The sequence below is a fragment of the Clostridium sp. UBA5712 genome, assembly GCF_002419845.1.
Lineage (GTDB): Bacteria > Bacillota > Clostridia > Clostridiales > Clostridiaceae > Clostridium_J > Clostridium_J sulfidigenes.
In genome coordinates this window covers 173,014-282,382 of record NZ_DIGW01000015.1, presented here as the reverse complement: position 1 = coordinate 282,382, position 109,369 = coordinate 173,014, and the positions used below count along the sequence as shown (strand labels likewise).

The following is a 109,369-nucleotide window of genomic DNA, read 5'->3' as shown; positions in this document are numbered from 1 at the left end:
ATATACTTTCAGGGTTTGCTTTTACTATCTTTCCATTTTCAGTGATAATAGCAGTTAGTATTTTCCCTGAAGGTATATATCCTTCTGGAGCTTTTGTTTCTTTTATTGCATACTCTCCATACTCCACATTTTTGAAATTTACTTTTCCATTTTCGTCACTTATAGCTATTGCTATAGGATTTGAATAGGAAGTGTCTGAAATCATATAGAGAGTAAACTCAGCTCCCTCAAGAGGGATATTATTTTCACCAGTTTTAAAGAATTCAATTTCACCTTTAATCTTTTCATCTTTATAATTATATGTTATATTCTTTTCATCTTTAGTATTTTTAAGTTGAAATTTATACAATTCACTACTTAATGTATATCCTGTTGGAGCAACCTTTTCTCTAACGTAATAGTCTATATCAAACTTCAATTTACTAAATACAATCTCTCCAGTTAAGTCTGTTGGTTCTGAAGTTTTTATAACATTTTCATACTTATCAAGAAGTTCAAATACAGCTCCTTCCAGTTTAATGTTTTCGTTATTTTTATCTACTTTTACAACCTTAATGCTACCAGTTTCGCCAACTCCACCACCGCCAGCACCTTGGAATATAACATCAACATTTCCTGAAGAAGAAGTTCCCTCTATTCCTGTACCTTTAAAGGATATAGCGTTAGTAAATGGTGACTTACTTTTGTCCACTACATCAGTTCTAAAGGTTAAAATATATGCTTCTTCAGTTGGAGAAGGTAATATAAAGGTAAACTCTCTTGTTTCAGCATTATATTTTACATTGCTTTGATTTAAAACAACCTCTTCCCCTTTTTCAAGGTTTCCATCAGGTTTTAAAATCTGCTTATACAGTTTTATAGATGTGGTATCAAGTTCAAGTCCCTCTTGAAGGATATCTGTTAAAGCTGCATCCTTAATTAATATTTTGTTAGAGTTAATGGTTACATTCCAATCAATATAAGAATTACCTCTTTCATAGATAGCTTTTTTATCTATTAAAGTACTTTTTATAGTACCTTTTCCTGTACTTTCTACACCTCCAGGCACTAAATCAGTTATTAGCTTTGCAGTATTCTCAACCTGCTTTTCTCCATTAGTGTTAAATATAGAGGTATCTGTAATTTTAGTCTTAAAAGTTATTATTTGCTCATCTTTGATTTCACTAGGGAAATTATATCTTAAGGTTTTGGCAGTTTCATCATAAACATAATTTGATGGCTCTGCAAGAATTCCATTAATCAAAACAGAATTAGGGACAAACTCCTGCCCACCCTTAATATTATCTATTATATAAGCATTAGGAAGAATCATTTTATTTTTATTAACTACAATCTTCCAGGTAATTTCTCTTGTTACATAGTCATAATCACTACTAGACTTATTTATAACTTCACTTTTTAAATACTGCCAATTAGAAGCATTAGATTCTTTAATATTGTCCCCTGTTAATCTAGCTTCATTGTAATAATTTTGATTATTGTAACTATATCCTTCCATATTTCCTGCATAAACCTTGGGATCTGTTACTTTTGTTCTAAAGGTTATTGTATAAGTTTCGTTAATATTACCATTAAAGGTATAAGTTAATGTTCCAGTTTTATTAGCATCACTCTCTGCTGCTTTCACATAGTTAAAGCTTCCTCCTGGAACCTCTTTATCTATAGTAGCAGAACCCTCTACATACTCTTTTCCTAATCTTATTTCATCAGTAACCACTGGATTTTTTATTGCTATCTTATTACTATTTATAGTAACCTTCCAAGTAATTTCTCCTGTAGCTGGATTATATCCTGCGCCTTGTTTAGAAATAATGCTAGTAGGTACTCCAACACCCTTTTCATCTGAAGCATCGCTTGGTACTCCATCACCAGTTAAAGTTGCTTTATTGTTATAGGTTTTCCCTGTATTGGAATTAAAAGCATCTCCATCAGTTATATCTGTTGAAAATTGGATTATATGTGGCTCATTAATAGCACTTGGGAAAGTATAGGTAAATTTTTGTCCAACTAAAGAGTAATTATCCTCAGTTTGGTTTCCATCCATCTTAACAGTACCATCTACAAAAGTTAACCCTTCTGGTATATCATCAGTAACTACAGCATTGGGAATATTTTGAGCATTCTTATTTATATAAATAGTCCAATTAATTCTCTTTGCCTCTACATCGTACTTTCCATCTTTTCTAATAAAGTCTGTATAAATAGCTACTGATGCCTCATTAGATTCTATAAAAGTTCCATCATGATTAAAGATTGCTTTATTCTTCTCATATACTGTAGCTCCCTCAGATTTAAAAACTTCTGGATTTACTACCTTAGTTTTAAAGGTAATTACTTGCTCTGCTTCTATTACACTTGGGAATTTATAAGTTAATCTATTATTGTTATAATCATAGTTATAATTTGCTGTATCTGCACTAACTCCATTTATAGTAACAGAACCAGGTATAAATTGTTGTCCCACTGAAATGTTGTCCACAATATCAGCATCATTAACCGTGACTCCTTCTGTATTCACAATTACTTTCCAAGTAATCTCATTTTTAGAAGGATCATAACTTCCGTACTTTATAGCAGAAGCATCAGGAACTTCCGGTTGTTCAAAGTTTACGTTAATTATAACAGAAGAAGAATTTCCTCCAATTTCAAATGTAATAGGTACTGGACTAGTTCCTCCTATTTGGTCAGGATCAAATTGAGTATCAATAAAAAAGAATCCTGAAACATTGGAATTATTCTCTGCAAATTCATTAAACGTAATGGTAACATTACCATCAGTTTCTATTTTAACATTTGCAATTGTATCACCATTATCAAGAGTAATAGGGAAATTTAGTATACTTATTATTTGGATTTCCTTAGGTATTTTCAAAGTATAAGTATCACCATTTTTTACTGTCCCCTGATTTGGTATAGTAAACTTATAGGTTAGTTTTACCTCTTCATTTTTACTTATGGGATTTGATGACTCATTTATAGGATTCCCATCATTACCTGTTAATCTTACTTCAGTAATAAATGGGAAATCTCCTGTAATATCCATAGCACTAGCTTGCATTGTAGGAACAATATTTAAAACTTGACAAACTACAATAACTAAAGCCATAAAAATAGATAATCTCTTCTTTATCTTAGGTGCAGACATAAATTTCTTCTTTTTCATAATTCTCCTCCTTAATAATTTTTTTCAATAAAAAAAGACCGACCCTATACCAATCTTATATAAATATAAGATTTGTTATAAAGGTCGGTTGCACTACTTACTCCATATATACAAAGTGCCCAAATTAGTATATACTTCAATGTTTCCTTAAAACTATTAGTAAATTGTATTTAATATTTTATGGAACAAAATTAAATCAATCTATGCTTAAATATAAAAACAGATAGTTTCTTCTTTAGTTTGGGTATGGATTTAAATTTCTTTTTTAATCTTCCTCCTTAATAATTTTTTGTAATAAAAAAAACGACCCCATACCAATCTTATATAAATATAAGATTGGTTATAAAGGTCGGTTGCACTACTAACTCCGTATATACAAAGTGCCCAAATTAGTATATACTTCAGTGTTTCCTTAAAACTATTAATAAATTGCATTAAATGGTTTGCAAATAGAGCCAATCAACTTAATATTTGTTATTATTTAATATATTTTACCACCTAAGTATAACTCTTTGTTTAGTATTTGTCTATACACTTTTAGGTTTTTATACTAATATTTTCTATATCCAAGTTTTAAACTTATATAACTAAAACCGACCCCATGCAATCTTATATAAATATAAGATTGCTTATAAAGGTCGGTTGCACTACTAACTCCATATATACAAAGTGCCCAAATTAGTATATACTTCAGAATTTCCGTAAAACTTATAATTAATTAATCTACTATTTTATAAGAGGATATTAGCACAAGTATATATAACAGTCAACAATTTAATTACATGAAATACATAATTATCTATAAATATGACTAAAAGTAACATATGTATGTTTATTGTTTTAACATACAATATTTTATACATTAACAATATTATATTTTTACCTAAAAACAATAGGCATGAAACATTGATAACTCAAGCTTCACACCTATTTGAAATTTATAATATTATAATTAGGGGATAATTATAAGTATTAACTTTATTATTCTACTACTAAAGTAGCTTGCATTGTTTGACCCTTTCTTACGAATTCTATAGGAATACTATCTCCATCACTGTAGGCTTCTTTTTCCTTATTTAATTCTTCAACGGTCTTAACAGTTTTCTTACCTATTTTAGTAATTACATCTCCAGGTTGTAGTCCTCCCTTTTGTGCTATACTAAAATCTTCAATACTTTGAATATATATACCTACAGGTAAATTATATTGTTTTGATAAATCTTCAGTTATATTTCTAACTGCTATACCAAACTTTATTTTTTGTTTTACTAAGGCATCTAATTTTTCAGTGGCATCATTTATTGGAATTGCAAAACCTATTCCCTCTACTCCAGTAGAGCCTATCTTAGCTGTATTTATACCTATAACTTCACCTTGAGAATTTATTAATGGTCCTCCACTATTCCCTGGATTTATAGCAGTATCTGTTTGGATAAGGTTCATTTTCTCTCCACCTTCAGTTAAAGCTACTCCTCTATTAACAGCACTTATAATTCCTGTTGTTACAGAGCCTAGATATTCTTTTCCAAGTGGATTTCCTATGGCTATAACTTGTTCTCCTGCTTGAAGACTATCAGAATCTCCTAGTTCTACTTTACCTGGCATTTCAACATCATCAGTAATCTTAACAACTGCTAAATCTGCATCTTCCTGATAGTTTACAACCTTAGCACTTACTTCTTTACCTGTGCTAAAGATAACTTTAACTTGACTAGCATTTTTAACTACATGATAGTTTGTAAGTACATAACCATCATCTGAAAAAATAAATCCTGAGCCAATGCCTTCTTGTTCACCCATATCAAATCCAAATACATTAGTTGAAACTGAAGTGGTTGATACACCAACTACAGCTGGGGAAACCTTTGCTACTACTTCTGGTATATTCATACTGCTTATAGGATTAATATTTGTTGTTGTTCCACCGTTATTTGTTTTTGATTTAGCTTCCTTAATTGCTGATTGTATAGTGCCTCTCATAGCTCCATAAGTAACACCTGTACCAATTGCTCCTCCTAATATAGAACATATTAGAGCTATAGCTATATATGATTTAGCTGAACCTTTACCTTTATTCTTTTTATCTTTTTTCTTTTTTTCTTCTTCTTCTTGCCATGATGAAGCATTAACTTCATTCAATTTTAAGTCATCATTTGTTGTATATTCTACATCTTGAATCACAGTGTAGTTTATATTGTCACTAGTATTATTGTCATTATTATCTTTATTAATACCGGTGTTTTCATTTAAGTTATTATTGTTATTAATTTCATTATTATTTAATTCATTATTGTTTATATCTTTATCCATATTAAATCTTCCCCCTTATTAAAAGTTAAGTTGTTTACTATTCTTATCTATATATATTATTATCAACACTTATGTGTCAGTTAAGTGACTAAAATATGAATGAATTCTTAATTGTCCTTAAAGGATTAAAATTTAAAAATACCTATATGTAAATATAATATTCTAAAAAACTACTAAAGCCTTATAGCTTCAGTAGTTTCCTATGTGAACCCTAAATTAACTTAGAGGAAGAATAAATTCTTCCTCTAAGAAATATTAATATAATCTTTTCTTAGCATAATCTCCGTAATCATTACCATGATCACTCATGTCTACTTCATCTATAATGGAGTCAAAGTCAATTTCACTTTCGCTTTTTATATCTTCATTTAAATCATCAAAAGCAATTTCTTCACTAGTCTCCATATTGTAACTTCTTCGACTTTTTGTCTTTGCAGCTTCTATCTCAGCTTCTCTTACATTTTCCCAAACTGAATCAGACATAGGGGTTATGCTTCTAAAATCACCAAAATAGTTATGTGTATCTGGTGGATATATTGGTCTTGATTTATCATTACTCATATTATATCGCCCTCCTCAATCACTTTACTATAGTGTGTATTAAGGAGTTAATTTTTATGTATGAGTATTATAAATGTTAGAATTTTTTATTTTTCTGCATAAAGAGTTATTATCTTAACTATAGTTTCTACTGCCTTTTCCATAGAGTCTACAGGAATGAACTCAAATTTTCCGTGGAAGTTATGTCCACCTGTAAATATGTTTGGTGTTGGAAGTCCCATGAAGGATAATCTTGCTCCATCAGTACCTCCTCTTATAGGAACTATAATTGGCTCGATAGCAAGAGCTTTCATTGCTTCAACAGCTGTGTCTACTACATGAATTACAGGTTCTACTTTTTCTTTCATGTTGTAGTATTGATCTTTTACTGAAATTTCTATAGTGCCTGCACCATATTTTTTATTAAGAAGTTCTACTATTTCTTTAATTAAAGTTTTCTTTTCTTCAAAGGTATTTCTAAAGAAATCTCTTATGATATAAGACATAGTAGTCTTTTCTACAGTTCCTACCATATCACAAAGCATGAAGAAGCCTTCATATCCTTCTGTGTATTCTGGTCTTGCATTAACAGGTAATAATCCATTTAACTCCATAGCTATTTGCTGAGCATTTACCATTTTATTTTTAGCACTTCCTGGATGAACATTTCTTCCGTTAATAACTATTTCAACACCAGCAGCATTGAAGTTCTCATATTCGATTTCTCCAACAGCTCCCCCATCTACAGTGTAAGCAAAGTCTGCAGCAAATTTTTCTACATCAAAGTGATCTGCACCTTCTCCAATTTCTTCATCTGGAGTAAATCCAACTTTAATTGTACCATGTTTTATATCTGGATTTGCAATTAAATATTCCATAGCAGTAACAATTTCTGATATACCAGCTTTGTCGTCTGCTCCTAATAATGTAGTTCCATCTGTTGTGATAAGAGTTTTACCTATATAGTCGTTTAATTCAGGAAAATCTACTGGAGATAAAACTGTATTTGCATTTAATTTAATATCTCCACCTTCATAATTTACCATTTGAGGCTTAACATCTTTACCTGAATAATCTGGAGCAGTATCCATATGAGATATGAACCCAATAGTTGGTATTTTTTTATCTGTATTAGCAGGCAATGTAGCCATTACGTAATTGTTTTCATCAATAGTAACATCACTCATTCCGATTCTTTTTAATTCTTCAAATAAAACTTCACCTAAAACTCTTTGGCTAGCAGTACTTGGAGTTGTTCCCGTAGAATCACTTGATTGTGTATCATACTTAGCATATCCTAAAAATCTTTCTATAACTTTTGACATAATATCGCCGCCTTTTTTAAATTTTATAAATATTTCATATTGTTTATCATATTTATTTTGTCTCATAACCCTAGTATATAAAACTCTAATTTTTTTTACAAGTTAATAAATTGTATATATCTACTATTTATCAATTTTATTTGTTATAATAATCATGAACAAGTTATATCTATTCGATGCTAACATAATGTATTATATTGAATAATTTTAATTTAATACAATACATTCTAATTTATAAAAGACAAAATTTAGTTATAAGTAATTGGAGGGTAAGATAATATGTTAGATTTTAATAAAGCCTTAAGCTTTGAGGAGTATGTAGAAAAACAACATGCCAAATATGGAAATATCCAAGATAAAACCTATGCAGACACTGAACTTTCTAGTGATACTAAGGAAGAAATAAAAAAACTAGACAAGGTTGTTCATGCTGCAATATTTACAGAAGGTTTTTGCCCTGATTGTATCGTAACTATTCCTTTCGTACAAAAACTTTCAGAAGAAAACCAAAACTTAAAGGTTCATTTATTTCCTAGAACAGGCTACGAAGGTTTTCTTGAAGAAGCAGTAGGCTGCAAAAGTATTCCTGCAGTAATCACTTTTACTGAAGAAATGGATCCTAAGGGTGCCTATGTAGAAATGCCTAAGGAGTTATTTAGAAAACTTCCTGTAATCTCTAATGATGAGAGAAAAGTTCTTGTTGCAGAATATAGATCCGGAAAATACAATGATTTAATAGAAAAAGACCTTTTAGATATAATACTCTAATTTTGTGATACATTTTAAAACTCATTCCTATATTTATTCATATATGGATGAGTTTTTTGTATTAATATTATATATGTTAATTATTAATGGGGTGATATTATGGGTTATAAAACAGAAATAATAACAAAGGATAAAATAAAAACTTCTAATTGGAGTGGGGGAACTACTAATGAAATATATATTTATCCTAAAGACTCTAATTACAAAGATTTAAACTTTAAATGGAGAATTAGTTCTGCCACTGTAGAGTTAGAACACTCCACCTTCACTAATCTTCCAAAAGTTTATAGATATATAACAACTTTGGAGGGTTCCATGGATCTTTGTCACAATAAAGGTCCTCTAATTCACTTAGAACCTTTTGAAGTTCATGGATTTTCTGGAGATGTAAACACAGAAAGCTTTGGAACTGTTACAGACTTTAATTTAATGATAGGACCTGGATGTGATGGGGTAATGAATGCACTAACTTTAAGTGAAGGTTCTTTACTAAAGCTGAATTTAAACAAAAGGAAAAACAGATACTCTTATCATAATTATATATTTTTCTCACCTAATTCAGACCTAACCCTTACAATAGATGGGAACAATATATCTCTACCTAAAAATCACACCTTAATCATAGAAAGTTGTGAAAAGGATAGCCTTTCTTCTATAGAAATTGCCTCCTCACAACCTTGCAATATCATTAGTATAGAAGTAGGCTTTTAAAAGTTATTTATTCAAATCTATGGCTCTGTTGAAAATTACAGTGATAAAATATAAATCTAATTTTTATAAAGTATGGAGCATGTACTTTAATATAGGTACATGCTCCATACTTTTAGTCTCTACAGACTTGCTACTCCCATTTCTCTTGCTATTCTCATAACTTCCTCTGCTACTTTGCCTGACACTCTCTTGTCTAAGGCATTTGGGATTATGTTTTCTTCATTTAATTCTTCTTCTGGAATTAGGTTTGCTAAAGCTCTTGCTGCAGCTAACTTCATTTCATGGTTTATTTCTGTTGCTCTAACTGTAAGAGCTCCCTTAAATATACCAGGGAATACTAGAACATTATTAATTTGATTAGCAAAATCTGAACGGCCTGTTGCTATTACTCTAGCTCCCCCTAATTTAGCTTCATCTGGCATTATTTCTGGAGTTGGGTTAGCCATAGCAAAGATGATTGCATCCGAATTCATAGTTTTTACATCTTCTGAATTTATCATATTAGGTCCAGATACTCCTATAAACACATCAGCTCCTACTAAAACTTCTTTTAATGAACCTGATTCTTTATTTTTATTAGTAACCTTTGCTATTTGCTCATGAGACTCAAATAAACAGTTACCACCATCATAAATAGCACCCTTCCTATCACACATGATAATATTTTCTGCTCCCGCCTTTAAAAGCAATTTACAGATAGCAATTCCAGCAGAACCAGCGCCATTTATTATTATTTTAACATCTTTAATATTCTTCTTAGTTAACTTTAATGCATTATATAAACCTGATAATACAACTACTGCAGTTCCATGTTGGTCATCGTGGAATACAGGAATATTTAACTCTCTTTTTAAAGTTTCTTCTATATAAAAACATTCAGGAGCCTTTATATCTTCAAGGTTTATTCCTCCGAATACAGGACATATTAATTTTACAGTTTTTATTACTTCTTCTGGGTCTTCACTGTCAATACATATTGGGAAAGCATCTACTCCAGCAAATTCCTTAAATAATAATGCCTTTCCTTCCATTACTGGAATTGAAGCTTCTGCTCCTATATTTCCAAGTCCTAATACTGCTGTTCCATTTGATACTATAGCTACAGTATTAGATTTTATTGTATAATCATAAACCTTATCTCTATCCTTAGATATTTCAATGCAAGGCTCTGCAACTCCGGGAGTATACGCTATAGATAAGTCTTCTCTTGTATTAACAGGAATTTTACTTATAACCTCTAGTTTTCCCTTCTTCTCCTTGTGCATTTTTAAAGATTGTTCACCATATGACATAATTAAATCCTCCTAATTAAAATAATCTATTTTTTTGAAGATGCCTTATTTAAGTAATCACAATAAGGTGCTATAGGACATTCATGACACTTTGGCTTTCTAGCAGCACATATTTTTCTTCCATGCCAAATAATATAATGATGTGCATCACTCCACATGTTCTTTGGTATGTACTTCATAAGTTTTTCTTCAACAATTTCTACATTATCTCCAGGTGCAAAACCTGTTCTATTAGAAATTCTAAACACATGGGTATCTACAGCTATAGCAGGCACTCCAAAAGCATTAGATAAAACCACATTAGCCGTTTTCCTACCTACTCCTGGAAGGGCTATAAGTTCTTCCATAGTTCTTGGAACTTTACCATTATGTTTTTCTACAATGGATTTACATGCCCCTAATATATTTTTACTTTTATTTTTATAGAATCCACAACTATGAATCTTTTTACCTAATTCTTCTTCACTTAAAGTTAGTATAGCCTGTGGAGTATTATACTCCTTATATAATTCCTTTGTAACTATGTTAACTCGCTCATCTGTACATTGAGCAGAAAGTATAGTTGATACTAAAAGTTCAAAGGGTGTTCTAAAATCTAACCCGCAGGCAGCTCCTCTATAGGTCTCTTCTAATATTTCTAAAATTTTCTTTCGTTTTTCTTTATTCATAAAATCACCTCAATAAATTTCAATGATTGTAGTATTCCTAGTTAGTTCACTTCTATTATATCAGATTTTTATTATTTTACTTAATTAAATAAGAGTTTAATTAGTATGTATTTATTTATAAAAGAATAATATTATTTTATAAACAAATACTATAAAAAACTTAATACAATAAGGAGGATTATTAAATGGATAATGCAATGTTTTGTTATCAATGTGAACAAACTGTAGGGGGAAAGGGATGTACTAAGTTAGGTGTTTGCGGTAAAACCCCTGAAATATCAAATTTACAAGACTTATTAATTTATCAGTTAAAAGGAATTAGTTGTTATGCTAAAGATTTACTTGATAATGAGCAAGTTATAGATAAATCAGTTGTTAGTTTTGTAGAAAATGCTCTATTTACAACTTTAACTAATGTTAACTTTGATGCAGCAAGCCATTTGAATATGCTTAAAGAATCACAAAAAATTAAAGAAAACCTAAGAAGTAAGGCATCTACCGATAAGGCGTATCCTGATCAAGCAACCTATAATTTAAGCAAAACTAAAGAAGAAATGCTTAAGGATGCCGTTAAAGCTGGAATTATGTATGATGGAGATTTAGATGCTGATATACGTTCTTTAAGACAAACTATTGTTTATGGTCTAAAGGGAGTAAGTGCCTATGGACACCAAGCTAGATTTTTAGGTTACTATGATGACCAAGTTGATAACTTCTATTTTCTAGGATTAGAATGTACAACTAATGATAACTTATCTGTTGAAGAGTTAATTAGAATGACTATGAGAACTGGTGATATGAGTGTAGCTGTCATGAAAAAACTTGATGAAGCTAATACTGAAAGTTATAAAAATCCAACTCCTCATCTAGTTAATGTAAAAGTAGAAAAAGGACCTTTTATAATTGTATCTGGTCACGATTTAAAAGATTTAGAGATGCTATTAAAACAAACTGAAGGTATGGGAATAAATATATATACCCATGGTGAAATGCTTCCTGCTCATGGTTATCCTGAACTTAAAAAATACCCTCATCTAGTAGGAAACTATGGTAGTGCATGGCAAAACCAACAAACAGAATTTGATAACATTCCTGGCTGTATACTCATGACTACTAACTGTCTTATGAGACCTAGAGAAACCTATAAGGATAGAATATTTACAACTAACGTAGTTGGATGGGATGGAGTTAGACATGTCACTCTTAAAGAAGATGGAACAAAGGACTTCTCTGAAATCATAAATAAAGCTTTAGAATTAGGTGGATTTACTGCTTCTGAAGACAGAAAAGAAATTCTTGTAGGCTTTGGTCATAAGGCTACCTTAAGTAATGCTGGTAAAATTGTTGATGCAGTTAAAAAGGGTGAAGTGCGCCACTTCTTCTTAATAGGTGGTTGTGACGGTGCAAGACCTGGAAGAAACTACTATACAGATTTTGCAAAAATGGTTCCTGAGGATTGTATTATCCTTACTTTAGCTTGTGGAAAATATAGATTTAACAAACTTGAATTTGGTGAAGTAGCTGGATTACCAAGACTTCTTGATGTAGGTCAATGTAATGATGCTTATTCTGCAGTAAGAATTGCTACTGCTTTAGCGGATGCCTTTGAAACTGATGTGAATGGATTACCATTATCTATTGTACTATCTTGGTATGAGCAAAAGGCTGTAGCTGATTTACTAGCTTTATTGTCCTTAGGAGTTAAGAATATATTCCTAGGACCTTCTCTTCCTGCATTTATAAGTCCAAATGTACTTCAATACTTAGTGGACACTTTCCAATTAACTCCTATAAGTACACCAGAAGAGGACTTAAAAACTTGTCTTAAACAAAGAGTTAACTAATATATTAAATGGTAGCCCATAGGACTACCATTTATTTTTATATTTTTATATAGTTCACAAAAACTTACCCTTGCGCAATCAGCTTGTCTTTTTCAAGAATGTGACTTACTAACCACTGATTTACGAATTCTAATAAATCAAGAATATATTTATGTTGATTTTCATCAATTTTATTTAAATCTATTTCCTCTAATTTTTTTATAAAGTTATCATGATCTATTTTTTGAGTAAACATTTTTTTATAATTTACACTCTCCATATAGGCTTCTTCATCTCTAAAGTGAAGAGCAGCATACCCTTTTAATTCTTCAATTAAATTTACTATTCTATCATATTTATCAATAATGAACTCATTATTTAATAACTCATAAATTTTATCAGCTATTTCAAAAAGCATTTTATGTTCATTATCAATAATCTCTATTCCTGTTTTAAATTCTTCCTTCATTTCGTACATTTAAATTATCCTCCAACTTCTCTCAATAGTACTAGTTAAATACGTTCAACATGAATTTTTTGAACTATTTCACTCTAGGACTACATAATACCATATAAGTCAATATTCTTCTATAACTTCAAGTAATAAAATGGTGTATAATCCCATAACTTAAACTTTTATTACTTATTATTTATTTCCATTATTATCTTATCTTGAGCCTGAAGTATTTCATCCAATTGAACACTTCCTAGTTTTCTTCTCGCCTCTACAAAATCAATATCTGGAAATATATTTTGAATATAATAAATAACTCTTGGTGAAGCTCCTAATATAGCTTTACATAGAGTATCCATATCTAATTTACACAGAACTGTTTTCACTCTTTCCCTATCTATACTAATAATATCCTCAAAACTAAATAGTTTCATAGATATTTTGTTAAATAAATATATGTCATTTTCTTGTATTGTCATCATTAATCTAGATTTTTCAACATCTTCAAGATTCCTTAGTAATTCTATTATCTGTTCTTCAACACTTAAGAGTTCTTTGTATGTTTTTTCTAGATAGTAGGATATTTCCTTCCAAAGTTCTTCTGTTACTTGTCCATTCCTAATAATTTCTTCATAATATTTGGTCCTTAGTTCTACTGATAGCAATGACACAAAAAAAGTTAAATTCATAATAATTCCCCCATAAACCCCATTGGTATAAATAAATTTATAACTATATACTCGTACCACTTTCCTAAAAATGAAATAATAACCTGTATTTGTTTCAAATAATTAACAATTATCACTGAACTACTTTGTGTGTACAGACAAAAACCTACAATAGGAAATAAATTTAGTTCTCTTTTAAGTATTAAATAAAAATATGGCATAGTAGTTACATGATGACATTCATTCCTTTACAAATTTAAGTACCTTCATTATCATAACTCTTTTGAATTCAGCAAGGTCAAGTAGATTAGTTCTTATTAAATGAGGTATAATATATTTAAAAAATATAGGAGGCAATATGTTTTGGCACATTACGGGAATCTTCAAAAAATAAGGGATGGTAAAAGAAAATATGGTATAACACCTCATATTCCTGGAGGTTTTATAACTCCAGAAAACCTTGAAAAAATAGCTAAGGTAGCTAAGAAGTATAATGGAGTTATAAAAATAACATCTGGACAAAGAATCTTAATAACTAATTTAGAGGAAAATGATCTACCTCAAATATGGGATGAACTACATATGGAACCCGCTGTTAAAACTCAAAATTCCGTTAAAAATGTAGAGATGTGTCCAGCAGGATATTGTAAAAGATCAAAATTTAATACAATTGGTATAGGTATGAAATTATCTAAAAAATATCAATGGATGGATATGCCTTGTAGAACTAAAATAGGTGTAGCTGGATGCAGAAATGCTTGTGGAAGTGTTTATAGTAAAGATGTGGGTGTTATAGCAGATATTAATGGTAAACTCATGGTAACAGCAGGTGGTTCAGCTGGATATAACCCTAGGATTGCAGATATTATAGCTAATGATTTATCAGAAGAGGACACTTTAAATTTAGTAGATGCTATATTTGATTTTTATAAAGAAAATGCTCATGATGGAGAAAAATTAAGTTTTTTTATTGAAAGAATTTCAATAGAAAACTTTAAAAAAGAAGTTCTAAGTAGGTGTTAGAATTTTTTATGATTTTAGTAAATGATGAAGAAAAGATTAACCATGTATTATAAATAAGCTAATTAAAGGCAAATAACAGGAGTTTTTATTAACTCCTGTTATCTTTTCCCTTTATTATTTTTTCACTTCTTCTAGTTTACCCATGAATAGTATGGTTCCACTTTCTTCATCTTCTATAATAAATACAAAAGGTCTATCAGCTATAAACTCTTTAGGGTCATTAATTATTGGCATTGCAGTTTCCCTAACTTCAACTATAGTAACTGCAGCTGCTTCACTTCCCTTTTCATTTACTTCTATTTTCCCTTGATGTAAAACGCTACTAACATATATATTTTCCCTTATTCCACTAAGATTAGCTCTATCACTAAAAATATCCTTCATTCCTAGGGCCACTAGAGATCCTTTTAATTCTTTAGTTCCATATTCCATTTCAAACTTCGGAAAGCTTACATTAACAGCTTCCGGCTCTTTTCCAATGGACTTTTTTATAGAATTCCACTTATTCATATCTAAATTATTTATAAAATTATCTATACTTAAACCTTCCTTTGGTAGTACTGCATACATAGATACTTTTCCACTATCATAAGGCATTTTTATAATTTTAAAATCATCCTTTTCTCCATAAAAGGTTTTATCATCAGCCGCAACCTTCCTCATAAAGTCTATCTCTGTTTTATCTCTCTTTGAATTTGTAAACTCACCTATAGTATTATTGTTTGTATCAAATGGTTCTTGCCATTGCCCCTTGAAATATATAGCATTAATTAAATACATAATAACATCACCATCAATAGGACCTTTTAGCATATCTTTAATCATGTTATTAGTAGATTTTTCAATCCAATTATTAATTTTATCCATAGATGAGGATTTAGAGAAGTCCAAGTTATCCACTTTTGCACCAAAGATATCCTTATTAATGTTTATAAATTCTTTATTTATATTCTGACCTTCTCTTATCCATATAGAGTTACTTAGATTTAGCTTTACATTTTCATCTACATTCTCCAAATAACTATGAAGAATTTTATAACTATTATTTATCTTATCATCATTCATTCCTTCATAGCCTAGTACCTTATTCATCTCTGCCTTTGTATTCTCTTTAGCTCCATTATAGGTCATAGTAAGTGCCATGGAAATGCTCAAAGGAGATATAAACACATTCTTATTATTTTCATCCTTTGAAATTTCTTTGAATATATTGAATGCAAATTTATTATTGCCCTCAACCACTTCTTTATCCACCTCTTTAGCTGAAATCTCTTCCTTATTTTTACTATAAAATTTCTCACATCCAATTAAAGAAGTAGCTATTATAGCTATAAGCATTAAAGAAATTATCTTTTTTAATTTCATAACCTCACCTCTAAATTTAGTTTCACTTTATATACGCTGTTAAAGTGTTATAGTGCTATTTTTTATATTATTATAAATCTAATAATCAATTGATTAAATTATTTTCTATTGTATAATGGACATGTAATGCCTTAATAATTACCTATATCTTGAAAGCATTTTACTAAATTTAAGTATAGGTATTACTAAATTATGATATAAAAAAATGTTAATGTAGAATAAAAATATTGAATTAATAAAGTGAGGTTTATATGACTAAGGATTTAACTAAAGGAAATGAAACCAAAGCTATAATAAGCTTTGCCATTCCCCTTATTATAGGAAATATATTTCAGCAATTATACAATATCGCCGACTCCATAATCGTTGGTAAATATATAGGAGCATCTGCTTTAGCGTCAGTTGGATCTTCTTTTACAATTATAGTATTTTTAACATCTATTATTCTGGGACTTTGTATGGGCGCATCCGTTGTATTTTCTCAATGCTTCGGAGCTAAAGATAATGCTAAATTAAAAAGTAGTATTTTTACTGCCTTTATCTTTATCGGCTTAATAACTATCATAATTAATTTATGTGCTATTTTCTTTACTGACAATATCTTAATTTTTATGAATACCCCACAGAGTTTATTTAATGATGCTAAACAGTATATAATTATAATCTTTTACGGTATAAGCTTTACCTTTATCTATAATTATTTTTGCTGTTTACTTCGTTCTGTTGGAAATTCCTTTATACCTCTTGTATTCTTAATAATAGCAGCCATAATTAATATAGTTCTTGATATTGTTTTTATAACTGTGTTTAATCTTGGTATTGCAGGGGCAGCTTATGCTACCATAATAGCTCAAGGCATCTCTGGAATTTTAACAGCCATATATTGTTTTATCAAACTACCTGAAATTAGATTTAAAAAATGCGACCTTAAAATAGATATAAAGATTTTAAAGTTAGTAGCAAATTATAGCCTTCTAACAAGTATCCAACAATCTATAATGAATTTAGGAATTTTATTAATTCAAGGCCTAGTAAACTCCTTTGGAGTATCAATAATGGCAGCCTTTGCAGCAGCTGTTAAAATAGATTCCTTTGCTTATATGCCTGTTCAAGATTTTGGTAATGCTTTTTCCACCTATATTGCCCAAAATAAAGGTGCCGGTGAAGCTTTAAGAATAAAAAAAGGAGTAAAATCTTCATTCAAGATTATTACCTTATTTTGCATTATAATATCAGCAATTGTAGTAATATTTTCAAAACAATTAATGACTATATTTATATCTCCATCAGAAGTTGAAATTATAGCTTACGGCTCTCAATATCTATGTATAGTAAGTGTATTTTACTTTCTCATTGGATATCTTTTCATGTTCTATGGTTTTTATAGAGGTATAGGTTCCACTAATATATCTATTTTTCTTACTATTATATCCTTAGGACTTCGTGTCGGAATTTCCTATTGGCTAGCTCCTACCTTTGGTATAACTGCAATTTGGTGGTCTATTCCTATAGGTTGGTTCATTGCAGATATAATTGGCATATCCTTTATAAAAAGGTTTATAAGGAATATAAATAAATAATAAAAACCTCTTACAGATTACTCCTTTAAGTATCTATAAGAGGTTTTTATATACTATTTTAAATTTATAAACTAATAGTAGTTTCTTTTTCTATAGATATATTTACTTTATCTGCTGCTTTAAATATTATAAGTCCAAAAATAAACATTACCACAATTCCTGCTACCCCAGCCTTAGAGCTTCCTGTTATATGGGTTGCTATACTCATAAGCATAGTTCCCATGAAAGCAGCCCCTTTGCCAAATATATCATATAGTCCAAAGTATTCACTAGATTTCTCCTTAGGAATAATTTTTGAGAAATAAGATCTTGATAATGCTTGAATTGCCCCTTGAAATACTGCAACACATACTGCAAGAATCCAGAATTCCCACGCTTTATCTAGCTGTAATGCGAATATGGTTATTGCTATATAACCCATAATTGAAGCTGCTATTAACTTATCACTTTTAAACTTTTTAGATAATCTTCCAAATAAAATAGCACAAGGAAAGGCAACTACTTGAGTTAAAAGTAATGCTAATAGTAAATTACTATCTGTAATTCCAACATCTTTTCCATAGGATGTGGACATGCTTATAATTGTATGAACTCCATCTATATAGAAGAAAAATGCAAGGAGGAATAAAAAAATCTTCTTGTTTTTTCTAATGTTTAAAAGAACCTTACCTAGCCTCTTAAAACTTTCTGCCACTGGCTTATTTCCTTTTTCAACATAATACTTTTGTTTATAGTTCTTTAGTAGGGGCATTGTTATTAGTAACCACCATAGAGCAGTTAATATAAAGGCTGTCCCCGTTGCCATGGCAGTTGTAAGTCCAATTTTATCTGCAAAAAGTACGAGAAGTAAACTTACTGTAAAAGGAATGCAACTTCCGATATACCCCCAAGCATATCCATGAGATGATATCTCATCCATTCTATCATCAGTAGTTATGTCGTTGAGCATGGCATCATAAAAAATAAGGCTTCCTGAAAAACCAACCTTTCCTATGACAAATATAGCTAGGAATACAATCCATGGTACTGGAAGAGCTAAAGCTGCACAACCTAGCACTCCAAACATCATGAATAATGAAAATAGTGGTTTTTTATAACCTTTAGTGTCCGCTACGGTTCCAAGTATAGGTCCAAGTATCGCTACAATAATTGTAGACAAGGATACAGCATAACCCCAGTAAGCTGTTGAATCTGCTGGTGAAATCCCTGATAAACTCGCAACATTTTTAAAGTAAATAGGAATTATAGTAGACACCAACATGGTGAAAGCTGAGTTTCCTACATCATATAGAATCCACTGCTTTTCTAACTTAGTAAATTTACTCATTTTACCCCTCCTATAGAAAATTTCTATTGAAGAATTCCCTCAGGTTGTCATTACTTTTTATAGCACTATAGTACTCTTCAACTCTATGTACTGCCTCATCTATAGCCTCTTCATAAAGCTTTAAAAGCTTTTTATTTATTTCTATACACTTTATATTTGGTTCTACATTAATTATCATACGGCTAAAGCCTTCTCCACCTTTAATTAAGCCTAATAAGCCTTTTATAATCTTTCTTTTCAAATTGTTTTCACATAATAGTAGTTTATTATAAAACCTTACAGACTTAAGGCATTTATATATTTCTTTTCCACTAACATTATCATAAATGCTAGCAATATGTGCTGCTATAACCTTATTAGGAATAATATGAGCTCCTGCACTATGCCTTTGTGGACTTAAATTATTTCTCCTCATTAATGCTCCATCTAACTCTGCTTCTATTTCAGCATGAGATATATTACTTTCCTTCATAGCTTCTGCAATAAAAGGATGACAACTACTATCAAGGACAAAGTGACATACAAATCCTAAAATATAAGAGAGACAAATCTCATCCTTACTTTCTTTAATATACTTTTTCGACCTTTCTAAAAATCCATAGGCCTTTTCATCATGTAATCTATGTCCATACTTAATTATTTCATTCTTAAATAAGGGCTTATAATAAAAAAGTATATCTGGACCATTAAGCCCTATATAATATGCTTCTTTATTTTGTATTATAATATCTTTTATCCCATGGGGCAGTTTTTCTAAGACAGTATGTCCAAAACTATAGTGAGTATAACTTGCGGGCATATAAATCCACCTTTCAAATTTCATAAATATTCTGACTTTTATTATAATTATATATTTTTTATGTTTTCAGTGAGTTATATTAAGGTAAAATTCTTGTAAATCCTTATACTATTAATATTCCTAATTTAATTATAAAAGCACCAACTAATTAAAGCTAGTGCTTTTATAATTTATTCCACTATGAACTGCCAATTACCCTGTTGATGAACTAAAATATTATTTACATCTATATATATTTTTCTTAAAAATCTCTCTGTAATACTTAAATCTTCATTATCTAGGTATACCTCACCTTGCTGATTTTCCATATCACCCATGGCACCACCAGTTCTAAAATTTTCTCTTACCATAAATATTGTTCTGCTTTCATCATAATTATTACTAAAGTCAAAGTGTATAGTATACTCTCCACCTTTATTTGTGATAGAAGCAGCTTTAATACTATCTTGAAGCCCTTTAAGTTTAAGGTCTTCATTTATTTCGGAAGTTTCACCCTTCTTAGGAATTTTTATAGCTAATCTACCTCCTTCTTTTAAAACATAATTTATATCTATATCCTTTATTTTTATATCTAATTTGCCTTTGTACGGATCTAGTATTTTAAAAGCTCTCCCAGTTCCATCATTAGCATTTTCTATAGATAGTAAAGTACCTTCTTCATCTCTAACTTCAACTTTTCCAATGGCATCTAAACTAATGGTGTAATCTTCACGCTGCTGATAATCTATATTGCTCCATATTTTAAAGTATCTTTCTCCTTCTTCATAATAACTGGTTGCCCCTAAAAGAACTTCTTTATCTATGGCATTTCCACCAATTTCATCATAACTATTTTTAAAATCTACCTTTTTTAAATTAAACTCCCCTATATCTTTATCCTTATAGTGCAACTTAAAATCTGTTATTAAACCCTCACCCTGCTGAAAAGCAAATCCTGCATATCCTCCACTTGCAAAGCTAGTTAATCCTACATTATACATATTTCCATCACTAGTCTTTAATTTTAAGTTGTTTATTATTTCTCTTTGATTCCCAATGTCTTCAGCTTCTGCATCCTGGTTAAACCACATTTCAACATATATATTCTCACCATCATTTGTAATACTTTTTACTAATGCAGAACTATCATCAATATTAATTCTTACTGGTTCTTCTAGCATATATAGCTCTTTATCTACTTGCTGTTTTATAATGCCTTGGGAAGGAGTAAATATTAGTTTTTCAGCTATCTGCGCAATGACTTCCTTGCCTAAAGGTGACATGCCTATTAATAGGGCTAATATAGCAACCACTGCAGCCACTTTATACTTCTTCATAGACTTTTGCATTTTCCCGTTTTTCTCCTTCAAGGATTTCTTCAATCTCTGTTTTTCAACTTCATCCATAGGAATTTCTTCAAACTCACTTATATCAAAATCAATCTCATTAAATTTATCATATATATCCTTATTATCCATAACTATACCCCCTCCCTAGCTTCCTTATAGTACTCTCTTCTTATCCTTTCTCTGCCTCTACTAATTCTAGTATTTATATTACTTACAGAAAGCTTTAATGCTTCACTAATGCTTTTACTCTTATCTCCAAGTAAAAATTTCATTATAAAAATAGTTTTATCTGGTTCCTCCATACTTTCTATAATACTTACTAACCTGCTATTTTCTATATCATCAAGATAATGATCTTCTGCACTTTTACCATCAGTGATGGCTTCATCCATAAGCTGGTTATTTTCTTTTTTACCATACTTTCTGTAGTAATCAATTGCTTTAAATTTTGTGATAGCCCCTATCCAACTTTTAAACTTAGAACTATCCCCAGTAAACTTATACCCATTAACCCAAATTGCCATAAATACATCTGACATACATTCCTCAATTAAACCTTTATCCTCTACAGAACATAAGGTTTTAGATATAATTCCTTTTACTAAGGGCCCATATATATCAATGATATAATCAAGAGCTTTAGGATTTTTTCTTTTTAATTCTGCAATAAAATTGTCTTTATCCACCCTCATTAAATCTCCTCCAAATTTCCTTCTTCACCCTATATATCGAAAGCAATATAGCTTTTCTTACAAAATTATAAAATTAAATATAAAAAGTGTCTTAAAATATACTATACTTTAGTTTTTACTAAAATATAATCCAATATTTTAAGACACTCTTAAATTAAACATTATTTAATTACTTACTTATCTAATCTACAGAATCTGTTTCCTCTAATGGTTTAAAGAAACTTTTATCCCTTTTACAAACAGGACATCTCCAGTCTTCTTTTAATTCTGCAAAAGGTACCTCTTCTTGGCTTTCATCATACAAGTAGCCACATACACTACATTTATAAATTTTCATATCAATTCCTCCTCAATATAAAATTATATTAATAAACTCCTTATGTTAGTTAAATTACCAACTCAGGATTATTAATCTCTTACCCTTTGATGTAGCTTTAGTCATCCTATTTAAATTGTAAATCTCCTTAAAGTCCCATGAACAAAACAACTATTTAACTAGTTATATATATTCCTAGTTGTAAAGTTTTATATTTTTATATTTACATAGTTATATACTTGCCTTTTCAAGATTCTATGGCTCTACCTGTATAAAAGTATTTCCCCCAGAGGACTCCAACTTATTAAGTGTACCATTATTATTAATTGACGTCATAGGGTAATATTTATATTTAAATCCATAGGTGTCTTGAACCTCAACTAACACATCTAACATATCTCCATTTTTTAATTTATATTTCTCTTTGATAGTTCCAGTATAATTACTAACTTCACTTGAAGATTCATTACTTTTTTCTAATTTAATTTCATCTATAACTTCCTCATTTATTCTTATCTTACATGAAGCTTCTTCTACAGAATTTCCTTTTATAGAACTTGGATAAATGACACTTTCAATCCGTCCATCAATTATAACTTCATCACCCTTTGTTTCATATTTCCCTTTAAAAGGTTGAGGCATAATTTGAAGTTGATACTCCATTTGATCTATATATTCATCTTCCCATGTTTCTTTTTTCACTTCTTCTCCATAGTCTAAAGTAAATCCAAATTTAACAGTACTCCTTATGGGAACTGCTATCTTTGCACTATAGTTTAAAGCTTTATCTAATTTACCTTCAACACTCTTACTATCTCCATCGCTACAGTCATAGTTAAAATAAAACTTTAATCCTTCTTTATATACCTTAGGAGTTCCTTTAAGATTAATACTAATGGTTTTGTTTTCTGCATCTAGCCCTTCTACTGAGTAACTAAAGTCACTTAAAATACTCCCTTGCTTTTTTAGGGTTTCTCCTACGGTGGTATTAATGCTACTTAAGGATGTCCTCATATCATTATACTGATTATAAATATCACCTCGTAAGCTATCTAGGTCTTGTCTAAGAGAATTAACTTTTAACAAACCCCACAGATTAAGCAATATCAAAACTATAAATCCTATAATAACTCTTCTTTTTACCTTTTTATTTTTCTCTAATAATTTATTATCTTCCACTTCAATCCCCTTTCATAACTATATTCTTATCCATCTATCTTCTAATGCTTTATTAACCATATCTTCATCACATAAATATTCTCTTAATATATCTCTTATGTATCTATCATCATATTTATGATTAGAATTATTCTTTAAATCTTTATATCCAGAACCTCTATGAAGATAATCAGAGCTACTTACCCTGTAAACTTTATCTTCCTTAAGGGGTTGTCCATTTATAATAACTTCTAGTACTTCTCTTTCCCTATATTTAATCTTTACATTTCTAGAAAAATGAAGTCTTCCTACATATTTTCCTCTAAAACCTGGTCCTCTACCATCAGCTAAAACTATGTCCCCATCTAAACTTTCCTTAATAGCTTCTAATATATATTTACCTTCAATTTCAAAGTATGTAGGATTTAATGGAGATGGCTCTATTTGTAATAGCTTAAGATTAGTTACTGCACCTTTTTTTATTCCTCCATTTAATACTCCACTATTTATGAAAGCAAAATCACAATTATAAACTTTAGATAGTCCATCTGCTAATAAGTTAGTAATAGGATTTTCTTCTATTACATCATGCCATAAATTTTCTTTAACTTCATATAGTGGTATAGAAAGATTATTTAAAGCTATCTCTTTATTCTTCTTTAATACTTTAATTATACCTTTATCCATATCTAAGCCTTCTATATTTATATTTTCGCCTTTTACTAAACTTACTTTATTATCTTTTATAGATAGTTTCAATACTCCCAAGTGTTCTCCAAACTGTCCTGAGGTATTGATTATGGTATTATTTATGATCTTAGGTTCATCCATAAGGATATGAAAATGTCCTCCTATTATTACATCTACCTCTGAAATTTTTGTTGCAATCTCTTCATCCTTATCCATACCTAAATGGGATAGAACTATACATATATCATATTTACCCTTATTATTATTTATCTCCTTATTTATTCCCTGAAGATAATCTAAAATATCTAATCCACAGCTTGTACTAAACTCATTTAAATTTGGAGAAGCACCTATAATTAATATCCTTAATCCTGCTTTATTAATTATTATACTTTTGCTTAGCCCTTCTATTTCCCCACCATTGAGTTTTCTTATATGACAACTCAAAAAAGGTATCCTTCCATCAGAGGTTAATCCTTCTAAAGTATGAATTCCATCAAAGGTCTCATTATTTCCAATGGAAATAGCATCATATTCAGCTTCCTGAAGTAAATCTATTGCAACCTTCCCCTTAGTTCCATTAACTTCTACTCTTTTAAAATCTGCTAGATCTCCTGCATCTAATACAATTGTATCATCATTTTTTAACTCATTAATTTTTGTAGTTATTCTTGCTAAATTTTCAAAATTGCTATGTATATCGTTAGTATGTAATATTTGTAATTCCATAATACATCTCCTTTGTATGTGTTAATAAATCATTATAAAATTCGTATAAAAATATTTTTAGCTAAATCAACGAACATTATATATATCCATATATATAAATATTTTACAACATACCATGGAATATTTATATATAAATTTCGTTGAAATTGAAATTTATTTTCACAAATATTACACATATAACATAACATACTATTAGGTAGAAATTAATTCAAGGAGAAAACAAATGAGCAATTATAGTAATTACTCACATAGAAAAATGGAATACGCTTGTGCTTTTGTATTACCTCAAGCATATGAAAATTTATTTTTAGTTAAAGATGCTCTATCAAAGGGCACAATATTTAAGGATTTATATAAACCTTACAACGAGAAGAAAAACTCAAGATGGGAATAGAGGGGTGAGATATTATGTATGATCAAGAATTATTAAATAATATAAGAAAACTTCAATTTTATTGCATAGATTTAAATCTATATCTAGATAACTTCCCTGATAACGAGGAAGCTACTAAGGATCTACAAGCCGTATCTCATAAGCTCGGAATATTAGTACGTCAATATGAAGAAAAATATGGCCCACTTACTAATTTCGGCTCAGCCTCTGTTGAAAGTCCAATGTGTTGGACTTCATTACCATGGCCTTGGGAAAATTATTAACACAGGAGGATTATAATATGTGGTATTATACAAAAATGTTAGAATATCCAATAAATCTTAAATCTAAAGATCTTAGAATGGCAAAATTTCTAGTAGCTCAATATGGTGGCCCAGATGGAGAATTAAGTGCAGCACTTAGATATTTGAATCAACGTTACACTATGCCTACTGGAAAATCTAAAGCACTACTTACTGATATAGGTACAGAGGAGATGGCTCACGTTGAAATGATAGCTACTATGATTTATCAACTTATGAGCAATGCTACTCTAGAAGAGCTTGAAGAAGTAGGACTTGGTGGTCACTATACTAATCATGGAAGAGCTTTATTCTACACAGACCCTAATGGAGTACCTTGGACAGCAGCTTATATACAAGCTAAAGATGATGTAGTTGCAGATCTTCATGAAGATTTAGCTGCAGAAGAAAAAGCAAGAGCAACCTATGAGTGGTTAATAAATCAAAGTGATGATTATCAAATTAAAGAAATTTTGAAATTCTTAAGGGAAAGAGAAGTTGTTCACTTCCAAAGATTTGGTGAAGCTCTAGATGACGTACAAGATTGTTTTAAGAGAAAACCATTACTAGATCCATTGAATAGATAAATTAAAAATTTATATTCTAAGTGAATATACTTATATAAATAAGGGGCTTGCAAAATAAACTAATTTTATATATTTTGCTAAGATCCCTTATTTTAATTTTACTAGATAACCTTGTTATAATTACCATAAAACTTTATATAATATAATAATCAATGAAAAAGGAGATTAATCATGGATAAGAGTCAAATTAAATCCTTAATTAAATGTGTTGTTTGGGGAATAATCTGGTCTATTATCTTAGTGTTAATTGGATTAGGTATTGTTCATTTTACTGCCCATAACTTAAAGGATGTTTTATTTATTGAAGGTATAATATTAGTTATTTTAGGAATTTCTTCTTTCCTAGGAGGAAATCCAACGGGATTATCTCTTCAAGGACTTTGTCAAGCCAATGCTCAGTATATAGCAAATGCCAATCTTGAAGTAACCAAAATGGAAAAAGAAAAACTAGTACTATTAAAAAGAATTTTAAGGCTAGCATAAATACTATTTCACTAGTTATGGGTGGTGTAATATGTATAATAATCAACTTTATTATTTAGATTTTAAAAATATTATAGGGGATATCAATAAATAAACTTCTAATCTTTCACTATGTTGAGCTTGTACTTATATTAGATGACAAGCTCGACATTAATTTAAGATTTAGCTTATTTTGAGATATCCCCTTTCTTAAATCAGAAGTTTTAACTATATTATAGTTGTATCTCCATTACTACTTCTCCCCACATTATCTTTCCAGTTTTTCTGAAATCTACAGACTCATATAATTTTTCAGCGACACTATTTTCTGGTTCAAAGCTTGTATAAACTTTTATATTTCCATGTTCTTCTTTTAATAGTTCTAATAGTTTTAATATAGCAGCCCTACCATAACCCTTACCTTGATATTTCTTATCCATCATAAGTCTACACATCCACCAGCTATTATCATCACTATCAAAGCTGTACATTAAAAATCCTACCATGGTTTCCCCATCGTAGATTGCCATCGGATAGTTTCCTTCTTCAAATTTAGACTCCAATATAGAATATGAATTTGATGCTACGAAACACTTCTGGTTTTCTTCTACAGAGAGCTCAATACATTCTCTCCAATTGTCATTGTCTATTGCTTTAAAAATAATCTCCATAAATATTTTCCCCCTAATATTATATTTCTTTCTTATAAAAAACCTCATCCTCAGCTTCAAATCCAGTTATAAACTGTTTAAAGCCAAAACTAGATTTATTATTCTTATTTCATACTTCTAAATTATATATCTATAATAATCTAATTGTGTTTTAATCTTAAATCCATTATTAATATAAAGGTTATATGCTGTATGATTTTTGCTATCCACCTCAAGATATATATCTTTAATATCCAAGGTCAACGCCTTCTCTATTCCCTTACTTAATATCTCTTTTCCATAGCCAAGTCCTCGATACTTAGTTGAAATTCCTAACCCACAAATGAACGCATTGCCACCTTCTAAGCTAATACTACATATACCAACAATTTCATCATCTACTTTAGCCATATAGGATATCCTATCTTTAGATTCTATTGCTCTATTAACAATTGCATTTCCTTCTTCCAAAGTTTTATTAAAAATGTCTATGTGTAGCTTTGCTATTTCATCTACATCTTGATTAATTATTTGATATAATTTTAGCTTGTTCTGTGCTTTAGTAAATTTATCCTTTTTATAGACTAAGAGATACTCAGAAAAATCATATTTAACATTAAATTTCCTTAAAGTTAACCTACCATCATTGCTTGAAGGCTCATGCACAAAAAGTATTTCTCTAACATCATACTTTCTTAGCTCATTAATAGCACTTTCTAAAAGTATTTTAAAGAAACCTTTCTTTCTCTTCTCTGGCAATGTATATGTAGAAATCTCTGCCTGCTGTGATGTTGGTATAAACATAGCTAGAAAGCTTACAAGTATTTCTTCTTCATATAATAGGAAAAAACAATTTATTTCCTTATTAAAGTTAATTTCGTTTGATAGAAATGCACCTCCTTTAGTTTTATCGTAGTTTTTGCAAGCCTCTTCTAAGTTTTCAATATCTTCAATCTGCTTCTTATCTAGTTCTCTTAACTCTAAAATTTGCATTAATTCTAACCCCCTACATAAAAATGGCCATATCCTTCACCGCAGATGATAGGATATGGCTAACTAGCACATATTTGCTTTAAACATAGTCTTAAACTTAAATATTACTTTTAAGTTCACTATGCTATTTAAAATATTTAGATATAAAAAGCCCTAGGAATACCCCTAGGGCTTAATTACAAATTAATACTTTAAATTCAACTTTAAAAACCTATAATTTCAGGTAGGGCGTTATTATATATTCTATTTAATTTTATATTATTTTTATAAAAATCTCTGTTCATAAACAACGTATTCCCACCTTTCTCATTACTTATATTTACATTATAAGTTTTATTTGTATCACTTGTCAATATATTTATTCTCAATCCCAAATAAACCATGCTGCTTCTAATTTATTCCCCTCAAAATCTTTGAAATAGATTAATTCCCTCCCTTGTTATCTTTAAATTCCACTCTTAAAAGTCTGGTCTTACTTACGAATCCGCTACTTTCTAAAGTTTTTTTAGAATTTGTATTATAGTACCAACATCCGCAAATTGGAATTTCTCCTTGCTTATAGCAAAGTTTCTTTAGCTCTGCTATAATAGTTCTTCCAATACCCTTTTGTCTATATTCTTCTCTAGTAAACATACCTATACTAGTATATCCTTTTAGTACTTCTCCTTTTTCTTGTATACCAAAACCTAACACGTTAGTACCCTCTTCAAAAATATATAATTCTCCATCTTTAACCTGTTTGTATACGTCTTCAAAGAAGTCACCACTGAATTCCTTTATCACATCAATATCTTTATCCTCTGCTTTTCTTAGATTACCATTGTTATAATACCTTATTTTCTCTGGGTTACCTTTATGATCCTGGAAAAAATAAGCTTGATTTTTTACTTCTTTATTTTCTATATCACATATACAACTTAAATATAACTCGTCTCCTGTAAATACATAGGCTGATTTTGGATTAAACTTTTTTAATATAGCATTAAAATACTTTTGAGCGTATTTTATATATTTACATTTGATATAAAACAGTGTTAATAATTCATCATCATATATAGCAAAATATCCTATATACTTTGAATTCATAACTATTCTATAAAACTTAGATTTAATTATATGGTCCTCTAAATATGAATCGAAGGGTGAAGACAGGGTTTTTATATAATCTTTTAAAAACTTACTTATATCATCACAATTAGTTAATTCGAAGCTTATACTTGTTTTCATATGTTTCCTATAATCTCCAATAAATTAAACCCCTGTACCCTTATTAAAATACCTTCTTTTATGCTACAGCTTATATGTCGCATAAATAATCTTTCTTTAATAATTTTACTCATTTTTACCTAGTAAGTACCTGTTAATAGTACCACTAAATTCCCCCCTTTTTATTTTATTTACCCCAGTTATTTTCTTTACTTAGTAGCTTGTCTTTCTTTTATTGCAATAATAGTTCCCCCCTAGTAATTTTTTAGGTTACTAATTTACTATTTAATTTTAAACTTAGTTACCCCTATTATTAGCAGTACACATTTCACAGTCTATAGCTAAAACTATAGCTAAGCATAATATTTCATCAACCTGATCAGATATATTTAGTACATAGCTATCTCCCCAAGTAAACCATTCCTTGCTCACCGTCATAACAGCATATTCACCTTGATATAATGTATAATCATGGGCCCAAAAATCACCTGTTAACCTTAAGTCAGTTCCATCTAGATAATAATTTTGATTAATAAAAGTAAATTTTTTTATCAAATCTCCAATTACCATGCCATTTATGATAATTTCAAACTTAGGCATAAAGGTAAAGAGTTTCTGCCTTATATAGCCCACTTCCTTATGACTTATATCATAAATATGAAGTTTATGCCCCATGGAAAACATTTCACCTTCAACGAAATATTTATCTTCCTCTTTTTCATCTTTAACTATAAATCTATCAGTAAATGAAAATACTTTTTGCTTAATATATAATTTCATAGCTTCCTCCGTCATATATACTCATTATTAATATTATCTCATAAATTTTAGAACATTAATACAAATTTATGTAATTATACACCCAATTATTTTAATATGTTATTACTAATAAAATTATTCAGATTATATTTATAGATAAATGTTCAATAATATTTAATAATTTCTATAATATTTTAAAAATAATTCGATTAATATGAAAATATTTTATTTTAAATGTAAAAAGAATGTTTCCCATGATATAATAATATCGTAATTTAATATAGGAGGGAAATTTATGTCTGAAAAAAAGGATAAACAAATTCTTTGGTACACCTTAGCTTTTATGGCATTTTCAACAGTATGGGGTTTTGGTAATGTTATTAACGGCTTCTCTGAGTACAATGGACTTAAAGCAATTGTATCTTGGGTATTAATTTTTACTATTTATTTTGTACCTTATGCACTAATGGTAGGTGAATTAGGATCTGCATTTAAAAACTCTGGTGGTGGAGTTAGTTCTTGGATTCATGAAACCATAGGACCAAGAATTGCATACTATGCTGGATGGACATACTGGGTAGTTCATATGCCTTATATTTCACAAAAACCATCTGGTTTTATGATTTCAGCTAGCTGGGCAATTTTCCAAGATAAGCGAATCAGTAGTATGAATACAACTCTATTACAATTATCTTGCTTAGTAGTATTTTTAATTGCATTATATATTGCATCAAAGGGATTAAATCCATTAAAAAAGATAGCTACCTTTGCAGGAACATCTATGTTCGTAATGTCTATTCTATTTATCATCTTAATGTTAGCAGCTCCAGCAATTACAGATGCTAATCTAAATGCTATAGATTGGTCATTTAAAACTTTTATGCCTACATTTGATGTTAAATTCTTTACCAGCTTATCAATCTTAGTCTTTGCTGTTGGTGGATGTGAGAAAATATCACCTTATGTTAACCAAGTTAAAGACCCTGAAACTGGTTTTTCAAAAGGTATGATTGCATTAGCAATTATGGTTGCAGTATGTGCAATTTTAGGAACTATATCATTAGGTATGATGTTTGATTCAAATAATGTTCCTAAAGACTTAATGACTAATGGAGCATATTATGCTTTCCAGAAGTTAGGTGAATACTATCACATAGGAAATACTTTCGTAATTATTTATGCTATTACAAATCTTATTGGACAATTTGCAGTACTTATAATATCAATTGATGCACCTTTACGTATGTTACTTAATAGTGCTGATAGAGAGTTCATACCTGAAAAATTGTTTGTACAAAACAAATATGGTGCTTATACAAACGGACATAAACTTATATTAGTTATTGTTTCAATTTTAATAATTCTACCTGCTTTTGGTATAGGAAGTGTAGATGAATTAGTAAAATGGTTAGTAAAACTAAATGCTATATGTATGCCTCTACGTTATTTATGGGTATTTGTTGCATATATAGCTTTAAAGAAGGCAGGAGAAAAATTCAATCCTGAATACAAATTTGTGAAAAATAAAACACTAGGTATTATTATCGGAGCATGGTGTTTTGCATTTACCGCTTTCGCATGTATTGGTGGTATATACTCTACAGATCCATTCCAATTAGTACTTAATATTGCCACACCATTCTTCTTAATAGGTTTAGGATTAATTCTTCCTTATATTGCGAAGAAAACTAATCATTAATTTTATAGTTATATAGTACAAGCATATAAAAATAAAGGACTGAATAAAGATATTTTATCTTCATTCAGTCCTTTATTTTTATCTCTATTTTATGCCTTTAGCTTTTAATTTTTCAAGCATATCTGCTGTCATCTTAGCTAAGTCATATTCAGCTTTAAAGCCCCACTCTTCTTTAGCAGCAGATGGGTCTATTGAATCTGGCCAAGTGTTTGCAATTCCTTGTCTTACTGGGTCTACATCATAAGACATTTCAAATTCTGGAATATGCTTTCTAATTTCTGCAGCTATTTGCTCTGGTTCAAAGCTCATTGCAGTTATATTAAATGCATTTCTGTGCTTTAATTCACTTGGATCAGCTTCCATTAAAGTGATTATTGCATTTATAGCATCTGGCATATACATCATATCCATGTAAGTTCCTTTACCTATGAAAGAAGTATACTTACCAGTTTTTAATGCTTCATAATAAATATCAACTGCATAATCTGTAGTTCCACCGCCTGGTAATGCTACATAAGAAATAAGCCCTGGGAATCTTACTCCTCTTGTATCTACACCATACTTAGAGTGGTAGTAATCACATAATAACTCTCCAGAAACCTTAGTTACACCATACATAGTGTTTGGTCTTTGAATAGTATCTTGTGGAGTATTTACCTTAGGTGTAGATGGTCCAAATGCACCTATTGAACTTGGAGTAAAGAATTTACAATTTAATTCTCTAGCAACTTCTAAAGCGTTTACAAGACCACCCATGTTAATAGTCCATGCAAGTTGTGGTTTTGCTTCTGCAACTGCTGATAAAAGTGCTGCAAGATGAATAATAGTATCTACTTCATGTTTTTTAGCTATTGATAAGAATTCGTCATAATTTGTTACGTCTAAAGTTTCAAAAATTCCACCTTCAACGATTGGATTTCCTTCTGGTTTTCTTACATCTGTAGCTACTACATTATCTACTCCGTAAACTTCTCTTAATTTCGTTACTAATTCCGTACCAATTTGACCTAAGCATCCGCTAACTAATATTCTTTTCATATTGATTCTCCCTATCTAATGTTATTTAAATTTTATTTAAATGTTTTTTTAGTTAAAATCTATAACCTCTAGAGGAGGATATTCCTCCTCTACTTTTAATACAAATATTATTTTATTAAGCCCATTTCTCTTCCTACTTTTGCATATTTAGCAATAGCTTCATCTAACAATTCTTTTGTGTGAGCAGCTGATGGCATGTTTCTTACTCTAGCTGTTCCCAGTGGTACTGTTGGAAATACTATTGATTTAGCATATACGCCCTCTTCATATAATCTTCTACTGAATTCTTGAGCCTCAGCAGCCTCTCCAATTATGCATGGAGTTATAGGTGTTTCACTATGTCCAATATCAAATCCTAATTCTTTTAAGCCCTTTTTAAGGTAATTCCCATTTTCCCATAATCTATCATGAAGTTCCGTACTTTCAGTTAATATATTTACAGCCTCTATACAAGCTCCTGCTGCTGCTGGAGTTAATGATGTAGAGAATAGGAATGGTCTACCTCTAACCTTTAACCAGTCGATAAGGTCTTTAGATCCTGCTACATATCCTCCAACTACACCGATAGCTTTAGAAAGTGTTCCTATTTGGAAATCTATTTTGTCTGATAATCCAAAGTGGTGAACTGTTCCAGCACCTTTTCCTAGTACCCCAGAACCGTGAGCATCATCAACATAAGTAATTAAATCAAACTCTTCTGCAATCTCAACAATTTCAGGAAGTTTTGCAACATCTCCATCCATTGAGAATACACCATCAGTGATTACCATTATTTTTTCATATAATCCTGATTCTTTTGCTTCTTTAGCCTTTGCTCTTAAATCATCCATATCAGAGTGTTCAACTCTTATGATTTTAGCTCCTGATAATCTACATCCATCTATAATTGACGCATGATTTAGTGCATCTGAAAGTATTGCATCTTTTTTGTTCATTACAGCAGATATTGCTGCCATATTACAGTTAAATCCTGATTGGAAAGCTATTGCAGCTTCAGTATGCTTAAATGCTGCTAACTTCTTCTCTAATTCTATATGTATGTCTAATGTTCCATTTATTGTTCTAACAGCACCAGCACCTACACCGTACTTTTCTGTAGCTTTGATTGAAGCATCAATCATTCTCTTGTTAGTGGCAAGTCCTAGATAGTTGTTTGAAGATAGGTTTATTAGCTTCTTTCCTTCTATTTCTATCACAGGTCCATTTTGTCCTGTAATAACATTAATTTCATTATAAAGCCCTTTACTTTTAAGGTCCTCTAAATTAGTTTTAAGGAAATTGTTTAAAGATTTGCTTCCCATTTGATTACCTCCATTTAAATTATATTAAATAAAATTTACTATACATGCTAATATATTAATAACACATATAAGTATATTTATACTCCATAATAATATTTTTTAACACTTACCTTTATAAATCAGCTACTTATACTTTCCCTTTACATAATTAGAATATCATCTACTATAAGTTTTTCAATGAATCCTTATTTATATACACCTCTATATTTTTCTGGTAAAAGAGCAGCTATAGATTTCATAACTTCCAACATAGCTCTTTCATTATATTCATTCTTATCTTCTTCTTTAAGTTTTTCAGGTAAATATATAGGTTCTCCAAACCTTACAGTAACTTGAGCTGTTTGGAAGTTTTCTTCCCCCATATCACCATCATTTATAGGTAAAAATTCTTCTGTGCCTGCTAACCCAATTGGAATTATCTTAGCCTTAGATAGCTTAGCCATTAGAAGAAATCCCTTCTTGCCTTCTATCATTGAACCACTTCTACTTCTTGTTCCCTCTGGAAATATCATAATATTTTCTCCAGCTCTAAGTTTCTTTACAATTTTACTAATGGCATCCTTATCTGCAGAATTAGGTTTAATTGCTATGGTCTTTATAAACTTAAATCCATTCTTAGTAAAATCGTTATTGGAAAGCTTTACTCCCGCAATGAATGTGGGGTCAAAGTCTTTTAATAGTTCGTTAAGTATTAGTCCATCAGCATTACTTAAGTGGTTACATATAAATATTATTGGGCCCTTTATACCTTTAATTTTTTCGTAACCTTCAACCTTCATATTAGCATACTTTTTTATTGATGTCTTTACATAACTTCTTGCTAATTTTCCAGAAAGACTCTCTGGTAATTTATTTAAAATTTTTGTTAATATATCTCTTTTCATAGAAATCTCCTTTATACCTAAGACTTACCTCCATACTACTTCTTGAATAATCTGTTATAATACTCCTTTATGTATGGTGAGTTAATACTCTCTTCTATATTATCTATATCTTCATTATACCTCAAATAATAATTGATAAGCCCATTTCTTATTAATAAATTCTTTCCACGCCATCCACAAGAATGCATGATATACTTTTCTTTAAAGTTTTTATTATCAAGATTTATAAGCTCTAATAAATCAACCTTTTCCATATACTCCTTAGGTAGAAATTCTTTAATAGGTGAAACTTCCACATTTAAATTATGTGGACATACTTTTTGACAATTGTCACACCCAAAAATCTTGCCTTTAACCATATTTAATTCTTCATTATTTAAGTGCTTTTTTTGAGTTAAATAAGAAACACATTGTGAAGAATTAAACTTTTTAACATCTTCTATTATAACATTTGTTGGGCATTTTTCCACACATAAATTGCACCCTTTACAGCCATATTTTTTTGATTTATCCCCTTGTAGCTTAAGATTTGTTATTATTTCTCCTAAAAATACATAGGAGCCATACTTTTCCGTAATAAGAGTATTATTCTTCCCTATAAATCCAACTCCACTTATAGCTGCGATATATCTCTCTGGTAATGGGTTACTATCTACAAACCATTTAGCCTCTCCTCCTAAGGATTCTATATAATCACATATTTCCTTTAAATATTTTTCTACTACTCTGTGATAATCTAGCCCCCTTGTATATAGAGAAAATTTATCTCCTTCGCCTTTATCATCACGATAATAAGGAAAAGCTATTGATATAATAGTTTCTCCATTTTCCATTAAGAGCTTTGGATTAATCTTTTTTTCTATATCTTCCTCTTCAAACTCATTAAAAAGATTATTTTCTTTTCTATCTATGAAAAATTCTTCTAGTTCATTAAATCTTCTACACTCTGTAAATCCAATAGTATCTAAAGAAAGTTTCTTTGCATAGTTTATTATTTTCTGTTTTTTATCTATATATTCTTCCATTGATTTATATATTTCCTACTTTCTCTTTTACATATATCCTATTCATACATTAGTTTCACCTTTCGATGATGTAGAGGTTACTTTTTTCTCTTTTACATATATACTATCCATATCCTGAGCTCATTATTAGTTTACCCTTGCTCTATTGTACTCCACACAAATACTCTGCTGCGTACTTAGCTGCTAATTTACCTTGATTCATGACCTTCTCCACATTAGTATACCCATCAACCACTGCACCACAAGCAAATATTCCTTTCATTGAGGTCTCCATTTTATCCGAAATAAATATACCACCCTTTTCTTTCTCTATATCTATTCCCATTTTTTCTGCTATTGCAGTATCTGATTTTAAGTTCATACATAGCACTAAAGTATCACAATCCACATATTTACTAGTTCCTTCAATAACATTATATTCTTCATCTAAATGTACGATATCTACACCAGTAACTCTATGGGTACCATATATCTTTACTACTCTATGGTTAAAGAGTACAGGAATATTAAAGTCTTCAACATATTCCTTAGCTTTATTACTTACAGCTCTAATAGCTCCACTGGTTTCTATCATACTTATTACATTGGCTCCCTCTAAAACTAAAGTTCTCGCTGCAAGTATTCCTATATCATCTGAGCCTAATACAATGCATCTTTTTCCTGGTAATACACCTTTTCTATTAATATACTTTAGCGTTGAGCAAGCTGTGGTAATTCCAGCCAACCCATAACCCAATATGTTTTTATAACCAAAGGGTCTCTCCCTTGAGCCCATGGCAAAAATGATAGACTTAGCTTTTATAGTCTTTATTCCTTCCTTACTATTTACCATAACAACTTCTTTATTCTTTTTTATTTCCAAAACTGTAGTATCGCACTTAATAATTACGCCTAAATTTAAGGCATCATTTACTAATCCTGATATTAATTCAGGGGCAGCTAAATTTTCTTTTATACTCTTATAGTAAAAACCTGCCTGAACACATGAAAGCATAGCTCCACCAGGTTCTATATCCCTATCTATTACAATAACCCTATTTACTCCTCTAGATTTGGCCTCTACCGCAGCCATAACTCCACTTACTCCTGCACCTATAACTATTAGGTCAAAAGCTTCCATGAAATCCCCTCCTATTCCCAAAACGCTATAAAATCTACCTAGATTATTATACTATTATTCTTAGTATTTATCATTATTTTCTAAGTTTCTTCCATCTATTCAACCAAAATACCATAATAAAACTAAATACAACTACAATTGCTACCAGCACATTTCCCTGAGTTCTATTTCCACTTTCCATAGCAAAATATATTGCTATTGGTATAGTTTGAGTTTTTCCTGGTATATTACCGGCAACCATAAGACTAGCTCCAAATTCACCTAAAGCTCTAGTGAATGCTAAAATAACTCCACTGATAATACTATCAAAAGCCATAGGTAATACTATATGAAAAAATATATAACTATCACTGGCACCAAATATTCTAGCTGCCTCTATACATGTAATATCTACGTTTAAAAAACCAGCCTTAGCACTTTCATACATTAATGGCAATGCCACAATTGCAGCTCCAATGGCAGCACCTTGCCACGTAAATACTAAAGTACCTCCAAATACAGCTTCAGTAAGCTTTCCTAAAGGACCATTTCTACCCATGACTATTAGCATTCCATACCCTACTACTGTAGGCGGAAGACACATAGGCAAGAGTATTATTGTTTCTAATACTGACTTCCCCTTAAAACTATATCTACAAAATATCCATGCTAATGCTATACCAAAAATAATAACTATCCCTGTGGCAACAAAAGCTACTTTAAGCGAAATCATCACTGGTGTTAATATGGATTCCATCATATATTTATCATCCTCATCTTATATTGTTTATATATACTATAGGAATGCTGTTTTGTATAACATGTATAATTTATAAGCTTCATAAGGCAATTGTTTCCTATGAAACTTATAAATTATCCTTGTTTAATAACTAATTAATCTTAAAACCATACCTTTCCAGTATTCTTTTACTTTCACTAGTAGCTAAGAACTCTAAAAAACTTTTAGCCTCAGCTTTAACTTCAGAAGTCTTTATTACCCCTCCTGGGTATATGATCTTTTTATGACTTGATGTATCAAAAGTAGTGACCACAACAGAATTTTTTATACTAACTGTATCAGATTTATAAACAATACCACAAGCTGCTTCACCATTTTCTACATAACTAACAACTTGTTTAACATCCTTTGCAAAAACAATGTTATTCTCTATGATATCCCACTTATTATAGTGATTTAAAGCTTCCTCAGCATATTGTCCTGCGGGTACAGAGCCTATTTCGCCTAAAGCTATATGTCCATCTAGGTTATCCAAATCATCTAGCTCCTTTATTTTATCTTTATATTCATTATTAACAATTAAAACAAGTTCATTTTCTACTATGTCTTTCTTACTTCCACTTTCTATAAGTTCCTTATCCTCTAGAGCTTTAAATTGCTTTTCTCCTGCAGACATAAATATATCTACCGGTGCCCCTTCCTCAATTTGTTTTTGAAGCGCTCCTGATGCCCCAAAGTTAAAAGTTAAAGTTATATTATTTTTTTCTTCATAGATCTTTTTAATTTCCTCCATAGATTCTTTAAGACTTGCCGCTGCTGAGATTATTATTTCTTTTTTTTCTCCACTATTATTAGTTTCTTCTTTATTAGCTTGTCCATTTGAACATCCAACAAAGGCTATAGCTAAAACTGTAATTACTATTATACTTCTTAACTTTTTCAAAGCACTTCCACCTTTTTCCACAATTATGTATTAATTATACATCTTATTGTGTAGATTTAAAATACATTTTAACCATTTTATTGCTATTGTTAAAAATGTTCTTTTTATCCTCATATAGAATATGCTGATTTTTTAAGATTGAGTTTAAAGTCATATATTATACATAAAAAAGAACAATCATAAACTGTCTTCTCAGCCTTGAATGTTCTTTTCTTATTTAAAACTTATATATTTTATACTACTATTTTAATTTGAATCTAATCTGAATTGTAAAGACTTCATCCTCTAAACTAGCAGAAACCTCATGTCCCATACTTTCTGTAAGTTTCTTTACAATAGTTAATCCAAGACCTGTATTTTGTCCTGTCCTCATTCTGTCTGTAGTAAAAAATCTATCAAAAACATGTTCTAAGTCTTCCTGTGTAAAGTTTTCTACCCTATTACTAAAAGTAGAAATAATTACTCCATCTACTTGCCTTTGACATATAGACATAGTTTTACTACCATGCTTTAAGGCATTTTGAAATATATTTGTAAAAATTCTAATTACAGCATTTTCATCAGCAATTATAGCTGGTAATTTTTCTTGTAGATCAACTTCTACTTCAAAGTCTTTATCAACAAAATCATTATAAAAAGCTGCTACAATTTCACGCAATAAACTTTCAACATTAACCTTTTTAAATTCTAGGTCATATTCATTGGCTTCTAATCTAGATAAATCATAAAAGCTAGTAATAAGATTTTGCAACACCTTAGAGCGTTTTTCTATAATATCTAAGTACTCCTGTTTTTCTTCTTCACTAGTAGACTCATCCCTAATTAGCTGTACATAGCCTAGAATAGATGTAAGAGGAGTTCTTAAATCATGAGATATATTAGCAATTTGCTTTCTTAATTCACTTTCACTCTTTTCATGAGCTATTCTATCATTTTGACTTTTTTCTAATATAAAATTAATTTCACCTATCATCTCTTCAATATTTTTATTAGGGGCTGCTAATTTTAATTGTTCATTGGTTTTTATATTTTTAAGCTTCTTCAATTCCTTATTTATATTGTTTATATTATAGCGATTTAGTAGAAAGAGCACTATAAATAATGCTGCTATACCACCAAATAAAATAGTTATATATATCATTTAATGCTCCTCCCAAGACTTACGCCCTAAATATATTTCTTCAAATAACGAAACCCTCTTAACCCCCATAAACAGAACAAATAGTTAACTATTTTAATATTTAACTATATTCCTATTTTACTATTTAACTAGGTTTATATTTATATAGTTTCATATTTAAATAAGTATGAATTTATATATGTGTGAATTTAAATAATTAATTCTATTTTATCTCTCTTCTTCTAAAGGAAATAATTCCTATAACCGTTATTAAAGTAATGTATACTATACCTAGTACATAAAATTTTGTAATATCCTCAGAAAGAACCCTGTCTTGACCTACTATAAATTTAATGTTGTAAGAAACTAAATATAATTGTATTTTTGCAAATATAGGTTTATAGTAACCTAGGAGCTTAATTATTCCTGGAAATATAGCTACTACCCCTAGATAAGCAAAGGCAAATATATTATTATTCTTAATATTAAAAGCAAGTAAGTTTGCAATAGCAATTCCTGTTAACCAAAGTGGGAATACAGCAATGAGTTTATTCCCAAAATTACCAAGTGTTTCTGCCATAGTTGCTCCACCTAAACCAAGACATATATAAGAACTTAATATTAACACAGTGGCAACTATAATTAAAGATACTGTGGCTACAATCACTTCTACAATAAATTTCCCTAAATATATTTTTGTTCTATTAATCCCAAAGGATACTGTATTTTTTAAAGTTTGATGCTTATGTTCATCTGAAAATACAATATCTACAATCATAATTACAGAATAATAAATCAATGTAAAAAGACCTGTTGAAATCATTAGCATATCTGGCATTGTTATTCTGTTAATTGCTTCTTGGTCTTTCATAAACCATAATGCTAATACATTAACTAGAATACATATCAATGAAGAAGTTCCAACTAAAACATAAGGATATTTACGATGAGTAGTTCTATATAATTCACTTTTTATATAATTAAGCATTGATAACACCTCCAACTAATGAAACAAAGTATTCTTCTAAATTGGTTCCCTTTATATTCATAGAATTTAACTCTACCCCATTTTTAACAATTGTACTGCTTACCATGGAAGGTGTATCTTTAAATTTATAAATTCGAATTATGTTATTAGGTAATACCTCATATTCATGACAATTTAGTTTATCCTCTAACAGTACTGCTGCCTTCTCAGCATTATCTACTGATATCTCTAAACATTCCTTACACTTCTCCTTAAGTTCTTCTGCAGAAATCTGTTCTACCATCTGTCCTCTCTCAATAAAGCCATATTCCGTTGCTATACTAGCTAATTCACTTAGTATATGACTAGAAATTATTATGGTAATATTCTTCTCTTCATTTAGTTTTAAAAGAAGATTACGAATTTCAACAATCCCCATTGGATCAAGTCCATTTATTGGTTCATCTAAAACTAAAAAGTCCGGATTATTCATCATTGCAAGAGCTAACCCTAATCTCTGTTTCATACCTAAAGAAAAACTCTTAAATTTTTTCTTTTTAGTATCTTCAAGTCCTACATCTTTAAGTAATTGTTTTATGCATTCTGAACCAGCTATTCCTCTTTGAACTCTATAATACTCAAGATTTTCCTCCGCCGTTAAATATGGAAAAAAACTTGGAGTTTCAATCATTGCGCCTATTCTTTTTCTTGAAATCTCTAAACCTTTTTCTGTAGTTTCTGAGAATAATTGTATCTCACCACTAGTTATCATAGTTTGGCCTGCAATCATCCTTAATAAAGTAGTTTTACCAGCACCATTTTTTCCTACCAATCCATATATTGAGCCTTTTTTTATATTTATATTAGTATCCTTTACTGCCTCAAATTTTCCGTAGGATTTACTTAAATTTCGCGTAATTAATATACTTTCTTCCATAAATCTCACCCTTCCCTTTTCTTATTGTCTTTATTATAAAATTCAAAACTCAATAAACACTTAAGAAAAGTTAAAGAAATCATAAAGTTTATTCAGCCATAGTAAACCCTATACCCCAAATAGTTTTTATATACTCTGTATCCTTATCTAATTTTGATATCTTAGATCTAATATTACTAATATGCACATTTACAGTATTATCTTCTCCATAGAACTCTTCATTCCATATATTCTTATACAAGTTTTCTCTAGTAAATACTTTTTTAGGATGAGTTAGTAAAAGCTCTAGTATAGAAAACTCTCTTACCGTTAGTGTAAGGTCATTTCCATTCACTGTGACCTTCATAGCTTCCTTATCCAGCTCTAAATTCTTATAAGCTAAGACCTGCCCCTTATCCTCTGAAGTACTAAATCTTTTATATCTTCTCAGTTGGGCTTCTACTCTTGCAGCAACTTCACTTATCTCAAAGGGTTTAGTAATATAGTCATCTGCACCTAATTTCAGCAGCTTTACCTTATCTGAAATCTCAGTTTTCGCAGAGATAATAATAATTGGCATAGTTTTTGATTTTCTGATTTCTCCTATCAACTCTTCTCCAGTTAATCCTGGTAACATTAAATCTAAAAGAATCAAATCATAATTATACATGTTAATGCACATTCTAGCTTCACTACCTGAATATGCACTACTCACCTCATAATTTTGCTTTTTAAGAATTTTGCATAGTAATCCATTTATATCTACATCATCTTCTACTACTAAAATAGATATTCTTTCTTCCATATATAACACCCCTCTTTATTAGTATCGTAATGGAACTTACATATATATTCTCTATATACTTTATATCACATAATTAACTATAGATAAACAGAGTAAAAAAGAACCTATCCTGTTACAGATAGATTCTTTCTATTTATTCACATTCATATACAAGAATGCTTTCATTACCCTCAATTTTAAATATCTTTTCAATATCTTCAGTTATCATATTGTTTATATCTCTGTCTGTAATAAATTTAACCCCAATTCCACAGTTAGAGCTAAGTCTTCTTGGAACTGGCATAGTTTCATTAGCAATTTCAATACTATCTAAATATCTGTGATATTTTATAGCCCCTGAATGGGTGAAAAAAACTCCAATATACTGCATTTTATTTAACTGCCTTTATTAGAAAATCTTCTTCTACTTCTGTAACTACAGCATTTAAACCTGCATTTTTAATAAACCTTGAAACATTTTCCTTAGCCACATTATTATCAACTAATATTTCAAATCCATCTTTGTTTGCACTTAATGCTTTTTTAGCCATTAAAACTGGTTGAGGACAGCTCATTCCCCTTGCATCTACCTTAACCAATAGAAACACCACCTTTGCTATCAGCCTTACTCTTACTTATGTTAAATGATTTATTCATACAGAAATAAGAAATCCCTAATAATATTGCTATTCCTATAAATATTGCAATCTTTCCATTGCCAGTAGGACCTTCTCCTGAAGATGCTAATTTGAAGTTATGTGCAAAAGCTGCTCCAACAATCATCCCCATTACTGTGATTGCAGAATCTGCATTTCCTTCCCCAGCAAGTATTAATTGTCTTAATGGGCATCCTCCTAAAAGTACTGAACCCCAACCTGCAACTAACATACCCATAAAGTTCCATAGTGCATCATTATGAGCTATAGGTTGTTCAACAAAGCCTAGTTTGAAATCTCCTAGAACTAAGTTTCCTATTAATGTTACTACAAATATTGATATAAATCCCCACATTAAATAACTATCTTTAAACATGATTAAATCCCTAATTCCACCTACCATGCAAAGTCTTGTTCTTTGTGCTACAATTCCTATAATAAGTCCTGCTGCTAAAGCAAACCATATAGGTGCATGCATAGAACCTGGACCCTTTGCACTAAAGAATATAAATGCTGGAGCAGATATTAATAATACTAATAACATTATTGCTATTACTGGCATTGCATATCCTTCAGCTGTAGTTAAATTATAATTTCTCTTTAAAGTAAAGCCTCTGTTTAAAAATTGAATTCCAACAAATATCCCTGCTGCAAATCCAAGTAAGCCTACTACAGCATTTAAGTCTCCACCAGCAATTCTAAGAACCATTCTAAGTGGACATCCTAAGAATACTAGAGCACCAATCATCACTATAGCACCAAGAATAAATCTTAAGAATGGTGAAGAACCACCCTTTACTTTGAATTCCTTTGTAAATAGTGCAATTATAAATGCCCCTAAAACTATACCAATTACTTCTGGTCTTATATACTGTACAACTTCAGCTCTATGTAGTCCTACCGCACCTGCTATGTCTCTTAAGAAACATGCTATACAAGCACCCATGTTTTTAGGATTTCCTAAATACACCAAAGCTACAGATAATAGACCAATGATTCCACCAGCAAAAATTATGCCTCTTTTTTCTTTCATGGTTTACTCCCCCCATATATTTGATAAATATAATAAATTTTGATAATAACTCATCCAAAGTAAATTTTAACATATATTTATATTTTTATTAAATTTTTATTACGAATAGACGAAGAACAATCTATTTGTTTTTTTAATACTTATGTAACCCTAATATATAAAACCTTTATATTTAATTCTCTATGATATAATAATGTAGGAAAAAATGTTTATTTTTAAAGCTTTAATTAGATATAGGATATATAGATTTCAGGAGGTAATTATGAGAAAAGTATATTTAGATAATGGTACTACATCCTTTCCTAAGCCTAATTCTGTAGCTGAAGCTATGACAAATTATATTGTTAATGTAGGTGGAAATGTAAATAGGGGTAGTTATGATAGTTCCTTTAATGCAGAAAACATAGTCTATGAAACTAGAGAACTACTCTGTGAACTATTTAATTTTTCAAAACCTGAAAATGTAATTTTTACTAGCAATATAACTCATAGTCTTAATGTTATTTTAAAAGGATTTTTAAAGGCTGGTGACCATGTGATTACTTCTTCTATGGAACATAATGCAGTACTTCGCCCTTTAAACGCCTTACAAAGCAAAGGTATAGAGCACTCTGTAGTACCTTGTAATTCCCTAGGACAGTTAAATCCATCTGATTTACATAAATACCTTAAGCCTAATACTAAAGCTGTAGTAATGACCCATAGCTCTAATGTATGTGGAACTATTATGCCCTTTGAGGAAATAGGACAGTTCTGCAAGGCAAATAATATTTACTTCATTGCAGACACAGCACAAACAGCTGGATCAATTCCAATAGATATGGAGAAAATGAATATAGATGTTTTATGTTTTACTGGTCATAAGGGACTTCTTGGACCTCAAGGTATAGGTGGGTTTTTGATAAAAGATGAATTAGCTAAAATAACTACTCCTCTTATAGAAGGTGGTACTGGTAGCTTCTCTGAATATGAAATTCAACCTGATTACATGCCTGATAAATTTGAAGGTGGTACTCCAAATATACCTGGAATATTTGGCTTAAATGCAGCCTTAAAATATCTAAAGGAAAAAGGACTTAGTAGTATAAAAGATCATGAAATGAAATTAACTAAACTATTTTTAGATAACATTAAGGATATAAAAGAAATTAAAGTTCTGGGACTACCTTCTGCTGAAAATAGGATTTCTGTAGTATCCATTGATTTTCCTAAGGGTGATAATGGTCAAATATCCCATATGCTATCCAAAAACCACGGCATATCTGTGAGATGTGGGCTTCATTGTGCACCATCAGCTCATAAGACCCTAGGCTCTTTCCCTAACGGAACAGTAAGATTCGCCTTTGGCTCCTTTAACACTGAAGATGATGTATTATATGCTGTTAATGCTATTAAAGAAGTAATTGCTTCATCAGATAATAACACTCTATGGTTTTAGCAATATAATAATTAAAGGCTCAAAGATGCAATATCTTCAAACCTTTAATTATTATATATAAATTTTTTATAGGGCAATAATTACTAGGGATTTAAAGTTATATATTTACTCAACAACAAAACCCCTTAACTCTTCAGTTAAGGGGTATAAAAATCACAGAAAATTACATTAAAGTATATGCTATGCTTTAATATATCCATTCTTTTATAACACCCCTCCATCTACCGTAGAGTATCTAGTGTATTAATATAGGCAGGTCTTCTGACTTTGGTTCACAGTTGCTTCAGCCTTCCCAACATTCGTCAGTGGCGCTTTAAGAAGCTTCTCACCATTACAGCGGCGGGACCGTATAAGATTTTCACTTACTTCCCTTTTAAACAAAGTATTAAACTTTGTACCTCTATTATTTTTATATTAAATTTTCTCTTTATTAATCAGCTTATGTAAGCTAATGCTATATATTGTTTTTTAATATAATATAGTGTATCAACTACAATATCATTATACTACTTTTACCCATGTAATTCAAGGATTTTCCTTGATTTTCATTTAGTATCTTATACAATACACTTATTATTCTTATTAATTTCCTTCAATATAAAAGTATAAGTAATCTATACATAAAAGTTATATCCTTAAGCCTTTAATAATATATTACAATATATTGTATTTAACATAAACTTAACTTAATTAAACTTTAAGTTTATACACTTTAAGTTTATAATACACTTGTTTAAATATATCTTAAAATATAAATTTGAGGTGCTTATATGAATTTTGTAAATGATTTTTTAAATACAATAATAACTACTATACAAGGATTTGGATATCCTGGTGTATTCTTAGCGGTATTTTTAGAATATTCCTGTTTTCCATTGCCTAGTGAAGTACTGTTACCTTTTATAGGTCTTTTAGCTTCTTATGGTAACTTTAGCTTTATTGGAGTTATTCTTCTTAGTACTGGAGCAGGATTAATTGGTTCAACTCTTTGCTATACCATTGGATACTTTGGAGGCTCTCCTATAATAAATTGGCTTTGTAGTAAATCATCTGGTGCAAAAAAAAGTTTCAATAAGTTAGATTTATTTCTTGATAAGTATGGAAAACCTGCTGTGTTTCTAAGTAGATTATTCCCTTTAACTAGAACTTACATATCACTAGCTGTAGGGGCTGTAAAAATGAGTTATTCTCAATTTATATTATACTCCCTTGGGGGTATAACTATTTGGAACATAATTCTTATATCTTTAGGATATTTTTTAGGTGAAAATACTGACCTAATTCAAAGGATTTTGAAAGATTATTCTATTGTAGCTATAGCTATTCTAATAATTTGTTTTGGATTCATAGCTTATAAATTCATGAAAAAAAGAAAGAATTCCTTGGAGTAATTAAAAAATAAGAAAGTACCTTCAGTGATAATAGGTACTTTCTTATTTTATATATTTAACTAATGTTGGCATTGATAAAAATTAATTATTAACTCCATCCTCCCAATATTTCCATATCACAGTATCACCTTTATTATAAATCCAACTTCCGGTTCCCACATTAGGTTTAACAAATCCATTACTCCCACTTTTCTTTACATAGTAGCACCATCCACTTAAAGGACCAGCAGCTTTCTCTCTAAGCCCTGCAATAGATGCAAAGTATGTTGTATCGTTAAAGCCTGTAGTTCTATATTTTATCCCTAACTCATCTAAAACCTTGAATGTTAATTGAGCAACAGTAATATTATCATAATCTACATATTTAGAAGCTAGTGTTTTATTACTTATTGTATCAATTACTATAAAGTTTGGAGTTTCATCTTTTACCGCTGGAGTTGGCTCCTCCTTTTTAGGTTCTACAGTTGCTTTAGAACTATTGGATGAATTTGATGATTCTTCCTTTTTACTTGCAGTTTTTTTCTTTTCAGTAGATGAATTTTTCGAATTATAGCTATTAGCATTAGATTTCTTTTCAGTGTTAGAATCAGAATTATCTTTAACTTTAGATAAATCATTAACTACAACATTTTCTTTATCATCAGTCTCTTTATTGCTTTCATTAACCTTACTATCTTCTTTATTATCAGTCTTATCCGTACTAGTTTCCTTATCACTTACTTCCTTATTAATTTTATCATTTTTGCTGTCTTCTTTATTTTCTTGCTCAGCTGTGATTGTAGCTTTTTCAGCAATTGTATTATTGAATGACTTTTGAAGTTTTTGTGCAAAAACAAACATTCCCGCAAAAATAATAAGAGCGGAAATTATAAGTAATATCTTATTTTTCCCCTTCAACATAGCACCTTCTCTCTAAATTCTAATAAATACACAAGGAAGCCTACAGCTTCCTTATGTATTTACTATTTTAGTTATTACTAATTCTTTTTCTTTTTATTAAAACAATCCCTGATACTATACAAATCAATGATCCAACTACTAATAAATTCAAATTCATAGGTTTTCCTGTTTTAGGAAGATCGTCTGCTTTATTACCATTAACGGTATTGGACTCACTCTTACCACCATTGTTTGTTTTGTTATTTGTATCATTATTTGTTTTATTATTTGTATCATTATTTGTATCATTATTTATTTCATTATCTGTTTTATTATTTGATTCCTCATCTGTTTTATCACTATTATCCTTAGATTCATCATCTTTAACCATCAAGCTATAAATACTAAAATGTGTAGTTTCAAAGGTAAATGTTAAATTATTATTATCAAATTTACCACCATCTATTTTTTCCCACTTAGTACCATTGTAATAATATGCTGCTAATTTTGAAACATCTATTCCCTTTATATCATCTTTTGATAATTTTATTACGACCTTTACTTTATTGCTACCAAAATCTTTTATTTCAGTTATCTTTCCTTTATTATCTTTTACTGACATAGTATAATCAAAAACCTTACCTATGATCTTAGTTCCATTTTCTATATTTAATATATTAGAATTTTTATCTAAAACTTCTCTTTTTAAGATAACCTGATAATCTTCTAAAATTCCTGTATATGAATCAAAAATCTTAGATGGTATATTCAAAGATGTATCATTCCAATTTACTACTACTTCATTTGACTCTGGACTCTTAATTATACCTATAGGTATTTTGATATCATCTGTATCTTCTGGAACATTAACTACAGGAGTATTATTACCTTCAACATATACAGGTAATAATTTTGCATCAATATTACTCTTATAATAATTGTATTTACCATTTCCTCTAAATTGCTCTAAGGCAATTAAAGCTCTTAATGCCTGCTCACTTGACATGTAATTATTATTAGTATCTGTTGTATGCTTAAATTGACCATCAGTGCCCTTAAATGTAAGCAGGGCAGAAACTAAATTATTTAGGTCTTCTCCATTTGATTTAGTGAATAACTCACCAGCTGGGTCAACACCTATTGATGTAAGTCCTAAAATTGTAAAACTAATACTTTCACTAGCTTCACTTCCCCAAGCTTCATAACATCCATTTTCTTTTTGCATTAATGCTAATGTTTTAACTGCTTTATCAATAGTATCTTTAATTTCTTTATTATTATCATAATAGCTTGATAACGCATTTATTGCAGCAGCAGTTGTATCAACATCTACATCAGCACCCCATATATTCCATCCACAATATTCATCTCCATCTACATCATAAACTACTTTACTATTAACTAACTCCTTAGCTAGTATATCTTTTGTAATTTTATATTCTCCACTTACATTACAGTAATCGTAAACCATCAGTCCAAATATCTGTGCATATCTATTAAATTCTTTTACATCTCTGTTAAATAACTCCTTAACCAAGTCATGACCTAAGAAATTATAAGGATTATAACCTTGGCTAGTAACATATATTATCATTTTTTCAAGATCTGTATCTTTATAAAAATACTCAGATAACCCATCTTCCTCTACTCCACTCTTAAATTGCTTAACTATATTGTTAAAGCTTTCTTTATTACCTTTGATTCCAAATTTACTTAAACTTAAAGCTGCCCACTCATCACCATTATTAGCAATCATATAGTTTTTAGTTTTTTCTAATTCACTCTTAACATCATATGAATCAATAGATGATAATTCTTTATAGTTAACTACTATAGTCTTCTTTCCTTCATTTCCAGCCTTATCTACTGCTTTAACAGATATTCTATTTTCGCCCTTAGAAAGATTAACAACATATTGTCCATCTTCATTAGGTTCAATAACATTTTCCCCTAATTTAACTTCACTATTAACCTTACCATCAACATCATCAATGGCAGATACTATAAATGTAAACTCACTTTTTGTCACTGTTGTTTTACTTATATTTGTTGTTATTTGTGGAGCAACTTTATCCTTTTGTTCAACAACAATTTTACAGTATGGTCTTGCTAGCATTCTATTGTCAAGAACTTTATCTTTAAAGGGCCTGCCAGTTTTACTGTAGTCAAAGGGATCACAATCCTTTACCCTTTTATCTGCAGTAACAATGTAGGTTCCTGGTTTATCGAAGTTTAGTTTTACTTGTCCATTTTCATCAGTAATATATTGGGTTTCTTTATCATTAATAATTATTTTTGCCTTATCTACTAAAGCCACATCATTTGGTATTCCACCCGGGAAAAAATATTTACCAGTTAAATCTAGTGAAATATCTTCCCCAGTTTTTGCGCTAACTGCTTTCTTATTAAAGTAACCATAACGTGCGTACACATAATTTTCCATGTGGAATAGTACTATACTGTCCCCATCTACTAAATCATGACCACCAACTAACTTATCTGTATAATTATCATTAACATAATATCCCCAACCATCAAATGACCCAAATGATCCCTGAGATACTCCATCAATATTGGATATATAGCTTCCACGTCCAAAGTTAAATTTGCTTTGATCTTTTGGATTAAGACCATTGGCTTCTAAAGCTTTGATTATAGCATGTATTGCCTTAGGCTCACCGCTAACTTCATTACAGTTATAAGGTTCTAACTCAAAATTTGTTACATCCACTTCTGTTTCTGGAACGATAGTATGGTCACTAGCTTCAATCCTAACCTTCACCTTTACAGATTTATCAGCAGCTTCAACTTTTTGTGTAAAAATTGTAGAAAACTGAGTAAATCCAATTAGTAATGCAACTAATAAACATAATAGATTCTTTTTAAATGTCTTCTTCATAAAATCCCCTCCATTAATTTTTTATATAAGTTATATCAAGCCTTCTTTTGTATCTTAAAAGTACATCAATAAAGCTATCATAGAATATAATTGAAAAAATAAAGCTACCTCCTCCATGTAAAATATCAAATGTTAATCCTGACAGATAAGCCATGATAACACTTTGTATTGTAATTGGTTTTACAAAACCCAAAACATACCAAAAATTCATGATCCAATCAAACATAAATCCATAGATAAAACATATAATTGAAAATTTTAGAGCCCTTACTCTTTTTCCCTTTCTACCCCAAATACCAGATATAATTCCCACAAGTCCCCAGGAAAACATCTGCCACGGTGTCCATGGTCCCTGACCAAAAAATATATTAGATAAAAATGCTGATGTACTCCCAATAAGAAATCCTTCATAGGGCCCAAATACAAAACCTGATAATGCCACAAGGAATGTTACAGGCTTCACATTTGGTATAGGAGCAAAGGCAATTCTCGATAGTGCAGTAAATGCACTTAAAGTTGCAATTACTGCAATCTCCTTTGTACCCAGCATACTTTTCTCAAAGTAAAAATAACTTAAAAACAGTATTCCCAAAACCCCCAATGTAGAAAGTAGGGCAAAACTATTTTGGATATCCTTTTGCAGTGTAAGTATCATAAGAACTAAAATAATAAGGGAGGTTATTATTAAACTAATTTTTTTCATTTGCTTGTCCCTCTTTTAGTAAATATTTTTTTCCTTCATCAAGTGTAAAAATCTTCTCATTTACATTCTTAAAAAGTTTATTTATGGAAGTTGTATAGTAAATTCCATGGCTTAGTACCTCATCTCTACTTCCCTTTGATACTATTTCTCCATTAAACATAAGAGCAAAACTTTTGCAAAAATCACAGGCAAAATCCACATCATGGGTGACCATAACTATTGTAGTTCCATTATTATTTAAATTTTTAAGAACCCTACCTAATTTATTTTTAACTTCAAGGTCAAGGCCTCTTGTTGGCTCATCAATGAGAAGTATTTTAGGCTTCATCACTAATATAGAACCTATGGCTACCCTCTGTTTTTGACCTCCACTTAAATCCCTTGGATTTTTATCCTTAAGTTCATAAATATCTAAATCTTTTAAAACCTTTTCTAATTCTTCCTTATCAAAGGAATTATAATTATCCATTGTAAACTTTAGTTCTTCATACACCGTTGATTTTGATATGTAATCATTCGGATTCTGTGATACATATCCAATGATACTTGCCATCTTATTAACAGTTAGTTTTTTCACTTCATTACCAAATACCTTAATACTACCCTTATACTCTTTAAGCCCAATAAGAGAATTTAAAAGTGTACTCTTACCAGCCCCATTTGCTCCCATAATACCTATGAAATCTCCATTTTCAATATTTAATGAAAGATCTTTTATGGCATGAATTGAATTGAAGTAACAATTTAATTTCTCTGTTTTTATTGCATTACTACCATATTCGCAAACTTGTTTCTTAACATGATTTTTATCTATTTTAAAATCTAAACAATCTATGCTAATATCAGAATATTTATCATCAATTCTACATCTAGTTTCTTTGAAATTATTAGGCATATTACCCCATGAAAGGTTTTTGCTAAGCTTCAAATAATCAGGTAAAAAATTAATAACTTCTTCTTTAGATTCTTTATAAAAATCATACCTACTATTATAAAAATTAACTTTACCCTCATTCATAAAGGCAATTTTATCAGCTATATCAAACCATTTATTTACTCGCTGCTCTATAATGATTATTGTTATTCCTAATTCTTCATTTATTTTTCTAATTAGATTCACAATGCTTTCTGCCGCAGAAACATCAAGCTGAGAGGAAGGTTCATCAAAAATAATACATTTTGGCAAATATGCCACTGCAGAGGCTATTGCAACTTTTTGCTTTTGACCACCTGATAAAGTTGTTATATCTCTTTCTGCCAGGTCAGTTATTCCTATAAACTCCATGACCTCCCATACACGTCTCTTAATAGTTGATTCACTTACCCCTATATTTTCAAGTCCAAAAGCAATCTCTCTATGAACCTTATTCATCATTAATTGTTTCTCCGGATCCTGAAAAACCATTGTAACTGTCTTTGCCCTTTCGCTATGGCTCATCTCTTCTAATGGTACTCCATCAATGATAATTCCTCCTGATATTGTGCCCCCATAAAAATGAGGAACAGCCCCAGTAATTGATTTAGCTAAAGTTGATTTCCCTGAACCCGATTTCCCAACTACTAATAAAACCTCTCCTCTACCTAATCCTAAATTTATGTTATTTAAAGATTTCTTTCCTTCTAGAGGATATGAATAACTTAAATTTTCAATCTCTATATATTCCATAGTCTTTCTCCCTACTATATTTTAAAATTAATAATGTAATAGCTAGAATAATCACAAATATTGATGTTGTTCCATAGTTAAATATATTTACTATACTTACCCCATCATATATTTTGAAATCAACAGCTCCTTTATATTGAGCAAATATATATACTATTAATAAAACTCCGCTTAAAACCATAATAGAAATATCTTTTTTTCTAAACTTCTGTCTGTCATAGGTACTTCTTTCATTACTTAAAAATCCTCTAACAAAAGCTGCTTCCCCTATATCAAAAGAACTTTCCATAGAATTTTCAAGTAATATTGACAATACTGGAACATAGCTTTTAGTCTTTTCTCTTGAACTCTTTTTATTAAAATCAACTCCTCTAATTGTATAAATTTCTTTAAGTTTATTTAATCTATCTCTAAGACCAGGAACTAACTTAAAAGCAATAACTAGAGTTAAAGTTGATTTTGGCATCTTGCTTGAAAAATATGAAATTGCCCTATCTGAATCAATAATAAATTCAAAGGATATAAAGAGACTGGCCACTGCAAATAACTTAAGTGCCATTGTTAATGCATATATTAAAGCCTCCAAGGTAAATCTTTTACTTCCAATTTTAAATAAAATCATACTACCTTGTGTAACAAATATCATATTTAGAAGAATTATAAATATGGCAAAGGGTATAAAATAGACTAAAACTTTTTTTAATTTATATGTGTTTCCGCTATATATGAATAATGAAAATATATAAAAATATAGAGAGAAAACCACTGCCGGATTATCATTAGAAAAAATTATTATTATTAATGATAAAAATAGAATAATATATGTTAGAACATGAAAATCAAACTTTCTTTTGTTAAAACTCAATTTTTCGCCCCCTTTTAAAAATATTAATTTATTACTTCTTTCAAATAAATTTAAACGTAAAAAAAGTCCATTTAACTCTAAGTTAAATGGACTTAAATAACATCATATTTACCAACCATATACATCATAAAAATATATAAATACAAAAAATATATTAAAAATATATTTATGTATACATATGTATATAAATATCTTGTGTTACACCACTCCATTCTCCGCAGAGTTTACGTGTTAAAACACAGGCAGGTCTTCTGACTCAGGTTTCATGGTTTTTGTACACCTTCCCAGTTTCCCAGTGGTATAAGTACAAAACTCCACCTTTACAGCGGCGGGACCGTGTAGGATTTACACCTACTTCCCTTTTAATTGATAAAATCAAACCTATATTTCATTATTTAGTTTTATTTATTTTTTCAAATTTTACAAATATGATTATACTACAACAAATATTTACATTCAAGGGTAAAAAGTCAATTGTGACTAAAATATATTATTTTTAATACTTAATCCCATCCCAATACATGGTTTCTTGAACAACAGTTTTATCAGAAAGCTTAACTCCCTCCATGGCCCACTTTTTAAATTCTGGGAAGCCTGTTCTATCTACAATATATCCTATATGCTCCTTACCACCTGATGCATCCTTATCTATATATTCCTTAACATAGCTGTAGGTGTTACAGATTATTTTTATTATACTCTCTTCGTCTACCCAAGCTATAAAATCCTTAGCTAAACGTGGATTTTTCTTTCCTGTTCTACCTAAAAGAACAAGCTTGTAATATTTTTCTCTGCTTCTAGTCCATGCATCTGTTGGACATGCTATTACACACTCTCCACACCCTATACACTTCTTATGATCACGTTGAATTTTATAGTTATTCATAGTTAATGCTCCAGTGGACTTCTTTGTACATGCTCTTACACAAGCTCCACAGGATACACATTTATTCATATCATATTGAGGTTCTGTCATCCCTATTATTCCAAAATCATTTAGTCTAACTTTTCCACAGTCATTAGAACATCCTGTTAAAGCTACTTTGAAGTGTAAATCATTGGGGAAGATGGCCTTTTCTATCTTCTTTGCAAATTCCGTTGTATTGTAATTAGCATATGGACAGATATTGTTTCCTACACAGGCAGATATATTTCTAGTTCCAGCTGCAGAGTACCCCTTTCCTTCATCTGTTTGATTAATTTCTAATCCTTCAATGATTGGTTGCAATAATTCATTTACTTTATCCATATGTTCAAAGCTAATACCTGGTACTTCAAAGCCTTGCCTCATAGTAATGTTTACAGTTCCATCACCGTATTTTTCTGCAATCTCTTGAATCATGGCTAAATATTTAGCATCCATCTTTCCCCCTGGAACACGAATTCTTGATGCTGTATATCCTCTTCTTTTTGTAACCCTAAATGCATTCTTTTTTAGGTTTTTAGTGTTTATATCCATGTAATTCACCTCCAATTAATCTATTAACTCTTTGCCCTTTGTATAGTTAAACACAGGTCCATCTAGGCATATATACGTATCATCTATCTTGCAATGTCCACATTTTCCAATACCACAGCACATTTTTCTCTCTTGAGAAATCCAAATATTTTTTTCTGGAATTCCTCTTTTTAAGAATTCAGCCACAGTAAACTTCATCATAATTGGTGGTCCTACTACAACTACTTGTACATCATTAATATCATCTATCTTCATATCTGGAATGTACTTAGTCACCATTCCAACATTTCCTCCATAGCTCTCCTCTGCCTTATCTACAGTAAGAATTAATTCCATGGTGTTATTCCATCTCTTAATATCTTCTTTAAATAAAACATCTTCAGGAGATTTAAATCCACAAATTAGAGAAAACTTTTTAGCATCCTGTGGATTATTACCAAAATAGTCCACAATTCCTCTTACTGGAGAAAGTCCTGTACCTCCAGCTACTACAATAACTTCATGACCTTTATAATTATCTATGTCAAAACCATTTCCATAGGGTCCTCTTAAAAATAATTTATCACCTACATAGTTACTAAATATTTCATCAGTAACCTTTCCTACCTTACGTATTGTTAAATCAACAGTTCCTTCTCCAATACCACTTACTGATATAGGTGCTTCCCCATATTTAGGTATTGATACTTCAAAGAACTGTCCTGGTTTCACATCACCAATATAGCTCATTCTAAAGGTATACTCAATTTCTGTATGCTTTATTACTTCCTTTATTTCTGAAATAAAAGGTATATATTCATTCTTATTCATCTATTTCACCTCATCACATGCTGATTGCAATTTATTAATACAGTTACTAAATGAAATGTATTCTGGACATATATCATCACATCTACCACAGCCTACACACATATGGTAACCCCATTTTTTCTTGTAATCATATACTTTGTGTAGCACCTTAAAACGCATTCTTTGACCCTTATTTTGTCTGAAGCTATGTCCTCCAGCCATATCAGTAAATCCATCCACTTGACAGGAAGACCATACTCTTCTACGTTCTCCTACATTTTTATTATCTCCATAGAAAATATCTTGCATAGTGAAGCAAGTACATGTAGGACAGACAAAATTACAACGACCACAAGCAATGCATCTTTGATTATATTCCTCCCACATGGTAGATTTCATAACATCTAGACTAAGTTCTTCTGGAATATTAACGGTAACATTGTTTTCAGAAATAAATTTAGGTTCTACCTCTATAGTATCAGCCTCTTTTTTCTCTAATAAAATGTCAAAAGTTTCACATTTACTATCAAAGTAAACTTCATGATTTTCTACCCTAATGTATCCATCATAATTATTTGATTTATTAGTTCCCATATCTACACAGAAACAATTTTCAAAGGTTCTTTCACACCCCATCAATATGAATTTTGTATTCTCTCTAAGTCTTTTATAATAGTAATCTTCAAAGCCATTTCTTAAGTATATATCATCCATTCTTTTTACAGCATGTAAGTCGCAACTTCTTAAAAACACTATTGATCCTTTAGATTTAGGGGCTGCTTCCCTTACTTCATCTTCAGTAAAATAAAGTAGAGTTTCAGATTGTGGTAATAACACTTCCTTAAAGGAAAAATGAGATTTTTCATCAAAAACTATATCTTCAACCTTTGATATTTGCCCATATCTAACTCTGTCTGTATCGGAAAAGTTTGCACCACCCTTAATTAATATAGGAGCATATATTATATACTCTGATGAAAGCTCTTTTAAAATTTCATTGAATTTTTCTAAATATAATTTGTAACCCATAATTCACCTCTAATTTACTTTTTTTCTTGATATAATGTAGTATGGAAGAGCTACGAAGAAAATACCTCCAACCATATTACCAAGTGTTACAACTAAAATATTATATATATATCCACCTATGGTGACATAAGCATCAAAAGGTGATAATAAACCTATTGTTAATACTGTCATATTAGCGATACTGTGCTCAAATCCTACTGTAATAAAAATAAATAAGCACCAAAATATCATAATTAATTTTGCTACTTCTTCTTTGCATTTAAATCCACACCAAACTGCTAAACACACTAATATATTGCAAAATACTCCACGGAAAAATAATGGTATAAGTGGTATTGTCATTTTTATTTCTGATGCCTTTGCAATGTATTCACCAACACTACCTGTAGCTAAACCTGATAATTTAAACATTACTCCTGCTATAATTGAACCTAGTAGATTTCCTAAAAAACATACTAACCATAGCTTCATAGTCCCTTTCCATGGTACATCCTTATTTAGGGATGCCGATGCTAGTACAAAGTTATTTCCTGTAAATAATTCTCCCCCTGCCATTATAACTAGACTCAATGCTCCACCAAAAGCTAATCCCATAACAATCTTTACAGCACCTAAACCTGCTGATGTCAGTTGACCTCCTATGGTAAAGATAAGAATAGAACCTAATCCTATAAATAATCCTGCCAACATAGAAGAAATAAAATATCCTATAGGGTTTTCATTTAACAATTGCATCTTTGTTTTACCAGCTGCACATACTTTGTTAAAATCTCCACAAACCATAATAAATCCCTTCCCTCTTTTATAATTATAGCTTCATTATAGGCTTATAAATTTTAAAGCACCGTGATAAAAATCACGGTGCTTTAAAATATTCTAAAAGTTTTTCTTTATTTTTTATTATAAATTTCTTATTATTATATTCAATTAATCCCAATTCACTAAGTTCTTTACATGCCCTTGATATGGTCTCCCTTTGTGCTCCAAATAAGTCTGCTAGATAGGTTATACTAATCTCCATGTCTATTAATATACCATTGTCATCAGCTACCCCATAATCCCTACCTAGTTTCCAAAGCTTTGATGCAACTCTCTTTCCCATATTTAAAACTCCAGTAGTATTTTTAAATTGTCTATACATTCTTCTTACTTTTAAAGATAAAGATGACAGTACCATTTTTGTAAACTCAAAGTCTGATTCCATGACTTGTAAAAGCTCCATTGTGTTACAATACATTATTTGAGAGTCCTCTATGGTTTCACAATTTATAGATGCAGTAGAGCTTTGTAATATAACTTCATTTATAAGATCACCTAGCCCCAATATAAATATAACCTTTTTTTGACCCTTTTCATTGAACTTATATAGTGATACTTTTCCCTTTAATACTATGTAGATATTATCTACAATATCCTTATCTCTAAATAGTACCTTCCCCTTTTCATACCTAGTGACTCTAGTAATATTAGATAACTTTCTTAAAGTATTTTCATCTATGTTATTAAAACCCGGGAGCTCTTTCAATTCTTCTAAATTAACATATCTCATTTTCTAAATTACCCCAATCATTTTTTAATTAATTTATTATCCATATCCCACATGTTTTTCAAAATTTATTTATATAAATGTATTACAAGTCTCCACTTAATTATATATTAACAAATATGTTTACTAAATACATTAACTTTTAATTGAAAATTATTTTCAATTATATTGACATATGTAAAATATTATAGTAATATGAATTTATTGATAATAGTTATCAATTATTATTAAGTCCTTAATCTTTTATATTTATCTTATATAGGAAATTTCCTTCTATTTACTTCAGGAGGATTTTCCCTATTTTTTGTCCTTTTAAGTTCTATACTTTAATTTATATTTTTAACAGTCTCTATTATATAGTATATCTCTTTAGCCATATAAACTACAAAATTCTATATTAAATTATGAGAGTTATCTAAAAAAATAAAAAGTATACCCAGCTTCTAAAACCACTTAGGTATACTCACCAAAATAATAAGAAATGTAATATATCCTACTATTATAGCTATTCTTTTATATGACAAATGGAATTCTTCAAAGCCATAATAAATATTTCCTCTATAGCCTCTACTGTTAATTCCATCCTTAATTTCTTTCCAACGTTTTAAAGTATTAATAAAAAGTAAAGCAGCAAGACTTCCTGAATCCTTAACCTTATTCTTAAAACCACCAAAGGCGCCTCTACATAACATACTCTTCCGTAATGTTTGAAATTCATCATCTATAAGTATTAAAAATCTCTCCATAGATTTTCCTATATCACAAATATCTCTAAGCCAACTTACCTTAGAGAATATATAAAATACATGATCTGTAGGTGTAGTTAAAGTTAAAAAACTAACGGATATCCCCCCAGACACCGCCTTTAATATAAGTATTAAAGTACTATACCATCCATAATCAAATACAAAGGTTATAGAAGAAACTAAAGCAAATAAAAAAGTTGCCTCTACAAAGTGTTTTACTATATGCATAGGGTTCTTATAAACAATATGAAGTACAAGAAAAAACATTATATTTATAACCAAAGGATAGCACCTAGTTGTAAAACTAAGTGCTATTATTGGTAATATACATAAAATTATTTTCTCTATAGGATGAATATTTGCTAATTTACTTAGCTTTGAATATGAAAGTACTGTCCTTAACATTCTTTCACTTTTCCACCTACATTAGTCTTAGCTCCCTTATTCTTTGAAGCTCCTTTTTTAACCCCAATGTAATATCCTATGAATCCAGCCCCAATTGCTGCTTGTAAACAGAAAAGGAAGCTTTCAATTTCTCCTGATGGTGGTTCCCACATAGGCGCTGCCCAAGGCTCATAATCTCCATTTAATTCTTGGATTTTAACCTCAATTTCTCCATCGGCACCATTAAATTCACCATTTCTACCTAAGAATAAAGATCCTACCACAATTGCTATACATAATAAAATTAATCCTATATTTTTTTTCATATTATCTTACACCTCCAACTTCTAATAACTCCTCAGAGGCATGTTTTTCTATAAAGTCAAATATCATAACAGTTATTATTCCTTCTACTACAGCAAGTGGAACTTGAGTTATAGCAAATATTGATACAAACTTTATAAACGCCGCTGCAAATCCACCTGTAGTAGCTGGGAATGCAAGTCCAAGTTGAATGGATGTAACTAGATATGTTGCTAAGTCCCCTAAAGTTGCACCAAGGAATATTGCTAATTTTTTATTTTTATTTTTAAATAATTTATAAACTGCAAAGGCTACTATCGGTCCTGCAATACCCATTGATAAAACATTAGCTCCTAAAGTTGTTAATCCTCCATGAGCTAAGAAAAGCGCTTGGAATAAAAGGACTACTATAGAAACCACAGACATAGCAAATGGTCCAAATATCATTGCTCCAAGACCTGTACCTGTTGGATGTGATGAACTTCCTGTAACAGACGGTAGTTTCATTGCTGATAATACAAAAGCAAAAGCTCCAATCAATGCTAAAAGCATTTTTAAATCCTTGCTACTCATAGTTTTTTTTCTTATATCTCTAATTCCTAATGCTACAAATGGAATGCATGCTACAAAATAAAACGCACACCAAGCCATTGGTAAAAACCCTTCTGCAATATGCATACCATAAGCTAATTTAGGCACTGTAAAGAATAGTGCTAATGCCCATATAAATACAAATGATTTTTTAGTAATACTTGATTTATTCATAATTTTTCCCCCTTATATTTAGTAAAAATGATTTAATTTAAATATAATACCGCTAGCAATGCTTATATTTAAATTCCTATATACTTAACTGTAGCTAAATAATGTGATTATAAAGAATATACTTAACGTGCACTTTAAATATATTAGTATATAATCTATAACATAACTTTTTGTTTTGTATAATAAAAGTTACTCCCACCGTCACCCGAGTCTTTTATTACACTTTGAAATGTTACTAATAGTTTTCTTGGTTGCTACAGATATAGTGACTTAATTTTTCTTCATCATTAAAGACAATGCCGTAATCCATGGTCTTTCTTTCTACTACAAAAACTTTAATTCCCATGTCTATGGCAGCCTTTATTTTTTCATAAGTTCCACCTTGTGGACCACTATCCTTTGTTATTAAAGCCTTGCCATCATATTCTTTTATAAAGGCTTTATTTAGTTCATAGCCTATAGGTCCTTTTATGAATATCAAATCCTCTACTCTAACACCTAACGCAAATACTTCCTCCATAACTTTTAAAGAAGGTAGAACTCTATGAACTATTCTATTTTCAAGTTTTAAATCTAATATCTTATCTATATTTCTACTTCCTGTAGTATTTAAAATACATCCATCTATATCTTTTAGGGCTTCTCCTAATTCTTCATAGGTCGGCACCTCTATTATCAAATCATTTTTAGGTAACGTATCTAAAGTACTTTGTCTTTCATACCTTACATACTCAATTCCCATATCCTTTGCTATCTTCATAGCTGTTCCACTTATTAGAACTGCATAGGGATGAGATGCATCTACAATTACCCTTACACCACTTTTCATAAATAATGCTTTTAACTCTTCATAAACTAAAGGTTTATCATTTAATATTTTATATTTATAATCCACTAAAAGCTCTCCACCATAGGTTGTAGCTGTGGATACTAAAATGTTATCTGTATATTTATTTAGATGGGAAAGAATTACCTTTCCCTCTGATGTACCTACTATTAAAGCTATCATTGTAATTCTCCCCCTTAATGTCTACTTGTTTTCTAATTTATATCCTCTTGGAGTTATAAATAATCCATCTTTTATATAACTCTTAGTATTTCCTATAATAACCATAGTCATCATATCTACTATAGAATCATCAAAGGTTCCTATAGTGCAAACTGTAGCTTCTTGACCTTCTCTTAATGCATGCTTAACAATAGCAACTGGTGTATCTTCATTTCTATATTCCTTTATTATATCTATAGCTTCTCTTAAGTAATGAGGTCTTCCCTTACTCTTTGGATTATAAAGAGATATTATAAAATCTCCTTCTGCTGCAAGCTTAACTCTCTTCTTTATATCTTCATATGGAGTCATTAAATCACTTAAGCTTATGTTGCAGTTATCATGCATAAGTGGAGCTCCAACTATTGATCCTGCTGAAGATGATGCTGTAACCCCTGGGATTACCTCTACTTCTTCATCCTTTTTCATTTCAAGAATTAACCCAGCCATACCATAGATTCCAGCATCTCCTGTACTTACTACAGCTACCGTTCCTTCACTAGTTAATCTTAAAGCTTCCTGGCATCTTGCCTCTTCACCCATCATTCCTGTAGAATAAACTTTCTTACCATCTAAAAGTGGCTTTATCATTTCTATATACTTTGTGTATCCTACTACTATATCACTTTCTTCTATAGCCTTTACAGCTTTAATTGTCATGTAATCAAGTCCTCCTGGACCGATTCCTACTACATATAATTTTCCCATTATTTTTCCTCCATTATCAGTAGACTAACTTTCCAATACAAAGGGTTATACCTTCAAAACTAATTTTATCTGTAAGTAACTCTCCCCCTGCTAATTCAACACAAGGCTCACATACCGCTCTCACACCTATAGATTTCTTAACAAAATCACTACCATTATATTTATGTTCTATGCTTTCTATTTCTTTTAAAGAATGAATCTCCATGTGACAGTTTAAAAATTCACTTAAAGCAATTAATGCTCCTTCATTCTTTTTAACTTCCACTGTAGAAATAGTTTTTATGGCTCTTAAATCTATATTATATTTCTTTAAAGTATCCACAACAAAGTTTTTAACTTTGTCCTTATCCACATCTTTTCTACATCCCATACCTAATATGATGTTTCGCCTTATGAGCTTAAGGTGAATCAAGCCTTCAACAGGTGGCAAGTTATCCACATCTATTTTATTAGATACTGTAACCATACCCTTAATATCTCCTTCAGGAATTACATATCCCTTTGGCATTTTTATTTGGCCTTCATCATCTAAAAAACCAACCTTAGCTTTATCAACTAATTTGGCAGCTATATCTTTAGCTATTTTCATATCATCTATAATCAGGTTATTATTCTTAGCAATCATATCTGGAGCATCTATTCCCATGGTATCTGTGGCTGTAGTTATAACTGGTGTAGCCTTAAGAATTTCTGACACTTTTAAAGCAAGTTCATTAGCTCCTCCAAGATGTCCTCCTGCAAGACTTATGGCGAATCTACTTTCACAGTCTACTACTACCACTGCCGGGTCCTTATCCTTTCCCTTTAGAAAAGGTGCTATTCCTCTTACTGCAATGCCTGTAGATGAGATAAAAATTATTCCATCTACAGTATTCATAAGCTCTTCACATACAGATTTTAGTTTGAAGTTTTTGTTATTATAACTAGAGTAAAGCTTAAGCTCTAAAGTTTCACTTAGTTTTTTTGCAATATTATCTCCTTGTCTTGTTACAGACACCGCTGCTAACTTCATAACTCTCCTACTTTCTAGAATTGTACATTCTAAGAATTATTTTTGTCCTTCTCTAAACATATGAGTAAAGGATTTATCATATAGAAGACTCTTATCATAATCGCAATTTATAAAGTCCCCTACTAATATTTGAGCACATTTAGTGATTCCTGCTTCTTTAACCTTTTCTGCTATATCATCTAAAGTTCCAATTATAGCTCTTTCATCTTCCCAAGTAGCTCTTTCAACTACAGCTATATTAACATTCCTTCCATAACCTTTTCTTAGCTTTGCAACTACCTTATCTATCATGCTAATAGAAAGGAATATAGCCATAGATGCACCAATTGATGCAAGTTTTTCTAAGCTTTCAGTTTCTGGTACTGGAGTTCTTCCCTCAACTCTAGTTAATATTACAGTTTGAGTTACTGATGGAAGTGTAAATTCCTTTTTTATTACAGATGCTGCTGCTGTAAATGAACTAACTCCTGGAATTACCTTGTACTGAATATTTAATTTATCAAGTTCATCCATTTGTTCTTTGATAGCTCCATAGATAGCTGGATCACCTGTATGAAGTCTTACTACCATTTTGTTTTCTTTTTCAGCCCTATTCATAACTTCTATAACTTGTTCTAAAGTCATAGATGCTGAATTATGTATTTCACATCCAGCCTTACAATAATTCATATGCTCCTTGCTTACAAGAGAGCCTGCATATATAACTACATCTGCTTTTGTCAGTGTATCTCTTCCCTTTACTGTGATTAACTCTGCATCTCCTGGACCTGCTCCTATAAAATAAACCATTCTTCTTCCTCCTAATCTCTATTTGCTATTATAAGTGACATGTATTCTTTATTATCTAAAATATCTTCTCTCTTATGTAAAATCTCTTGCCCTTCTCTTCCAGCTTTTTTTATATATACATAGTTAAAGCCTTTTTCATCAAGAACGTCTAATACTTCTTCTTCTCTTTTATAGACCTTCATTATAACTACATACTTTTCATCCTTTATATCCGAAACTCTGCTAGCTGGGGTAATAAGTAATGGTTCATCACCTATAACTAATGGTTTTTGCGCAAGACTAGCACTAGCACAGAAGGAAGTTATCCCTGGAATTGTTTCAACTTCAAAGCCATGCTCTTCTATATACTTTAGTAAATATATATATGTACTATAAACAAAAGGATCTCCTAAAGTTAAGAAGGCTACATTCTTTCCTTCCTTAAGCTTCTCTTCTATAGCTTTAAAGGCTTCATAGATTTTTTCTTCTTGGTCTTCTCCACCCATTGGAAATTGCTTTATCATAATTTCTTTATCCTCTGATATAAAGTCCTCTGCAATGCCTAAAGCTATACTTTTCCCACCTTTCATAGCACTTGGTGAAACAATTACTTCACACATTTCTATAGTTTTAACCGCCTTTAAGGTTAATAGCTCTTTATCTCCTGGTCCTACTCCAACTCCATATAACTTTGCCATCTATTTCACTCCTCTATTTCTACTATAAAACAATATTTTCAATTCTTAACTATTTTCTATTGCTGTATTTCCTTGTACTACAAACCTACTACATTACAATATTTCTAATTCTTATAAGCCTCTACAATAAAAATTGGATTATATCCAAATAACATATAACTTTGGCCTCTTGTTTTACTTACGCCAACTTGAGTACAGCTAATTTTCATGTTTAATTCTTTTAAAGTACTCATTGCTTTATATACATTATCAATGGTTATAAAATTTAAAACCATTACTCCATCATCTTCAAGAAGGTTATGGCATTTCTCAATTATTTTTTCAAGATTTCCACCACTACCTCCAATAAAGATACTATTAAACTTTTCCTTAATAGAGTCTAAAGCTTCTAAAGCTTCACCTTCTATAATCTCTAAATTATCACAATTAAACTTATCTTTATTTTTATAGATTACCTCTAAGGCTTCTTCATCTCTCTCTATTGCAATAACACTACCAGAAGTGCAAATCTTACTTCCTTGAATTGATATGGAACCAGTTCCAGCTCCTACATCTAGAAGTTTAGAATTTTCCTCTAAATTAAGTTTTGCTACACTTAGAATTCTAACTTCTTCCTTTGTCATAGGACAGTTTCCTCTTATAAACTCTTCATCTTTTATATATTTCATTTAAACTTCCTCCACTACAAAGACACTTAATGAAGAAAATTCCTTCTCCATTATCTCTTCTGGTGTACCTACTGTTATTTTCTCATCTTCATAGGATAAATTTTCTCCTACCCATATATTACAACTTATATTTTCTATAAACAGTTTATTTGCTAAAACCTTAGGTGAATTTTTACTATCTGTTAAGAATATACACATGCTATTTTCTTTAACAACAGTTAAAAAATCTTCTTCTCTTCCATGGACACTGCCTAAAAATTTTCCATTCCAACTCTTCCCTATCTTGCTCATTAGATATTGAAAAGAGCTAAGTCCTGGTATTATCTCTATAGGCTCCTCTTTTATATTTCTCTTTATATAATCAGTAACTCCATAAAAACATGGGTCTCCCGATGCAATTATAGATATTTTCTTGCTCTTATTATCTTCTACTATCTTCAAAATATCTGATAAAGACTTAACTGCCACTCTTTCAGTATTTATAAAATTTACACTTTCCAAAGCTCTAGAAAATCCTACTAACATATCACTATTTTCTAAAGTTTCAACAGCCTTAGGAAGTATATACTCCTTACTTCCTGGACCAAGTCCTACTACATAAATCATCTTTCCACCTCTATAATGTTGTAGCTAATATCTTAGGATTAGTTGCACCCCAATACATAACTACATAACATTTAAGTTCACCATAGCTATAAAGCTCCATTCTTTTCTTCACTTTATCTACAATAGTTTTATATATCTCACTATATTCACCCTTTAAAGCTTTTATAGCACCCTCTGTAGTCTTTTCATTATATATACTTCTAACTAAGTCATGTGGAGCTCCTGCTAATGCTAATTCTAATGCTATTACTTCTAGTCTTACATCACATACTCTACTGTGAGTGTTAAAGCTACCAGCAGATATCTTACATATCTTACCTATATGACCTATTATAATTATCTCTTTAACTCCACAGCTAACACAACATTCTATAGCAAATCCAACAAAGTTTGATATTATAGCCACTTGATCTATAGAATATCCCATAGATTCTGCAACCTTTTCTCCCATGTTTCCAAAGGCTAATATAAGAACCTTATTTTTTAAAGCCTTTTGAGTTATCTCAATTTTTATTGATTCTTTAATTGATTCTTCAGACATAGGATAAACAATTCCTGTAGTTCCTAATATAGATATTCCTCCTACTATATTAAGTCTAGGATTAAAGGTTTTCTTTGCTACTTCTTCTCCCCTTGGTACAAATATAGTAATAGTAACTCCTTCATCCTCTGGAAGCACACTACTTACCTCTTGCTCTATCATAAGTCTAGGTACTGGATTAATAGCAGCTTCACCCTTTTCAATATAGAGGCCTTCACCATTAACTACTCCTACACCTTTTCCACCTTTTAAAATATATCTTTCTTCACCCTTTTCAGCTCTCGCCCATATAGGTAATCCGTGGGTAGCATCTATGTCATCTCCACCATCTTTTATAATGGAACATTCCACATAGTCATCACCAAAAACAACTTCATCTATTACTAAGTTTAAAATTATTCCCTTTGGTGTATTAATCTCTATCTCTTTAATTTTTTTACCAGTAAAAAGCATGTAAGTAGCTGCCTTAGCAGCAGCTGCTGCACAGGACCCTGTAGTATAACCACATCTTAACTTTTTACCATTACTGTTAACATATAAGTCTAACATTCTAATACCTTCTTTATTATCTCTCTACTAACATATACATAAGAGCATTGACTATAGCTGCTGCTACTGCACTTCCGCCCTTTCTTCCTCTAACTGTCATCATATCTATATCTTTTAATTTTTCTATTTCTTCTTTTGATTCAGCTGCTCCTACGAATCCTATTGGAGCTCCTATAATAAATTTACAATTAGACTTTTCTGATTCAATAAACTCTTTAAGTTTGAATAAAGCCGTTGGAGCATTTCCAAATACAAAGAACTCTACTCCATCTCCTACTGCCTTTTCTACTGCAGCCATAGAACGAGTTATGCCTCTTTCCTTTGCAATCTCTGCAACTTCTGGTTCTGATACATAACATACAACCCTGCAATTTAACTTTTCTAAGGCTCTTTTATTTATTCCTGAAAGTGCCATATTAGTATCTGTATATATAGTTGTTCCCTTTTTTAGAATCTCTAGGGCTGTATCTATAGCATCATCTGTCATATAAACTAAATCCTTATATTCAAAATCTGCTGTAGTATGAATAACTCTCTTAATTATAGAAAGCTCTCTATCATCGAAATTATGAGGTCCCATTTCTTCTCCTATAATTTCAAAACTTCTCTTTTCTATGTCCATTGGTATTTTTATATAATCCATTTCTCCTCCTACTTAAGGAAATAACCTTCCTTAATAAATCTCTATTTTAAAATTACATCTACTTAATTAAGCTATTAAAAAAATCAATATTAGAAAAGAAATGTATATGTCCATAAGCTGCTAAAACATTATTTTTTACATACCCACACTTCCACTTCTTTGTGGTTCCATCGTAGGCTTTCTTTTCTAATTCATATATTTCTTCTTCTTTTAAATCTACCAGTGATTTATGGAATTCATGACAATTAATCATCATATCCTTTGGCACTATAGAATTTTTCTCTGATATCTTTATAGTTGCGTATCCAAAATTATTAAGTTTTCCAGTCATATAAGATGTTCCATTAAAGAAACCTACTGTTTCAACTCCATCTATGCTCTCTGTAAGATACATGAGTCCACCACATTCTGCATAGCATTTTACTCCACTGTTTAAGGCTTTTCTAACACTATTTAACATAGATTTATTAGAAGATAACTCTTCCTTGAATACTTCTGGGTATCCTCCACCTATATATATAAAATCTACATCCTTTGGCACTTCTCTATCTTTTAGGGGGCTAAAATACTGAACTGTTCCAACCTCTTCCAAAAGCTCTATATTCTCTTTATAATAAAAACTAAAGGCTTTATCATAGGCTACTGCAATCTTTATATCTTTGTTTTCAGCGTGGAAATCTTCACTGTTAGTAGATTGAATATCTGAAGCTTTAAATTCTTCTATAAGGCTATCTACATCTACATACTCTTCCATAAGGCTACTGCATAACTCTATCTTCTTTGATAAATCTTCAACCTCGCTACTCTGCACAAGGCCTAAATGCCTACTTTTTAAAGCTAACCTCTCATCCTTAGGTATGTATCCGAAAACTCTAATCCCGCTGCAATTTACTTCAATAGCTTTTTTCAAAAGTTTATAGTAACTTTCACTAATATTATTAAGTATTATCCCTACTATGTTCACATTTTCATAATTTCGAAGTCCTTCTATTTCAGCACATAAAGTTGCTGATTGAGCTTTAGGAGATAATACTAATACCACAGGCAAATCTAAAGTTCTAGATACATGAGCTGTAGAAAAATTAGTATCTATACCTTTTCCATCATAAAGTCCCATAACTCCTTCAATGATTCCTAGATCACCCTGACCTCTTAGATAACTCTCCTTAACCCCTGGTTCTCCCATTAGAAATAAATCTAAGTTTCTTGTAGCTACTCCTGTTATTTCTCTATGAAAGGCTGGATCTATATAGTCAGGTCCAACTTTATATCCTTGAACCTTATATCCTCTATCTATAAGAGTTTTCATAAGTGCTAATGTAACAGTGGTCTTTCCACCGCCACTACTATTTGAAGAAACTATTATACTTTTCATAATTTACTCCTTTATGGTGTTTTCTTCGTATCTCCCAAATGAAGATATTTATTATCTATTACATCTTGTACATGATTCACATATATATGTCTAAACTTCTCAATCTCACCCAAACCATGAAGATATATGTCTACTTTAATTCCAGCTTCTTCTAAAATAGTCTTCCATGAATCTTCTTCATCAGAAGCCATATCATTAGTTGCATGGTCTCCAGCTACTAGCATAAGTGGTGCTAACTTAACGTGATCAATACCTTCTCTTTTAAGAATTTCTACTATCATATCTACGGTAGGATATCCTTCTACTGTTCCAACGTATACATTATTATAATTTAAGTAAGTAAATACGCTTTGAAGTGCTACAAAGGCTGAGTTAGCTGGATGATTACTTCCATGTCCCATAAATACCATGGTCTTATCTTTTGGTATAATTTCTTTTATAGCATCTATAAACACCTCATAATCATTAGGTGTTTCTTCCCCTCCTTGAAAGTGAAGGGCTGGTCTACCTACTTTTATTGATTTAAATTTATTACTCTCTCTAAACTTATCAACTACTAACCTAACATATTGGAACTCTTCACCTGGTATTATATGAAGCGGCTGAACTATAACTTCTTCATAGCCTTCTTTATATAGTTGCTCTAAAGCTTCCTCCGGAGTAGGTACAATTATTCCATCTCTATTTTTTATTTTCTTAATTATCATATGGGCTGTAAAAGCTCTCATAACATGATACTCTTTAAATCTTTCTCTTATTTCATCCTCAATTTTTTCTATAGTTAATTTTAATGTATCCTTATAAGTAGTACCAAAACTTACTACTAATATAGCCTTTTTCATTTTAGTTCCTCCAAATTTAATAAATTAGTGCAAAATAAAACCTCTACCCAAAAGGTAGAGGTTAAAATTCAATTTAACTCATAACAGAATTATAATTTGTAATAAATATACAAACTAAACTATTAACTCCCTTCCCTCCGAAGTGTCATATCTATGCTTTAGGCAGGTCTCCTGACTCACGTATCATCCTCCATCTCACCTTCCCAGAAATACACTCCAGTGGTTTTTCTATGAGATTTCGTCTTCGTACACAGTAGCGGGGGCTGTAGTGGACTTTAACCACTTTCCCTATTAAACATAATGTACCTAAAACTATACTTTATTCAATTTAAATCAACATATTATTTACTATTTCTCTTTAATCCAATTTAATTATACCCTATGATTTAATTTAATTCAATATGAATATACTAGTATTTATAAAATAGTATAATATATTCATGCTAAAATAATGATATACTATTTAAATAGTATTATACAACAGTAATAATTATTCTAATTTTTAATATATTTTATATGAGGTAAAGATATGTTTTTTGTTTATATATTAAGATGTAATGACAATACTTTATATACAGGATGGACAACTGATTTAAACAAAAGGCTTAAATGCCATAATAGTGGTAAAGGAGCTAAGTACACCAGATGCAGATTACCTGTAGAAATTGTTCACTATGAAAATTTACCTGACAAATCTTCAGCTTTAAAAAGAGAATGTGAAATAAAAAAACTTTCTAGAGCAGAAAAACTTATTCTTATAGAAAACATCATAAATAGCACGGAGGGAAATCAATGAAAAATACAAAGTCTTCTTTTGCTTTATTTTTCAAATGGATATTTAGATCAATTTTATTAATACTATTTGTTTATTACTCATTTGTAAAAACTGATAATAATTCAAATTACATCAGCAACATTCTATTAATTCTTATCACGTCCTTTATACCAGATATAATTTTATATATATTTAAAGTTAAATTATCTAGTTTATCTGACTTTTTATTGCAGTTTTTTATATTTTTAGCTCTACTCTTAGGTAGGATGTATAATATGTACTCAATACTACCTTGGTGGGATATATTTCTTCATTTTGCTTCAGGGGCTCTTTTAGGGTTTTTATCTTTAATAATTTTAAAACCTCTTATAGGTGAAAATAATATCAAAACCCTTCCACCATTATTCATAGGGATGTATATATTACTCTTTACTGTTTCTGGAGCTGCACTGTGGGAGTTCTGGGAATTTGCAGGAGATCAACTATTGGGGTTTGATTCTCAACTTAATAGTCTTACGGATACTATGACAGATATGATAAGTGGTTCTTTAAGTGGTGTTATATTATCTATAATGGGATTTTTACACATTAAAAATGGTTCATTTAAGTTTTTAGATAAATTTATTAATGCCATTAAAAAATCTCATAAATAAACCTAAAGACTCGTATTATAAAGTCAAATTCTAAATATTCCCATCATAAGATTAAAAGACCAAGGTCTTAAAAACCTTGGTCTTAATTATTTAAGTTTTATGCAATTTCTGAATTACATTCAGCTTCATTTTCTTTCATTAATCTTCTTATAAGTTCTAGTAACTCATTTGTTGAATTTGATTTATCAAAAGTCATACAGTTTTCTTTAATCTCTCTTAATTTGTTTTTGTCCTTAATCAAAGCCTCTATAGCTTCAGTACAATTATCACCTCTGCCTATAGATATGGACATGCCATGATCTAATAGAAACTTTGCATTTGCTTCTTCTTGTCCAGGTATTGCATCAAAGGTAATTAAAGGAAGATTTGCTGCTAATGCTTCTGATACTGTAAGCCCTCCTGGTTTAGTAATTAAGACGTCTGCTAAGTTCATATATCTATGAACTTCATTGGTAAACTTAATAAGCTTTGTCTGTTTTTTACTAAACTTAATCTGTTCCTTAATTTTATTATATAGTCTTTTATTATTACCCGTTAGAATTACAATTTGAAAATCCATAGGAATCTTATTTATATTCTTATAGATTTTTTCTATATTATATACTCCGAAGCTTCCAGCCATGACTAACACGGTCATTTTACTTTCGCTTAATCCCAGCTCATCTAACAGTATTTTTTTATCATCTTCATCTTGATGAAAAAAACCATCATATACAGGGATTCCATAAGGATGAACTTTTTCTGGAGGAACTCCTCTATCTATCATACCTTCTACCATGTCTTCACATGCTACACAATATTCATCTACATTAGGTTTTATCCATGTTTTATGTGGCGCATAATCAGTCATTATACATATTGATGGCACCTTTATACTTCTATTTCCCTTTAATATAGAAATCATTTCTGTAGGAAAGGGATGAGTAGTTATGATTACATCTGGAGCAAATCCTTCTATTAAGGGTATTAATTTTTTCGAAAATAAATAAATTAACTTTGTTACTAAACATGTTAAAACCCCAGACTTGTCCGTTAAACTATATATATTTTTATATAAGGAATTTAAATACTTTGCCAGTACTATATATCCCTTAGTTACGATTTTATTTATAAATGGATTAACATACTCTAAGGTATCCACTACTTTTACTTTAGCACCTAACTCATTTTCTAAAATATATGATTCTAAAGCCTTTGATGCTTTTAAATGTCCTCCACCAGTAGATGCAGATAAAATAAGAATATTCATATTTACAATCCTCTCTCTATTTACTTCACATGGTCTTATGTAGTAAATTTAACTATTCTATTTTACCACACCTATTATGCTTTAGTCCAATTAATTAAATCTAACATAATCCATTTAAAATCATAAACATTTCATATACTTTTATTATCAAATACAAATTTGATAATACATTCATGGTAAGACTGTCTTAGAATAAAATATATTCACTATAAATATTTATATTACTTATACTTCTCTATAGATAGTTCTAACACTACAGATAAAATGTTCTTTTCTATTGTATTTAAAACTTCTATCAACGTATCTACACAGGTTTCTACTTTTTCAGAAGTAGTACCGTAGTTTTCTCTATCTTTTAATTCTACTACTATAATTTGTGATAACTTAAGTACATTTTGTGCATATTCATTTATCTTTTTGTCATTAATATAACCATTTACAAATTTATAATTATTTATAATCTCTTCAAATTCTATTATAAATTCGTCTCTATAATAGCTTTCTACGTTTATCCAATTAGGTATTGTGTTATTTTTAATTTTATCTCCAAAGACTTTAATTTTTTTATTTAGTTCAAATAGCTCCTTATAACTTTTTATTTTATCGTTATTAATATCTATAGCACGTTCTTTCTTAGATTTTTTTCTCTCTTCCATAATTAGTTTTCTCATAATTAATAGAGATATACCTCCACCAAATGCTGCAGATATTAATGGAACTATTATTCCTAACATCCAAGTTGCCTTGTCCATAAATAAATCACCTCAAATATAATATTCGTTGCAAATATTACATTTCTGAATGAAATTAGTCTTCATATCTTTTTCTATGTTTAATCATTATTTCATTTAATATATCACTAGTACTTTGTGGTGTATATGTTATAGCATTAGCCCCAGCAATTATAGTTTCACGTATGCTCTCATCTGTAGGACCTCCTGTTGCTATAATAGGTACATCTGGGTACTTACTTCTTATATGTCTAACAATATTCGCAGTTTCTTTAGCTCCTGATACATTAAGTATAGTTGTTCCTGCTGCTATTCTTCCATCTATATCATCTTTTTCTGAAACAACGGTAACTAATATTGGTAAATCTATAGTTTCTCTCATCCCTGCAATAACATCATTGCCTATAGATGAATTAACTACAACCCCCATAGCTCCCTTAAATTCAGCATCCAATGCTAGATTTATTACCCTTTTACCTGTAGTAATAGATCCACCTACCCCACAAAATACTGGGATATCTGATGCTAGTAATAGTGCTTCAGTTATTCTGGGTTGAGGCGTAAATGGATATACTGCAATAACAGCATCTGCATTAGTATTTCTTATAACTGCTACATCAGTTGAAAACACTAAAGATTTAATTCTTTTCCCAAATATAACAATTCCAGTAGCGTCCCTAATAACCTTAGGTAACTCAATCATATGACTTCTTAGTAAACCTTTAAATTCTGGCACACGTTTTTCCATAAAATTTCTCCCTTCACCATATAAAGCTATGTCCTTTCTAAAAACATAGCTTAAATCACGCCTCACATAGATAACTTTAACTTACATATATAAACTTAAAATGTGATTAATAACTTATTTTATTTTCTTAACTTACAGATTATATCACAGGTTTATTACTTCCTCAATAAATTTATTTAATTATTTTTATGGAATTATACGGTACATTTTTACTCTCTTTATCTATGTAAAAATAAGATAAAAGAAAACAATAAAAAAACCTAGCGATTACTAAAATCACTAGGTTTCTATGGCAGGGGCACGAGGACTTGAACCCGGAACCAACGGTTTTGGAGTGCGTTAGATAGCTTTTTTTATATTCCTTCAAATCGTCTCAACCCCTTGTATATCAAGATTCTTCAATTTCAAATTATTCTATCATCATTCATTTTAATGTGATTTCTCATGTCCTTAGTACCCAAATAGTACCCACCAAACTATGATACTTAAATATCATCAAACAATGTAAAAACTTATTTTATTTAACGCCTCAATGTTTAATTTCACTTAAAAAGAATATACCATACAAGTATATTCTTTTTAAGTCTCACTAATTCTTTTTTTCTTATCTTTTAAGTATTGAGTTACGTTAATAGGTGGTAATATTAATGGAGATACATTAGCAACAGCTGTATAATTAGAAATTAATGCTCTTACATAAGGAAATAATATTGCAACTGCATTCTTTTCAGCAATTTCTAATCTTAAATTATCCTCCACATCATCAATTTCAAATATACCTATAATTTTAACATTCATTCTGAATGGAGCATTTTCTTGTTTCTGAAAAATATGAGTATTTAACTTTAAAACAAAATTATTAGCGTCATCAAATTCAACATTAGAATCGATTTCAAAATCTAATTCGAAACTTTCTTCATTATTGTATTCATTTTTAAAATATATTTCATCTATTACATAATCAATAAATCTTAATACACTTTTCATATTATGCAGCCTCCAAGTTTATGTTTTCATATTGATTATAACTTCTATAATTAAAACTAACATCTGGATCTAACATATATTTTGATTCCATTACACCATTTCTAATTAACATATCTTCCAAGTCTTTTGTAGACATATTGTCAAAAAATTCATCTATTCTTTTTAATTCTGCTTTTAAATCCATAACTAATTCCTCCCTTTAAAATAAACATTATGTGGATTAGCTTTCCTTTTATTATAAGATACTCTATTTTGTTGTTCCCTATTACTATATTCTTTCATTAAATCATACAAATTATCATATTCATTTTCAAAATCCTTTTCTATAATATCATATACTACTTTTAGATTCTTGACACATATTTGTTTTTCTAATACGTAATTCAATCTAGTTCTGCTGTTTTTATATTTAAAGTTATTTCTCTTAAATGAAGCAATAACTAAATCATATTTGTTCATGTATTTATATTCAGAAAACATCACATTTAATACTACGCCATCAGCAATTGTTTGTGTTTTTAAGCGTTCTGAATAACTTTTACCTTCTTGTATTCTTTCTGAAAACCTATCAAAAATATACTTATGTTCAATATTATTATCTATATCAAATATTCTTTCTTCATTAACTCTAATTTTACAACTCAATATCATATACTTACTAGCCAATTCTTTAAATGTTTTATGATTAACATTTTGCTTACTCTTAAACATATCTTTTATCCACTTATAAGAAAAGAATAACTGTTCATAAAAATATGCTCCATCACCTAACCAATGATGATCACCAATAGACTCTTCCATTTTCTTATTGCAAATAATCTTATTTCCTCTTTGTCTTTCAGTACCATGATATAGAAATATATCTTTATTATTACAATTAATATTCATATTATTTAATCAACCTCAAGTATTCCACTAATTTAAGGTTTTATACCTAATATACTCCAGTATATTCCTCATCTTTAACTATGCACCTATTTATTAAGTCACGCTTCCGTGACTATCCTTATCTATATTATCATACATTTTGTTGACTTTGACAACAGTATTTGTTGTTGTTTATAACATTATTTAACTTTTATATAAATTTGCATTAATAAAATTTTATAAATTCATTAATTTATTTATTGTTACTTCAACTTACTATACCATATAAATATAGTTATATAATCTAACAAATATGCTTTAAACAATTAAAAATACACTTATATTGTTTGGGTTAAAACAGAAAAGCACCTACTCCTTATTTAAATAAATGCTTCTTTTATATACACCTTCCCTATACTATTACTTTATGTTTTTCATACATAAGATTCTTTAGTGCAATAATTCTAAGATCCACCGACTTTATTTTATTATTAATTTCTAAAACTTTTTTATCATATTTTGAGTTACATTTTCTTCTATATATAAGAGCAAAAACCGCATATCCTATAATAATTATTATGCCTATTTCATTTGAATCCTTCGCAATCATTAATGACATCATTGATGTAAATAAAGCTATAATAGATACTAATTCTGACGTATCCATTATCCCTCTTTTTATCTCATTTTCTAATTCAACTAATCTATTTTTTTCGTATTCTAGCTTCCTAATACTATTGATAACACAAGTATCACTTTTATACTTATCTCTATATTCAAAGTAATATTTTTCATAATCTTGTTCATATTCAATTTCATATTTATTATCCATACCATACCTCCAGTATTTTATAATTTCAACATAATCGCCAGAACTCCTTTTTCACCATAAAAATACACCCATATTTCTACAGGTGTACTAATAGCATTATATATTTGTACTTATTTTATTATTAGATACTCCATTCATGAATATCATATATATCAAATAGAATTCTCTCAATACTTTCTATAGTTTTAATTATTCTATTTCTAACAGTACCAGGAGAACATTCTATGTATTTTCCTATATTAACATATGTCATACCTTCAAAATATCTATATGCCACTACTCTTTGTTGCTCTTCACTTAACGTCTTTAATACTCCAGCTATTGCAGTTAAATAATATTTTAACTCTTTAGCTCTTTCTTCATCACATGATTTCAGTTCTTCTTTAAACTTATTAACACTTTTTAATGCTACTATAGTATTACTTCTTATCAATTTAATACATTTCTCATATTCCTCATATGCTTTATTGAATAGTCTTATAACCTCTTCTTTAGGTACTGTACAATTTTTAGGATTAACTAAATTTAAATGTTTAAGCATATTATCTTTATTATCACTATCTCTCATATCACATATATAATAAAGATATATCTGAAAGTTTTCGCATGGATCATCTGAGAAATCATAATCTGTTTTAGATTGCCACGTTTTAAATCCTATCATATCTATACCCCCATTAAATCATCAAAATATTTATTTATAAAATTATGACCTTCAATAGTTTCAATACTATAATCTTCTTCTTTAACTTCATTATAGGAGAGCGTTCTACCCGATTTCTTTGTATATATAAGTCCTTTAATCTCATGAGCATAAAATTTACCCTTTGTCATCCACCATGAAGTATGTCTTATTTTTCTAAGTGCATTATTTCTCAATTGCCTTACTCTTTCTCTTGTAATATTTAATATTTCACTTACTTCTTGTATATTCATAACATCACATTCCCAACCATAGAGAAATTTAATTGCTTCTCTCTCATTTAACGTTAAATATTCACTCATAACTTGATCTAACTCATTTCTAACATGCTTATGAAATTCGTTCTCTATAAGATTTTCAAAGCCATAATCCTTACATTCTATAAAGTTTCCTATTTCTTCTTCACTTTCTCCATCATTAGTAATCGGGGTATTCAGACTTTTACAACTATTATAAAACTTTGTATTAGCTATATCTTTTTCACTTCTACCATTCGCACATCTATATATCCATCTATTTATATAATGAGCTGCATATGTTATAAACTTAGCTTTATTATCTAAATCAAATTTATATATTTTAGCTGCATTTATAAGTCCAATTGCTCCACTTTGAAATAAATCGTCAAATTCTATACCTCTTGTGCATACCTTACTATATTTACCGGCTATCTTTTTTATAATTCCCATATTTTGTTCTATTAGTTTTTCAAGTGCCTGTTTGCTACCTTCTTGATATTCTCTAACTAATTTTTCATTATTTAACTCCAACTATTATCACCTCAATATTAAACTAATAGCTCAATGAGAGAATAACCTCAATTAAGATGCTATACTCATCTTCTATAAAATAAGATAAGCTCAATTTTGAGCCTATCCCTTCTTTTATATTTTCAATACTATATTCTTCTTATCTCTAATATCCAAACCCTAAATCTCTTCCAACTTTTTTTAATGCTCTTGCGTTTTCTGATGGTGTTCTCTCTGGATTAACTATAGTAACATTCTGAGTTACTCCATTATCATTTGTTATTACATTATTAGTAGTAGCATTATTGCCCCTTGAATTAATAGCTGCTGACATTCTAGCTTGTTCTCCATATACCGCCGCAGTAAGTTTAGCACTAACTTCATTAATATCGATATTAGATACTATATCAGCTAAGTTTTTCCTTATATCTTTTTCTACACTAGAAGCTTCATCCTCAAATCCAACTCCTACACCTTGTGCCATGTATTTTCCGATTCGGTCACGATATAGACGAGAAGGGGAATTTATTTCATTCGCTTCTTCAGCACCACGCAACATCCCTTCAAAGAACCCCGTTACTCTTTCGTGCAACCATGAACCCATATTAGTAATACCGTTCCATATTCCTTTAACAATATTAACTCCTATATCTAAGAATTTAGAAGGGAGGTCTTTAACTGCATCAATAATATTTTCAACCATTTCGCCACCAGCTTCACTCGCTTTTTCGCCTAAATCCTTACCAAATTGAATAACCTTAGCTATAGTATTTACTAGCCATTCCCAAATCCTACTTGGTAATTTAGAAAACCACTCTATAACCGCATTTATAGCGTTAGTTACTGCAGTAACCATATTAGAATATGTTTGAGAACCCCATTCGATTATTTTTTTTATTGTATTTACTAACCAAGTCCATATTTTACCTGGTAATGAAGCGAACCACTCAACTACTGCTTTAATCCATATAGGTACATTAGTAACAAGGTAATTCCAAGTATCTACGCCCCATTGTATTATTGTTGTTAGTACAAATCCCATGGCATAACCAATCTTGTAAGGTAACTCATTAAACCAATCAAACATTTGTTGTATCCATGCTGGGATAGTTTCAGTGAAAAAGCTTACTATAGCGTTCCATCCATCTATGAAAAATTGTTTAATATTAGTCCATAGCGTTCCGAACCATTCCCCTAAAGAACCAAACCATACCTTTATACTTTCTATCCAACTCGGTATGGTTTCAGTAAAGAATCCCATGATAGCATTCCATGTGTCTATAAAGAATGTCTTTATACTTTCCCACATGTTTATGAAAAAATTTCTAAAGCCTTCACTAGTATTCCATAAGTATATGAATCCGACTACCAAACCCACTACAGCTGCTGCTATAAGAACAAAAGGGTTCATACCTAAGACAATGTTGAAAGCCTCCATAATTGGAGTACCTGTTGCTATTTCCATAAATAAATCTTTGAATATGCCACCGATTTTACTTACAGTATTAACAACTTTCAATGTCAATAATGCTACACCTATACCCACTATTCCTGCTGCTATAAATTCTGAATTGTCCAATATCCATGCAAACACTTCTGTTATTTTAGGAAGCCACTCCATAGCAACATTAACTGCATTTTTTATCGCTTCAACTATCCCTTCAAATATCCTTTTTACATTTCCTTGCATAGATTCTGGGAATAAAGATGCGATCATTCCTGGGACTTCTTCTAAAACCTTAGGAAGTAATGTTCTAAATAATTCTCCAATACCTTCTATTACTACTTTTATTCGTGGTAATAAATTTTTACCTAGAGAGCCTAAACTTTCAACTAAATTTTGTACTAATACATCAAAGTCAGCATTATCATCAGCCATGGCAGTTAGTAGGTTCGTCCATGCGGATTTAGTCATATTAAAACTACCTTCAATAGTTTCCGATGCCTCTTTAGCAGTCGTTCCTGTAATTCCCATTTCAGTTTGAACTGCATGAATAGCTTCAATTACATCACTGAAATTGTTTATATCATATTTAATTCCAGTAAGTTTTTGCGCATCTACAAGGAGCCTTTCCATTTCTGTTTTTGTACCACCATAACCTAACTTAAGATTGTCTAGCATGGTATAGTTTTGTTTTGCAAATCCTTGATAGGCATCCTGTATACTTCCAATTGCTGTTCCCATTTTATTAGCATTATCCGACATATCAGTAACAGCCTTATTTCCTATTTCGGCCGCCTTTTTAGTATCTCCACCAAGTCCTTGTAATAATGAAGCTGAAAAGCCTGTTATAGTTTTCATATATTCATTTGCGGACATCCCAGCCGTTTTATATGCATTATTTGCATATTTCATTACTTGATCACTACTCTTTTTGAATAATGTTTCAACTCCACCAGTCAACTGTTCATATTCAGCATACTGTTTTATAGACATTGTAGTTAAAGCTGCAACAACTCCTGAAGCCGCAGTAGCTAATCCCGTTATTGCGACCGCTCCTGTTTTTGCTAAACTACCTAATTTACCACCTAATCCTTTTACTCCTTTTTCTGCCCCTTTACTGTCAATCTGAGTATCAATTATAATCCGTCCATCTGCCATTTTCTCACCTCCTTCCATGATCTAATTATTTTTCACTTGGAAAATTTATTATTAATCCTCCCATATCTTTCTTTTGATTAATAACTTCATTGTGAAGTTGCTTTAATGCGTTAAAGCATCTATAATAATATGGCTTATCTCCAAATAACTTCTCACGAGTACCATTACCAAACAATTCATCAAAAAAACTACATATTACCATGGCATAAAATGCTTCTTTATACTTATTAGATATAGTCTTTGTATCCTTTATCTCATCAAATCCTTCACATAAACCATTTAAGCATTGTCTATATCTATTTAAATCATTCTCGTTTGAAATATCTAGTTTCAATAAAATTCCATTAATATTCATTACTTTTTGCTTCTTCTTTGAACTCTATTAGGTGAATATTTGCTTGCCATTTTCTCGACCTCAGCACTTTGAGACTTAACTTGTGTTACTAGTTCCTCAAAAGCTTTTAGGCACATCATAAGATTAACTCTATCACCGAATACTTTCTTGTCTGTCCCCTCGCCGAATAGTGTGTTAAACACCTCAAATATGGCGTTACATTGAGTTTTGATAGTTTCAGATATTTTCATACCTTCTGTGATTTTTGCTACGTTCTCAACACGTTCTAAGGCATCTTCCCACTTCTCTGCGACCTCTAAATCTAATATATCTATATCTTGTAATTCTACATTGTTAATTTTCATTTTATTATCTCCTTTTATCTCTTATTTTACTTTTATACTTTATTTTGTTTTATCTTCTATTAAATGTTAAAATGTTACTGAAAGGGGGTATTTTTTATGAATATGGTATCAGTATCATCAAGTCGTATGAATGCTGTTGGTTGGGAAAACAATACATTGTACGTTAGATTTAAAAATGGACAAGTCTATGCTTATGAAAATGTTTCTAAATCTGAGTATGAAAGCTTTACGAATTCTTCTTCTCTTGGATCTGCTTTATCACAACTTGATAAAGTTCATCCATATCATCCAATTTAATCTTAATTGGTGACTAAGCAACAATTAGTCACCAATTTCTACCGGTATTCCTACTTCATCTCTAACTAACTTAATTTGAGAATCTGCAATAACTACAGTACAATGTGGATCGTAATATTTTTTCAAATAATCAACCACAGGACTACATACATTTTCTAGATTTTTAATTTCATCTTGCTTATTCATCTTTCATTCCTCCTTCTTTACATGATAAGGCCCTTTTGTTTTGAAAAAATATTTTTGGTAACCGTGAAATAGCAACCCTCTTTAAATTTAGAATATGCCCCTATCTGGGTTTTAAAAAATACTAGGAAATTTTATGGAGCTAGTGGACGAGGTATGTACAAATCCAAATTTAGAAGGTAGGGGTTCTTTATAAATAAAAAAAAGCTACAGAAAATAAAAAGTATTAAACTCTAAATATTCCCGTAGCCTTATAGCTTTACATTATAAAAATGTGGTACTTATTTATTAACTTTTATAAATCTATTATACCATATAAACGTAGTTATATCAATGGTTACCGACACTTATATATAAAAATTTATCTTCTTTTCTTAACTTCTCTTACTAATGTACTTTTACTTATTCCAGTAATGTCTGCCACTTCTGTGTAACTATTGTCTTTTAGCATTTCAATAGCATTATCTAACTGCTTTTTAGTATACTTCTTAGGTCTACCCTCTGCAAATCCTTCCTTGGTTTTTGCTATGGCCTTACCATTTTGAGTACGTTCTATAATTGTATTACGTTCCATCTCTGCAACTGCTAATAAGGTTGTTAAAAAGAACTTACCCATTGTTGTATTCTCTAATAACCCTACATTTAATACATGTACTGATATACCTCTATCAAATAACCCTTGAACTATTTCTATCCCCTCAACTGTATTACGTGCTAACCTATCAAGCTTACATACAACTAACGTATCTCCGGAACTTAAACCACTAATAACTTTATCAAATATAGGTCTATGTGTTGTAGTCCCCGTATACTGTTCTTTATATATGGTTGCATTCTCATATTTGTTTATTATCTCTTGTTGTTGCTGCTCCAATGAATTATTATCTAATTGACCTCTACTTGACACCCTTGTATAGCCTATTATTTTACCCATAATTTCACCCCTCTTTTCAGCCTACTTATGACTATAAGTTTTGACTACGCTCTATACATTGATTTTACGTCATAATTTTACCGTAGTCAATACTGTTAAGTTATGAACATGATTTATTTTTATTCCACTGCATCTTTAATAAATAATTCTTCAAAGTACAATCATATATAAGTATAATATAGCTTTATTTTCTCCATATTGCCCATTTAAACGTATTTTAATTATAGTTTTGAGTAAATACTCATTTTAATATTAAAACCCCTTAAAATCGATTTTAGAGTTATTTAAAGTTGTATTGCTACTTAAGTTATGTACTGAAATAGTAAACTAATGTTTTTAGACTATAAAAGGCTACCCATGATTAGTGAGTAACCTTGCAGTATTGTTATAACATCTACACAGTGCCATGATTTATCCATTCTCTATTTTATCGAGTCAACATAGGCTCTTTTTACCGATGAACTAATATCCTGTTACCCAACGTACTTTTTATCGAGTTTACATAGAGCACTTCCACCTTTGTTGTATTACTCTTTTTATCGTGTCAATATATTCTACCTTCACGAGTCTATACATCCTTTTATCGAGTTTATCAACTCAGCTATTGCAGTTCTTGTCATTAAAAACATAGGTTGTTTACGGTTTTGAGTATTTAAATACGTCGACTCGGCGAAATTGCCGACTCTGAATTCTTTACTACAATCAAGTTCTCTTAATATCCCTCAATACCCTGGCATGTCATTCCACCTTAAGTTTAGTTTGCAATGGATATTTAGTGTTTTTAAAAAGTGTATGCATCTTTCCACATGTCAGCCTACACTCACACATTGATTTTGCTTAATTCTTAATTTACTTTACCACTTTACAACTGTACAGTATTGCATTAATAACTTTACACTTCTAGACACTTTCCAGACACTAGTACCCTATTATTAATAGCCCTACTCTGATAATTGATTTATAAATCCTAAATATTTATTCAAATCACTATGTTATTTACTCCATGCTAAAATACCAATCCAGTAAAAGCATAAAATCAACTCTAAAAACAGTACATTTACGAGATGATATATATATTTTATTTTATTTTTATTTTTCTTTTCTTTTTGTGGTTCAATTTTTATACCTAGTGTAGAGTCAATTTTTATACCTAGTGTAGGTTCAAATTTTGCGCTAGGTATATTTATTGAACTAGATATAATTTTTGCACCTAGTTTCACACCCTCCACATTCATAAGTACCTCCATTTATTAGGGGTACTTAATTTTTAATATTTGACTATAAGTTTTGACTATGCTACATTCCCCATTTTTCCTTAAGATTATTTAAGAATTTCATACACTCTCCACCATCTTTAGCAGTATCCGGGTGAAGCTTCATAGCTGCAGCTTTATATATTTTCTTTAGATATGCTTTTTCTTCTTCCGTGTAGGTACTGGTACTAGTTTTGAAGTAACCACTAAAATCATAATTATCGTAGTTACTTTTGTAATTTTCATAGTACCTACGTTGATACTCTCTTTTTTGTTTATACTGTTCCTTTATCTCTTGAAGCTTTTTCTCATTTCTAACTTGTCCAAACACATCATAGCAATAATCATAGGTATTATCTCCATATACCGATTCAAAGGCATTCTTAGTCTTGTTATACTTGTCTATAATGGCTCTATGCTCTTGATGTACCTTGTATTCCTCTGTAGCTTCATATTCCGTTGTAACTCTATCAATAATAGGTTGAAACTTCACATATACCATATCCCATAATTTATCTTCATCTATTCCCATTTCTTCAAGCTTAGTATTCAAAGTACTTCTGATAATACAATCTCCTGGCCAACACTCTAATATACTGTAATAGCCAATAGTACATATTACCCATTGTTTCTTTTTAACCTTACCATTATCCCTATAACTGTGATGTATACTTATCTTATAAGCTTTTTTAATAGGCCTTTCAAACCTTCCACCTGTGTAACTATAGCAATATTTCGTTTTAGTTTCATCACCTATGGTCCAGGTACTTTCATATACTTCAATCCCTTTATATCCTCCAACCATATCTTCCTTCTTAAGATCTACCTCTTGAATTACACAATACATATAATCCCCCCTTTGTAGTTACTACAAGTATTAACTTAGTAACCACATGATTATTAAAAATAAAGGGGAACTATCACATTCCCCTTTTAATCTCGCAACTGTTTTTTATAAAAGTTATTGGTGCTTTAAATTTATTTTACACACTTCTTTTAAATTAAGACTTTTTTATTTCCTAGAATAACATCAGCCGCTTCTTTTCTATTATCTCCACCAATACAAACATTAGTTATAAATATTTTCTTTCTCCCGTTCACAATTACTACGCTATAAGTTTTCAATTTTTCCATTTCACTCCTCCTAATTTGACTGTTTATTTTTGCTTTTTTATCCCAATAAAACTTTGATATTGGTTAACTTGTCTCTAAGAACTGAAACTTCCTTTTCCAACTCTTCGATTTTTCTTTCTAATCTTCTTCTCTCTAGTGGTGATAATGGATTAATTTCTTTCAAGGTTTCGATTTTAAGTACTTCCTCCATGTAGTAACGTGGTACTTTAATATTTGGATTTCTAGTTAAAACGCCATCATTTTCATAACTTATAATTGTATTAGGACTATCAAAATCCCATCTTTCGGCTAAATTATTTCTACTTATTAAGGTTTTCTCATTTTCCATAGCTATCACCTCGCTTGGTTATTCTTCTGTAAATAATATTAATTACCTTATTTACATTCCCCCTTATTCCACCTCAATATACATACTATAAGGACTATAAGATATTATAGATTTATATTCTTTGGTACCATGTAAGAGTACCCTTGCGACTTCATCACCTGTATTTTCATCATTAATTCCTTCTCTATACAACATTATTATACTATCGCCTTTCCCATTATCCTCAATCCCAACTTCATTGTACATAATATTTACGCCATCAAAACTTAACTCTGCTATTTCTCCACTATCATGAGCTACTTTCATACACTTTACTAAATCACCATATATTTCATAGTGATTATTATTACTATATGGTTCTATCTTTTCTTCGTCTAAATCTATTCCCAGATCATACAAAGTTTCACAAACTTTAAACCATTCACTTTGAATAAAGTCTATTCTATCCTCTGGGGTTTCTGCTCTTTGGGTTCCAGGTATCTCACTACCATCTGAATTAGAGCTCCAAATTTCTCCACCTAATGGTAAATTAACAAATTTATTAAAATCCTTTAAGGCTCTTACCATTTCCTCATTTCCCTTAATTAATATTCCATTATTACTTTTATTCATCTTATATCTCTCCTCTTCTATTTCAATATATATTTTATAATGCTTAGAGCCGAGAATTCGGCTCTACTCCACCTCAATATAAACTCTAGAAAGTTCACCGGATTTATAAGGCTTACTAATAGACTTTATATTACTTCCATCAGATAATTGTTTAATAACTCTAAGCTTGTCCTCTTCTTTTTTATAACTTAATTTAATCTTAACCATGAATACCTCCTTAAATATAATTCCCTACGTGCTCTATATCTTTCAAAAATTGAAGGTTCGTAAGTCCAGACGCCGCCCCAGCCTTAAAGTAAAATATACATAAGTTAGTCCATTCATTTAGCAAAGCATCACTATAATCATTTAACTGCTCTTTATACTCTTCTGGAATACTTTCAAGTAATTGTTTAAATAATTTTCCGGATGCTTCATTAAGTTTAATTTGCTCTTTATCTGTATCCGTAAATTCCCTTTCTCGATACTCTTGTACGTGATTAAACTCATTCTCTATAACATTATTAATTAATTTTGCAATTTCTTCATATTTCATAAAATAAAATCTCCTTTTTACTTGATTTTTAGGAGCTTTTGAGATACCATTAATTTGTGTGTGAGGTGTCTCTCGCTCCTTGGTGATGAATATTGGTAGTGTTCAGCACCTTTTTTATTTAATTTAATCATTTTATAATACATCTGCTACATTTCCATTAAGATGAATAGCATCGTCTTTAGTTCATTATTTCTTTGCTTATCTAGTAATTCTTCATCTTTATAACGATTTGTCATTACTTCAAAATTGAAAACCCTTATTGCAACGCAATCTAGGAACCATTGAAAATCTATTTCTTTGCCTACTGAATACTCTTCAAAGTACTTATTGCAAAATTGTATAAGCATAGCTCCCTTCTTTTCGGTTTCTTTCGCATTAAGTTGCGAATTACACATTATCCTTGCAATATATTCATACACCTTTATTAGATTGTTTTTCATGCTTTACAACTCCTAATCAAATATATTTTTCATCAATAATTTGAGTCTTTTTATAATAATTAAATTCCACAGGTTCAATAGGTGCAGCTCCTCCCCTGTTCTTAGCCACAATAACATTTAATGTACTTGCCTTATCTTTTTCTCCTTCACCTTCTTCTGTATGAAGTAATAACACAATGTTAGAATCTTGCTCTATATTACCTGTTTCTCTAAGGTCTGACATAATCGGTTTTTTATCTGCCCTTGACTCTATAGCTCTATTAAGTTGTGCCAGGCATATAACTGCAATATCTAATTTTTTAGATAAACCTCTAAGCTTATTTGATATAATATTAAATTTAATTCTTTCATCTCTATAGCTTTCCTCTGTATCTAGTAAAGTTAAATAGTCTACCACTACAACGTCAAGTCCTTGCTTGTGTTTTTTTGATATGCATTGTCTTATTAGTTCTTCAACCTTTAAACTTTCAGTATCATTAATTTCAATATTTAATTTGCTTAATTCATTCATTGAGTCCATAACTCTCTTAAATTCTTCTTGATTTAAGGATCCATTTTTAATTTTATAACTATTCATACAACACATATTGCTTATTAATCTTTGTCCTAACTCTTCTTTTGGCATTTCTAAGCTAAAATATAAAACCTTATTTTTCTTACCTAACCTTTTTGCTAACTCTAAAGAAAATGTAGTTTTCCCCGTTGCGGGTCTAGCTCCGATTATTATATATTTTTTCTTTTCAATACCGTTTAGGATTCCATCAAGCTTTTTATAGCCTGTAGGCATACCAATGAGCTTACCACCTTGTTTATAGCTAGTTTCTATTAAATCTAAAGTTGACATCATAACATCACTTATTGAATTTATGGACTTGTCCATTGTTTCGACTTCTTCCAGCTTGTTAGTTATATAATTTAAAATAATACTTGGTTCATCACCATTAATTATTTTTTTATTTATTTCCCGTGATATTTCAACACATTTAATTTTATTTGAATTATTTAGAATCTTATTTTGCAAGGTATCAAAACTATTCTTATAGATGTTACCATTACTCATAAGTGTGGTTAATTCTGTTATAGTTAAATTGCCTTTCAATTCCTCAAATAATGCGAATATATCTAGGTCATTTTGCCCTTTGCCTTGTAGCCTATTTTCACTACCAAGCTTTAAAACGGCTTTTAGAATATGTCTATCCTTCTCATTTGTAATGTTTATAGGTTTTATTTTAATGTCATGTATTAACGTTATATCTGCTAATAGTGCTGCAATAAAATTATTTTCTGTTTCCATAATCTCCTTATCTAGCAAAATGTCATAATAATTATTCACGTTTTACTTTCTCCTTTAGCTATATAATTCTTTTAAGTATTCTTCTGTAATTACTTTCTCTTTCGGCTTTTGTTCTTCTGCAACTTTGTAATTGTCGTCTAGGTAGTCAAGATATCGCCCATTCCACCAGGTACTTTCATTTAAGATGAATTGTTTTTCTGCTTTATTATCCTTACATTCCTTTGCATATCTTTCTACACATCTTTTAATTTGTTCTTTACCATAATCTTTTAATATCTTTGGTAATTTCTTATCTCTAGCAGCCTTAATTTTTTTACCTGGATAAAGGCTAATGATTTCTTTTTCAAAATCACTATATATATTATTTTTATCAAGTATTGTATTAGTATTTTTTGTAGGTATATTAGGTACCTTGCTTATTAAATAATGTCTATCTTTATCCTCCACAGGAATAACTTCCTCACTAGGAACTACCTTAGTATTGGTTGTAATTTCTCCACCTACTTTTATGAAATACTTACTTCTTCCACCTTTCCCACTTTCTCTAATTAAAACGCCTTTATCGATTAGAGAATTGAATATCTTATCTAAAGTATTGTTATGTTTTATCCCCGTTAGTTTCTTAATTAATGTTCTGCTTGGGTCTGCATATCCTTTTTCATAATTTACATATCTAAACATAACTAACAGTAACCCTTTTTCCTTTAAGTCAAGTTCTGTATTGTCTATAATAGTGTTATATTGCAACCATCTATAATTCCCATAGTCAACCATTTACATGGTCACCACCTTCTTTACTACCTCTGCACTTATATATAGTCGTCATTATTACCTCTCCTAACTTTTAAGGGCTCTTTTAAAGTATCTTAATCCCTCTAGTGAAGGTTCCTTATTAAACTCAACACAAAGTTCAATATATTTATTTAAAATTTTTATACTCATAATCATCCTCCTTCAATAAATTAATCAATTCCAACCCTTCTTAGTACACCATACTGTTTAAGTGGTTCTGATTGCTTAGTATTCTCCAACGCTTGATTTCTAAGAAATTCTTCACACAATTCAATATCAAAAATATATTTTACTCCTGATTTTAGAAAAGGTACTTTCCCTTCCTTAGCCATTCTTCTTAATTGATATTCTGTAAGGCATAATTCCTCTGCTGCTTGTTTTATATAGGCTTTTCTACCCATAACCTAATCCCCCCTTATTTAATAATGTTTTTCTATAATTTACTAATGTCTAATCTGTTTATACCTATTCATTCTTAGAAGTCTCAGATACTTCTGTTTGTGTCTTTACTCTGTAATGTCAGTCGATTTAATCGACCGAGATTTTGATATGATATTCTTACTGAAATGCGTTCATAATTAATCTGAAATGATTTTAGGTAATATTTTATACCTTTAAAAGTTTCCTTTGCTTAAATAGCTGTTCATTCTTCATTTGAGAAGAATAGTTCTGTTACAGTAGAATTAAGAGCTTCTGCAATTTTAATCATATTACCTTTTGATATACCGTCATAATTACCTTTTTCCAATTTTCCAATAGTTACATGTGATATACCCGTTATTTTTGATAATTGTTTTTGAGTTAACCCCGCTTTAATTCTAGCTATTATTATGTTCATATTTTCACCTCTAAACTAAGTTTATTCTTCCTTTTAAAATTATTATATATCTAAACTGAGTTTATATCAATATCTTTTACTAAACTTAGTTTATTTTTTTAAAATATAGTTTATTTTTTTAAAATATAGTTTATAATTGTAATTAGGAGGTGTCCTATGGATTATTTAGGAAGTAATATTAAATTTTTAAGAAACAACCGCAAGTTATCCCAAGCTGCATTAGGTAAAATGATTGGTGTATCCGGAGCTTATATACAACAAATTGAAAAGGGGTATAAAAAAAATCCATCATTTGCTCTGATATATGATATTTGTGAAATTTTTGATGTTTCCCCAATGGGATTATTAGAAACTGATTTGTCAAATTCTGACTTCTTCGACTTTGCAGAATCTACTGAGCTATCTACTATGCTAAGAAATTTTTGTCTAAACAAGGATAAAGAGCTAGGAACAGATATATATTTTGATAACCTATTTAAACGACCTAGCGAAACTAGAGAGTATGATTTCAATATAATTCATAGTGATTCTTTACATTTAACAGATATAATAGAAAATAATAAAGATAATGAGATATCTACCATAGTAAGGCAAATTATTGATAATTTATTTTTATCCATTAACAATTTAGCTAAAGATAAAGATATTGAAACATTGAATTCTATATACTCAGTTTACAGAAGTATTTGGAGTCTAATTGTTAACTCTAATGATAAAACAAGTTTAAAAAAATCTTTGGCTTTTTTAGATATAAACATCAAATCATTAATTGAAATGAATTCCAATATTGTATCTAAGGAAAGCAAATAGGAATAATAAAACCTAGTGATTACTGCACTCTACCTCTTAGTAACTACTCTCACCACAATTTTGTGGTCAGTAACATATTCTGAAACAACATACTTGTGGTTTCAAACGTACTATTAAAACTATTCAGAAAAAGGAAAATTGCATTATCAAAATATTATTTATGAGGTTACTACTATTAAGGGCATTGGTGCATCACCTACCCCATAGGCTCCGGACTATAAATCTATAACCTTCAACATGATGTTTACCCTCGACATTATGTCGAACCCCTCCATTTTGGTGGATATGAATTTAATAAAAAGAAGGTGAAAACATGGCAGCTATAGAGAAACGAGGAGAGAACTCCTACAGGCTCACAGTATCATGTGGATATGATAGGAATGGTAAGAAGATAGTTAAACGTAAGACAATAGATTTATCTCATATTAAACACGATAAGCAGATGGAAGAAGCTAATAAACAGTGGATACTACTTAAAAATGAAATAGAAAAGGGTTTGTTCTTAGATACTGATAAAGTAACTTTTGAGGATTTTATCGAGAAGTGGCTAAAAGATTATGCAGAACATGAGTTAGCACCCAAAACATTATATAGATATAAAGAATTATTGAATACACGTATTATTCCAGCCTTAGGACATCTAAAGCTTAATAAACTTCAACCTACTCATTTAACAGAGTTCTATAATAACCTACGTGAAGATGGTATTCGTACGGATAAAAAGCCTGGAGGGTTATCAGAGAGGACTATTCTACATCATCATAGATTAATATCAAGTATTCTTACTTGTGCCGTACAATGGCAATTCCTATTAAATAATCCAGCTTCAAGAGTAAAACCCCCAAAGGTAGAAAAAAAAGAAGCTAAACATTTCAATATAGAGCAAACGGAATACATACTTGAACTTATGGAGAATGAACCAATCAAATATAGAACTATGATAACATTAGCCATTTATGGCGGAATGAGAATGGGTGAATTAACCGCTTTAGAGTGGCAAGATATAGACTTTGACACTGGTCTTTTAAGAATAAATAAATCATTGCAGCATTTAAAAGGTAAAGGTACTTTTGTTAAATCCACTAAAAATGAAACTAGTAATAGGATTATTTCACTTCCTGGATCTGCTATAACTCTTTTAAGAGAATATAAGTTTTGGCAGAATTGTGAAAAGGCTAATTTAGGTGACTTATGGAATGATGAATATACGAATATATTTACTACACTTGACGGTAAACCTATGTTTCCAAGTACCATAAGTAAATGGTTCAATAAGTTCATTAAAAGGCATAATGAAGCTATTATGAGTGATGACACCATATCTAAAGAAGATAAGAAGAAATATATATTAGATAATGTTAATTTTCATGGATTAAGACATACAAGTGCTACCTTACTAATTAACCAAGGTGTAGATGTAACTACAGTTAGTAAAAGGTTAGGTCATGCTAGAACTTCAACTACTACGGATATATATTCACATAGCTTAAAAAAGGCGGACACTGAAGCAGCTGATAAGCTTGAAAATCTTTTTAATAAAAATATCAAAAATAAAAAGCAAGGCTAAATACCTTGCTTTCTTGTTGTAATTTATAGTATTTAATATTAACTTTTTAATCTAGTAGTACCCAAATAGTACCCATTTCTTAGTTAGTACCCAATTTTACTGAAAAATAAAAAACCAGCAAATCGTTGAATTTACTGGCTTTCCTTATGGCAGGGGCACGAGGACTTGAACCCGGAACCAACGGTTTTGGAGACCGCTACTCTACCAATTGAGCTATACCCCTTCGTTACTCGTTTATTATATTATATAATAAACATAAATGCAAGAGGTTTTATATAAATTATTCAACATATTCTTAAGTCAATACTAGTATAAATAAGTGGAAGTATTCTCACATATTGAAATATTTAGCATCTTATTATTCATTACCTTTTTATAGGAACATAAAAATTCATTTAACTCATTATCAGTTAAATCTATTTTCCCAAAACTTTTTAATATAACATTCTCATCTTGAAGCATTATCTCTAAATCATTCTTGTCATTCTTAATGCTATATGAAGTTACACTTTTTACTTTAAGCTTCCCTTTATACTTTTCTTGAAACCCAACCATTTTTCTTGCATCTTCATACTCAATACCTAATCCACTTAGAGGATTTTCTACACCCATAGACTTCATTTGGCTTTCTACATCTTCAGTAGAAATTCCATACCTCTCCATGACCTTATTCTGGATATTCATAAATTTCTCTTGAGATATATTATTTTCCTTCATATACTTAAATATTTCTCTGCTCATTTCCGCCATAGATAACTTCCCTTGAGCCATTGAATAATACATAGAATATATGTAATCCTCAAATTTGTCTACATCTTTATCTGTAGCCTTATTTTTCAGTTCATTAAAATCTATTACATCACTAATTTTAACCAGCTCCTTGAATACAATATTTCTTCTATCACATTATTTATTTTATCCCATTAATTTGTATTTTAGTATCTTATTATTTATTAAATATAATTTATAATCACTTTTATTCCCCATAATCATAGAATATGGGAAATAAATTTAAGAAATATGTTTGTAAATTAGTATATTATAAAAGTATTCAAATTACTACTGTATTAATTATGTATTTAAAATATATTAATCTTTTCTTAATATATAGTTATGTACTGTTGAGTATGTAGTTCACCTACATACTCAACGATATGCTACTGTATCTTGAATCCAGCTTCTTTCACCTTCTCAAGAATTTCATCCATATTGTCTGTGCTTAATCTTATTACTATCTCTTTAACTTCTGTTATGCTCTTAGGATCAACAACTACAAAGCTTATAATTTGCCCTTTGTTTTCAGTAATTATTTTTGATAGTTTAGATATTTGTCCAGGTATGTCATAAGCAATTACAGCTAATCGTTTACCTTTATTTAATCCAAACAATTCTGTAAATTGATGAAAAATACCGTGATGTGTTACTATTCCTTGCATTTCTCCATTTTTATTTATTACTGGTACAAAGGAAACACTTTTAGTTTCTAGGAAATGTGCAGCCTCTTCAATTTCATTAAAAGGAGTTATTGATGGTACATCAGTTCTCATTACATTTTCAACTAGAAAATCTGATAGTAAACACTGTCTCTCTATAGATTTTTCATAGTAGTATGTGTATATTTGCTCTTTTGAAATTACTCCACAGAATTTATCTCCTTCTACTACTGGTATGGATAAAAACTTATTTTCTTCCATTACCTTAAGAGCTTCTCCTATGGTTACCTTTGGTGTTACAGTTATTAACTTTTCTCTAGATAACATCAAATTATTTACAAACATAATTTATCCTCCTCTACTTATTTGTTATTCTATATTATACCTTATTTTAGTATACTATGTTAGTATTTTAATATATTTCATTATTAATATATTAAATATATTTTGATTATTGCATCAATTATTACTATTTTACGTATCCAAAATATAATACGTAAAATATATAGATTTGTTTACTTAAATATAAATTTACTTTTACAATATTTAGTACCATTCCACTGCCAAATATGCTAAAATTTTTATATAGATAAATGGTATGCTTTGGAGGACAAAATGAATATTAGTATAAAGAATATAGTTTCTGCTCTATCATTATCCTTGGATCTTACAGACAATGATTGGGGTAAATTTGAGGATGTTATAAACCCAACACATGCTAAAGATATTTCAAATAAGCAATTTTCTAATCATTCTAGATGCACCTCATATATAGCCTTAGAAATTGCTCAAACTATGAAACTAGATGAAAATTCTTACTACAATTTATATATTGCTTGTATGATTCATGATATTGGAACTCAAAATATATTTGATGAGTCTCACACTTCAAAATGGTATATAAAAAAGCATTGCATTGCTGGCTCTGAAATGATTCAACGTATTCCATCCTTAATACAAGTATATGATATAATACGTTATCATCATGAAAATTATGATGGTAGTGGATGCTTAAAATTAAAAAGTTCACTAATTCCTATAGAAGCTCAAATTCTCAGAATAGCTGATTTAATTGAAATCCAGGTAGATTATTCTAAACCTTACCACATCCAAAAGGATATTCTTATTGATTGGGTAAAACTACACAATGAAACTTTATTTTCACCACAGGTTGTAAAAGCTTTTCTCATGGTAGCTGACAAAGAAGAGTTTTGGTTAAACCTTATAAATTTACCTAATATGAATTTCATACTTGATAATATAATACCGGAGAAAGATATTTTTATCTCTCTATCGGAATTTGAAGCAATTGCTGATGTATTTGCAAGCATTATTGATAATAAGAGTTCTTTTACTGCAGAACATTCTAAAGAAATTGCTACTTTAGCTTATAATGTTTCTAAGCATTTAGGCTACACTGAAGAAAAGTGTCTTAAAATGAAAATTGCAGGATTACTTCACGATATTGGAAAATTAGCTATTCCCATCAGTATATTGGACAAAGATGGTCCTTTAACAGAAGAAGAATATTCTATTATCAAATCTCATACCTACTATACTAAATTAATTCTAGATAAAATAGACCACATATCTGATATTAGTTTATGGGCTTCTAGTCATCATGAAAAATTAAATGGTAAAGGCTATCCACGAAGACTTAAGGCTGAGGACCTTAGTGAAGAATGCCGCATTATTGGAGTATGTGATATATATCAATCTTTAACTGCTGATAGACCCTATAGAAAAGGTATGTATATGTACGAAGCATTTAATATATTAGATGATATGGTAAATAGGAACTTAATTTGTGGTAATGCAGTAAGACATTTTAAAAATACTTTAGTATCTCGGGTAGAAAAGAAACCTTAATTTAATTATTATACAGTTATTTAATGAAAAGTAATTTTACTATTTGCTTTTCATTTTTTTTCTTTTAGGCTAAAATATTAATGAGGTGAATCATATGGAATTTATAGTTAGTAATGTTGATGAATTAGATTCCCTAGGTATACAGCTAGGAAAAATGTGTAAAGAAAATGATGTTTTATGCCTTATAGGTGATCTTGGTACTGGTAAGACTCATCTTACCAAAGGAATTGCAAAAGGTCTTGGCATAGATGAATGTATAACTAGTCCTACCTTTACAATTGTTAATGAATATGAAGGTAGATTAAAATTGTATCATTTTGATGTGTATAGAGTAAATGATCCCGATGAGATTGCTGCCATCGGCTTTGATGAATATATATTTGGAAATGGAGTTAGCGTCATTGAATGGGCTAACTATATCGAAGATTTAATACCAGAAGAAAGTTTAACTATAAACATAGCTAAACTTTCAGACTTAGGTGAAACCTATAGAAAGATTACTCTTTCCTATACTAATGATAGATATAATTATATAAAGGAGTTGAAGCTATGAAGATTTTATCCTTAGATTCTGCAACTGAATGTGCAACTGTGGCTATTATTGATAGCGATAAGATATTAGGGGAAACTATTATAAATTATAAAAAGCAACACTCTGTAATTATGATGCCTATGATAGATAACCTTTTAAAAAATTGTGGTTTATCCATATCAGATATAGAAGGCTTTGTAGTTTCTAGCGGCCCTGGTTCTTTTACTGGTCTTAGAATCGGTATGTCCACTATAAAAGGTCTTGTGCAAGCAACTAATAAACCCTTTGTGTCTATAAATTCTTTAGATGGACTTGCAAATAATCTCTTTAATATCCAAGGTATTATTTGTCCTATAATTGATGCGTTGAGGGGTAATGTATATACTAATTTCTATAAATTTGAAAATAATAATTTAGTAGTCTTAGGTGAGCCTGAATTATTATCAATGGAAGACGTAATAAATAAATGCTCAGGATTTAATGAGCCTATTACTTTTATAGGTGATGGTACATCAAAATTTAAGGATGCCATATTAACTTCTCTACCTAATGCTTCCATAGCACCTAGTCATATCAATGTGACAAAGGCATCTTCTATAGGCTACTTAGGCTATCTTAGATTAATAAACAATGAAGGTGATAATGTACTTAGTAGTTCACCTGTATATCTTAGACTTTGCCAAGCCGAGCGTGAATATGAAGAAAAGGTAAAAAATCATGACTGATGTAACCGTTGAAAGAATGAGTTCCCTTAATATATTAGGAGTTAAAGAAATTTCAGACCTAAGCTTCTCAAGCCCTTGGTCTCTCCTATCTATGGAAAAAGAACTAATTAATAAAAACGCTGTCTATATAGTTGTAAAGTTAGGTAATAAAGTTGTAGCCTTCGGTGGAATGTGGGTTGTCTTTGATGAAGGTCATATAACCAATATAGCAGTTCATCCCGACTATAGAAGAAATAATTTTGGAGATGTGGTAGTAGAAAACCTCATTACAATTGCTAAGGATATAAATATTGTTTCTATGACTCTAGAGGTTAGAGCCTCTAATATAGCTGCAATAAATCTTTATAAAAAACACCATTTTTCTGTAGAAGGTATAAGGAAAAACTATTATCAACATCCAAAAGAAGATGGATACATTATGTGGAACCACAACATATAGGTGGTATATATTAAAATTTTAAAGACGATAAAAGAATTTTTCTTTTATCGTCTTTTTGTAAATTATCTTTATATATTTTAATTTTAACTTCAACTTATTTTTTAAATTGTTAAAGATATGATTTAGTACATTTTTATTAGGCACCCTTTTTCATAGCTTGTTCAGCTAAAACATTCTCTCTATTTAGTAGTGGTGATATTCTCTTATAAGATACGAAGGTTATAAGAGATACTATGGCCCCTTTTATAATATTAAAAGGAGTTATTCCTAGAACAATTATTCCTGTTAAGCTAGAAATATTAGAGTTTCCTGCTGCTGATGCTCCTATAACATTAGCCATGCCACCCATTATTGTAGCATATAATGGAATTAGTATAAAGTAATTAAATACTGCTCCTACTATAGTCATTATTATAGTTCCTAAAATTAATCCTATAATTGCACTCTTTTTAGTTTTATTTTTATGATAAACATATGATGCTACAAACACAAAAGACCCACCAATTAAAAAGTTAGCAAATTCTCCAACTCCACCGGTGTAAGTGCCATGAAAAACTAGATTTAATATTACTTTTCCACCTTCTATAATTACTCCTGCCACTGGTCCCAATGCAAATCCACCTATAAGTGCTGGTAAATCACTAAGATCAAGTTTTAAAAATGGTGGAAATCCTGGTATTGGAAATTCAAATAACATTAATATAAATGCTATTGCTACTAATAAAGAGATTTTTACTAACCTGTTTACATTTTTAGATGTGTTCATTATTAATACCCCCTAAGTTTACTGCATACTTCATAGGGTGAATTTATCCGATGACTATCCACTCTAATATTCTCATCTTCTTCGAAGTGGGTATTAAGAGTGTCTACGTCTCTGGATAACGATTCCTAACCTTCAAAGAAGCTAAGAATTCTGTTTATAGTACCCTAATGCCTTCAGATTTGTTATTTCTCTAATGACTGTCTCATTAATACTGTTCATTAGAACTTGATTGTTAAATATAATACTTATAACAAATCTAAAAAAGCCCTGATTAAAAATCAGGGCTAAAACAAGCATCACTAAAATACTATATACCTACTTCTTTCATCCAGACTATACTGTCGGCTTCGGAGTTTCACCGAATCAGCCTTTCGGCTCGCGGGCTTTACCGCCGGTGGGGAATTACGCCCCGCCCTGAAGTGCATTATTAACTTTTATTACACTTTAATCTTACCATTAAAATCATTACACTTCAATATATTTTTTAAAATTCATAGATAAAATAGATATTTTTTTAACGATATTTTTAAACTTATATCTTACTTTTTAAGTGTTATTCCACATAAACAGAGTTTATTTTAACTCTACATCTTTTTTCATTGATAAAGATATCCTATTTCTCTTCTCATCAATATCTATTACTGTAACCTCTACTACATCTCCTAGCTTAACCACATCTAGTGGATGCTTAACAAATCTATCACTTAATTGACTTTTATGAACAAGACCATCTTGGTGTACTCCAATATCTACAAAGGCACCAAAATCCGATACATTTCTAACGGTTCCTAATAATTTCATTCCTTTTTTAAGCTGAGATAATTCCATAACCCCAGTTTTAAATATTGGTTTTGGCATTTCTTCTCTAGGATCTCTTCCTGGTTTTTTAAGTTCTTTTATGATATCTAAAAGAGTTGGTTCTCCTATACCTACTTCTTTAGCTAAATTAAATACTCCTACCTCTTTAACCTTTTCATCTATACCCTCTATATTTTTACTACTTAAATCTTTACCATCATATCCTAGGATAGTCATAAGTTTTTTGCAAGCCTCATAGCTTTCCGGATGGACAGATGTACCGTCTAAAGGTTCCTTGCTACTATCAACTCTCAAGAATCCTGCACATTGCTCATAGGCCTTAGCTCCTAACCTCTTTACCTTTAAAAGCTCTTTTCTTGATTTAAACTTGCCTGTTTCATCCCTATAGGCAACTATATTCTGAGCTATACCAGAATTTATTCCAGAAATATAAGATAAAAGTGCTGGTGTTGCTGTATTTAAATCTACTCCTACATTGTTAACACAATCTTCAACTATATTTTTTAGAGATTCATCTAATCTTTTTACAGTAACATCATGCTGATATTGACCTACTCCTATAGATTTAGGATCTATCTTTACTAACTCAGCAAGAGGATCTTGAAGCCTTCTTCCTATGGATATAGCTCCTCTTACCGTAACATCTAAATTTGGATATTCTTTTGTTGCAAGCTCTGATGCAGAATAAACTGAGGCCCCTGCTTCAGATACTATTACATAATATATATCTTTACCTGTTTCTTTCTTTATCTGTGCTATAACTTCCCCTAATATCTCTTCTGACTCTCTACAGGCAGTACCATTTCCAAGAGAAACTACATCTACATTGTGTTTTATCATCATCTTCTTTAATATTTCTTTAGCCTCTTTAACCTTAGCTTCACTTGCAGCTGTAGCATGAACTGTAACATACTCTAAAAACTTACCTGTATCATCAAGAATTGCTACTTTACATCCAGTTCTAAAACCTGGATCGAAGCCCATTACAGTTTTTCCCTTTATAGGTGGAGACATAAGAAGCGCCTTAAGGTTTTCTTTAAATATTTTTATAGCCCCATCTTCTCCTTTTTCTGTAAGCATATTACGTACTTCTCTTTCAATAGATGGATATATTAATCTCTTTATAGAGTCATCAATACTGGTATTAATACACTCATTGCACTTCATATTATCAGTGACCATAAATTTGCTTATATAGCTTTTTATTTTTTCTACATCACAGGTAATCTTGACTGAAAGAACTTTTTCATTTTCTCCTCTATTTATAGCAAGAATTCTATGAGAAGGTATGAATTTTACCTTTTCACTATACTCATAATACATTTCATATTGAGTTCTCTCTTCACTGCTTCCTTTAGTTTCTATAACTCCATTGTTTACCACATAATCTCTTATCCACTTTCTAAACTTAGCATTATCACTAATCTTTTCACTGATAATATCCATAGCTCCTTGTAATGCTTCATCTATAGAAGTTACGCCTTTATCTTCATCTATAAACTCTGCAGCATACTCCTCAGGAGATTTTTCTCCCCCTCCAGATAAGATATACTCACTTAATGGCACTAATCCCTTCTCTGTAGCTATTATAGCTCTTGTTCTCTTTTTAGGCTTAAATGGTCTATAAATATCTTCTACTTCTGTTAAAGTTTCAGCTTTATCTAAAGAAATTTTAATTTCATCTGTTAGTTTTTCTTGCTCATCAATTAATCTAATAACATCTTCCTTTCTATTTTGAAGATTTCTTAGATATGTAAGTCTTTCTGAAAATTTTCTTAAGATTACATCATCAAGACCACCGGTTTTTTCTTTTCTATATCTGGCTATAAAAGGCACTGTATTACCCTCATCTAATAATTCTATTACATCCTCCACTTGAGACTTGCTCATAGGAAACTCTTTAATTAACTTCTCGTTTATAATTGACATCTTTACTCCTCCTGATTGTTCTAAGCATAGTATTCTTTAATTTTATCACATTATTAGCAAATTTATCATAATCAAAATAACTTTTTCATACATATACTAATATAGTAATGTTTAAGGTGATGCCATGAAAAAATTTATAGTTTCTTCTCTTTTAACCTTTTCCCTAATCCTTTCTTCCATCAGTTATAATAGCCTAATGCTAACTAAAAACTTCGATGCTAAGGAAGTAAAAGAAACTATCCATTATCTATCTTCTGATGAGTTTAAAGGTCGATTAAGTGGAACCTTAGAAAATGCTTTAGTTGGCGCCTATATAAAGGATGAGTTTGAACACATAGGATTAGAACCCCTAAGTAATGGCTATTACCAAAGCTTTCAAGTAAATTACCCTAAGAGTTTGTCAGATGAACCTATGATTGCAGTTATTGATAAAGATAAGAAAATACATAAGATTTTAGAATACGGTGTTAATTACAAAGAAGATTTGCTTAACTTTAGGAATACAGAGATAGAGTTTGATAACTTAGATGTCTCTTCTAGAAACAATGATGCAATAGCAGTTTCTAATGACATGGGAACTGCAATATTTTATACTTCTTCTAATAATACTCTTGGGTTTAGAAGTTCTTTTTACGAAGAGAGTAACAAAGGGCTGTTTATTACAGTGACAAAGGAAACTCTTACCGAAATAGAAAGTTATTTAAATGAAGGTTTTTCAATCTACACCTATATCCCTTATTCTATAGAAGAAGCAAGTATCAATAATATAGTAGGTGTAATTAAAGGTAAAGATTCATCTCTTCCACCTTTAATCCTAGGTGCCCACTTCGATCATATAGGTACTGATCTAGGTGGAACTGTTTATAATGGAGCTTTGGATAATGCTTCTGGAGTATCATTTCTCTTAGAGCTTGCTAAGTACATTAAAACCTTAGGCATTCCTGATAGAGATATAATCTTTGTTTCCTTTAATGCTGAAGAATTTGGACTTAAAGGCTCTAAAGCCTTTGTAGAAGAATATAGGGACTTAATATCTGGAAGTAGGGTTTATAACTTTGATATGATTGGAAGCTATGACGGTACCCCTCTTTGCATTATGGCTGGTAAAACTAATACGGCTAAAACTCCTATAGTAGAAGAATTAACTAAGGCATTCCAAGATAAAAAAATATATTTTAATTACATCTTTGAGAATTCTAGTGACCATGGTTCCTTTGTAGATGCAGGGATTGAGGCTGTAACCCTTTGTGACTATGATTTATCTAGAATTCATACCCCAAATGATAAAATAGAATATATTAGTGAAGAAGCAATTGATAGATGCTTTAGTGTTATGAAAACTCAAATATTTAAAGATAGTTATTCTAGTAATATATTATATAATCATTTAGAATTAATTCTATTTCTATCCTTAGGTGCTTCTCTAATTCTAAGTGCTATCTATTACAATACAAAAAAGAGTAGTTAATTGAAACTACTCTTTTATTTGTTTTAGATATTCATTTATAAACATATCTATATTTCCATCCATTACTGAACCTACATTAGAAGTTTCAGCTCCAGTTCTATGATCCTTAACTAAATTATAAGGGTGGAATACATAGGATCTTATCTGACTTCCCCATGCATTATCCTTTATTTCCCCTGTTATATCCTCAATTTTATCCTTATGCTCACGAATTTTAATGTCTATAAGCTTAGCTTTCAGCATCTTTAAAGCATACTCCTTATTAGTGTGCTGACTTCTTTCATTTTGACATTGCACTATGATATTAGTAGGTATATGGGTTATTCTTACTGCAGAATCTGTAGTATTTACATGCTGTCCACCTGACCCACTAGATCTATAGGTATCTATTTTTAAATCCTCTGACCTAATTTCTATATCTTGATTTTCAGTAAGCTCTGGTAAAACTTCACATCCAGCAAAGGATGTCTGTCTTTTTCCACTAGAGTTATAGGGTGATATCCTAACCAACCTATGAACACCCTTTTCTGATTTTAAATATCCATAGGCAAAATCTCCAGTAACCTTAATAGTAACTGCTTTAATTCCAGCTTCATCATCTGCCACATAGTTTAAAACTGTAACCTTAAAACTATGGGCCTCGCACCATCTAGTATACATTCTGTATAGCATATTAGTCCAGTCCTGGGCATCGTTACCTCCAGCACCTGTATGAAGCTCCAGTATAGCATTGTTTCTATCATATTCTCCACTTAAAAGAGTTTCTATATTAAGATTTTCTATCTCTTCTCCTATGGACTTTAATTCACTTTTTATATCCTTGTAAGAGGAGGAATCCTCCTCCTCCAAACTCATCTCTATCAAAATTTGAACATCCTCTGTTCTAATATCCAAATTATTAAAATTATCTAACTTATCCTTTATCGATTTAGCATTCTGAGTAATTTCTTGTGCCTTATTTATATCACTCCAAAAATCCACTTCCTGCATTTTAAACTCAAGTTCAGATAATTTCTTTTCTTCTGCTGCTATGTCAAAGAGACACCTTCAATTCTTGTAATTTTCCACTGATGACATTTACTTCATTTAAGCATTCTTCTAATTGTAATATCACTTTTATTCTCCTCTTCCACAACAGTTCTTATATTTATATCCTGATCCACATGGACATGGGTCATTCCTATTTGGTTTAGCTTGTTTTTTTACTGGCTCTTTCTTTAAAGAATTATCCTCATTAGTTGAAGTTATTTCAGCTACTCTTTCTCTTTCTGGAGCCTTCTCAACTTTAACATGGAATAGATACTTAACTGTTTCATGCTTAATATTTTCTATCATTTCCGCAAACATTTCGCTACCTTCCATTTGATATGCTTGAGCTGGATCTTGTTGCTTATATGCTCTAAGTCCTATACCTTGTTTTAAGTGATCCATACTATCAATATGATCCATCCACTTAGAATCAACTATCTTAAGTAGGATAACTCTTTCAATTTCTCTCATTTGCTCTTCGCCAAATTCTACTTCTTTTTCAGCATATAATTCTATTGCTTTATCTAGTAATAATTCTACAATCTCATTATTAGATAACTTAGCAATTTCATCTACTGTAACAGTATCTTTAGGTAGATATATATCTTCCATGTATTTTACTAATTTATTTAATTCATCTTCAAAAGTATCATCTACACCACTAATATGAGTATTAACTGAACTTTCTATAACATCCTGTATCATTGTTTGTATTTGATCTTTTATATTAGCTCCCATAAGAACTTCTTGTCTTTGTTTATAAATAATTTCTCTTTGTTTATTCATTACGTCGTCATATTTAACAACATTCTTTCTAACATCAAAGTTATTTCCTTCAACTTTTCTTTGTGCACTTTCTATAGCCCCACTAACCATTTTACTCTCAATGGCATCTTCTTCTTGAAGCCCTAATTTATCAATCATACCTCCAAGTCTCTCAGAACCAAATATTCTCATTAAATCATCTTCAAGACAAATATAGAATCTAGATTCACCTGGGTCACCTTGACGACCAGAACGTCCTCTTAATTGGTTATCTATACGTCTTGATTCATGTCTTTCTGTACCTAATATCTTTAAGCCTCCAAGTTCTACTACTCCTTCTCCAAGCTTAATATCAGTACCTCTACCAGCCATGTTAGTAGCAATAGTTACAGCACCCTTTTGTCCAGCTAATGCTACAATTTCTGCTTCTCTTTCATGGTACTTGGCATTTAATACTTGGTGTGGTATTCCTTTTTTCTTAAGCATAGCAGAAATTACTTCAGACTTATCTATACTTACTGTACCAACTAAAACTGGCTGACCTTTTTTATGAGTTTCAGTTATCTCATCTACTAAACACTTATATTTTCCTTTAATAGTCTTATAAACAACATCTGGATGGTCTACTCTTGCTATCGGCATATGAGTTGGTATTACTATTACATCAAGACCATAAATATCTCTAAATTCAGCTTCTTCAGTCTCAGCAGTACCAGTCATACCTGCAAGCTTAGTATACATTCTAAAGTAGTTTTGGAACGTTATAGTTGCAAGAGTTTTAGACTCTTTTTCAACCTTAACCCCCTCTTTTGCTTCAATAGCTTGATGTAATCCATCACTATATCTTCTACCTTCCATAAGTCTTCCTGTAAAGTCATCAACAATAACTACTTCTCCATCTTTTACTATATAGTCCTTTTCATTCTTCATTATGTGATTTGCCTTTAACGCTTGAACTAAATGGTGTTGAATATCCATATTTTCAGGATCTGCATAATTTTCTAAGTGGAAGTACTTTTCTGCCTTTGCTATACCTTCATCAGTAAGAATAACGGAATTTCTCTTTTCATCTATTAAATAATCTTCTTCTAATAATCCCTTAACGAAGAAGTCTGCAATTCTATAAAAATCAGTAGACTTATCTCCTTGACCTGATATTATAAGTGGAGTTCTAGCCTCATCTATAAGTATTGAGTCAACCTCATCCACAATAACATAGTTTAATTCTCTTTGAACTTTTTCTTCTTTATAAACTACCATGTTATCCCTTAGGTAGTCGAATCCAAATTCATTATTAGTACCATAAGTGATATCACAATTATACATTTGTTGTTTTTCTATCTGAGTTTGACCATGAACTATAACTCCTACTGTAAGACCTAGAAATTCATGAACTCTTCCCATTTCATCTCTATCTCTCTTAGCAAGATAGTCATTAACTGTGATTATGTGCACACCCTTACCAGCTAAGGCATTTAAATAAGATGGTAGAGTGGCAACTAAAGTTTTACCTTCTCCTGTTCTCATCTCTGAAACTCTACCTTGGTGTAAGACAACTCCACCTATAATCTGAACATCATAATGTCTAAGACCAAGAACTCTTTTAGATGCTTCTCTAACTACCGCAAAAGCTTCTGGAAGAATATCATCTAAAGTCTCACCCTTTTTTAATCTACCTTTAAATTCTTCTGTTTTTTGTTTCAATTCTTCATCACTTAATTTTTCTATAATCTCCTCAAGAGAATTAACCTTTTTAACTATTGGCATAATTCTTTTAATTTCTCTTTCACTGTAGGTACCAAATATCTTATTAAATATTTTCATCTAAAATCATCCTCACTCTTTCTATCTAAGGTTTGTTAGCTATAATCATCACATAAATACTAATTAAGATTATATCAGTTATTCTTTCTCACTTCAACTTTATACCTATAATTTTCATCCAAAATAAGTAAATTAAAGCTCTATTTTAACATAGAATTAATAATTTCTGTTACTATAAAAAACTCTATAGCTAATGCCATAGAGTTTTTATTAATATAATAAGTATATTTTTAACTTTTCTTTAAAATTAAATTTAGAAATCTTGTTCAATTAAACCATAATTTCCATCTTTTCTTTTATAAACAACATTTACTTCCTCTGTATCGCCATTCATAAATACGTAGAAATCATGTCCTAAAAGTTCCATTTGTAACACTGCTTCTTCTTGGCTCATAGGTTTTATGGCAAATCTTTTAGTCTTTACTATCCTTGGCTCTTTTTCTTCATCATAGTCAGCATAGCGTTCTATATTATTAAATCTTAAAGAATTGTCATAATTTCTTCTTTCAAGCTTAGTTTTTTGTTTTCTTATTTGACCTTCAAGCTTGTCAATTACAGTATCTATTGCATTATACATATCTCCATTTCTTACTTCTGCTCTTAATAATGCACTGTTAAACGGAATTATTACTTCAATTTTGTGTATATTCTTCTCCACACTTAGTGTAGCTGTAGCATTCTCATTATTTACAAAGAATTTATCCAATTTTGATAACTTCTTTTCTACTGCAGCTCTAAGCCCTTCAGTAACCTCGATATTTCTTCCTATAACTCTAACTTTCATAATTCCAGCTCCCCTCATATTAAAAAGGATTATTGTGGTTCCTTTTAATATTTCTATTTTGTAATTATATTTTAAGCTTTACTATAAATACTTGCAAGAAGACTTTACTTAATATTCTGAAAAGTTTTCTTTCTAGCCTTTTCTAGCTTACTTTTCCTTCACTCTACGACTTATATCGCCTTTACATAGTATATGATTTTTTTCATATTTTATGTTATAATAAAATTACATGTGCTGGATATAACATATCAAATAACTAATTGTTACATAATTTATTAATAACATCTAGAATCACATCTTATAATTAACCATAAATAAATTTTCAATTTTAAATAAATAAAAGGCAGTCTAAAAGATTGCTCATTAGTATCACAAAATATAAAGTAATATTCAAAAATAACTTTTTACCACAAAAACTAGAATTTAATTTCCCGTATTTTATAATGATAATTTTATTCTAACCTTTTCTATTTCTACTTATATACTTAAATGTTTAAAATTATATATTATAATAAAATATTTATTATATGTAATGGAGGCTAATATGAAAAAGATTAATGAAATAATAAAAAATATCTCTCTTACTCTTTTGTTTGTTATGCCAATTATAATTATAGTTATAAAAAGTAATGGAATTACACTTATGAATAACTTATATATATATGCATATCTAACAGTCTATATATGTATAGCAACTATATATGTAAAAATAAAAAGAGATAAAAATGTATTAAAATTTACGCTTATACTAGTAACTATTTATTCAATATCTGTTCTTCATAATTATATCGGCACATATGAAATAAATAGATTACAAAATAAGAATATAATAATAGTTAATCGTTTTTATGATAGCTTTCTTAGTGGCGATCCTGATGAAATAAGTTCTAAATTTTATAAAAGAGTATATTTTTTCTTTAAAAAGGATTTAAATGCACCTACATTCCATGGTAATTACTCTATATATCAAGAAGATGAATATATAATAATAGCAGGTAATGCTGCTAAAAATTTTATTGAATCATATAAAACTTCTAAAGAGAACAGTTATTTAAAAAATACATTTAAAAATAGCAATTTCGAAATTCTTCCAAATAACCTTATAAAAATAAATTTAATTTATTGATGGTGTTCTAGAACCTATTATATATTATATAAGATATAGTTGGTCATAAAAAAGGTTCTGAGATTACTCATAAGATTTACACCCATATAAATAAAGAAAACACTAAGAAAGCTCTTCAAAATTATAGGATAAGTGTACCTAAATAGATGTCATTTTTGCTTTCTAGGTCGGGAATAGGTCGGGAATTCTTAAAAAAACATAAAAAAAGTGCAGGTCCGTAAACCTGCAAACCCTTAAAAATAGGGCACTTTATGTCGTTTGACCTGGTCTTTGACCCCACACTCGCCTACTGGAGCTTTTGCTACCCAGAATTACCCTCTCACTACTAACCCTCTCGCATTATAATACGGTAGGACTTACTTCTAAGCCGCACCATGCTCATTAAACATTTTATTTAACTTACGTGGATCGTTTCGCCTGCGACTGGCATCGACTTTCAACCACAAACCCGACTCTTATATTATACTCTACTTTTTGCCACTGTCAATATAAAAACTTCATTGGCCTTTATTTCCTTAATAGCTTTTGCCGCATAAAAAGCTGTAGCTCCAGATGTGATTACATCATCGATAATGAGTACTCTCTTTCCTTCTATTTCTTTTTTATTTTTAACTATAAAAGAACCCTTTATATTTTCCCATCTTTTTATATTGTCTAATCCAAT

At 30.2% G+C, this 109,369-nt stretch carries 115 protein-coding genes, 1 tRNA gene and 7 riboswitches (1 of these 123 cut by a window edge); of the genes, 23 read left to right on the top strand and 93 right to left on the bottom strand.

All coding sequences use genetic code 11. From position 1 onward, the window contains the following. The 4 genes from B3B03_RS14030 to pepT all read right to left on the bottom strand — a co-directional run. The coding region (locus tag B3B03_RS14030; RefSeq protein ID WP_346877634.1) for a collagen binding domain-containing protein at positions 1-3,163 on the bottom strand (3,163 nt) is incomplete at its 3' end. A gap of 73 nt (positions 3,164-3,236) precedes the next feature. Beyond that, positions 3,237-3,319, bottom strand: a riboswitch (cyclic di-GMP riboswitch). A gap of 182 nt (positions 3,320-3,501) precedes the next feature. Beyond that, positions 3,502-3,583, bottom strand: a riboswitch (cyclic di-GMP riboswitch). A gap of 207 nt (positions 3,584-3,790) precedes the next feature. After that, positions 3,791-3,873, bottom strand: a riboswitch (cyclic di-GMP riboswitch). A 271-nt stretch (positions 3,874-4,144) separates the two neighbouring features. After that, positions 4,145-5,473, bottom strand: a complete 1,329-nt coding sequence (locus B3B03_RS14025) for a S1C family serine protease (RefSeq protein ID WP_346877633.1) — start codon at positions 5,471-5,473, stop codon at positions 4,145-4,147. 255 nt (positions 5,474-5,728) lie between these two features. Continuing rightward, complete coding sequence (locus B3B03_RS14020; protein ID WP_346847087.1) at positions 5,729-6,034, bottom strand: hypothetical protein; 306 nt, start codon at positions 6,032-6,034, stop codon at positions 5,729-5,731. An 86-nt stretch (positions 6,035-6,120) separates the two neighbouring features. Continuing rightward, positions 6,121-7,338 (bottom strand): peptidase T, encoded by a 1,218-nt coding sequence (gene pepT, locus B3B03_RS14015; RefSeq protein WP_346847086.1) that lies wholly within the window; start codon positions 7,336-7,338, stop codon positions 6,121-6,123. A 279-nt stretch (positions 7,339-7,617) separates the two neighbouring features. On the opposite strand from pepT, the gene B3B03_RS14010 reads away from it, so the two are divergent. Both B3B03_RS14010 and B3B03_RS14005 read left to right on the top strand, forming a co-directional pair. Then, a complete protein-coding gene (locus tag B3B03_RS14010) occupies positions 7,618-8,106 on the top strand; it encodes a thioredoxin family protein (protein ID WP_346877632.1) in 489 nt (162 codons plus the stop codon). Between the two features lie 99 nt (positions 8,107-8,205). Further along, a complete protein-coding gene (locus B3B03_RS14005; RefSeq protein ID WP_346847084.1) occupies positions 8,206-8,817 on the top strand; it encodes a HutD family protein in 612 nt (203 codons plus the stop codon). Between the two features lie 119 nt (positions 8,818-8,936). On the opposite strand, the gene B3B03_RS14000 is transcribed toward B3B03_RS14005, so the two are convergent. Beyond that, on the bottom strand, positions 8,937-10,109 hold the full coding sequence (locus B3B03_RS14000) for an NAD(P)-dependent malic enzyme (RefSeq protein ID WP_346877631.1): 1,173 nt from the start codon (positions 10,107-10,109) through the stop codon (positions 8,937-8,939). A 26-nt stretch (positions 10,110-10,135) separates the two neighbouring features. Beyond that, on the bottom strand, positions 10,136-10,777 hold the full coding sequence (nth, locus tag B3B03_RS13995; protein WP_346877630.1) for an endonuclease III: 642 nt from the start codon (positions 10,775-10,777) through the stop codon (positions 10,136-10,138). Between the two features lie 185 nt (positions 10,778-10,962). Between nth and hcp the strand changes: the two genes are divergently transcribed. After that, the gene (hcp, locus tag B3B03_RS13990) at positions 10,963-12,621 is read left to right on the top strand and encodes a hydroxylamine reductase (RefSeq protein WP_346877629.1); all 1,659 of its coding nucleotides are present in this window, start codon (positions 10,963-10,965) and stop codon (positions 12,619-12,621) included. A 64-nt stretch (positions 12,622-12,685) separates the two neighbouring features. Here hcp and B3B03_RS13985 read toward each other — a convergent pair whose 3' ends face one another. Then, positions 12,686-13,078: a hemerythrin family protein gene (locus B3B03_RS13985; RefSeq protein WP_346877628.1), complete on the bottom strand. Its 393-nt coding sequence runs from the start codon at positions 13,076-13,078 to the stop codon at positions 12,686-12,688. Between the two features lie 161 nt (positions 13,079-13,239). Then, positions 13,240-13,743 carry a FliG C-terminal domain-containing protein gene (locus B3B03_RS13980; protein WP_346877627.1) on the bottom strand — a complete coding sequence of 168 codons (504 nt, stop codon included), beginning with the start codon at positions 13,741-13,743 and terminating at the stop codon, positions 13,240-13,242. Positions 13,744-14,085: 342 nt separating this feature from the next. Between B3B03_RS13980 and B3B03_RS13975 the strand changes: the two genes are divergently transcribed. Continuing rightward, positions 14,086-14,745 carry an NAD(P)/FAD-dependent oxidoreductase gene (locus B3B03_RS13975; RefSeq protein WP_414632293.1) on the top strand — a complete coding sequence of 220 codons (660 nt, stop codon included), beginning with the start codon at positions 14,086-14,088 and terminating at the stop codon, positions 14,743-14,745. Between the two features lie 114 nt (positions 14,746-14,859). On the opposite strand, the gene B3B03_RS13970 is transcribed toward B3B03_RS13975, so the two are convergent. Then, positions 14,860-16,110: a serpin family protein gene (locus B3B03_RS13970; RefSeq protein WP_346877626.1), complete on the bottom strand. Its 1,251-nt coding sequence runs from the start codon at positions 16,108-16,110 to the stop codon at positions 14,860-14,862. Between the two features lie 251 nt (positions 16,111-16,361). Here B3B03_RS13970 and B3B03_RS13965 point away from each other — a divergent pair, with 251 nt between their 5' ends. Further along, entirely contained in the window at positions 16,362-17,690 is a 1,329-nt protein-coding gene (locus B3B03_RS13965) for an MATE family efflux transporter (RefSeq protein ID WP_346877625.1), read from the top strand. A 64-nt stretch (positions 17,691-17,754) separates the two neighbouring features. Here the strand turns inward: B3B03_RS13965 and B3B03_RS13960 are convergent, their stop codons facing one another. The 7 genes from B3B03_RS13960 to B3B03_RS13930 all read right to left on the bottom strand — a co-directional run bounded on the left by B3B03_RS13960 (position 17,755) and on the right by B3B03_RS13930 (position 24,729). Continuing rightward, positions 17,755-19,017, bottom strand: a complete 1,263-nt coding sequence (locus B3B03_RS13960; protein WP_346877624.1) for an MFS transporter — start codon at positions 19,015-19,017, stop codon at positions 17,755-17,757. A gap of 10 nt (positions 19,018-19,027) precedes the next feature. Then, on the bottom strand, positions 19,028-19,816 hold the full coding sequence (locus B3B03_RS13955; protein WP_346877623.1) for a zinc dependent phospholipase C family protein: 789 nt from the start codon (positions 19,814-19,816) through the stop codon (positions 19,028-19,030). Positions 19,817-19,986: 170 nt separating this feature from the next. Beyond that, on the bottom strand, positions 19,987-21,273 hold the full coding sequence (locus B3B03_RS13950) for a hypothetical protein (protein ID WP_346877622.1): 1,287 nt from the start codon (positions 21,271-21,273) through the stop codon (positions 19,987-19,989). Between the two features lie 2 nt (positions 21,274-21,275). Then, positions 21,276-21,836 carry a sigma-70 family RNA polymerase sigma factor gene (locus B3B03_RS13945; protein ID WP_346877621.1) on the bottom strand — a complete coding sequence of 187 codons (561 nt, stop codon included), beginning with the start codon at positions 21,834-21,836 and terminating at the stop codon, positions 21,276-21,278. Positions 21,837-22,017: 181 nt separating this feature from the next. Next, positions 22,018-22,173, bottom strand: a complete 156-nt coding sequence (locus B3B03_RS13940) for a rubredoxin (protein WP_035129613.1) — start codon at positions 22,171-22,173, stop codon at positions 22,018-22,020. 234 nt (positions 22,174-22,407) lie between these two features. Continuing rightward, complete coding sequence (locus B3B03_RS13935) at positions 22,408-23,331, bottom strand: hypothetical protein (protein ID WP_346877620.1); 924 nt, start codon at positions 23,329-23,331, stop codon at positions 22,408-22,410. Positions 23,332-23,349: 18 nt separating this feature from the next. Then, a complete protein-coding gene (locus B3B03_RS13930; protein ID WP_346877619.1) occupies positions 23,350-24,729 on the bottom strand; it encodes a bifunctional metallophosphatase/5'-nucleotidase in 1,380 nt (459 codons plus the stop codon). A 223-nt stretch (positions 24,730-24,952) separates the two neighbouring features. Between B3B03_RS13930 and B3B03_RS13925 the strand changes: the two genes are divergently transcribed. From B3B03_RS13925 to B3B03_RS13910, 4 genes are all read left to right on the top strand, one after another. Further along, on the top strand, positions 24,953-25,123 hold the full coding sequence (locus B3B03_RS13925) for a spore coat associated protein CotJA (RefSeq protein WP_150844121.1): 171 nt from the start codon (positions 24,953-24,955) through the stop codon (positions 25,121-25,123). 14 nt (positions 25,124-25,137) lie between these two features. After that, positions 25,138-25,386: a spore coat protein CotJB gene (locus B3B03_RS13920; RefSeq protein WP_035129619.1), complete on the top strand. Its 249-nt coding sequence runs from the start codon at positions 25,138-25,140 to the stop codon at positions 25,384-25,386. A 17-nt stretch (positions 25,387-25,403) separates the two neighbouring features. Beyond that, complete coding sequence (locus B3B03_RS13915) at positions 25,404-25,991, top strand: manganese catalase family protein (RefSeq protein ID WP_346847068.1); 588 nt, start codon at positions 25,404-25,406, stop codon at positions 25,989-25,991. 171 nt (positions 25,992-26,162) lie between these two features. After that, positions 26,163-26,474, top strand: a complete 312-nt coding sequence (locus B3B03_RS13910; RefSeq protein ID WP_346877618.1) for a hypothetical protein — start codon at positions 26,163-26,165, stop codon at positions 26,472-26,474. Between the two features lie 212 nt (positions 26,475-26,686). Here the strand turns inward: B3B03_RS13910 and B3B03_RS13905 are convergent, their stop codons facing one another. The 4 genes from B3B03_RS13905 to B3B03_RS13890 form a co-directional block, all read right to left on the bottom strand. Further along, a complete protein-coding gene (locus B3B03_RS13905) occupies positions 26,687-27,124 on the bottom strand; it encodes a GNAT family N-acetyltransferase (RefSeq protein WP_346877617.1) in 438 nt (145 codons plus the stop codon). A gap of 117 nt (positions 27,125-27,241) precedes the next feature. Next, positions 27,242-28,096 (bottom strand): GNAT family N-acetyltransferase, encoded by an 855-nt coding sequence (locus B3B03_RS13900; RefSeq protein WP_346877616.1) that lies wholly within the window; start codon positions 28,094-28,096, stop codon positions 27,242-27,244. 423 nt (positions 28,097-28,519) lie between these two features. Continuing rightward, positions 28,520-29,323: a GNAT family N-acetyltransferase gene (locus B3B03_RS13895; RefSeq protein ID WP_346877615.1), complete on the bottom strand. Its 804-nt coding sequence runs from the start codon at positions 29,321-29,323 to the stop codon at positions 28,520-28,522. Between the two features lie 276 nt (positions 29,324-29,599). Then, positions 29,600-30,097, bottom strand: coding sequence for an LURP-one-related/scramblase family protein (locus tag B3B03_RS13890; RefSeq protein ID WP_346847062.1), 498 nt, complete (start codon positions 30,095-30,097; stop codon positions 29,600-29,602). Positions 30,098-30,356: 259 nt separating this feature from the next. Here B3B03_RS13890 and B3B03_RS13885 point away from each other — a divergent pair, with 259 nt between their 5' ends. Then, positions 30,357-31,760: an APC family permease gene (locus B3B03_RS13885; RefSeq protein WP_346847061.1), complete on the top strand. Its 1,404-nt coding sequence runs from the start codon at positions 30,357-30,359 to the stop codon at positions 31,758-31,760. A gap of 84 nt (positions 31,761-31,844) precedes the next feature. Here the strand turns inward: B3B03_RS13885 and B3B03_RS13880 are convergent, their stop codons facing one another. The 14 genes from B3B03_RS13880 to yedE all read right to left on the bottom strand — a co-directional run bounded on the left by B3B03_RS13880 (position 31,845) and on the right by yedE (position 44,265). Continuing rightward, entirely contained in the window at positions 31,845-32,798 is a 954-nt protein-coding gene (locus B3B03_RS13880) for an L-threonine 3-dehydrogenase (protein ID WP_346847060.1), read from the bottom strand. A gap of 107 nt (positions 32,799-32,905) precedes the next feature. After that, positions 32,906-34,099 carry a glycine C-acetyltransferase gene (locus tag B3B03_RS13875; protein ID WP_035129643.1) on the bottom strand — a complete coding sequence of 398 codons (1,194 nt, stop codon included), beginning with the start codon at positions 34,097-34,099 and terminating at the stop codon, positions 32,906-32,908. Between the two features lie 185 nt (positions 34,100-34,284). Beyond that, complete coding sequence (locus B3B03_RS13870) at positions 34,285-34,983, bottom strand: lysophospholipid acyltransferase family protein (protein WP_035129646.1); 699 nt, start codon at positions 34,981-34,983, stop codon at positions 34,285-34,287. Between the two features lie 35 nt (positions 34,984-35,018). Further along, complete coding sequence (queG, locus tag B3B03_RS13865; protein WP_346877614.1) at positions 35,019-36,008, bottom strand: tRNA epoxyqueuosine(34) reductase QueG; 990 nt, start codon at positions 36,006-36,008, stop codon at positions 35,019-35,021. A gap of 142 nt (positions 36,009-36,150) precedes the next feature. Further along, positions 36,151-37,128, bottom strand: a complete 978-nt coding sequence (locus B3B03_RS13860; protein ID WP_346847058.1) for an NAD(P)/FAD-dependent oxidoreductase — start codon at positions 37,126-37,128, stop codon at positions 36,151-36,153. Between the two features lie 73 nt (positions 37,129-37,201). Further along, positions 37,202-37,867, bottom strand: coding sequence for a molybdate ABC transporter permease subunit (gene modB / locus B3B03_RS13855; protein WP_346847057.1), 666 nt, complete (start codon positions 37,865-37,867; stop codon positions 37,202-37,204). Between the two features lie 130 nt (positions 37,868-37,997). Beyond that, positions 37,998-38,789, bottom strand: a complete 792-nt coding sequence (gene modA, locus B3B03_RS13850) for a molybdate ABC transporter substrate-binding protein (protein WP_346877613.1) — start codon at positions 38,787-38,789, stop codon at positions 37,998-38,000. A 241-nt stretch (positions 38,790-39,030) separates the two neighbouring features. Beyond that, entirely contained in the window at positions 39,031-39,930 is a 900-nt protein-coding gene (locus tag B3B03_RS13845; protein WP_346877612.1) for a HAMP domain-containing sensor histidine kinase, read from the bottom strand. A gap of 202 nt (positions 39,931-40,132) precedes the next feature. After that, entirely contained in the window at positions 40,133-40,897 is a 765-nt protein-coding gene (locus tag B3B03_RS13840) for an ABC transporter permease (RefSeq protein ID WP_346847054.1), read from the bottom strand. Further along, positions 40,890-41,813, bottom strand: coding sequence for an ABC transporter ATP-binding protein (locus B3B03_RS13835; RefSeq protein WP_346847053.1), 924 nt, complete (start codon positions 41,811-41,813; stop codon positions 40,890-40,892). The genes B3B03_RS13840 and B3B03_RS13835 overlap by 8 nt, the downstream gene beginning before the upstream one ends. 88 nt (positions 41,814-41,901) lie before the next feature. Beyond that, positions 41,902-42,597 carry a response regulator transcription factor gene (locus tag B3B03_RS13830; protein ID WP_035129662.1) on the bottom strand — a complete coding sequence of 232 codons (696 nt, stop codon included), beginning with the start codon at positions 42,595-42,597 and terminating at the stop codon, positions 41,902-41,904. A gap of 133 nt (positions 42,598-42,730) precedes the next feature. Next, entirely contained in the window at positions 42,731-42,967 is a 237-nt protein-coding gene (locus B3B03_RS13825) for a putative Se/S carrier-like protein (RefSeq protein WP_346847052.1), read from the bottom strand. A gap of 1 nt (position 42,968) precedes the next feature. Then, a complete protein-coding gene (locus B3B03_RS13820; RefSeq protein WP_341349071.1) occupies positions 42,969-43,184 on the bottom strand; it encodes a sulfurtransferase TusA family protein in 216 nt (71 codons plus the stop codon). Beyond that, entirely contained in the window at positions 43,168-44,265 is a 1,098-nt protein-coding gene (gene yedE / locus B3B03_RS13815) for a YedE family putative selenium transporter (protein ID WP_035129665.1), read from the bottom strand. Before yedE ends, B3B03_RS13820 begins: the two co-directional genes overlap by 17 nt. Positions 44,266-44,527: 262 nt before the next feature. Here yedE and B3B03_RS13810 point away from each other — a divergent pair, with 262 nt between their 5' ends. Both B3B03_RS13810 and B3B03_RS13805 read left to right on the top strand, forming a co-directional pair. Continuing rightward, positions 44,528-45,703: an aminotransferase class V-fold PLP-dependent enzyme gene (locus B3B03_RS13810; protein ID WP_346877611.1), complete on the top strand. Its 1,176-nt coding sequence runs from the start codon at positions 44,528-44,530 to the stop codon at positions 45,701-45,703. Between the two features lie 234 nt (positions 45,704-45,937). After that, a riboswitch (cobalamin riboswitch) is annotated at positions 45,938-46,120 on the bottom strand. Between the two features lie 353 nt (positions 46,121-46,473). Further along, a complete protein-coding gene (locus tag B3B03_RS13805) occupies positions 46,474-47,094 on the top strand; it encodes a DedA family protein (protein ID WP_346877610.1) in 621 nt (206 codons plus the stop codon). Between the two features lie 81 nt (positions 47,095-47,175). Here the strand turns inward: B3B03_RS13805 and B3B03_RS13800 are convergent, their stop codons facing one another. The 24 genes from B3B03_RS13800 to B3B03_RS13685 form a co-directional block, all read right to left on the bottom strand. Further along, complete coding sequence (locus tag B3B03_RS13800; RefSeq protein ID WP_346847049.1) at positions 47,176-47,994, bottom strand: DUF4430 domain-containing protein; 819 nt, start codon at positions 47,992-47,994, stop codon at positions 47,176-47,178. A 67-nt stretch (positions 47,995-48,061) separates the two neighbouring features. Then, complete coding sequence (locus B3B03_RS13795) at positions 48,062-50,872, bottom strand: DUF4430 domain-containing protein (RefSeq protein ID WP_346877609.1); 2,811 nt, start codon at positions 50,870-50,872, stop codon at positions 48,062-48,064. A 13-nt stretch (positions 50,873-50,885) separates the two neighbouring features. Then, positions 50,886-51,575: an ECF transporter S component gene (locus B3B03_RS13790; protein WP_346847047.1), complete on the bottom strand. Its 690-nt coding sequence runs from the start codon at positions 51,573-51,575 to the stop codon at positions 50,886-50,888. Further along, positions 51,562-53,241, bottom strand: a complete 1,680-nt coding sequence (locus B3B03_RS13785) for an energy-coupling factor transporter ATPase (RefSeq protein WP_346877608.1) — start codon at positions 53,239-53,241, stop codon at positions 51,562-51,564. The genes B3B03_RS13790 and B3B03_RS13785 overlap by 14 nt, the downstream gene beginning before the upstream one ends. Continuing rightward, a complete protein-coding gene (locus B3B03_RS13780; RefSeq protein WP_346877607.1) occupies positions 53,222-54,106 on the bottom strand; it encodes an energy-coupling factor transporter transmembrane component T in 885 nt (294 codons plus the stop codon). The genes B3B03_RS13785 and B3B03_RS13780 overlap by 20 nt, the downstream gene beginning before the upstream one ends. Before the next feature lie 224 nt (positions 54,107-54,330). After that, positions 54,331-54,506, bottom strand: a riboswitch (cobalamin riboswitch). 96 nt (positions 54,507-54,602) lie between these two features. Continuing rightward, positions 54,603-55,565: a sulfite reductase subunit C gene (asrC, locus tag B3B03_RS13775; protein ID WP_346877606.1), complete on the bottom strand. Its 963-nt coding sequence runs from the start codon at positions 55,563-55,565 to the stop codon at positions 54,603-54,605. 15 nt (positions 55,566-55,580) lie between these two features. Further along, positions 55,581-56,375, bottom strand: a complete 795-nt coding sequence (gene asrB, locus B3B03_RS13770; RefSeq protein WP_346847043.1) for an anaerobic sulfite reductase subunit AsrB — start codon at positions 56,373-56,375, stop codon at positions 55,581-55,583. Then, the gene (gene asrA, locus B3B03_RS13765) at positions 56,376-57,383 is read right to left on the bottom strand and encodes an anaerobic sulfite reductase subunit AsrA (protein ID WP_346847042.1); all 1,008 of its coding nucleotides are present in this window, start codon (positions 57,381-57,383) and stop codon (positions 56,376-56,378) included. A gap of 9 nt (positions 57,384-57,392) precedes the next feature. Beyond that, positions 57,393-58,166, bottom strand: coding sequence for a formate/nitrite transporter family protein (locus B3B03_RS13760; RefSeq protein WP_346847041.1), 774 nt, complete (start codon positions 58,164-58,166; stop codon positions 57,393-57,395). Between the two features lie 73 nt (positions 58,167-58,239). After that, positions 58,240-58,932 carry a Crp/Fnr family transcriptional regulator gene (locus B3B03_RS13755; RefSeq protein ID WP_035129674.1) on the bottom strand — a complete coding sequence of 231 codons (693 nt, stop codon included), beginning with the start codon at positions 58,930-58,932 and terminating at the stop codon, positions 58,240-58,242. Positions 58,933-59,372: 440 nt separating this feature from the next. Next, positions 59,373-60,080, bottom strand: coding sequence for a CbiQ family ECF transporter T component (locus B3B03_RS13750; RefSeq protein WP_346877605.1), 708 nt, complete (start codon positions 60,078-60,080; stop codon positions 59,373-59,375). Next, positions 60,074-60,385, bottom strand: a complete 312-nt coding sequence (locus B3B03_RS13745; protein ID WP_051823852.1) for an energy-coupling factor ABC transporter substrate-binding protein — start codon at positions 60,383-60,385, stop codon at positions 60,074-60,076. Before B3B03_RS13745 ends, B3B03_RS13750 begins: the two co-directional genes overlap by 7 nt. A gap of 1 nt (position 60,386) precedes the next feature. Next, positions 60,387-61,127, bottom strand: coding sequence for an energy-coupling factor ABC transporter permease (locus B3B03_RS13740; protein WP_346847038.1), 741 nt, complete (start codon positions 61,125-61,127; stop codon positions 60,387-60,389). A gap of 235 nt (positions 61,128-61,362) precedes the next feature. After that, positions 61,363-62,136 (bottom strand): cobalt-precorrin-6A reductase, encoded by a 774-nt coding sequence (locus B3B03_RS13735; RefSeq protein ID WP_346847037.1) that lies wholly within the window; start codon positions 62,134-62,136, stop codon positions 61,363-61,365. Positions 62,137-62,157: 21 nt separating this feature from the next. Next, a complete protein-coding gene (gene cobJ, locus B3B03_RS13730; RefSeq protein WP_035129681.1) occupies positions 62,158-62,883 on the bottom strand; it encodes a precorrin-3B C(17)-methyltransferase in 726 nt (241 codons plus the stop codon). A gap of 16 nt (positions 62,884-62,899) precedes the next feature. Beyond that, positions 62,900-63,895, bottom strand: coding sequence for a cobalt-precorrin 5A hydrolase (gene cbiG / locus B3B03_RS13725; RefSeq protein WP_346847036.1), 996 nt, complete (start codon positions 63,893-63,895; stop codon positions 62,900-62,902). 36 nt (positions 63,896-63,931) lie between these two features. Then, positions 63,932-64,684 (bottom strand): precorrin-4 C(11)-methyltransferase, encoded by a 753-nt coding sequence (gene cobM / locus B3B03_RS13720; RefSeq protein ID WP_346847035.1) that lies wholly within the window; start codon positions 64,682-64,684, stop codon positions 63,932-63,934. Positions 64,685-64,695: 11 nt separating this feature from the next. Next, positions 64,696-65,361 (bottom strand): cobalt-factor II C(20)-methyltransferase, encoded by a 666-nt coding sequence (locus B3B03_RS13715; RefSeq protein ID WP_346847034.1) that lies wholly within the window; start codon positions 65,359-65,361, stop codon positions 64,696-64,698. Between the two features lie 104 nt (positions 65,362-65,465). Then, on the bottom strand, positions 65,466-66,029 hold the full coding sequence (cbiT, locus tag B3B03_RS13710) for a precorrin-6Y C5,15-methyltransferase (decarboxylating) subunit CbiT (RefSeq protein WP_346877604.1): 564 nt from the start codon (positions 66,027-66,029) through the stop codon (positions 65,466-65,468). Next, on the bottom strand, positions 66,030-66,635 hold the full coding sequence (cbiE, locus tag B3B03_RS13705; RefSeq protein WP_346847032.1) for a precorrin-6y C5,15-methyltransferase (decarboxylating) subunit CbiE: 606 nt from the start codon (positions 66,633-66,635) through the stop codon (positions 66,030-66,032). Positions 66,636-66,645: 10 nt separating this feature from the next. Next, positions 66,646-67,725 carry a cobalt-precorrin-5B (C(1))-methyltransferase CbiD gene (cbiD, locus tag B3B03_RS13700; protein WP_346877603.1) on the bottom strand — a complete coding sequence of 360 codons (1,080 nt, stop codon included), beginning with the start codon at positions 67,723-67,725 and terminating at the stop codon, positions 66,646-66,648. A gap of 16 nt (positions 67,726-67,741) precedes the next feature. Continuing rightward, positions 67,742-68,368 carry a precorrin-8X methylmutase gene (locus B3B03_RS13695; protein WP_346877602.1) on the bottom strand — a complete coding sequence of 209 codons (627 nt, stop codon included), beginning with the start codon at positions 68,366-68,368 and terminating at the stop codon, positions 67,742-67,744. 58 nt (positions 68,369-68,426) lie between these two features. Beyond that, on the bottom strand, positions 68,427-69,743 hold the full coding sequence (locus B3B03_RS13690) for a cobyrinate a,c-diamide synthase (RefSeq protein WP_346847030.1): 1,317 nt from the start codon (positions 69,741-69,743) through the stop codon (positions 68,427-68,429). An 11-nt stretch (positions 69,744-69,754) separates the two neighbouring features. Continuing rightward, entirely contained in the window at positions 69,755-70,585 is an 831-nt protein-coding gene (locus tag B3B03_RS13685) for a sirohydrochlorin cobaltochelatase (RefSeq protein ID WP_346847029.1), read from the bottom strand. Positions 70,586-70,729: 144 nt separating this feature from the next. Then, positions 70,730-70,910, bottom strand: a riboswitch (cobalamin riboswitch). A 204-nt stretch (positions 70,911-71,114) separates the two neighbouring features. On the opposite strand from B3B03_RS13685, the gene B3B03_RS13680 reads away from it, so the two are divergent. Further along, positions 71,115-71,381 carry a GIY-YIG nuclease family protein gene (locus B3B03_RS13680; protein WP_346847028.1) on the top strand — a complete coding sequence of 89 codons (267 nt, stop codon included), beginning with the start codon at positions 71,115-71,117 and terminating at the stop codon, positions 71,379-71,381. A gap of 254 nt (positions 71,382-71,635) precedes the next feature. Further along, entirely contained in the window at positions 71,636-72,013 is a 378-nt protein-coding gene (locus B3B03_RS13675) for a hypothetical protein (RefSeq protein ID WP_346877601.1), read from the top strand. A gap of 97 nt (positions 72,014-72,110) precedes the next feature. Here the strand turns inward: B3B03_RS13675 and B3B03_RS13670 are convergent, their stop codons facing one another. From B3B03_RS13670 to B3B03_RS13615, 12 genes are all read right to left on the bottom strand, one after another. Further along, complete coding sequence (locus B3B03_RS13670; protein WP_346847026.1) at positions 72,111-73,262, bottom strand: MGDG synthase family glycosyltransferase; 1,152 nt, start codon at positions 73,260-73,262, stop codon at positions 72,111-72,113. A gap of 221 nt (positions 73,263-73,483) precedes the next feature. After that, positions 73,484-74,014: a hypothetical protein gene (locus tag B3B03_RS13665; protein WP_035129701.1), complete on the bottom strand. Its 531-nt coding sequence runs from the start codon at positions 74,012-74,014 to the stop codon at positions 73,484-73,486. A 55-nt stretch (positions 74,015-74,069) separates the two neighbouring features. Beyond that, complete coding sequence (locus B3B03_RS13660; protein ID WP_346847025.1) at positions 74,070-74,741, bottom strand: hydrolase; 672 nt, start codon at positions 74,739-74,741, stop codon at positions 74,070-74,072. Positions 74,742-75,320: 579 nt separating this feature from the next. Beyond that, positions 75,321-75,728 (bottom strand): protein-export chaperone SecB, encoded by a 408-nt coding sequence (locus tag B3B03_RS13655; protein ID WP_346877600.1) that lies wholly within the window; start codon positions 75,726-75,728, stop codon positions 75,321-75,323. 1 nt (position 75,729) lies between these two features. Continuing rightward, a complete protein-coding gene (locus B3B03_RS13650; RefSeq protein WP_346877599.1) occupies positions 75,730-75,912 on the bottom strand; it encodes a hypothetical protein in 183 nt (60 codons plus the stop codon). Between the two features lie 2 nt (positions 75,913-75,914). Then, a complete protein-coding gene (locus B3B03_RS13645) occupies positions 75,915-76,616 on the bottom strand; it encodes a hypothetical protein (protein ID WP_346877598.1) in 702 nt (233 codons plus the stop codon). A gap of 391 nt (positions 76,617-77,007) precedes the next feature. Further along, positions 77,008-77,427 carry a hypothetical protein gene (locus B3B03_RS13640; RefSeq protein ID WP_346877597.1) on the bottom strand — a complete coding sequence of 140 codons (420 nt, stop codon included), beginning with the start codon at positions 77,425-77,427 and terminating at the stop codon, positions 77,008-77,010. A 121-nt stretch (positions 77,428-77,548) separates the two neighbouring features. Next, a complete protein-coding gene (locus B3B03_RS13635) occupies positions 77,549-78,091 on the bottom strand; it encodes an RNA polymerase sigma factor (RefSeq protein WP_346877596.1) in 543 nt (180 codons plus the stop codon). A gap of 2 nt (positions 78,092-78,093) precedes the next feature. Further along, positions 78,094-78,900 carry a sigma-70 family RNA polymerase sigma factor gene (locus tag B3B03_RS13630; RefSeq protein WP_346877595.1) on the bottom strand — a complete coding sequence of 269 codons (807 nt, stop codon included), beginning with the start codon at positions 78,898-78,900 and terminating at the stop codon, positions 78,094-78,096. Between the two features lie 145 nt (positions 78,901-79,045). After that, positions 79,046-81,481 carry a hypothetical protein gene (locus B3B03_RS13625; protein ID WP_346877594.1) on the bottom strand — a complete coding sequence of 812 codons (2,436 nt, stop codon included), beginning with the start codon at positions 81,479-81,481 and terminating at the stop codon, positions 79,046-79,048. Between the two features lie 25 nt (positions 81,482-81,506). Then, complete coding sequence (locus tag B3B03_RS13620; RefSeq protein WP_346877593.1) at positions 81,507-81,836, bottom strand: DUF6673 family protein; 330 nt, start codon at positions 81,834-81,836, stop codon at positions 81,507-81,509. Beyond that, positions 81,836-82,180, bottom strand: a complete 345-nt coding sequence (locus B3B03_RS13615) for a DUF6673 family protein (RefSeq protein ID WP_346877592.1) — start codon at positions 82,178-82,180, stop codon at positions 81,836-81,838. The genes B3B03_RS13620 and B3B03_RS13615 overlap by 1 nt, the downstream gene beginning before the upstream one ends. A 96-nt stretch (positions 82,181-82,276) precedes the next feature. Here B3B03_RS13615 and B3B03_RS13610 point away from each other — a divergent pair, with 96 nt between their 5' ends. Continuing rightward, complete coding sequence (locus B3B03_RS13610; RefSeq protein ID WP_346877591.1) at positions 82,277-82,477, top strand: KTSC domain-containing protein; 201 nt, start codon at positions 82,277-82,279, stop codon at positions 82,475-82,477. A 24-nt stretch (positions 82,478-82,501) separates the two neighbouring features. Here B3B03_RS13610 and B3B03_RS13605 read toward each other — a convergent pair whose 3' ends face one another. The 14 genes from B3B03_RS13605 to B3B03_RS13540 form a co-directional block, all read right to left on the bottom strand. Further along, on the bottom strand, positions 82,502-82,663 hold the full coding sequence (locus B3B03_RS13605; RefSeq protein WP_346877590.1) for a hypothetical protein: 162 nt from the start codon (positions 82,661-82,663) through the stop codon (positions 82,502-82,504). Between the two features lie 358 nt (positions 82,664-83,021). Continuing rightward, positions 83,022-83,594: a recombinase family protein gene (locus B3B03_RS13600; RefSeq protein WP_346877589.1), complete on the bottom strand. Its 573-nt coding sequence runs from the start codon at positions 83,592-83,594 to the stop codon at positions 83,022-83,024. 992 nt (positions 83,595-84,586) lie between these two features. Then, positions 84,587-84,829: a hypothetical protein gene (locus B3B03_RS13595; RefSeq protein WP_346877588.1), complete on the bottom strand. Its 243-nt coding sequence runs from the start codon at positions 84,827-84,829 to the stop codon at positions 84,587-84,589. A gap of 61 nt (positions 84,830-84,890) precedes the next feature. After that, positions 84,891-85,694 carry a hypothetical protein gene (locus B3B03_RS13590; protein WP_346877587.1) on the bottom strand — a complete coding sequence of 268 codons (804 nt, stop codon included), beginning with the start codon at positions 85,692-85,694 and terminating at the stop codon, positions 84,891-84,893. A gap of 149 nt (positions 85,695-85,843) precedes the next feature. Beyond that, positions 85,844-85,981, bottom strand: coding sequence for a hypothetical protein (locus tag B3B03_RS13585; protein ID WP_346877586.1), 138 nt, complete (start codon positions 85,979-85,981; stop codon positions 85,844-85,846). Between the two features lie 37 nt (positions 85,982-86,018). Then, on the bottom strand, positions 86,019-86,309 hold the full coding sequence (locus B3B03_RS13580) for a transcription factor (protein ID WP_346877585.1): 291 nt from the start codon (positions 86,307-86,309) through the stop codon (positions 86,019-86,021). A 63-nt stretch (positions 86,310-86,372) separates the two neighbouring features. After that, positions 86,373-86,921, bottom strand: a complete 549-nt coding sequence (locus B3B03_RS13575; protein ID WP_346877584.1) for a hypothetical protein — start codon at positions 86,919-86,921, stop codon at positions 86,373-86,375. Between the two features lie 63 nt (positions 86,922-86,984). After that, positions 86,985-87,128, bottom strand: a complete 144-nt coding sequence (locus B3B03_RS13570; protein ID WP_346877583.1) for a hypothetical protein — start codon at positions 87,126-87,128, stop codon at positions 86,985-86,987. Positions 87,129-87,138: 10 nt separating this feature from the next. Beyond that, positions 87,139-87,456, bottom strand: coding sequence for a hypothetical protein (locus tag B3B03_RS13565; RefSeq protein ID WP_346877582.1), 318 nt, complete (start codon positions 87,454-87,456; stop codon positions 87,139-87,141). A gap of 146 nt (positions 87,457-87,602) precedes the next feature. Beyond that, the gene (locus tag B3B03_RS13560) at positions 87,603-87,896 is read right to left on the bottom strand and encodes a hypothetical protein (protein WP_346877581.1); all 294 of its coding nucleotides are present in this window, start codon (positions 87,894-87,896) and stop codon (positions 87,603-87,605) included. A gap of 16 nt (positions 87,897-87,912) precedes the next feature. Beyond that, on the bottom strand, positions 87,913-89,229 hold the full coding sequence (locus tag B3B03_RS13555; RefSeq protein ID WP_346877580.1) for a replicative DNA helicase: 1,317 nt from the start codon (positions 89,227-89,229) through the stop codon (positions 87,913-87,915). Positions 89,230-89,244: 15 nt separating this feature from the next. Beyond that, positions 89,245-89,964 (bottom strand): hypothetical protein, encoded by a 720-nt coding sequence (locus tag B3B03_RS13550; RefSeq protein ID WP_346877579.1) that lies wholly within the window; start codon positions 89,962-89,964, stop codon positions 89,245-89,247. A 188-nt stretch (positions 89,965-90,152) separates the two neighbouring features. After that, positions 90,153-90,383: a hypothetical protein gene (locus B3B03_RS13545; protein ID WP_346877578.1), complete on the bottom strand. Its 231-nt coding sequence runs from the start codon at positions 90,381-90,383 to the stop codon at positions 90,153-90,155. 242 nt (positions 90,384-90,625) lie between these two features. Next, positions 90,626-90,820, bottom strand: coding sequence for a helix-turn-helix transcriptional regulator (locus tag B3B03_RS13540; RefSeq protein ID WP_346877577.1), 195 nt, complete (start codon positions 90,818-90,820; stop codon positions 90,626-90,628). Positions 90,821-90,976: 156 nt separating this feature from the next. On the opposite strand from B3B03_RS13540, the gene B3B03_RS13535 reads away from it, so the two are divergent. Next, positions 90,977-91,630 carry a helix-turn-helix transcriptional regulator gene (locus B3B03_RS13535; RefSeq protein WP_346877576.1) on the top strand — a complete coding sequence of 218 codons (654 nt, stop codon included), beginning with the start codon at positions 90,977-90,979 and terminating at the stop codon, positions 91,628-91,630. 313 nt (positions 91,631-91,943) lie between these two features. After that, complete coding sequence (locus B3B03_RS13530; protein WP_346877575.1) at positions 91,944-93,197, top strand: site-specific integrase; 1,254 nt, start codon at positions 91,944-91,946, stop codon at positions 93,195-93,197. A 147-nt stretch (positions 93,198-93,344) separates the two neighbouring features. Here B3B03_RS13530 and B3B03_RS13525 read toward each other — a convergent pair. From B3B03_RS13525 to B3B03_RS13515, 3 genes are all read right to left on the bottom strand, one after another. Next, positions 93,345-93,420 (bottom strand) — tRNA-Trp (locus tag B3B03_RS13525). Positions 93,421-93,503: 83 nt separating this feature from the next. Further along, positions 93,504-94,064, bottom strand: coding sequence for a DUF3867 domain-containing protein (locus tag B3B03_RS13520; protein WP_346847427.1), 561 nt, complete (start codon positions 94,062-94,064; stop codon positions 93,504-93,506). 290 nt (positions 94,065-94,354) lie between these two features. Beyond that, on the bottom strand, positions 94,355-94,975 hold the full coding sequence (locus B3B03_RS13515) for a CBS domain-containing protein (RefSeq protein WP_035129736.1): 621 nt from the start codon (positions 94,973-94,975) through the stop codon (positions 94,355-94,357). Positions 94,976-95,245: 270 nt separating this feature from the next. Here B3B03_RS13515 and B3B03_RS13510 point away from each other — a divergent pair, with 270 nt between their 5' ends. The 4 genes from B3B03_RS13510 to rimI all read left to right on the top strand — a co-directional run bounded on the left by B3B03_RS13510 (position 95,246) and on the right by rimI (position 98,195). Then, positions 95,246-96,499: an HD-GYP domain-containing protein gene (locus tag B3B03_RS13510; protein WP_346847024.1), complete on the top strand. Its 1,254-nt coding sequence runs from the start codon at positions 95,246-95,248 to the stop codon at positions 96,497-96,499. A 94-nt stretch (positions 96,500-96,593) separates the two neighbouring features. Further along, positions 96,594-97,052, top strand: coding sequence for a tRNA (adenosine(37)-N6)-threonylcarbamoyltransferase complex ATPase subunit type 1 TsaE (tsaE, locus tag B3B03_RS13505; protein ID WP_346847023.1), 459 nt, complete (start codon positions 96,594-96,596; stop codon positions 97,050-97,052). Continuing rightward, entirely contained in the window at positions 97,049-97,756 is a 708-nt protein-coding gene (gene tsaB, locus B3B03_RS13500; RefSeq protein ID WP_346847022.1) for a tRNA (adenosine(37)-N6)-threonylcarbamoyltransferase complex dimerization subunit type 1 TsaB, read from the top strand. The genes tsaE and tsaB overlap by 4 nt, the downstream gene beginning before the upstream one ends. Next, on the top strand, positions 97,749-98,195 hold the full coding sequence (gene rimI / locus B3B03_RS13495; protein ID WP_346847021.1) for a ribosomal protein S18-alanine N-acetyltransferase: 447 nt from the start codon (positions 97,749-97,751) through the stop codon (positions 98,193-98,195). The genes tsaB and rimI overlap by 8 nt, the downstream gene beginning before the upstream one ends. Positions 98,196-98,331: 136 nt before the next feature. Here the strand turns inward: rimI and B3B03_RS13490 are convergent, their stop codons facing one another. Beyond that, positions 98,332-98,961: an ECF transporter S component gene (locus tag B3B03_RS13490; RefSeq protein WP_035129749.1), complete on the bottom strand. Its 630-nt coding sequence runs from the start codon at positions 98,959-98,961 to the stop codon at positions 98,332-98,334. Positions 98,962-99,273: 312 nt separating this feature from the next. Beyond that, positions 99,274-99,387: riboswitch (FMN riboswitch) on the bottom strand. Between the two features lie 147 nt (positions 99,388-99,534). Then, positions 99,535-101,709 (bottom strand): Tex family protein, encoded by a 2,175-nt coding sequence (locus tag B3B03_RS13485; protein ID WP_346847020.1) that lies wholly within the window; start codon positions 101,707-101,709, stop codon positions 99,535-99,537. Between the two features lie 124 nt (positions 101,710-101,833). On the opposite strand from B3B03_RS13485, the gene B3B03_RS13480 reads away from it, so the two are divergent. Continuing rightward, positions 101,834-103,177, top strand: a complete 1,344-nt coding sequence (locus B3B03_RS13480) for a M28 family metallopeptidase (protein ID WP_346877574.1) — start codon at positions 101,834-101,836, stop codon at positions 103,175-103,177. Positions 103,178-103,183: 6 nt separating this feature from the next. Here B3B03_RS13480 and prfB read toward each other — a convergent pair. The 3 genes from prfB to hpf form a co-directional block, all read right to left on the bottom strand. Further along, positions 103,184-104,291, bottom strand: a protein-coding gene (gene prfB / locus B3B03_RS13475) for a peptide chain release factor 2 (protein ID WP_346847018.1) whose coding sequence is annotated in 2 segments (ribosomal slippage) — positions 103,184-104,212 and positions 104,214-104,291 — 1,107 coding nt in all. Because the reading frame shifts where the segments join, the coding sequence is not laid out codon by codon here. A 2-nt stretch (positions 104,292-104,293) separates the two neighbouring features. Beyond that, the gene (secA, locus tag B3B03_RS13470; protein ID WP_346847017.1) at positions 104,294-106,795 is read right to left on the bottom strand and encodes a preprotein translocase subunit SecA; all 2,502 of its coding nucleotides are present in this window, start codon (positions 106,793-106,795) and stop codon (positions 104,294-104,296) included. Positions 106,796-107,048: 253 nt separating this feature from the next. Continuing rightward, positions 107,049-107,579: a ribosome hibernation-promoting factor, HPF/YfiA family gene (hpf, locus tag B3B03_RS13465; protein WP_150844074.1), complete on the bottom strand. Its 531-nt coding sequence runs from the start codon at positions 107,577-107,579 to the stop codon at positions 107,049-107,051. Positions 107,580-108,123: 544 nt separating this feature from the next. On the opposite strand from hpf, the gene B3B03_RS13460 reads away from it, so the two are divergent. Further along, positions 108,124-108,705, top strand: a complete 582-nt coding sequence (locus tag B3B03_RS13460; protein ID WP_346877573.1) for a hypothetical protein — start codon at positions 108,124-108,126, stop codon at positions 108,703-108,705. A 460-nt stretch (positions 108,706-109,165) separates the two neighbouring features. Here the strand turns inward: B3B03_RS13460 and B3B03_RS13455 are convergent, their stop codons facing one another. Next, on the bottom strand, positions 109,166-109,369 hold the 3' portion of the coding sequence (locus B3B03_RS13455) for a ComF family protein (protein ID WP_346877572.1). Its footprint extends 477 nt past the window's final position; only the last 204 of its 681 coding nucleotides appear in the window; its start codon lies beyond the right edge, outside the window; its stop codon occupies positions 109,166-109,168.

Bases quoted from the DNA above. Each gene is read 5' to 3' on its own strand.
- B3B03_RS14025 (WP_346877633.1), bottom strand. From the start codon at position 5,473: ATGGATAAAGATATAAACAATAATGAATTAAATAATAATGAAATTAAT.
- B3B03_RS14020 (WP_346847087.1), bottom strand. From the start codon at position 6,034: ATGAGTAATGATAAATCAAGACCAATATATCCACCAGATACACATAAC.
- pepT (WP_346847086.1), bottom strand. From the start codon at position 7,338: ATGTCAAAAGTTATAGAAAGATTTTTAGGATATGCTAAGTATGATACA.
- B3B03_RS14010 (WP_346877632.1), top strand. From the start codon at position 7,618: ATGTTAGATTTTAATAAAGCCTTAAGCTTTGAGGAGTATGTAGAAAAA.
- B3B03_RS14005 (WP_346847084.1), top strand. From the start codon at position 8,206: ATGGGTTATAAAACAGAAATAATAACAAAGGATAAAATAAAAACTTCT.
- B3B03_RS14000 (WP_346877631.1), bottom strand. From the start codon at position 10,109: ATGTCATATGGTGAACAATCTTTAAAAATGCACAAGGAGAAGAAGGGA.
- nth (WP_346877630.1), bottom strand. From the start codon at position 10,777: ATGAATAAAGAAAAACGAAAGAAAATTTTAGAAATATTAGAAGAGACC.
- hcp (WP_346877629.1), top strand. From the start codon at position 10,963: ATGGATAATGCAATGTTTTGTTATCAATGTGAACAAACTGTAGGGGGA.
- B3B03_RS13985 (WP_346877628.1), bottom strand. From the start codon at position 13,078: ATGTACGAAATGAAGGAAGAATTTAAAACAGGAATAGAGATTATTGAT.
- B3B03_RS13980 (WP_346877627.1), bottom strand. From the start codon at position 13,743: ATGAATTTAACTTTTTTTGTGTCATTGCTATCAGTAGAACTAAGGACC.
- B3B03_RS13970 (WP_346877626.1), bottom strand. From the start codon at position 16,110: ATGAAATTAAAAAAGATAATTTCTTTAATGCTTATAGCTATAATAGCT.
- B3B03_RS13965 (WP_346877625.1), top strand. From the start codon at position 16,362: ATGACTAAGGATTTAACTAAAGGAAATGAAACCAAAGCTATAATAAGC.
- B3B03_RS13960 (WP_346877624.1), bottom strand. From the start codon at position 19,017: ATGAGTAAATTTACTAAGTTAGAAAAGCAGTGGATTCTATATGATGTA.
- B3B03_RS13955 (WP_346877623.1), bottom strand. From the start codon at position 19,816: ATGCCCGCAAGTTATACTCACTATAGTTTTGGACATACTGTCTTAGAA.
- B3B03_RS13950 (WP_346877622.1), bottom strand. From the start codon at position 21,273: ATGGATAATAAGGATATATATGATAAATTTAATGAGATTGATTTTGAT.
- B3B03_RS13945 (WP_346877621.1), bottom strand. From the start codon at position 21,836: ATGAGGGTGGATAAAGACAATTTTATTGCAGAATTAAAAAGAAAAAAT.
- B3B03_RS13940 (WP_035129613.1), bottom strand. From the start codon at position 22,173: ATGAAAATTTATAAATGTAGTGTATGTGGCTACTTGTATGATGAAAGC.
- B3B03_RS13930 (WP_346877619.1), bottom strand. From the start codon at position 24,729: ATGGAATTACAAATATTACATACTAACGATATACATAGCAATTTTGAA.
- B3B03_RS13925 (WP_150844121.1), top strand. From the start codon at position 24,953: ATGAGCAATTATAGTAATTACTCACATAGAAAAATGGAATACGCTTGT.
- B3B03_RS13920 (WP_035129619.1), top strand. From the start codon at position 25,138: ATGTATGATCAAGAATTATTAAATAATATAAGAAAACTTCAATTTTAT.
- B3B03_RS13915 (WP_346847068.1), top strand. From the start codon at position 25,404: ATGTGGTATTATACAAAAATGTTAGAATATCCAATAAATCTTAAATCT.
- B3B03_RS13910 (WP_346877618.1), top strand. From the start codon at position 26,163: ATGGATAAGAGTCAAATTAAATCCTTAATTAAATGTGTTGTTTGGGGA.
- B3B03_RS13905 (WP_346877617.1), bottom strand. From the start codon at position 27,124: ATGGAGATTATTTTTAAAGCAATAGACAATGACAATTGGAGAGAATGT.
- B3B03_RS13900 (WP_346877616.1), bottom strand. From the start codon at position 28,096: ATGCAAATTTTAGAGTTAAGAGAACTAGATAAGAAGCAGATTGAAGAT.
- B3B03_RS13895 (WP_346877615.1), bottom strand. From the start codon at position 29,323: ATGAAAACAAGTATAAGCTTCGAATTAACTAATTGTGATGATATAAGT.
- B3B03_RS13890 (WP_346847062.1), bottom strand. From the start codon at position 30,097: ATGACGGAGGAAGCTATGAAATTATATATTAAGCAAAAAGTATTTTCA.
- B3B03_RS13885 (WP_346847061.1), top strand. From the start codon at position 30,357: ATGTCTGAAAAAAAGGATAAACAAATTCTTTGGTACACCTTAGCTTTT.
- B3B03_RS13880 (WP_346847060.1), bottom strand. From the start codon at position 32,798: ATGAAAAGAATATTAGTTAGCGGATGCTTAGGTCAAATTGGTACGGAA.
- B3B03_RS13875 (WP_035129643.1), bottom strand. From the start codon at position 34,099: ATGGGAAGCAAATCTTTAAACAATTTCCTTAAAACTAATTTAGAGGAC.
- B3B03_RS13870 (WP_035129646.1), bottom strand. From the start codon at position 34,983: ATGAAAAGAGATATATTAACAAAAATTTTAAATAAATTACCAGAGAGT.
- queG (WP_346877614.1), bottom strand. From the start codon at position 36,008: ATGGAAGAATATATAGATAAAAAACAGAAAATAATAAACTATGCAAAG.
- B3B03_RS13860 (WP_346847058.1), bottom strand. From the start codon at position 37,128: ATGGAAGCTTTTGACCTAATAGTTATAGGTGCAGGAGTAAGTGGAGTT.
- modB (WP_346847057.1), bottom strand. From the start codon at position 37,867: ATGATGGAATCCATATTAACACCAGTGATGATTTCGCTTAAAGTAGCT.
- B3B03_RS13845 (WP_346877612.1), bottom strand. From the start codon at position 39,930: ATGATATATATAACTATTTTATTTGGTGGTATAGCAGCATTATTTATA.
- B3B03_RS13840 (WP_346847054.1), bottom strand. From the start codon at position 40,897: ATGCTTAATTATATAAAAAGTGAATTATATAGAACTACTCATCGTAAA.
- B3B03_RS13835 (WP_346847053.1), bottom strand. From the start codon at position 41,813: ATGGAAGAAAGTATATTAATTACGCGAAATTTAAGTAAATCCTACGGA.
- B3B03_RS13830 (WP_035129662.1), bottom strand. From the start codon at position 42,597: ATGGAAGAAAGAATATCTATTTTAGTAGTAGAAGATGATGTAGATATA.
- B3B03_RS13825 (WP_346847052.1), bottom strand. From the start codon at position 42,967: ATGCAGTATATTGGAGTTTTTTTCACCCATTCAGGGGCTATAAAATAT.
- yedE (WP_035129665.1), bottom strand. From the start codon at position 44,265: ATGAAAGAAAAAAGAGGCATAATTTTTGCTGGTGGAATCATTGGTCTA.
- B3B03_RS13810 (WP_346877611.1), top strand. From the start codon at position 44,528: ATGAGAAAAGTATATTTAGATAATGGTACTACATCCTTTCCTAAGCCT.
- B3B03_RS13805 (WP_346877610.1), top strand. From the start codon at position 46,474: ATGAATTTTGTAAATGATTTTTTAAATACAATAATAACTACTATACAA.
- B3B03_RS13800 (WP_346847049.1), bottom strand. From the start codon at position 47,994: ATGTTGAAGGGGAAAAATAAGATATTACTTATAATTTCCGCTCTTATT.
- B3B03_RS13795 (WP_346877609.1), bottom strand. From the start codon at position 50,872: ATGAAGAAGACATTTAAAAAGAATCTATTATGTTTATTAGTTGCATTA.
- B3B03_RS13790 (WP_346847047.1), bottom strand. From the start codon at position 51,575: ATGAAAAAAATTAGTTTAATAATAACCTCCCTTATTATTTTAGTTCTT.
- B3B03_RS13785 (WP_346877608.1), bottom strand. From the start codon at position 53,241: ATGGAATATATAGAGATTGAAAATTTAAGTTATTCATATCCTCTAGAA.
- asrC (WP_346877606.1), bottom strand. From the start codon at position 55,565: ATGGATATAAACACTAAAAACCTAAAAAAGAATGCATTTAGGGTTACA.
- asrB (WP_346847043.1), bottom strand. From the start codon at position 56,375: ATGAATAAGAATGAATATATACCTTTTATTTCAGAAATAAAGGAAGTA.
- asrA (WP_346847042.1), bottom strand. From the start codon at position 57,383: ATGGGTTACAAATTATATTTAGAAAAATTCAATGAAATTTTAAAAGAG.
- B3B03_RS13760 (WP_346847041.1), bottom strand. From the start codon at position 58,166: ATGGTTTGTGGAGATTTTAACAAAGTATGTGCAGCTGGTAAAACAAAG.
- B3B03_RS13755 (WP_035129674.1), bottom strand. From the start codon at position 58,932: ATGAGATATGTTAATTTAGAAGAATTGAAAGAGCTCCCGGGTTTTAAT.
- B3B03_RS13750 (WP_346877605.1), bottom strand. From the start codon at position 60,080: ATGTTAAGGACAGTACTTTCATATTCAAAGCTAAGTAAATTAGCAAAT.
- B3B03_RS13745 (WP_051823852.1), bottom strand. From the start codon at position 60,385: ATGAAAAAAAATATAGGATTAATTTTATTATGTATAGCAATTGTGGTA.
- B3B03_RS13740 (WP_346847038.1), bottom strand. From the start codon at position 61,127: ATGAATAAATCAAGTATTACTAAAAAATCATTTGTATTTATATGGGCA.
- B3B03_RS13735 (WP_346847037.1), bottom strand. From the start codon at position 62,136: ATGATAGCTTTAATAGTAGGTACATCAGAGGGAAAGGTAATTCTTTCC.
- cobJ (WP_035129681.1), bottom strand. From the start codon at position 62,883: ATGGGAAAATTATATGTAGTAGGAATCGGTCCAGGAGGACTTGATTAC.
- cbiG (WP_346847036.1), bottom strand. From the start codon at position 63,895: ATGAAGTTAGCAGCGGTGTCTGTAACAAGACAAGGAGATAATATTGCA.
- cobM (WP_346847035.1), bottom strand. From the start codon at position 64,684: ATGGTTTATTTTATAGGAGCAGGTCCAGGAGATGCAGAGTTAATCACA.
- B3B03_RS13715 (WP_346847034.1), bottom strand. From the start codon at position 65,361: ATGGCAAAGTTATATGGAGTTGGAGTAGGACCAGGAGATAAAGAGCTA.
- cbiT (WP_346877604.1), bottom strand. From the start codon at position 66,029: ATGAAATATATAAAAGATGAAGAGTTTATAAGAGGAAACTGTCCTATG.
- cbiE (WP_346847032.1), bottom strand. From the start codon at position 66,635: ATGATTTATGTAGTAGGACTTGGTCCAGGAAGTAAGGAGTATATACTT.
- cbiD (WP_346877603.1), bottom strand. From the start codon at position 67,725: ATGTTAGACTTATATGTTAACAGTAATGGTAAAAAGTTAAGATGTGGT.
- B3B03_RS13695 (WP_346877602.1), bottom strand. From the start codon at position 68,368: ATGGATTATATAAAAATACCAATGGACATAGAAAAGAGAAGTTTTGAA.
- B3B03_RS13690 (WP_346847030.1), bottom strand. From the start codon at position 69,743: ATGAAAAGTATAATAGTTTCTTCAAATAGTAGTGGCGGTGGAAAGACC.
- B3B03_RS13685 (WP_346847029.1), bottom strand. From the start codon at position 70,585: ATGAAAAAGGCTATATTAGTAGTAAGTTTTGGTACTACTTATAAGGAT.
- B3B03_RS13680 (WP_346847028.1), top strand. From the start codon at position 71,115: ATGTTTTTTGTTTATATATTAAGATGTAATGACAATACTTTATATACA.
- B3B03_RS13675 (WP_346877601.1), top strand. From the start codon at position 71,636: ATGTACTCAATACTACCTTGGTGGGATATATTTCTTCATTTTGCTTCA.
- B3B03_RS13670 (WP_346847026.1), bottom strand. From the start codon at position 73,262: ATGAATATTCTTATTTTATCTGCATCTACTGGTGGAGGACATTTAAAA.
- B3B03_RS13665 (WP_035129701.1), bottom strand. From the start codon at position 74,014: ATGGACAAGGCAACTTGGATGTTAGGAATAATAGTTCCATTAATATCT.
- B3B03_RS13660 (WP_346847025.1), bottom strand. From the start codon at position 74,741: ATGGAAAAACGTGTGCCAGAATTTAAAGGTTTACTAAGAAGTCATATG.
- B3B03_RS13655 (WP_346877600.1), bottom strand. From the start codon at position 75,728: ATGAAAAGTGTATTAAGATTTATTGATTATGTAATAGATGAAATATAT.
- B3B03_RS13650 (WP_346877599.1), bottom strand. From the start codon at position 75,912: ATGGATTTAAAAGCAGAATTAAAAAGAATAGATGAATTTTTTGACAAT.
- B3B03_RS13645 (WP_346877598.1), bottom strand. From the start codon at position 76,616: ATGAATATTAATTGTAATAATAAAGATATATTTCTATATCATGGTACT.
- B3B03_RS13640 (WP_346877597.1), bottom strand. From the start codon at position 77,427: ATGGATAATAAATATGAAATTGAATATGAACAAGATTATGAAAAATAT.
- B3B03_RS13635 (WP_346877596.1), bottom strand. From the start codon at position 78,091: ATGATAGGATTTAAAACGTGGCAATCTAAAACAGATTATGATTTCTCA.
- B3B03_RS13625 (WP_346877594.1), bottom strand. From the start codon at position 81,481: ATGGCAGATGGACGGATTATAATTGATACTCAGATTGACAGTAAAGGG.
- B3B03_RS13620 (WP_346877593.1), bottom strand. From the start codon at position 81,836: ATGAATATTAATGGAATTTTATTGAAACTAGATATTTCAAACGAGAAT.
- B3B03_RS13615 (WP_346877592.1), bottom strand. From the start codon at position 82,180: ATGAAAATTAACAATGTAGAATTACAAGATATAGATATATTAGATTTA.
- B3B03_RS13610 (WP_346877591.1), top strand. From the start codon at position 82,277: ATGAATATGGTATCAGTATCATCAAGTCGTATGAATGCTGTTGGTTGG.
- B3B03_RS13605 (WP_346877590.1), bottom strand. From the start codon at position 82,663: ATGAATAAGCAAGATGAAATTAAAAATCTAGAAAATGTATGTAGTCCT.
- B3B03_RS13600 (WP_346877589.1), bottom strand. From the start codon at position 83,594: ATGGGTAAAATAATAGGCTATACAAGGGTGTCAAGTAGAGGTCAATTA.
- B3B03_RS13595 (WP_346877588.1), bottom strand. From the start codon at position 84,829: ATGAATGTGGAGGGTGTGAAACTAGGTGCAAAAATTATATCTAGTTCA.
- B3B03_RS13590 (WP_346877587.1), bottom strand. From the start codon at position 85,694: ATGTATTGTGTAATTCAAGAGGTAGATCTTAAGAAGGAAGATATGGTT.
- B3B03_RS13585 (WP_346877586.1), bottom strand. From the start codon at position 85,981: ATGGAAAAATTGAAAACTTATAGCGTAGTAATTGTGAACGGGAGAAAG.
- B3B03_RS13580 (WP_346877585.1), bottom strand. From the start codon at position 86,309: ATGGAAAATGAGAAAACCTTAATAAGTAGAAATAATTTAGCCGAAAGA.
- B3B03_RS13575 (WP_346877584.1), bottom strand. From the start codon at position 86,921: ATGAATAAAAGTAATAATGGAATATTAATTAAGGGAAATGAGGAAATG.
- B3B03_RS13570 (WP_346877583.1), bottom strand. From the start codon at position 87,128: ATGGTTAAGATTAAATTAAGTTATAAAAAAGAAGAGGACAAGCTTAGA.
- B3B03_RS13565 (WP_346877582.1), bottom strand. From the start codon at position 87,456: ATGAAATATGAAGAAATTGCAAAATTAATTAATAATGTTATAGAGAAT.
- B3B03_RS13560 (WP_346877581.1), bottom strand. From the start codon at position 87,896: ATGAAAAACAATCTAATAAAGGTGTATGAATATATTGCAAGGATAATG.
- B3B03_RS13550 (WP_346877579.1), bottom strand. From the start codon at position 89,964: ATGGTTGACTATGGGAATTATAGATGGTTGCAATATAACACTATTATA.
- B3B03_RS13545 (WP_346877578.1), bottom strand. From the start codon at position 90,383: ATGGGTAGAAAAGCCTATATAAAACAAGCAGCAGAGGAATTATGCCTT.
- B3B03_RS13540 (WP_346877577.1), bottom strand. From the start codon at position 90,820: ATGAACATAATAATAGCTAGAATTAAAGCGGGGTTAACTCAAAAACAA.
- B3B03_RS13535 (WP_346877576.1), top strand. From the start codon at position 90,977: ATGGATTATTTAGGAAGTAATATTAAATTTTTAAGAAACAACCGCAAG.
- B3B03_RS13530 (WP_346877575.1), top strand. From the start codon at position 91,944: ATGGCAGCTATAGAGAAACGAGGAGAGAACTCCTACAGGCTCACAGTA.
- B3B03_RS13515 (WP_035129736.1), bottom strand. From the start codon at position 94,975: ATGTTTGTAAATAATTTGATGTTATCTAGAGAAAAGTTAATAACTGTA.
- B3B03_RS13510 (WP_346847024.1), top strand. From the start codon at position 95,246: ATGAATATTAGTATAAAGAATATAGTTTCTGCTCTATCATTATCCTTG.
- tsaE (WP_346847023.1), top strand. From the start codon at position 96,594: ATGGAATTTATAGTTAGTAATGTTGATGAATTAGATTCCCTAGGTATA.
- tsaB (WP_346847022.1), top strand. From the start codon at position 97,049: ATGAAGATTTTATCCTTAGATTCTGCAACTGAATGTGCAACTGTGGCT.
- rimI (WP_346847021.1), top strand. From the start codon at position 97,749: ATGACTGATGTAACCGTTGAAAGAATGAGTTCCCTTAATATATTAGGA.
- B3B03_RS13490 (WP_035129749.1), bottom strand. From the start codon at position 98,961: ATGAACACATCTAAAAATGTAAACAGGTTAGTAAAAATCTCTTTATTA.
- B3B03_RS13485 (WP_346847020.1), bottom strand. From the start codon at position 101,709: ATGTCAATTATAAACGAGAAGTTAATTAAAGAGTTTCCTATGAGCAAG.
- B3B03_RS13480 (WP_346877574.1), top strand. From the start codon at position 101,834: ATGAAAAAATTTATAGTTTCTTCTCTTTTAACCTTTTCCCTAATCCTT.
- secA (WP_346847017.1), bottom strand. From the start codon at position 106,795: ATGAAAATATTTAATAAGATATTTGGTACCTACAGTGAAAGAGAAATT.
- hpf (WP_150844074.1), bottom strand. From the start codon at position 107,579: ATGAAAGTTAGAGTTATAGGAAGAAATATCGAGGTTACTGAAGGGCTT.
- B3B03_RS13460 (WP_346877573.1), top strand. From the start codon at position 108,124: ATGAAAAAGATTAATGAAATAATAAAAAATATCTCTCTTACTCTTTTG.